This is a genomic window from Arthrobacter sp. 135MFCol5.1, from assembly GCF_000374865.1.
Lineage (GTDB): Bacteria > Actinomycetota > Actinomycetes > Actinomycetales > Micrococcaceae > Arthrobacter.
Map to the genome: position 1 here is coordinate 1 of NZ_KB895459.1, position 115,343 is coordinate 115,343.

A 115,343-nucleotide genomic window follows, 5' to 3' on the forward strand; every position below is an offset into this window, starting at 1 on the left:
GCCGCCTACGAAGCCCACATCACCAAGTCCGACAACACCCATGCCACCGTCAAGCTCGACACCAACTTCACCATCACCGCCACCGAAACCGGCGGCCCGGAAGGCCACTAATCCCGCCCCAAGCTCCCGGGGATTCCACACTCCCGGGAGCAAACCACTCTCCAATTCAGGGAAAGACGCAGCCGGCCAGCTTCAAATGCCTTCCTGTCCCAGGTTCTGAATGCAGACGACCCCGCGCTGAGGTCAATAACAACCGTTTCTGACTGCGCGTCGGCAAGACTCCAAAAAATCCCGAAATGCGCTCCTATCGTTGGTCAAAACTGATTGCCGAAAAGAAAATCGGTCAATTGGGCGATGGAAGGGTTTTTGACGTGTCCAGGAACATAGTTGGCTACGCGAGGGTAAGTACCCGTGGTCAATCGCTCAATTCGCAGGTGGACGCGTTGGTGGCGGCGGGAGCAGTCCGTGTCTTTCAGGAGTACGCGTCCGGTGCTACCCAGGCAAGGGCCTGGTGGAAGGACTGCTTGGATTATCTGCAGCCGGGAAACGTTCTGTTGGTCGCGGACCTGACCAGGCTTGGCCGTAGCACCTCCGACCTTGCGGACATCGTCACAGTGCTGGGTCAGCGGGGGATAGGCTTCCGTTCCCTGGCTGAACCCTGGCTGGATACGACTAGCGCCCACGGCAAGCTCATCTTCGACATGTTTGCCTCCCTAGCGGAATACGAACGGTCACGGCTGTCGGAAAGGACGAAGGCTGGGCTTGCCGCAGCTAAAGCGCGAGGCCGGCTCGGCGGCCGTCCGCGGTCGATGACGCCAGGGAAACTGGAAACGGCCCGGCAGCTGCGCAAGGAAGGAAAGACTCTGAAGGAAACGGCAGAGCGGCTCAGTGTCAGCGTTTCATCACTGACTCGGACTCTTAGCAGGAACGACGTCCCAGAGGTCGTATCCGAAGCCGCCTGACGCGCACGTGCTTTTGGGACAGCTTATGGGCCGCCAAAGTTACGCAGCCGGCAATGGCTACCAGGAACCGGATGGACGGGAGAGCGTCCCAGGAAGGCATCCCACTTCTAAGGAAGTGGGACGGGAATGAAGCTTATAGGGCACCTTCACCGGGCAGTTTTGCGGGCCGGTCATACGTACTCCGATGTGCCCAGTGACGGCGCCTCTTGGAATGCCCTGTTGGTGCAGCGGTGATCGACCGGCTTACGCGCGGGTTGAGGGAACGAACCAGTGGGTATAACCGATAGGATCCGAGCATGGGAAAGGGAGGTGCAACGTGAAGCCGCGTCGTTTCGCCGTATCTCCCGATGTTCTTATTTGGGCTCGGCAGTCGGCGCGCTTGTCGAGCGCTGAGGCTGCCCGACGCATTGGGGTCCAAGAGGACCGCATTGGGCAATGGGAATTAGGGCAGGTTGAACCCACTATCAACCAGCTTCGGCATGCCGCTGAGGCCTATAACCGCCCGCTAGCTGCCCTGTTTCTTCCTGCTCCGCTTCAGGAGGAGGCTGTTTTCGATTTGCCTGACTTTCGCAGGCCGGAAACAGAGGGGGAAGAATCAGCTCCGCTCAGGAGAGCAATTCTCCGTGCGAAGGGCCAACAGGAGGCTCTTCAAGACATCCAGGACGAGCTTGGGGATGTAGCGCTTCCACCACTCCGCACTATCGATATAGCCCGCTTGGAGGCTGAAGACGCAGGCCAACAGTTGCGTGATGAACTTGGCTTCATCGATTTCTCGCAACGCCTTTGGTCTCAACCCGAGGAACTACTCCGTGAGCTTGTACGTCGGGTCGAAGATCGTGGATACCTCGTCATCCAAGTCCAACGCGTTTCGGTTAGCGAAATGCGGGGTTTCTCGATAGCTGCGGAACTAGCGCCGTTGATCGCTATAAACGGCGCGGATTGGCCGCGGGGCAAGGTGTTTACGCTTTTGCACGAGCTCGCTCACCTAGGCCTGAGGCATAGCGGGCTATGCGATCTTAGCCGTCAGTCGTCGGTTGCTGAGGAGAGGTTCTGCGACCAAGTCGCCGCGGCCGCCCTAATGCCCAGGAGGTCATTTCGTTCTGTAGCGGAAAGGCTAACAATCGATCCAACCTCCTACAACGATCTTCGAGTTCTGTCAGATAGATTCGGTGCGAGTGCCGAAGCAGGCCTTATCAGAATGATCCATCTCGGTCTGGCTACTTGGGATGATTATTCCTCGCTCCGCGGGGAATTCCGCTCGGCTTACGACCGGCACAAACAGGACGAGAAGGACGCCCGAGTGGGGCGGGATGCCCCAATCTACTACCAGCTCAAGGTTCGTGACCTCGGTCGCCCATTCATTGCATCCATGATTCGTGCGCACAACGAAGGCGCATTGAGTTCAAGGGACACTGCCCGCCTGCTTGACGTCTCGTACGACAAAATTCCAAAGCTCATCGAACGAGTCGCTTCAGCGGAGGTTCTCGCGTGACCGCACCCACCTATTCACTCGACACCAGCGCGCTAATCGATGGTATCGAGCGCTTCTACCCTCGCCGGCATTTCCCGCAGTTGTGGGAGCGTATCGACGTCCTAATCGGGGAGGGCCGCCTGCACATCTCTGAGGAAGCGTGGGCAGAGGCAATCGCTGTGGACGCTCCGGTTCGTGAATGGTGTCAGGAAGAGGGCATGGGTCGCGATAAGAGCATGTATCAGACCACAGTGGCAGTTGCTGCTATCGCAGGGCAGATTGGCGCCGAGTTCCCTCAGTGGTCGACTCAGGGTGGTAAGAACGGCGCCGACCCATTCGTTATCGCAGTAGCGGAAGTGGAATCTGGGATGGTTATCTCGGGGGAAACCAACGGCGGTCCTGCGAAGCCGAAAATTCCGTACGTATGTGCCCAGCGCCAAATAGGCCATGGTAAATTGATCGACCTCATTCGAAACGAGGACTGGATCGTAGGGTGAGACCTCATACCATAGCTGACCTCTGGAGATCTCCAACGCTCAATCTAAGTCCATTGCCTTGGAGTCTTGATTCGGTGTTGTCTGCCGGTGTCCAACAAGGGATCCCTCACCGGGCCCCACGAGGTAAGTTCACATGAACCAGTTGAGTCAGGGGCGACAGCGCCAGCCGGGTAGATGGTTGAGGCTGCAGACTTAGGGAAAATGAGAAGATTCACCAATGAAGACTAACGATCCGGCCAGCGAACGCCCTGGCATTGTCTTCAGAAACTCGATCCTATACTTCGGTCCGCGTTTCTGGTGGGGTGGTGGTCTGGCTGGACTGGTAGTAGTCGCAACTGTGTTAGCGGCGGGAAGTCTTGGCAATGGGCTCCTGCTGGGAGCTGCGGCCGTGGCTGGTGCGCTCATCGGCACTCTCTTCTCTCCGTCGTCGAAGCCCATAGATCACTCTCGGACGGCCAGCGATTCCATAGTGATTTTGCTCGACCTGAGGGCAGACCTCGAAAGAGCACGAGATTCTATTACTGCTGCGTCGACGGAGACGAGTAAGGGTTTGCAGGCGATCCACCTGCTCTCTGCTCAGGAGACGCTGAGGAACCAAGACGAACGGCTCGCAAGGTCCGTGGAGAACTGGAACATCGTTACCCCAGACATAGCCGACCGTGTAATCGATTCCCGCAAGAGCGGCAAACGACGACTGGAACAACTTGTGCAGGAAGGAAACTGGGATGGATAGCCAAGAGGCCGAGAAGATCACCGGAAAGGTCGCTGAGATCGTCAGCGACAGAGAACTAATACTTAATCGCGGTTCCGATCACGGCGTTGAAAAGGGCATGTATTTCAATGTGCTTGACACGACCACAGACAGTATCAAGGATCCTGAGACTGGCGAGGTCCTAGGAGGCTTCAAACGGATTAAGATCTCGGTTGTCGCGGTTGAGGTGGCAGAGAGAATCACCTTAGCTCAGACCTTCAGAAGCAAAACCGTCAACCTCGGTGGAAGTGGTTCAGGATTTTCGGCATTAACGAACATGCTCGCCGAGCCCCGCTACGTAGAACGAGTTGAGACGCTGAAGCTTGACCCCTCAGCGGCAAAACCTCTTGGTGCATCTGAAAGCGTCGTCAGTATAGGTGACCCTTTCGAGCAAGGCGTTGCCAGCGACGGTGATGCTGCCCGTGCGGTTACGCTGTGGAAATAGTTTGCTCATCGTCTTCAGCTTTCCCATGGCTGGGGTTGCCGGTCCGGCACATCAGGTTAGAAGACCCAGCCTGACGAAGAACGCCGTTGCTCTGTCGAGGTCGGCAACGGTACCAGTTCTCGTTGGCGACGCCCGCGTACGGGGGTGGCGGCGGAAGCCGCCCGTCTCGAATGGCTTAGCGGTACTCAGCCTAACCGCATGGTTTGTACGAAAAGGCACCCTGAAGATGGGAGCTGAGCAGTGAGCGTAGACAATGCAACCGAAGGTGAGTTGTACCCGCTGCTGCCGGATGTCCAGGACAGGCTGACCGACCTGGCGGCAGATGATCGGCTGGCACCGGAGCGTGACGCGGAGCAGACCTATGGACCTGCGCGGCGGCCGGTGAATGAAGCGGTGGAACACCTAGACGCCGCGCGTCAGATCCTCGCTGCGCTGGAGACCAGAGACCACGAACTAAAAAGCTTTCCCTAACTCATGGGCGTATGGGCTCATGGAATCCTGCGTTATGGAGATCGTTGCTTACGGATCCCAGTTTCCAAGGAGCATAGGTGAGTAGTTTTTTGGAAATTGTTTTAAGAAACGCACTACATGGGTGTTACCCTGAGGATGTCCTAAGGGGGTTATGGTGGAGTCCACCGAAGCCCCGTTAAGAAGGAACGCCCCCGGTTGCAGCCGGGGACGTCCTAGGGGATTGGCCTTTAGAGAGTCCAATCGTCAAGCATCTGAGCCAGTTTTGTGATTGCCGCGATCAGTCGTACACAGCCCTGAACAAGCTGTACGGTGGTCGCGGTTTTCTTTTCCCAGTCAGACTGCCCGAGATTTTTCTTCCGTTTAGTAACCAATGCTTTCCCCTTCCTCCCGGCACCGTCACCGTCTGAGCCACGCGGCGAAAGTGCAGCCCTGGAAGTAGGGTTGAAACAAGCATAACGAGCATGCTGACATATCCCCGCATTCCACAAATGCCTAGCCTGTGGACAAGTTGTGAAACATTGTTCGTGAAACCAAAAAAGCCCCGGCAATTAGCCCATGGCTTTTTCGTCTAATGCTTGGCTGCGGAGACTATCCAGCCTGCTGCTCGGCCAGAGCTTTCGCCGCCATTGCCTTGGCCTCCGCTATCGGGATGGTGCCGTCGCGCTGGGCGTAGTACTCCATCACTCGGACTGTGAGGGAATCCAGAGTGTCATCGGACATGACCGGAATCTTGAATTTGACTGTGACCTGCTCCTGTTTCGGTCGAGCCGGCTTGGCAATCATCCGCCGTTGCACTTCGGCCAAGGCCTCCGTGTGCCGGCGCTCCTGCCGCCGTGCGCGTTCGGTCTTGGCAGCGGCGATCCTTCGGCCTTTCCGGATCTTGAAGAAGATCCACAGACCGACCAGGAGCAGTACTACAACCAGGATGGCGATAGCTACGGGATTGCCCTCCCATAGACCACCGATGAATCCAGCGATCAGGAAAAACAGAAGCACAGGCTTGATGAGCTCTTGCTTCTGCCTGGTCGTTAGGAGTGCCATGGTTAGAGGCTACATTCTCCACCATTGGGGCCAGGAGTCCCCTCACCGAACGTCGCCACCAAGGCTTTTCCTGTTTAGCGGCTTATAAGGCGGCGAAGTGGTAACAATCCGATCCTCAGGGAGCGTCCACAGTAGCGATGTTCCGGTTCTAAGGAAGTGGGACACCCCCCGCCCGGCCCATAGTACGGACCAGGCCGGTGTACCAGATCTGGGAGATGGGGGACCTCCCACAAAACAGTGCCCCGATCTTCGATCGTGCAACGAAGAGCGGGGCACGCCGTAAATACCCTTTGCTGGATGCCTCTTCAGCGATGCTCTTCATCGCCTTCGGCCTCGTCCTCTCTTAGCGATTCCGAACCGTCGCGGGGCTCGGTCCTCCACGCAATGTGCATCACAATGATTGGTGCAAGAGCAGAACCAAAGCCCAAGAGCGCCGCGTTTGCTCCGCCTAGTACGTACCCCACCAGCGCACCCAGACAAGGCGCAACGAGAGCGACTGCCCATATCTATTTAGCCCGTCGTCTCACAGTTGATTCCGACCTTTCTCAGCTGAACAGGCCTGGAAGACCTTTAAGAAAACCACCAATTCCGCCGGTGACCGATCCAAATCCCAAACCATTGAACATTGCGTCCTGAATTGCCTCACTGGATTGACCTTGCACCGCGGCGGCTGTGCCCGATCCTATGGCTCCGGCTAGACCACCCGCGACTATGCCAGCTCCCACGGCGCACGCGAACCCTGCCGTTACTCCACAGAGGCTAATGACTCCAACCACGCCCACGACGGTCGACAGCACAACGCCTAGCAATGCACCTGGTGACGGCGTCAAAAGGAGACCCGACGGATCCACTCCGTTTACGGGGTTGCCTCCTGCGTACGCGTAGCGGTTTTGTTCTTGTCCTGAGGGGTCTGGCTGGGTGAAGCGGCCGCGGGAGCTGGAGGCGGGGGCCGAGGTGCTGGCCCCCGCCTCCAAGCTGGCTGAGCCGGTTCGGGATTGGACTGGTTTGCTGTAGTGGCGGGGAGCCGGGTGCAGTCCAGCAGGGGGCTTAGGCCGCGGCCGATCCTGTATCCGTGATGGTGGCCAGCAGCCATTGGTCCGACAGCGGGTCACGGCGCAGCTCGAAGGTTCGCAGCGCCGAGGTCGATGTAAGGCGAACCTGAACCCGCCAGTGTTCGATGTCGACGACGTTCCCGACACCCGCGGGAACGCTTCGGCGGGTCTCCCACCATGAGTCCCTGGTGAACCAGTGGACAGGCTCTTCGGTTACGGCCCAGATCCGTCCGTCGTACCGGACGGCCAGGGGAGTGCCGGCCTTGGTGAAGCGGACGTCCACCGGGGCGTTGAGGGTAGGAGCTTCTGGGGTGATGGTCATGAGCTTGTTGTCTTCCTGGATGGTGCAAAGGGCTGGTCAGGCGGCTTTGACGAGGGGCAGCTCGCCCCAGTGGGTGGTGTATCTGGGGGAGAGCATGTCCCGTTTCATGGTCCAGTCCGGGCCGCCCCGGATCCCGCCGTGGCCCAGGCCGATGGACCCGCGTCCGTAGCGGCGGGTGACGTCCTCCAGCAGGGTCCCGATGTGCCGTTCCTCGTGGGGGTTTTCGAACAGGGACAGGGGTGCCTGGTTGCCGCTGGGGCGCAGGTCAGTGACCATGATCCCCGCCCTGGCGTACCGGACGCCCTCGACAATCCTGGGCAGGAGGGCGTGACCGGCTTTGGTCAGGATCACCGGATCAGCCGTGGGCATAGGCAACGGCACACACACCGACGGGTACGAGGTGTCTTTGGGGTTAAAGTGCGAGGTGCCGGCGAACGCCGTCAGGACCTTCGCCTGCAGCCCGTGCTTGGCCAGCCGCGCCGAGGCCTGCTGCCCGTACACACTCATGACCTGCCGGATCCCCGCCGCGGTGGTGATGGGCTTGGCGAACGACCGGGAAAAGATCAGCTGGTCCCGCCCAATCCGTTCCTCCTCCATGGGGATGCAGGGCGTACCCTGCAGCTCTAGGACGGTACGCATCACCACGACATTGAACTTGTCACGGATGGCCACCGGATCGGCCCGAACCAGATCAGCGATCGTAAAGATGCCCATCCCGTTCAACCGTCTCGTCAGCCTGCCGGCGATGCCCCACACCTCCTCAACGGACAGCCGGCCCAACAACGCCTCCCGCTCCGCTGCCGGGACGGAATCCCAATGACACACCCCGGCAAAGCCCTTGTTGTTCTTCGCCCACTTGTTGGCCAGCTTCGCCAGCGTCTTCGTGGGCGCGATCCCCACGCAGACTGGAACGCCGACGTTCCGCCGGACGGCCGCTTTCATCGACGTGCCCAACGAAGCCAGCTCGGAAGGTGTCCCTTTGACGCCGAGGAAGGCTTCGTCGATGCTGTAGACCTCCAGCCAGGCCGAGTACCGGCCCAGCAACTCCATCACCCGGGCACTGATGTCCCCGTACAGCTCGTAGTTGCTGGACAGCGCGACCAGGCCCCATTCCTTCGCCCGCGGAGCGAGCTTGAACCAAGGCTCACCCATCGCGATCCCCAGGGCCTTGGCCTCCGGCGAACGGGTGACAGCGCAACCGTCGTTGTTGGACAGCACGATCACCGGCTTCCCCTCCAGGGAGGGGTCGAACGCCCGCTCCGCGGAGGCATAGAAACAATTCACGTCCACGTGAGCGATCTGCGGCATGTGCCGCATCAGTGCAGGCTTAGACATGATGCAAACACCGGACCGCCGTACCCCAGATGCTTAAATCGGAAAGGGCCGGAACCGCGATGTCCGGGTAGGCCGGGTTCTCCGCCTGGAGGATCACCCCTGTCGGGGTGATCCGCAGCCGCTTGATCGTCAGCTCCCCGTCCAGGACCGCGACGACCACGGAACCGTCGTGCGGCTCCAACGCCCGGTCGACGATCAGCTCGTCCCCGTCGCTGATCCCGGCGCCTTCCATCGACTCCCCTGACACCCGCACCACGTAGGTGCCGGTGACGTCCTTGATCAGATGGGCGTTCAAATCGATGCGGCCGTCAAAGTAGTCCTGCGCCGGCGACGGAAACCCCGCCGCGACGGGCATCGGAGAGACCAGCACCGACAACAACGAAACGCCCGCATCTATCACACGGGGACCGACAATGACGCCCACAACACACCTGATTCGAATATTTGTTCGATTGAATCTCAATGCTACCCCTCGCCTACGACAGGGCAACTAAATGCGCTGACCTGCTGCAGCGGGGGAGCGGCCGCTGCCCACAGCCGGGGACAATTCCAGCAGGGTTATCCACCGCTACGACTACCGACGGGAGCTTCCCCGTGGCTCCCAAAAAGCCAGCCGTGGATAACCCGACTTGCCCCCAACCATGGACAGGACCAGGGGAATGTCAGCTGGCCGCCATATCGGGAGGCAAACACCTGGTTTCCGCTGCGCTTCAACCAGTTGGTGGGCGTCCGCTTCGCGGCCGGCTGTTGGGTTCAGGGCGTGCCGTCGCAGAGCTGCGAATTCCGGCCCCTCTAGCCCCTCCTTCGTCGGGGCCTGCGGCACGGAAATTCTTCTCCGGCGCTCCTTCGTCGCTGATTTCCTCCGAAGATTTTCCGTGCCTTGCCCTACGGGTAGACGGGCCTGCACGGGCACAGCTCCGCAAGCTTCGCCAGCAGCCAAAAACAACGGGGGAAGAGGGGAGCTGGCCGGTCACCATTGATCGCCCCACCCACCCAACTTCTCGGCAAGAAGGACAAAAACATGAACGCAGTAACCAAGAAGACGGTGATCTTGAAGGACACCGGGGAAACCGTCGATGGGGTGCCCGTCCTTGGCGATTACCACCTGAACGGCGGCTACGAGTGGATGGAACTCATCGAAGAACACGGCTGGGCCGTGCTCTCCAACTGGGGCCACGAGGGCTGGGACCTGGGCCAGTGGCCATACGTCATGGTCGCTGCCACGCGGACCGCTGACACCATCGGGAACCTGTTCGGCGTCGCCACCTACTGCGAGGGTGACGTAACGTGCACCTTCTACCGGACCAAGGCCCGGCAGTGGGACGCGATCAGCGAGCACGCCTTCACCTACTGGAAGAACGGGCAGGCACACGGACCGGACGACCTGCCCGAAGCCGCCGCGGAACTGCCCAGCCGGTACCGGATGCCCTACGCCGTCCACGCCGCCTAACCAGCACCCACCGCTGTACTGCCCGGCCCAAGCCGGGCAGTACAGCCCCCCAAACTTTTCCAAAGGAGCATGACCATGAGCACCACCTGCACCGCATTGATCGTCCCGGCCCGCCTGTCCCAGCCCGTCCGAACCGAAACTATTGACGCTTCCCTGCCCACCCTGCAGGCCCTGGTTGAAGGGAACATCGAAGCCATTACCCGCGGCGAATGGCACGCCTACCTCAACGAGGAAGGGAAGATCATCAACCTGCCCGCGAACATCCGCGCCGGACACCTCTTCCGCGAAACCGGCCTCTACATCGCCGATATCTTCTGCGGAGACGTGGTCTTCCTGGGCCAAAGCGCGCACGGCGAAGAGGCCGACGTCCCCGACTACCTCATCGGGCTAGCCGAGGAACTCTTCGACGCCCGTCTCTCCGCCTAGACCGCAACCATGGTGGCCGGGAACCGCTCAGTTCCCGGCCACCAGCCCGTTCTGGCGAAAGGTCGGGCGGGCCGCCGCACGGTGCAGCTGCCGCCGTGGTCACCGGCGGCGGCCCGCCAATCCGAAAGCCTAGCGCTCATCACTTTGCCGCCCCGGACCCGCCCCGCCTCCTGGCCGGCCCCGGAAAGAGTCCAACAGACTGCTGGACAAAGAGGGTGCTCGCAGGGCTCGCACCGATTCGGTCGTCCGCTTCGCGGCCGGCTGTTGGGTCCAGGGCGTGCCGTCGCAGAGCTCCGGACCCCCTGAACCTGGTCTGTCTACGACGTTTTTTGCTGCTGTCCTACGGATCGTACGTGCCCGCTCCACCCCGTCTAGCCCCTCCTTCGTCGGGGCCTGCAGGCCAGGAATTTCCTTGCGGCGCTCGTGCCTCGCTTATTTCCTCCAGGAATTTCCCGCCCTTTGCCCTGGCGGGTAGACGGGCCTGCACGGGCACAGCTCCGCAAGCTTCGCCAGCAGCCAAAAAACAACGGGGGGAGAGGGGAAGCTGGCCGGCGGTCACCATTGGTCGCCCCACCCACCCAACTTCTCGGCAAGAAGGAGCAACACCATGAACGACTTCATCAAATTCACCGGCCCGGCCGACGTCCTGGCCTTCATCCCGCACACGCTCGGCTTCGCCCCGCAGGAATCCTTCGTCGCGATCACCATGCAGGGAAACAAGATCGGCGCCACGCTTCGCGTCGACGCCCCGTTCGGGCTGGAACCGGCGAACTTCGCCCAAACCACCGTCAGCTACCTGACCGCCGACGAAGCGGCCACCGGCAGCCTGCTGGTCATCTACACCGACGAGAACACCGCCGGAAAACCGCAACCCTACTCGGACCACGTCGAAGCGCTGCGCAGCGAGCTGGAAACCGCGGGGATGCCCCTGCAGGACGCATGGCTGGTGACCTCCGAACTCTGGCGAAACTACCACTGCACGGACACCAGCTGCTGCCCGGACCAGACGCTGGATGCCATCACCACCAGCAACGGCAACGCCGCCCTGATCTACCGGGGGAGCGCCGTCAACGGATTCACCGCACCGGCACCCTTCGCCGGGGATGAAACCGCCCGCGACGCCATTGCCGCGCACAAGCCTGACGGGTGGCCTGAAGACCTCGAAGCCAGCCGCGCGGCGTGGGCCAAAGTGCTCGATGATCCCAAGAGCTTGACCACCCAGACCGCGCACCAGCTGGCAGGAGCGTTCCAGCACCCCACCATCCGGGACTACATGATGGGTGACATCATCACCCACGCCCCCGATCAGTTCACCTCAGTCATGCTGGGCGTCTTCCTCACCCGCCCGGACTGGGCCCGGGTAGACACCGCCCAGGAAGTCGCCTTCGAGCTGATGAAGGCAACGCCCGAAGGGCAACGGGCCCCCATGCTGAGCCTGATCGGGTGGCTGGAATGGCTGAAAGGAAAGTCCAGCTTCGCCGCCCGGTACTTCAAGCTCGCGCTGGAAGACGTCGCCGACTACCGGCTGGCCGAACTGCTGGCCGAACTGGTCAACCGCGGCCTGCTGGCAGACTGCACACGAGACCCGAAAAAGGCCTATAACCGCCAGCTGAACCGCTAACGGACAGGCCGGGCCCCACCCAAAGGGTCCGGCCTTTCCCGTCGGACTTCCCCAGGTGCGCGGCGGCCTCCCCCGCTAGCGCTCCGCCGGCCGCGATGACGCTGCCGCGGGCGCAGCCACTTCCAGCCAACCCGCAGAAACTGCCACTACTGTGAAAGGACGAAATCAGCCCTCCAGCAGGCAAGGAAACCCGTGGCCGACGAGATCCGCATGACCGAGGACGACACCGTCGCCCCCGACGCCAGCCCGATCGAAGACTTCCTGGAGCTGCGGCTGCTCACCGCCGGCCCACCGACCGGCCCCGTAGACTTTCCCCAGGAAGACCACCGGCTCGATGAGCCGTAACCACTGCAGCGCTGACGCTGCACCATAGATTTCCTTTTGCCGAGGAAAACCATGAAGGGCCGGCACATCAATGTGCCGGCCCTTCATCATGTCCGCGGCGTTTCAGCCACAGCCGCCATAAGACCACAGCGGCGAGGGCGTTGAGGAAGGCGACAAAGAGATCGCCGGCAGCAGGCCGGCCGACGACAAGATCCACACCCACCAGCACCACCGACCCGACGGCAGCAACGGTGAACACCACAACCAGGACCCGGCGGGACCGTCGTGACTTCCATACGTCGGCGCGCCGGGCCTCGTTGCGGTGGCCAAGGCGTGGAGCTGGGTCGCTCATGCCCCCACCCCATTCAGGGGACATGTGCATGCTCGCAGGGCTCGCACTGGTTTTCGCTGCGCTTCAACCAGTTGGTGGGCGTCCGCTTCGCGGCCGGCTGTTGGGTTCAGGGCGTGCCGTCGCAGAGCTCCGGACCCCCTGAACCTGGTGTGTCTACGACGTTTTTTGGCTGCTGTCCTTCGGATTGTACGTGCCCGCTCCGGCCCCTCTAGCCCCTCCTTCGTCGGGGCCTGCGGCCCGGAAATTCTTCTCCGGCGCTCCTTCGTCGCTGATCTCCTCCGAAGATTTTCCGTCCCCTTGCCCTGCGGGTAGACGGGCCTGCACGGGCACAGCTCCGCAAGCTTCGCCAGCAGCCAAAAAACAACGGGGGAGAGGGGAGCTGGCCGGTCACCATTGATCGCCCCACCCACCCAACTTCTCGGCAAGAAGGACTAAAACATGAACGCAACACCCACGCTTGAAATGCTCGACCCGGCAACCCTGACCGTGGACATCAACGTCCGCAAGGACGCCGCCCTCACGGCTGACTTCGTCGCCAGCATCAAGGAACACGGCGTGATGGAACCGGTGATCGCCCACCGCAAGGACGACGACACCGTCCACGTCCTGATGGGCCAGCGCCGCACCCGGGCCGCCGTCGAAGCCGAACGGACCCTCATCCCGGTCCTGATCATCGACTCACCCGAGGAAGCCGAACGCATAGTCACGCAGGTCGTGGAGAACATCCAGCGCGCCGAACTGACCGAAGCCGACGAAGCTGACGCCTACCACCAGCTGTCCCTGATCGGCGTCCCGGCGGCCGCGATCGCCAAGAAGACCGGCAGGACCAAGGACAAGGTCGAAAACGCGCTCAAAGCCAAGGCCTCCACCACCGGCGCCAAGGCCCTCGAGAGCGGCTACACCCTCGACATGGCCTTGGTGATGACCGAGTTCGAAGGGGACCAGGACGCCATCGAGGAACTCGAATCCGTGATCCGGGACGAACCGCAGTACTTCGACCACATCGCCCAGAAGCTCCGCGACGACCGAGAATCCAAGGCCCAGCTCTCGGCCCTGATCGAAGAACTCATCGCCCAGGGCAAAGCCATCGTCGAAGACGCCGGGCACTACGCCGACGAGGAGAACCTGTACGTCTCAGCGGCCAAACGCCCGGACGGGGAACCGGCCACCGACGAGGACGCCAACGCCTACATCATCAGCACCAACTACCGGGGCGAGCATTCTGCCCAGCCTGTCATCAGCGACTGGAAGGAATTGGGCTTCAGCCCCAAGTACGAGCGCTACAACGGCGGGACGCAGGCCCAGAAGGGTCCGATGACCGATGAGCAGAAGGCCGAGCGGAAAACCCTGATCGCCAACAACAAGGCCATGGAATCAGCGACCAAGGTCCGCCGCGAGTTCGTCAAGGCCCTGCTGGCCAGGAAGCAGGCACCCAAGGGCTGGCAGTACTTCACCGTCCACGCCATCACCCACCACTCCGAAACCGCCAGCGGATACGACGGAAAGGTCGCTGCCGAAATGGTCGGGGCCAAGGTCGAAGAAACCAACCGCTGGGGCTGGAACCCGCTGCGGGACCACGTCGCCAAAACCGAGGCGCGGCCCGAGTTCTCCCTGATCGCGCTGGTGTGCGCAGGGTATGAGAAGACCATCGCCAAAGACTCGTGGCGGTCCCCGAGCCAGACACACCGGGACTACCTGAACCAGCTGGTCACATGGGGATACACCCCCAGCGAAGTGGAAAGCATCATCATCGACGGGCAGAAACCAGCCGAGGACGACGCGGCCGCATAAATACCCTTGCCGGGCGGAAGCCCCGCCCGGCAAGGACCCCAGCGGCCACTCACCCCGTCAGGGCCAGGAACCTTCCAGAAGTCGGGCGGTCCGCCGCCCAGGGTGAACCACAGCAGCCAATCACCAGCGGCGGACCGCCGATCAACGCACCCATTCCCCACACCACCACGGTGCCGCGCGCCCAGGAACAACGACGCCCACCTGGACCGCTGCGGGCACCACCCACAACATTCGGCTAGGCTGAATCCGTAGATTTCCTTTGCCGAGGAGAACGCAGAAGGGCCGGCTCTTTGAGCCGGCCCATCTTTGTGTCTCCAGGCCACCGCGGGCCATTGACGGGTAGCAATCAGCCCGGGACATTCCGGGGATCGTTGCCGTAGCTGTTCTTCTCAGCGATCTGGCCGTCCTGGTTCTTGATGACGTGCTCGACCTTGTTCGCTTTCGCGGCGTCGCGGCCGGCGGCCACTGCCTCTTCCTTGGTGCCATAGCCGGCACCGAACGCGCGGTCAGTGCCTTCGCGCTTGTTTTTCCACTGGCCGTCTTCGTAGTACGTCTCGATATCACCCTGAGCCATTACACACTCCCTCTGCCGTTTGGTTCCAAGACACCTGCTGCGCAAGCGCGGATAGCGAAAACCCCGCAGGACGTTCGTCGTGCGGGGCCTTCCTGGCAACCACTCCGCCTGATGGGGGACAGGCGGAGAAGCTGACACCAAACTAATAGAAAGCATGCTTAGTTTTCAAGCGGGGGAGGTTTTGGACGGCCGCCCCGTCGGGGCCGGCCCTGCCGCCAGCCCGGCAACTCGGCGTCCAGCCTTGCCTGCCTCGCCGGGGCCAGTGTGCCGTGGCGGTAGGTGATTCTTTGGCCGTGGATCCACACTCCAAGTACACGCTCCTGCTCGGTGCCGGCATTCTTATGCAGCGGCCAGTCCTTGCCCTCGGCCCTGTAAGCGATGAGTTCCACCAGGCGCTGATTCCACAGCGCTTCGCGTCTTTCTTTCTGCCGGCGCGGTGCGTCCCAGCCCGGGATTTCCCCGAGCCGGGCTTTGACAGTGGGGGAGAGGGTGCCGTTGTCGGCGTCCTGGCGCCTGCGCCCAAGCCAGGTGCTCAGGGCGCGCTCCCGCGCGGACTTCGCCCGCGGACTGGGCAGCCGGCCTTCGGCCCGATACAGGGCAATAATGTCCTCGAGGTTTTGCAGGCTCCGGCTGTCCATCTTCGCCGGCGGGCGCGGCACCGCACGTCGATGCTCGGCCCGGAGGGACGGTTCTTCCCGGGCAGCGATCTGCAGGTGATACCGGACCGTGGACTCCGCGGCCGCCGACAACGAAGCGATCCTGGAAGCAGGCAGGCCTGCCCGGTACATCTGCACCCACTCCGCATCCGGTGCAGAACGCCGTGTCCCGCCCATACGTCACCCCCGATTCCTCTGCCCGGACCTCCGGCCCTCACACACACCTCACCGTAGGCTAACCACATCCGGGCGGGCACCCGGCCCGACCGGATACCTTCCCCATGGTCCACCACCGACGCCTCCGGGTGAACCGAAACACCGGGGCAGACATTCCTGCAGCCGGGACGACACCTATTCACATCGCCCATTACCCAAGGACCCGTACGTCACCACAGCCGGCACGAACCTCTCACGGCGCATGGGGGCTGCCGCCGTGGGAGCCTGCGGGGATCACCACAGTCGCCAGCGGCAGGACTTGCCATCCGTAACGGAAATCCGTGGCGGGGGGAATTGCACATTTGTGCGTAAAAGTATTCCCCAAAAATCCTAAGAATAAGCGGTAAAAGCTCTATTCATTCAGTTGAATGATTGCTAAAATTGAGGGTAGCAACTCAGCCAGACGAACGAAACTCATTTGATACGAAACCAGGTGCTGAAAATGACTGCTTCACTCACCGCTTACACGGTCTACATCAAGCCGAACTGCCCGAACTGCGAGAAGACGAAGGACTACTTCGATTCCAAGGGGATCACCTACACGGCCGTGGACATCACCGAAGTCCCGGAGGCGCTGGAGTACATCACCGCCGAACTTGGCTACTCCCAGGCGCCCGTGGTCGTGAACAACGCCGATGACCAGGACCACTGGTCGGGCCTGCGCCGCGACAAGCTCGTCCAGGCGGCCATGAGCCACAAGGCGGCGTGAGGGCCATGGAGAGCATGCGCCCGGTCGTCGGGTACAACCTCCACCCGCGGATCCCGTTGGAGGTGGACCTGTTCCGGCAGGTCAACCCCAGCGGCAGGATTAACCCCGACGTTGTGGACCCGTACCTTGTGGAACCCGCGATGGTGGAACCTCTCAATGAGGACCTGTACGAGGGCTACGCCATCCAGGGCAACGCGGGGCATGACGGGTACCTTAACGCGATCAAACGCGCCCCGCTCGGGGAGGGCGGGCTCTGGGACGAACACACCGCGAACCAGTACCAACCCAACGACCTCACCCACGACGAGCCGAGCGGGACTGAACCTGCGAACGAACCAACAACAGGCACCGAGAACATCACCAGCACGCGAGGAAAAGGAACCATCATGGCCGGCGAAACCACCATTACTGTCGTTGGAAACCTGACATCAGATCCAGAGCTGAGATTCACTCCGAGTGGATCTGCAGTCGCGAACTTCACCATCGCATCCACGCCCAGGACCTTCGATCGTCAGTCCAATGAGTGGAAGGACGGGGAGACGCTTTTCCTCCGGGCCAGTGTGTGGCGGGAAGCTGCTGAGAACGTGGCGGAGTCCCTGACCAAGGGCATGCGCGTCATCGTCACGGGCCGGCTGAAGTCGCGTTCCTACGAAACCAAGGAAGGCGAGAAGCGCACCGTCATAGAGCTCGAGGTAGACGAGGTCGGCCCCTCACTCCGCTACGCCAACGCCAAGGTCAACCGAACCCAGCGCGGCACCCAAAGCGGCCAGGGGAACGGCTTCCAGGGCAGCACCGATGCCCAGCCGCAGACCGGGCCGCAGGATGATCCCTGGGCCGTGCCGGCTACCAGCAACACAGCTGGGGGATGGGGGAACGGACCCGACTCTGAACCCCCCTTCTAAAACAGCCCAAGCGTCGGGGGCAGCCGATACGCTGACCCCGACGCAAGACTGTCCGAATCCCGGTCAAAGAACACCAGGGACGCGTGGCCTGAAGCCGCACTTCCCGCAAGAAGCTAGGAGCCCTCCATGAGTGATGAAACGCCTGCCGTTGTCCAGGAAGCCGATGCCATCTATGACGCGGTACGCGCGATCTGCCACATGAGCCAGACTCATCCGGCGCCCACGGTGTACAAGGTGCTGGGAAATCTGAAGGGAGCCACGGGGAACATGTTGGCCCAGGCCCTTCAACAACTCGCGGCAGGCCTCGAGAGGTCAGTTACCGAGTACAACGTCTATGAGGATGACGGTCGGGATCCGGCTCAGTCTGCCGCCGTGGCCGCTGAGCATATGCGTGCTGCGGCTGGCTTGGCTGCACAGCTCGGGGAACATTTGGCGGAGGCGCAGAACGCCATCGCGGGGCAGGGATACAAGACGGAGGGGGACTCATGATCAGCAACCTGGGGATTTGTCAGAGTGCACTGCCCGTCTGAAAGCAGAGGCTCTTGATGGCGAAACCAAAGAAGGTTCCGGCGTTCACCCCGTACTACACCGAGGAGCAGGCCGGGCAGGTCCGGGCAGCGTTCAAGGCAGCCGGCCTGCAGGAGGGCGACGCCAGCGTCTCGGACCTCATCGTCCGGGCGACGATGCGTGAGGTGAAGCGTCTGCAGCGCAAGTACAACGGCGGCAAGCCGTGGCCTCCGGTGCCGGCCGGCGAGCTGCGGCGAGGGCAGCGGACGATGGATGAAATGCAGCACCGAAACGAGGAAGCGTAGACGATGGGTCAGTGGACTGAAGAAGTGAACAAGATCGGCGTCCGGACGTCCCTGCCGTTCCCGAAGATGCTCACAATGGACGACGTCCAGGAGATCCTGAACCTCGGAAAACCGATGGTCTACGCGCTCGTGCGAAGTGGAGAATTGAAGGCAGCGAAATTCGGGCCGCGCGGCATTTGGCGCGTCCGGGAAGATGACCTGGCCGCATACATTGATGCCGCCTACAAGAAGACAGCGGAACAGATTGCCTCGGGCCAGCTCCCCGACGGCGACGCCCAGGCGGACGAGTAACCAGCGGGCGGTTGAGGCAGGAAGGGCGGCACCCTGGCGGGTGCCGCCCTTCCTCAGTTCCCGAGTCAGAAACAGTTCTTGTGAAGCCTATTGCTGCCGCTGGTGCCATTGCTTGGATCACGCGGGCCTACGGAAGCTGGTGGTGATTCGCGCCGCCCTGCAGCTTGTGGTTGTCACCGCCCTGTACCGGCCCGGGAAGCCCCCCTGTGCCTTAGAAGCCAGCCCTCGGGGATGGTTCCGTATGCACAGCAGCGCCCCGCTGTGCAGCCCTGTGTTGTCCCTGCTGAAAGAAACCCAACCGTCCCCTTCGGGTGCGACGGCCGCGCCGGTGTTGAACCATGGGGAACGTATCCGTTGGTGAGCTGGCACTTTCCAGACTGTGCACATTCGCCGGTCCCGGTGGTGAGATCCCGCCTGCAGTGACCTGGCGTCTGTGTGCAGCCGGTCAGGTGGGTCCCCTCGTGCACCTGGGTGCGGGAAAAGCCGGAAGGGTTTTAGCTTTTGTCGTGCGCGAGAGGCTAGTTGGCCTGTGAGCCGTTTGAGTCGGACGTGATCGGGTTTTCAGATGGCTTGGCCTGGGCTTTGCGTCGGCGCCCGGCGGCAGCCGGTTCGAGGCCGAGTTTCTTCAGTTCGTCCGGGCTCCAGCCGTCGCGGGTTGCCTTGACGTAGGCGCGCTTGTCGTCGCGTTCTGCGGCGGCGAGCTGCTCTTTCAGGTCGGTGACGCGCTGGCGTGCGTGGACGAGTTGCTCGACGGATTTAATGCGGGAGTTGAGGAGTTCACGTGCCTGGTTTTTCGTGGCTTCGATGTTCAGTGCGGCCATGGTCTTTCTTGGTCTCTTTCGTGTGGTGGTCAGCGGTCGAGGGCGGGGCCGGCGGCGACGCCGGCAGCAGTCTTTGAGGGTAATGCCGCCACGGCATGGGCGGCGGTCGTGAGTGCTTCTGTGGCGTGGCGTGGGAAGGAGAGCTGAGCGGTTTTCACCGCTTGCTGGTATTGGGGTGCGAGTGGTTCGGGCCTGCCTGCCCGGTCGTATTCGGCGAGAACTTCCGGGACGGAGGTGCGCTGGTAGGCGCGCAGCAGGTCTTCCGCGGAGGGGATCTCCTGGGCGATGAGGTGGGTGATGTCGTCGACGTGGGGCTGCAGTGCCGGTGGGAGAACGTCGTGGACTGATTCGAGGACCGCCGGGAGAATGGCTTCTTGGACGGGCGTCAGCGCCCTGGGCTCGATGTGGCGCAGATAGGTCTCAGGTTCCGGCGCGTACTCCTTGAAGAGGGGCCCGGGCAGTTGGGTTTCGGGACGCTCGGCAAGGGGAGTTGGCAGGATAACCCACGCTGTTAGGCGTTCGGCCCCGGGCCAGATGTGCGCACGTGATCCGGTGGCGTCCTCGAGGTGCACGTTAGCGACCGTGTCGATGCAGCTCTGGATTGTCACGGGCGGGGCGCCGGCCCCTTCGTCGCCGCTCTCATGATGTCTTCCGATCAATAGCTGGTCGGATGCTGCATTGACGAGATGCTTGCGTGGGGCCGGCGGATCGACCTGTAGGTCGATCGTGATTTTCCCGCCCAAGATGGCCGCGTTTTCGGGTTCGTAGGTCAGGCTGCCTGATCGCAATCGGTCGGTGGACGTTTCGTTTGGAAGCATTGTCTCCCCCTGAGAAAGCGTGTCGTGCTGTATCTCCCACCCTAGGCCGACGGCCGCATCCATTACCGCCAAACACGCCGCTGACCGTCTAACTTTCTGAGGCGGAGCAAGCTATACATTTACACGGGTGTAAATGGGCGTGTCCTGCACCGCGCGTGTGGCTTGGTTTGGCACACTGGCTTGTGGGTCCCCGGGTGTCGGGGTCGCTGCGCTGGGCTTTTGGGGATTGGGGGAGTGGGTGTCTGAGGAGGATGTGCCGCGTTCCCCGTTGTCTCGTCGGCGGCGCGCGAATTCCCCGGCGGGGACGAAGAAGCGCCGCGATGTGTGGGTGACGGCGGAGGAGGAAGCGGCCCTGGTTGCCCGGGCGGCGCGGGAGAAGGTCACGGTCCCGAACCTGCTGCTCACTGCTGCTCTGTCGGAGGGGTCGGAGACGCCGACGCAGCGGAAAGCTGCGATGGCGGAGCTGATGGCGATCCATACGCTGCTGGCGCGGGTGTCGAACAACGTGAACCAGATCGCCCGCCACGCGAACGCCGGGAACGAATTCCCCCGGGATGCGTCGGCGGCGCTGGCATATGTGCGCGAGGTGGCGATGCGGATTGACCGGGCGATCGAGGGGTTGATGTAGGGATGATTCCGAACATCACCCGCGGGTCCAGGATGGCCGGGCTGATCCTGTATCTGGCGTCGACGGATGCGGATAAGACGAAGAACGCGCACACCGACCCGCACCTGGTCGCCGGGGACGCGGCGATCATGGCCTGGTACGACGACGGCGTCCTGGATGCCGACGATGCTGTCGCGATCGCCAAGCACCTTGACCAGCCGCGTAAGGCGTTCGGCGTCGAGGTGCTGCAAAAGGATTTCCGCTGGGACCCGGTGACGAAGGAACGGGTGCCGAACGGGCACAAGCACGCGGACGTGTGGCACTGCTCGTTGAGCCTCCGGGCCGAAGAAGGCGCCCTGACGGAACAGCAGTGGGGTGACATCGCCAACGACTTCGTGGACGCGATGGGCTTCACCGAAGCCAGCGGCAAAGCACAGTGCCGCTGGGTCGCGATCAACCACGGAACGAGTGAGAACGGGAACCACCACATCCACATCGCCGTGTCCCTGGTCCGGGAAGACGGCACCAAGGCCTCCACCCACGGTGACTACAAACGCGCACAGCAGACCTGCCGGGAACTGGAAACCAAGTATGGGCTTGAAGAGCTTTCCAGTGTGCACGCCACGCGTGGTTATGACCGGGCTGAGAAGGCCACCGCGGCACGCGATGACCGGGAAATGCACCGCGCCTCCCTGGCCAGGAAGGTGCGTGCCAGTGCCACGGCGTCGGGCACTGAAGCGGAGTTCATCCGCCGCGCCAGAGACACCGGCTTGCTGGTGCGTCCCCGGTATGCGAAGAACACCACCGACGTCATCATCGGCTACTCCGTAGCCGAGCGCCCGAAGCCGGGGGAGCGGCCGATCTGGTTCGGCGGCGGCACCCTCGCCACCGACCTTCGCCTCGGCCAGTTACGGCAGGAATGGGCAGACACCCCGCAGGCCTCGATCGAGGCGGCGGCCGAGTGGAATGCCGCTGCCCGGAACAAACGCAAAGCCAACCCCCGCGGCCCGGAGAAGGCGACACCGGATGCGCAGCTCTGGGTTGACTACACCCGGAACGCCACCGCCCTGGCGGACGAGCTTCGCAAGATCCCGCGGGATGATCACGCCACGTGGGCGAAGGCGGCCCGCGATGTTTCCGGCGCGTTCGCGGCATGGTCGTACCGGCTGGAACCGACCCCCGGGCCACTGGCCGCCACCGCCGCGGAGCTGTCCCGAACGGCCCAGCTTCGCGCCCCACGGCAGCACGGCAAGCCTGTTGCGCTGCCGTCCATTGCGGGGACGGCGATATTGTTCATGGCTGCGTCGAGTAAGAACAAGACAGCGGCGCAGACGGCCCTCATGGTGCAGCTGATCAATACCGCTTTTGCGGTGTATGAGATGCACGCCCAATCCGGCCGGGCCCGGGAAGCCCAGCGCATCCGAGCCGTGGTGGAAAACCAGCTGGCCCCGTTCACCGCAACGATGCCCAAGGCGGTTGCCGTGGGAGCTGAACGGCAGTCGGCAGCGTCGGCTGCGGTGCCGACGAGGGCAGTTGATATTGCACGTCGCGGCATGGCCCCGATCCGCTCGGGGTCTGTGGTTCCCACGACACCTACACCGGCGACACCAGCTAAGACCTCTCAACCGAACCGGGGCACCGGTTCGGGACTCGACCGATAAGAATCACACCACTAGTGCAAGGGGAACACCATGAGTGAATCAGATGGCATCGACGACGTTCTCGACAACGGAATGCGGCATTCCCTGATGGTCGCCTCACGCATTGCCGAGACGCTGGCACGGCGCCGGCAGGAAGCCCAGCGACAGCAGGAACACCTCGACTCCCAGGCAGCGCACGAAGCCCAAGCGCGCCTTACGGCTGAACGGAGTACAGCCCGCGCCGTCCTCGCACCAGTACAGAAGGATGAGTGGTGGGACAAGGCGCAGCCGGCCGACATCGCCACGGCACACGCCATCGCCGAAGGCTGGAAAGACCACGACCCCGCCGCCCTGGAAGCAGCAACGAAAATCCGTGAAGAAGTTTTCACCAGGTACGGCATCTACACCTATGACGTCGGCGCGGACACCGCCTACCTTGAATCAGGAATCGCAACCATCGCGACGGAAAACGCACGGCGCGACGAGCTGGCACGCGGTCAGGAAGAAGCACGGAAAGCCGCCGCCGAACACGAGAAAGCAATGCAGCTGATCGCGGCTGCGCAGGCAGAAGAACGACGGGCCCAGGCTGAGAAGCTGGCACCTGAAATGGAGCGTCACCAGGTACCCGTGGAGTACCTGGCAAACCCGGAGCTGGCACAGGCCCTGCAGCGGGCCCACAATGCGAAAACCCCCGCCGCTATGGAAGCAGCCGACGCTGATATCCAGGAACGCATGTTCCTTATCGGCAAGGACGGGATCAACGGTCCCGACATTGATCAGCTGCGCCAAGAGACCGCCGCGAACGTCAACGGCGTGCAGGACGACCACTTCAAGGACCCCGCGTTGGTGCAAGCTGCCAAGGAGATGCACGAAGCCAGGCTTCTGGGAGAGGGCGGATTCAAAGGCACCCAATTCATATCGCTTGAACAACGCTACGAACGCGCCGAAAAGGAACTTTTCGCCCGCTTGGAGGGCCTTGGCCGCGACATCGAGAACCGCGTCATAGGCAACGACGACAGCCGGCTCAAAGACCAAGGGCTGAAAGCAGAAACCGCGTCGGCCGAAGGCTACGGCTCAGCCGAACACCACGGAAGATTTGCCGAGTCCCTGGAAAACACTGGGGCCAGCGAAACCCAGATCCGCGGCCGCCTGGCCGCGGCCCGCAGTGAAGGCACGCACCCCAGCTCAGCGGTCACCCCGGGCAAGGGGGCCGCCAAAGCTAGAAAGTCCCGCCCAGGTGCCACAGTGGGGGCAGAACGGAGCAAGAACGGATTGAGTCGATAGCAAAGGAAAGAGGAGCAGGGACACTCCGGACCATCTAACGCTTCTTGATTAGGCGGCACGACAGCGGCCGCATGGTGTGAGGCCTGCCCTGGCACCACCAAGCCGGCGTTCGTTCTGCAGCGCTGCTTAGCCCCGCTTCTGATGGAAGGGATCTTATGGCGCGAAAGTCTGGCGAGACTGATGCTTCGCAGGGCGCCACCACGGGAGAGATGTAATAGCTGAGTCTCTGGCGTTGCTGGCCAAGCTGGACAACACGCCCCTGACCCAGATGACCCCACTGTTCTACCAACACGGGTTTGAAGAGTTACGGATGATCACGGCAGACCTGCTCCGGATCCTGGGGCATGACCCCGATTCGTAAAAGAGCCCGGTCTGGCCGACCCAACCGAAATAGTCCAAAGCACTTTGGACTATTTCAGCCCGGCGGGGCCACGGCATTGCATGACGAATTTATTGTGCAGCAGTTGTCCAGTAATTGGCCCCTGCACTGAGACCATGCCGATACTGGACCGACTGCGGTCAACCAGAGAAACTGCCCTCAGTCATCGCCGTAGCAGCCGCCATGACCTCTTTGGCCCGCATGTCCTTGATGGCCTCGATAGGAGACGCCTCATCCAGCCAGGGATTGGCGCCGACAAACCACAGCCTTGCCACATCTTCGCCTTCTGCGCTTGAAACGGAGGTCCAGGCACGGTGGGCGAGCTGCAGGCGCGCCAGCGCCTTCGCCCTTGGCTCCGGGCCATCGGTCCGGGCCCAGCGATAGCTGATCTTCGGGTCCTTGCTGCCAGCCAACGACGCGACCAGCGTCGCCCCAAGCGTGCTGTTGAGCTGCCGGACGATCTCGCGAATGCCCAGCCGCGCTGTTCCGCTGTGGGTGGCGCCAAGGTCAATTGAGGCAGTCATCGGCTCCCTTTCCTGCGCGATGAAACCACCGCGCTAAATTACTCAAAATCTACCAGAAAGCCACTTACTCACAGCGCTATCAACGACCTCAACATATAGCTCGTGGCAGACTCCCCGCGGCCCGAAGCGCGGGAGCGCACCGGGGCGCAGCCGTCACCAAGGGCCGGGGGCCGGATGCGGGCGGATGTAAGTCAATTGTCCAAAGTGCTTTGGACAATTGACTTCTCCTTGTGGCCCTACGGCTCCTGTCTGGCGCAGCGACTAAGGTGGGTGCGTGCCAGAGATCGAACCTGAACTGCCCAGCGGCTATGCCGGTATGCTCGTCTCCCTCAAGGAGTTGGTCACTTCGGCGCAGATGCGCGCACAAGAGGCGGCGAGCAACGCCATGGTCGAAATGTACTGGGAGATTGGCTCCACGATCCTGCAGCGCCAGGCAGCCCAGCCTTGGGGGACCAAGATTCTGCAGCGACTTGCAGCCGACCTGAAATCCGCATTTCCCCACATGCGCGGGTTCTCCCGCTCAAACCTGTTTTACATGAGGGCATTCGCAGCTGTCTGGGATTTGTCGGATCCATCCGTCAGGAACCATGTGAAAGGTCTGCCATGGGGTCATATCATCGAGCTGCTAAAGCTAAAGGATCCAGCGATCCGCGACTGGTACGCAGAACGGGCGGTCGAGCACAAGTGGCGGCTCGAAGTCCTCGAACACCAAATCACCACCGGCCTGCATCGCAGGGTAGGAGCTGCTCCGAACAATCTCGAAGAGCGCCTGTCCGAGGATGGGGCTGCGCTTGCCCGGAGCATGGCCAAGGATCCTCTGGTCTTCGACTTCCTCGGCCTGACCAAGGAAGTCGAAGAACTGGCCATGGAAGAAGCCATGACTCAACGGATGTCCCAGACACTGGCCGAGTTCGGCCGAGGGTTCGCATTCTATGGCCGCCAATATCACCTCGATGTCCAGGGCGAGGATTTCTACATCGACCTTCTCCTGGTGCACGTCCCAACCAACAGGTTCGTGGTTGTGGAGCTAAAGTCCGGAAAGTTCAGACCGGAGCATCTCGGCCAACTGAATTTCTATGTCGCGGCGGTCAATGATTTGGTGAGATTCCCCGGGATGGCACCTAGCGTGGGAATTCTCGTTTGCGGATCCAAACACGAGCCGACAGTGAGATACGCACTGAACGGCTCGTCCCAGCCCGTTGCCGTCAGCTCGTACACCTATGACTCCCTTCCGCCGGAGGAACGAGCCGCGCTGCCATCGCCGGAAGCGATCACCGCAGCGCTCGAACAAGGAACAGTGGGCGATTCGGACAGCATATAGTCGTGCGGATGGCTGACAGGTGTCCAAGGCCCTGCCGCGGGCAGCCATGTCAGCTGCCCAAGACGTCCAGCTGAAGTCTTAGACCCTCTCCCGAACGTGTGCTGAAATGCTGATTCGGACCCAAATCTGACAGGTGTAAGGGGACCAACTGACGTCAGGTTGGGGTGTACTTTACGTCATCAACGTCTCAAAGCCCGAGCAGGATTCGGGTCCATAGGCTTGCAACAAGCCTGTCTTGATGCTCTATGCCGATACGAGGGGGAATGGCAGATCGGACGTCACCCAGTCAACGGTCCCGTTTTGGGCTCGCGGCCCGATGGAGCGTAAGGGCACCAGGATCTCATCTTGTTCCGGCATCGGCTGCGGCAGGCAGGAGCAGCTGAGCCATGTCGTCGCACTCCGCGTCCGTTAAAGGCTTGGGATGCGTTTGCGTCCACATAACGGCGCCAAAGAAAGCGATCTGGGCTATGAGGTCACGCTGCTCCGGTTCGATCTCGGCCCGCTCGACTGCGCGACCGAGCACGGCGTGGAAGGGGACGAGGGCTCTGTGCAGCGCCGCGGACATCAAAGCCTGCAGCTCGGCGGACGTGGACCTTGCCGCCTCCGTGAAGGCCTGACCCTCGGGCAACTCTGCATTGTCGCGCACAGTTCGTAACAGCACGGACAAATCATGACAGCTCGAGCCGGTGTCAGGAACAACGTCATAGCGGGCCAGGAGTGGCTCCAGGACGGCAGCCAGCAAGGCCGCCCGCGTCGGCCAACGCCGGTATACCGTCGTGCGGTTTACGCCTGCAGCCTTGGCTACGGCCTCAATCGTGAGGCCGGCATAACCTGCCCGTGACAGTTCCGCGGTGGTGGCACTTAGAACGGCATCAACTACCTGCGAACTGCGCGCGCCCTGCTGGACTCCCCGTGTTCTGCGCATTGAATCGGCCATGGAACAGCATTCTATTGACCTTGAGAAAAGGCAACAGTATGTTGCCTTTAGGCAATGGAGCCCCGTCGTCCGGGAGCCCGGCGCCCTCCATAACCAACGAGGAGCATGATGAGCACACATAACGTTGATTTCGCCGAGACGATGGGCTTCGACCGGCTGCCGACGCACATTGTCGAAAAGCGGGTAACCGACCTGATGGACCTCAAAGGAAAAAAGGCAGTAGTCACCGGAGCAGGGGGAGGCGGTCTGGGCCAGGCCATCGCCAACCGGCTTGCCGGCCTGGGGGCCGACGTCGCTGTCATTGATTTGAATAAGGACGGCGCCGTCGCCAACGCGGAGACCATCGAACGCCGATGGGGCACGCGAGCCATCCCGTTCCAGGCAGACCTGTCCGATTGGGATCAGGTGCATTCTGTGGTCTCGGAAAGCACGCAGGCTCTCGGGGGCCTGGACATCATGATCAATAACCCCGTTCAGGTGGTCTCCGACAGGTTCGAAAACCACACCAAGGCGGACATCGACTACACCGTCCACGGGAGCCTGACGATGCTGATTTACGGCGCACATGCCGCGGTCGAGCACTTCCTGCCCCAGGGCCACGGCCGCATCATTAACATCGCATCTGTTGGTGGACGGATACAGCACCGCGGACTTACCGTCTACAACGCGGCAAAGTCGGGTGTTATTGGCTTCACCCGCAATCTTGCCCATGAGTTCGCCTCACGGGGGATCAATGTCCTGGGGGTAGCTCCCGGGCTCATGATCAACCCCCTCCTGAGGGACATCCTGGCCAATGCCTCCGACGAGCAGGCTCTGGCCGCGAAAGGTTCGATGCTGGAAGCGGTTGACCGCTATATCCAGCTCGGTCGGGTATCCATCCCGGAAGAGGTTGCGAATATGGTCGCCTACCTCAGCACGGAGGCCGCTGACTATATGTGCGGCCAGACGATCGACGTTGCGGGCGGGCAGTGGATGGGGTGAGGCCCCTAGGCCCACTCTATATGGGGGTGTGAGGTCGGCAGGAGGTCACCATCCTCCTGCTGACTTCACGGTTTAGGGAGCATGGCAGCCTTCGATACTGGGACGCCCGCCCACCCCTCGATGCACAGCAGGACAGGCGCCCGCTTCCTCTAGAAAGCACAACTCAATTCCCGGAACCTTCTCAACGATGCGCCTGTACTGAGCACCGTCCTGCATGAGCCACAGGATCTTTCCGTCGGCAGTTATCGCCTCAACCTGCCCGCGGTCAACCTGCACACCGTTTCGATATATTGCGACATGCCGACCTGCGGCCGCCGTCCAATCGTCGACTGCGGACGGCACCTTCCGATCAGAAAAGCCTGCGGCGTGAATGCTCATGTGAAGGCCTTCAAGAAACCGGGGAGTAGGTGGCAGGAGAGCGCGGCGGGTGGAGCATGCGTGCCCTGAGCTGCACGTTTCAACACAGGGCCGATAGCACCGGGGCGAGGCTAACGTCTTCGTGCCTGCGAGGGCCGCCTTCCGGGGCTGCCCGAAGGCGCAAGTCCTGTTCCAGCACGATCCCGCGCTGGACGTCACTGGAGAATTGGACGGTGAACGTCCTGTGGTCGTGGCGGGTCACCAGGATCCCGTCCCGGGCGTTCGAGTTTTGCCTAGACATGAGTTCGGCGACGGCGGAGTCCAACGCCTCCTCCAGCTGCCTGCGGCTGTCTATGGTCAGCCGCAGGCGGCCAATTCCATTGCTAGGTACTTCCATGTCAACTTTTCCTTTAGCGGTTGGGCAAATGCAGGGGCACCGCGTTGATAGCAGGACGGCCACGGCGTCCTTGCGTGGGAACGTGTTATTCCAAGGGCAGGGAGCTCGGGGCTATGGGCTTCAGAGTGTGGCGGCTTTCCGGCTTGGGCCAGCGGGGCGGAGGCCACGTTTGGGCATTGGCCGTGCCTCAATAATTGGTCTCACATTTCGAGATCTTGCGGGCTGGTAAGGCCTTAGGGACTCAGGTAGAGTCTGTGAGACCTCTCTTTTCGGGATTTTTTCCCGGCGTGGTAAAAAAGATATGCGGGGTTACCCGTGAGGTCAAGTCACTGCTCCAGGCCGGCCCTTCGCGAGCAGAAGTGGACTAAGGCGAGTGCGGTCGGATGCGAAAAGGAGTGGCTATGACAAGCGTGGAGAGCGTGAAGCCACGCCGTGGTCGGCCGCGGAGGGTTGATCGCGAACGAATCATCGAGGCCGCCAAGGTACTTGACCCAGCAACTTTGACAATGCAGGCCCTCGCTGAGGAGATTGGCGTGGACCGGAAGACTCTGCATTACCACGTTGACAACCGCGACTCGCTGCTGCGGATGGTTGCTGCCGATGCATTCCGTGAGGCAGTTGCGGCCCACGATTTCACTCCCGAGAAGGACTGGAGGAAGGCCATACGCGCATTTGCCCATATCACCAGGGATGCCGTCATGGCTGCCGGTGCATGGGCAAGTTATGTCGGCTACGAAACCGAGGCCGATCTTGAGGCTATCCGACCGGCCGAGGCGGCTGCGGAGGCGCTCGTTGCCGCGGGTCTGGCTGAAGCTGAAGCCGGACGGGTGATAGCGATGCTGGCGGGCCTTGCCTTCACGTCCGCCACGGACCGCTCCATTCCAAAAACCGCTGGCCGGCACCCTCAGGAACCCGTCCTTGAACACTTGCTTGAGAAGGCCCCGCAAGAGGAGTTCACACTTCTCCGCAAGCTGGTTGGAGGCCGGTCAACGGAACTGGGCACCGAAGAGCAGTTTGCTTTCAATCTCGACATTGTGTCTCTTGGCGTGGAGCGCTTGCTCGAACGGCCGTGAGGCGGGGCTTCGTCACGATTTGCACCATGAGGGTCAATGGCGCACCAATTAGGCGCCTCCCTCGGGTGACAGGCCGGGAGGGACTGCCACAGTCGCATGCCGGTTGACTGCTGGTTCCACGCGTGACTTTTGTCGACCTCCGCCTTCTCCTGACTGCGCCTGCACGGCGGGGTTCTTCAAGGGAAAGTCTGTTTGCTGCCCACGTTCCCTCCGGTCACCCCATCGTGTATCACTGGACATGTCGGCCCTTGCGCTGACCCGCGCACTGCTTCTGCTGCCCGGCCTGACCGCCAGGACAAGCTCCCGCCATGCGATGCCGCACGCTGACTTTGGCGTGCGACTTGACTCACACTGCTGGGCCATCTAGGGTTTTTCCCACCCCGGGAAAAAACGGGCGCCGCGGTGGGAACACCAGCGGCTTGCTTCAACGGTGAAGGACAACCGTGGCGAGGACAGCCTGCAGACCCACGGGTCTGCACCGCAGACCAGCTTTGTTCCGGCGTCGTCAGGCACACCAGTAAAGCGTTGAGGGACTGACCCCCCTCTTGCCACGCCCGCGGTGTCGCGGGCTGGCGGAATAGGAGACCCAGTGAAAAACCAAGTACTGTCAACCCCTGATGTGGCGGTTCCCGTCGCAGACCAGGTCGAAGACCTCATCTCGCGCATGACCCTGGAGCAGAAGGTCGCCCAGCTCCAGTGCACCATCCCCATCACAGGCCACCTCGACGCAGGTCTGGCTAAGTTCCCCCACGGTCTGGGCGCTTCGGGAAGCATCAGCACCGGGGTATCCATCGAGGCCGACGCCGACCACTACGACCAGGTCCAGGACGCCGTGGTGGCCAAAACCGACCTGTCAGTGCCGCCGTTGCTCCATGGCGAGGCTGTCTCAGGCTGGACGGGACTTGGAGGGACAGTATTTCCCTCGGCGATCGGGCTGGGGGCCACGTGGCAACCGGACACGGTCGAAGGCATGACCGACATCGTCCGTGAGCAGATGCTCTCCGTTGGGGTTCGCCAGGCGCTGTCCCCCATCATGGACGTCGCCCGGGATCCCCGCTGGGGCCGGGTGGGCGAGACCTACGGCGAGGACCCCACGTTGTGCGCTGCCATGAGCGTTGCCTTCGTGAAGGGCCTGCAGGGGCAGAACCTTGCCGACGGCGTGGCCGCCACCGGAAAGCACTTTCTCGGCTTCGGCCTCGGGGAGGGCGGTCTGAACATGACATCCAACCCGATTTCTCCGCGCGAGCTCCGCGAGGTCTACGCCAAGCCGTTTCAGGCTGCCATTACCGAGGCCAACCTCGCTGGCATTATGAATTCCTACGGCACCATCGATGGCGAACTCATCATTGCCTCAAAGCACATCCTCGATGATCTGCTGCGCGAAGAAATGGGCTTCGAAGGCCTGGTCGTTTCCGACTACATGTCCATTAACCTCGCCGTCGACCTGAACGTCGGAGCAGACCCCACCGACGGTGGCATTAAGGCACTCAAAGCCGGGCTCGATGTTGAATTGCCCACGCCCTACGGCTTCACTGACGGCTTGGTCGAGGCAGTCAGGCGCGGCGAGCTCGAAGAGCGTTTCATCGACCGCGCGGTACGCCGCATGCTGACCCTTAAAGCTAACCTCGGCCTCCTTGAAGACAACGCAGCACGCAAAGAAATGATCGCAGCCGCCTACGAGCCGGAATCCACCAAGGCGCACAGCCTGAAGGCGGCGCGCGAATCGATCGTTCTGCTGAAAAATGAAGGGCTTCTTCCGCTGAACAAGGCTACGAAGAAGATCGCCGTTATCGGCCCTCACGCCAACTCTTTGCGCCTGTTCTTCGGCTGCTACACCTACCCGGCTTCAATCGATCTGGCAATGAGCGGGACCATGTCGGAAATGGCGGGAATGCTCGACCTTCCTGAATTGACTGCCTCATATGAACAGCCCCCGCTGGCGCCGCTCTTTGAGGGCAGCGACGTCCGCTCGGAGCCCGCAGCGGTGGAGCACGCGCTTCAAGGTGCGCTGGGGCACAAAACACCAACTATTGTCGCTTCTATCCAGGACAAGTGCCCCGAAGCCGAAGTGGTGTACGAAAAGGGCTGCGACATTGCCGGCACCAACCGCACGGGTTTCGATGCTGCTGTTGCCGCCGCCAAGGACGCGGACGTTGTCATTCTGACCCTCGGCGGTAAGTACGGCTGGGGCAGTTCCTGCACCTCCGGTGAAGGGATCGACACCGCCAACGTCGGCCTTCCCGGGATCCAGGAAGAACTTGCCCAGCGCATCTTCGAGACCGGCACCCCCGCTGTCATGGTGCACATGGACGCCAAACCTCTCTCCAGCGTCTACGTCGCCGAACACTTCCCGGCCATCATCGAAAACTGGTTCCCGGGTGAAACCGGAGGCCAGGCACTGGCTGACGTACTTTTCGGCGACTACAACCCTGCGGGACGTCTGCCGATGACGGCGGTCCGGGACGCCGGCCAGATCCCCCTTTACGCAGCCCACCGCCGCAGCAACAGCTTCAGCAGCGCCGGGACCATGATCATGAACCGGTACGTGGACGGTTCCAAGGTCCCCCTGTTCCACTTCGGGGAGGGAAAGAGCTACACCACCTTTGAGTACTCCAACCTCAACCTGACCCCGACGGTTACAGCCGACGGCGCGGTGCAGCTGTCCTGCGATATCACCAACACCGGGCAGCAGGACGGCGAAGAGGTCGTCCAGGTTTACGTCCGTGACGACCTCGCCAGCATGGTCCGCCCAGTTCAGGAACTGGCAGGCTTCAACCGGGTGTTCGTCAAAGCCGGGGAAACAAAAACCGTTCACTTTACGATGCGGGCCGACCAGTTCGCCTTCCTTGACGTCGACATGCGCTGGGTGGTCGAAGCCGGCCAGATGACCGTCAACGTCGGGGCTTCCTCAGCTGATATCCGCTTGACGGGGTCGTTCGACATCGAGAACTCCGCCGTCATTGATGGGAAAACCCGCGGCTTCTACGCCACAACCAGCATCTCCTAACACCACACTCTGCGGGGCACACGGGCATGACACCCGCGTGCTCCGCACCCGTCCGCGCGCCACCACAGGACCGGGGGCAGACAAGAAAACCCAAGGACTAGATATGCCAACAACAGCAACCCAAACGGAAGCATTCAATGAGGCCGTCGCACGCATCCGCAACGGCGGCCACCTGTCGGAAGAGGTTGACCAGCTTCTGGGACAACTGACGCAGGACGAGAAACTATGGCTCCTCGACGGCGACGCCGAGTTCTGGTCCGGCCTGGCCGAGATGAGCACAGGCTATAACCGCAAACCCATTGTCATGGGCGAAATCGCCCGGCTCGGAATCCCCGGACTGCGGTTCAGCGATGGCCCCCGCGGCGTCGTGATGGGCGAATCCACCGCCTTTCCCGTTTCCATGGCCCGCGGAGCGACCTGGGACCCGGAGCTGGAAGAGGAAATCGGAACCGCCATCGGCCGGGAAATGCGCGCACAGGGCGCCAACTTCTTCGGCGGGGTTTGCATCAACCTTCCCCGCCACCCGGCCTGGGGCCGGGCCCAGGAAACCTATGGTGAAGACCCCTATCTGCTGGGTGAATTCGGCGCCGCCCTCGTCCGCGGTATCCACCCGAACGCGATGGCCATCGCCAAACATTACGCCCTGAACTCGATGGAGAACGCGCGCTTCAAGGTTGACGTTCAGGCCGATGACGCCGCACTGCACGAGGTCTTCCTTCCGCACTTCCGCCGGGTCGTCGAAGAAGGCGTCGACGGCATTATGACCTCCTACAACTCCGTGAACGGCGAATGGGCCGGCCAAAACGAAACCCTCATGGAAGACATCCTCCGGCGCCAGTGGGGATTCGAAGGCGTGACCCTGTCCGACTTCGTCTTCGGGCTCCGCGACGCGGCACTGTCGCTGCAGGCCGGCCTGGACGTCGAGGCGCCCATGCGTCAACAACGAGCCCACTGGCTGCCCGCAGACCTGGAATCCGGCCGCGTCACCTGGGACCACGTGGACCGGGCAGTGCGACGCATCCTCCGTACCCAGCTCGCCCATTACGCGGCCAGGAACACCGAGGAACCTGGCCTCGACGTCATCCTCAGCAAGGAACACCGCGCCCTGGCCCGAAAAGTCGCCGCCACATCGATGGTGCTACTAAAGAACGAGCCCGTCGACGGAACACCCCTGCTGCCCCTGAAGGCAGACGAGATTGCGTCCGTGGCCCTGATCGGGCGGCTCACCAACCTGCCCAACACCGGGGACCAAGGATCCTCAAACGTCCGCTCGCCCGAGGTTGTGACTGCCCTGGACGGCATCAGAACTGCGCTCCCGGCAGCCAGCATCCTATCCGTTCTGGACGATGATGCCGACGCAGCCGCAGCAGCTGCAGCCCAAGCTGATATCGCCGTCGTTGTCGTCGGCTACACGGCGCAGGACGAAGGCGAGTTCATCGGTTCGGAAGGCATGTCTGACCCCGCCATCCTCGCCGTGTTCCCCCCCCTGCCCGAGGGTGTAGATCCGTCAGACCTGTCAGGAGCAGCCGGGGCCATGGGCACCGCCGAGGGCGGCGACCGCGCAAGCCTTCGGCTTCGCCCCATCGACGAGGCCATCATCAAGGCGACGGCACAGGCTAATCCGCGCACCATCGTCGTAGTCGTCACTGCCGGCGCTGTCATCACCGAGGACTGGCGCTCACAGGTACCCACCCTGCTGATCGGCTGGTACAGCGGCGTTGAGGGAGGACACGCCCTGGCCGACGTACTGACCGGCACAGTGGATGCCAGCGGCCGGCTGCCTTACTCGATCCCCACCACAGAGGAACACCTGCCGTACTTCGACCGTGATGCCAGCAGCATCACGTATGACCGCTGGTTCGGTCAGCGGCTGCTGGACCGCGACGGGCACCCCGCCGCTTTCCCCCTCGGCTACGGACTCTCCTACACAAGCTTCGAGACCACAGAACTGTCCGTGACTGGCGTATCCGGGGAGTCTTTGGCAGCCTCCGTCCGCGTTACCAACACCGGCAACCGCGACGGCCGTCATGTCGTCCAGCTCTACGCCACGACCAAGGCGGAAGATTTCCCCACAAGGGTTCTGATCGGTTTCACGCCGGTCCACCTGGAACCAGGCCAAACCGCCACCGTCACGCTGGAAGGTTCCCTGCGCCCCCTGCAGCGCTGGGCAGACGGGGACTTCTCCTGGGCCGACGCCGAAGCGACCCTGGAAGCCGGCGCCTTCTCCGGCGACCCGAACGCCGCGACTGCTGCACTTCACCTGCCCTGACCAACCCGTCAACGACCGACGGAACAACGACACGCAAGGAAAACAACGATGCAGAAAACATCCTTTAATCACGGCTGGGGTGTCCGCCGCCAAACCAGCCCTTTCCTCGAGATCATGGGCCAGGCACAGGCGCCGGTGCCAGTCACGCTGCCCCACGACTGGCTCATCTCCCAGCCCCGCTCCGCCGACAACCAGCCGGGGGGCCTCACCGGATACTACGGCGAAGACGTCATCGAATACGTCAAGACCTTCCACGCGCCGGAGGGCTACCGGGAAGGGCGGGTCGAGATCCAGTTCGACGGCGTCTACCGTGGGGCGATGATTTTCGTCAACGACGCCTTCGTCGGCCAGCGTCCGTACGGATACATCCCCTTCTCGGTCCGGATCGACCCCTACCTGCACGACGGCGACAACGAAATCCGGGTGGAGTGCCGCAACCACTTCGACGCCCGCTGGTACTCCGGCCTGGGAATTTACCGGGACACTCACCTGCTCGTCGGCCCGCCCCTGCACGTGGCACGGAACGGCGTCAAAATCCGCACCATCAGCGCCGACGCAGAAACAGCGGTCGTCGGGGTCATCACCGAGCTCCAAAACGACTCCAAAGAACTGCACACCGTCAAGGTCGTCACCGAACTCGTGGACAAGACCGGCACGGTCGTCGCGGCCGAATCGGCTTCCCTTGCGGTACGCCCGCTGGAGTCCGCGCGGCTGCGCCAGCAGTTCACCGTAGATGCCCCACAGCGCTGGAGCGTCGACTCCCCGTCGCTGTACACCTGCCGGACCCGTTTGGAACCCAGCAACAGCGCTGGCGAAACCGTTGAAACCAGCTTCGGTATCAGAACGCTGGAGTGGGACGTGCGGCACGGCATGCGAATCAACGGTGAAACAGTGAAATTGCGCGGCGGCTGCATCCACCACGACAATGGCTTGATTGGCGCTGCCACCATCGCCCGCGCGGAAGAACGCCGCGTTGAACTCCTCAAAGAGGCGGGCTACAACGCCATCCGCTCCGCCCACAACCCCATCAGCGCTGCAATGCTCGATGCCTGCGACAGGCTTGGCATGCTGGTCCTCGACGAGTTCACCGACGGCTGGACCTCCTCCGGACTCGGTTTCGGCTACGGCGTAGACATGAATGAATGGTGGCGCCGCGACCTCACAGAAATGCTGGAGCGGGACTACAACCACCCAAGCGTCATCATGTATTCCATCGGCAACGAGGTCTCCGATACCGGCAACACCTGGGGCGCCATCCACGGTCGGGACATGGTCGACTTCATCAAGACCCTCGATGACACCCGCCCCGTCACCAACGCCATCAACCCCATGATGACCGTCCTCCACGACCTCAAAGCCCAGGTTGGCCAGCAGGCCGACGATGCCGGCGGAGTCAACTCCTTCATGCGCGACTTCGGAGAACTGACAAAAGACCTGGTCGCATCCGACCTCGCTACAGAGCGGCTTGAAGAAGCGATGTCCCAGGTGGACATCCCCGGCTACAACTACGCCTACGGCAGGTACGAGCTGGACATGAAACAGCACCCTCAGCGGCTGCTGGTCGGCACGGAAGGCCTGCCCAACAAACTCGATGAAGTATGGGACTACGTCAAACGCCACCCGCAGGTCATCGGAGAGTTCAGCTGGACAGCCTGGGAATACATCGGCGAAGCCGGCCTTGGGGCGGACAAGCCCGCCGAAGAAGCTTTCTTCGGGAACTACCCCTGGCGTCTGTCCATGACCGCCGACCACGGCGTCACCGGCCAGCGCCGTACGCTCTCCTACTGGCGTGAAGTGGTCTGGGGGTTGCGGACCACCCCGTTCATCGCAGTCCACCGCCCCGACATCACCGACAAGGAAAGCCTCAAAGCCTCCCTTTACACCTGGAGTGACAGCGTCAGCAGCTGGACCTGGGGAGGCTATGAAGGCACCCCGATGACTGTCGAGGTGTACTCCGACGCCGAGGAAATCGAACTGCTCCTCAACGGTCAGACCATTGGCCGCGCCCCGGCCGGGGAGACAAACCGGTTCATGGCAGTTTTCGAGGTGGACTATCAGCCCGGTGAGCTCGTCGCTGTCGCCTACCGCAACGGTCAGGAGACAGCCCGCGAAGTTCTGCGGTCCGCTGCGGCCACTACCGGGCTGACAGCAACCCCGGACCGGACCGAAATCCGCGCCGACGACAACGACCTCGCTTTCGTGACCATCAGTATTGCCGACAATGCCGGCATCATTGATGTTCTGAACAATACGGCAGTGACAGTGATAGTCAGCGGCAACGGCGTCCTCCAGGGTCTTGGCAGTGCCGATCCAAAATCAGAAGACGACTACGCGTCATCGGTCTGCACAACCTTCCTCGGTCAGGCGCTTGCCGTTATCCGCCCGACCGGTCCCGGAGAGATCAAGGTCAGCATCGAGTCTGAAAAATTCGCGACGGTGGAAACAGTCATCAAGGCCATCTAAGCTGCAGCGGGCGGCGTTGCCTGGGCCAAGGAAACAGGACCAGGCAGCGCCGCTAGCGTTGACGCACGGGAAGATCCGGGACCTTATGCCCTGGACTCCGCCACCCACCTGCCAGGACCAGGGGTTCTGACCCAAAGCCTCAACATAAGGGCCTGGGATCCGGTACAGCCGGATCCCAGGCCCCTTGCACAATCAATATCTTCCTATTGGCTGCAGGGTTCTCCTCAGGCGCCGGCGGCTACAAGCTGGTCGTGCGTTTGGGGGTGGTGGCTCAAAAGCCCGCCATCGACAGAAATGATCTGGCCGGTGATGTAGGCAGCGGCGGGGGATGCAAGGAATGTGACAACCTCCGCCAAGTGCCCCGGCGTGCCCAGATATGGGGTCGGGGTATGCCGGCCCAGGATCTCGAGTGCATCGTCGGCAATTCCACCCTGGGCTGAAGCGCTCAGCGTAAAGCACGAGCACACGGCATTCCATCGGATTCCCTGCCGTACTGACTTGCAGTGTAGACGGTGAGTGCATTGATCGCCGCCTTGCAGGCACCGTAGGCAAGGGCATAGCCCCGGACATTGATATCGAATATTGCATCCCATAAGTCGATCTCCAGATCGACGCTGTGTCTCCGCCAGGACGGCGGCGGAATTGTCGTGCAGGATATCGACGGTACCGTAGGCAGAAACCGCGCGCTCAAACAAAGCCTTAGTAGTGTCCGGATCACTAAGGTCCAGAGGCTGTGCGACGGCTCCGACTCCTGTGGAACAGATTTCTTGTGCCAACGCCTGCGCAGCATCTTCTTCGAGGACCGCGACAACCACCTTTGCCCCCCTCCCCGCCATCATGCGCGCGGTGGCTCCGCCAATGCCTACCCCAAGCTGCCGCAACGTCGCACCCGTAACGACGGCGACTTTGCAACAAGGTTCAAACCGGTGGTGGCTGCGGTATCCATCCAAAGCTCCATGTGGAGTGGTTGTGGACGCGGCCGACCCTTTCTGCGGGCCCGCCACCGCCCGTTCGAGCCGCCGTTGTCAGCCGATCAGTGCCTTGACCCGGTCAGCGACCATGTCAATGGTCCTGGTTGGAGAAAGACGTCCGAGGCGGTCAACGCCGCGCGCGTCGGCACCTATGAGGACACGGAACGATTCGGACGCCACCGCGTCGACGATCTGCCGTCCAGCATCCTGGGGTGACGTAGTTTTCGGTGGTTTCCCATTCGGTAGCGTCAGTTTTGAGGTGTCGAGGGTGACTCCTGAGTTTCCCAGAATGTCCGTTCCGACACCGCCGGGAAAGACGACGGTGACGTTGATGTTGGTATCTCGCAGTTCCGCGTAGAGCGTCTCGGTGAACAACTTCACGGCAGCCTTACTTGCCCCATAGGCGCCTTGGCCCGGGGAGGGAACGAGTCCTCCCATGCTGGAGACGTCGACAAGACTCGCGGTCGGACGTTCGAGCAACGCGGGAAGGAACGCCTTGACCATGTACACGGTGCCCCAGAAGTTGACGGACATGACCCGTTCAATCTCCTCGATCGAGAGTTCCAGGAGGGGAACAAACCGGTGGATGATCCCGGCGACGTTGATCAGGCCATCTATCTGGTTGTGCTCCTTGAGAATGTGTTCCGGGAGTGTCTGCACGGCTGCTCGGTCCGTGATGTTCAGGGTGTGCAGCGACAGTGCGCCGACGGGTGCGCCGGCACGCGAGGCAGTTTCCGTCAAAGCGGACTGATTGAGATCCACAGCCGCGACGCGCGCTCCCCGCCGCAGCAGCTCGAGAACGACTTCGCGCCCGATGCCGTTGCCGCCACCGGTAACCGCGAAAACCTTGTTCTTTAGTTCCATTGATCAAATCCCCTTTGAAGATTCCCGGGCATGTCTCTTCGACCGGGTGGTCGCTCCTGAGTCGCGTAGCGCCCGGTTTCGAGAACGCTGCCAGGACGATTGTGCTGAGCCGTCCGCAGCCGGGCCGCTGCCGGTTTGGCTGGGAGTTGCTGAGATTGCGCCTACCTTTTTTGAAGCAGTGGGTGCAGCGCCAGGAAGGAACGCGGATATTTCCCGGGCTGGGGAAAATTTAGCCGCGCTGACCGCGCAAGTCAACCCCCGACGCAGTGAGCCGACGGTGGGCCGCGGAGCCCTCGTCACCCGCCGGGGCTGCGGGGCATTGACGAAATCGGGGAGGCGGGTCTACTATTTTTCCCGCATGGGAAAAACTTGCCGGCGATTCCGAGAATGTAATTACCAACTGGGCGTGAGGATCTCAGAGCGACTGGGATGCGCCTGGAGCCAATGCGCCCTTTGATGGGTCCGCCTCCGTGACCGGGACCGGTGTGGGGAACTGGTTCCCCAGGCGGCGCGACATAGCCGCCGGGGTCGGTCGGACCCTCTGCGGGTGAACCTCCATCAACGAAGGTCACTCATGTAGGGGCACACGACCGAGGCCAACCCGTGTCGCGGATTGTCCAGCATTACTGAAGCGCTAACACCTGCCTCTACTCAAACCCCCAAAGGAGCGGACATGACGACAGAGTCGCGGAATGCACCGCAGGACCCGATCCGCGTCGGTGTGCTGGGAGCGGCCACCATCGTGAAGGAGGCACTCCTCCGCCCAAGTTCACGGGTCGACGGGATCCAGGTAACTGCCATAGCGGCGCGGGTCCCGGAACGGGCGGCCCGTTACGCGGCCAAACATGAAATTGCCAGGGTGCATTCGTCATATGCGCATCTGTTGGATGATCCCGACATCGATGCCGTATATATCCCTCTTCCCTCTGCTCTGCACGCTCAATGGATCGTAGAAGCCCTAAATGCGGGAAAACATGTGCTCTGCGAGAAGCCGTTTACAAGCAACGCAACGGCTGCGGAGGAAGTGGCATCAGTTGCTGCCACGTCTTCCTTCGTCCTGATGGAGGCTTACCACTCGCACTACCACCCGCTGCGGAAAAGACTGCACGAGATTCTTGAATCAGGCGAGTTGGGGGAAATTTGGGGTGCAAATGCCTACGCCTGTGCCCCCATTCCGCCTGGGAGGGACATACGGTGGAACTTCGCTCTAGGCGGTGGCGGTCTGCTCGACCTCGGCTACTACCCGTTGAGGCTTCTTCGCGACTTGTTCGGCGAGACCGGCGAGGTACAGGCCACTGCAAGGACGCGGGGAGCCATCGACGCCCGGCTGGAAGCGCAGCTGACCCATGTCGGGGGAGTCACGTCAACGTTGATGTCCTCGCTCTGGTCCAAGACCCTGCTGGCCTCGCGACTCGAAGTTCAAGGCTCCAAGGGCCGTATGCGTGTCGGCACCCCCACCCACCCGCAATTGGGCGGAAAAATCCGTATAGAAGGTATTTCCGGCTCGCGTACGGAACGTCCGGACCGGCGTTCCACATACGACTACCAGTTGGAAGCGTTTAGAGATGCAATACGGGGCGGGGCGGTCCAGACAGGCGCCCGCGAAGCTGTTGCCCAGCTGCGGGCAATCGACGCCCTTTACGAGGCAGCAGGACTTCCAGTAAGACCGTCCAGCCCTGTCAGAGCACTCAAGTAGCCCCCATGGCTGCCCGAAGCACCCTTAGCCCACAGCAGGAGGCCACCGTGGACACGCCAGCTGATCGCGCAAAGCCTTACGGCAAGGGACAGTTTGCAGGCAAGACCATCATCGTCACTGGCGCTGCAGCGGGGACCGGTCAGGCAACGGCACTGCATATAGCCAGCCAGGGGGGACGCGTCATAGCCGTGGATATCAACGAGGAACGTCTCGACTACCTGGTGGCACAGAATCCCGGCCTGGACCTGGTGCCTGTCCCGGGCGATGTTGCCAGCACTGAAACCGTCACTGCGGCCGTTGCTAGTGCCGGGCAGGTGGACGGGCTGGCGAACATCGCCGGTGCTGTCGATAACTTCGCCCCCATTCACGCCATCGACGATGAGCTGTGGGAACGCGTCTTCCATGTGAACGTCACAGCTCCGATGCATCTCACCCGTGCAGTTCTGCCAATGATGCTCGCTCGTGGCCGGGGGTCCGTCGTAAACCTCGCTTCCGAGGCAGGATCGATCGAATCCGCGGCGGGGGCTGCCTACACCGCCTCGAAATACGCTGTGCTCGGGTTGACTAAGAACTCGGCCTTGGCTTTTGGCGCCCGGGGCTTGCGCTTCAACGCAGTAGTGCCCAGCCCTTCCCTTCCAGGGGATTCAAAGTGGCGGTCACCTGGCCTTCTGGAAGGACTTGGCGCATCAAGGACGGCGACTCCGTCCCTGGCTCCAACCGCTGTGCAGGTTGCCGAGTGCATCAGCTTCCTGCTCAGCGACGAAAGCTGTGAGGTGAATGGAGCCCTCGTCCACATCGATGGCGCCTGGAGAACGATTTAAAGGAGGCGCTGGTGCGCGGAAACCACCGGCCCCGGACGGGGTAGGCCCGGGGCCGCTGGAACGCCTGGTCGGCACCTAAACGTGGCGTACCGCGCAGCCGGGGGCTGAGGAGCACTACTCGCTCAGTCATAGGGCAAAAATACTGCAGCTGAGCCGATGTTCCTCCCCAGCCAAGAGGCGGATGAGGTCCTTTCCGCTGTTGAAGGCATCCGGGGGGCAGCTCATTGGTTCCACAGCGAGACCCAACCTGGTGGGCAGGGGTGGCGTGCGGTCGGCCGTGTGCAATTGAAGCCAAGGGCAGTTGCGGTCCCAGGACATTCCTACCCCAACACCGGTAGGGTCCCAGAGCGTCAGCCCGGCTCGGCCGGAATCGTCGAAGGCAAGTCCTGTAAACGCGTGGTCCATGGCCGTCGAACCGATGGGCCGGGGATCCCTATAATCAAAGGCATGGCCGTGCACGTCGCGCTCCCCGGTCGGAAGTAACCGGTCTGCGCTAACGGCGAGGAACCGCTCGGCACCGAACTGAAGGATCCACTGGTCCAAGGGAGACGGGCCGGCCACCAGGTATGGGTGGGGACATGCGCCGTAGGGAGCTGTCGATGTACCCGTGTTCCTGGCGGCCAGGGTGATGCTCAGGCCCTCCGGTGTCAGCCGGTACTCGGCAGTCAACTGCAGGCTGAACGGATATCCCATAGAGGCTGAGACAGTCGTCTCGAGTATCACCGTCGTGTCCTCGTGGAGCACCAGTTCCCACGCCTTGTCGAACACCAGGCCATGCAGTGCGTTGCCGCGGGCCTGCTCGTTGCGCGGCAGCTCCAGGGCGCTGCACTCGAAGGTGTAGCGCCCGTCCGCGATGCGGTTTGGCCAGGGCGCTGCGATGATGCCCCTGTAGTCCGGAGTGGGATGTCCCGTGCGGGACGGAAGGACCAAATCCCTTTCACCGAACTGCAAGTTCAGCAGGGTAGCTCCTGTTGCACTGACGGTGGCAGTGTAGCTGCCGGACCTGATCGCGTACTCGCTCACCGGTGCGTCCAACGCATCCATCAGGCGTAAAGGCCTGCATAGCTGCGGTACCTGGAGAGCACCTGCGCAGTGTCTGCCGCCGCGGGACGTTCCACGGCGTTCAGTGGCCAGTCAGGAAAGCTCCCCGTCAGGGCGGCGGCTGCCTGGCGGGCGGCCCCGTCCGCGACGTATTCGCCGGGTTGGGGGACGGTGATGTCGATGCCCAGGAGTTGAACTGCCACGTCCTGAACAGCCGGTGACTGGGCGCCACCGCCTACGAGGATAATTCTTCGAGCCTTGACGCCCTGGGCCTGCAGGGCGGCCAATCCGTCCGCCAGTGAGCACACGACTCCTTCGACGGCGGCACGGGCCAGGTTCTCGGGGGTGTAATTGGCTCGGGTGATGCCATGCAAGGCGCCTGTTGCGTCCGGCAGGTTTGGGGTGCGTTCGCCGTCGAAGTAGGGGACTAGGGTCAAACCGCCTGAACCGGAGGCCGCAGAGAGCGCCAGGGTATTAAATTCCTGCAGGGTGACCCCCAAAAGCGCCGCAGTGGCGTCGAAAACCCGGGTGGCATTCAAAGTGCATACGAGGGGGAGGTAATGGCCGGTTGCGTCGGCAAATCCGGCCACCAGGCCGGAGGGGTCGGCGGATGGTGCTTCAGAGACCGCGAAGACCGTGCCGGAGGTCCCCAGTGACATGACGACGTCCCCCAGCCGGGCGCCGGCTCCCATGGCGGCGGCGGCGTTGTCTCCAGCTCCTGCAGCCAAGAGGACCCCGTCCGGGGTCTTTCCCGCCGCTTCAAGGGGACCAAGGACTTTCGGCAAGACGGGCAGGTGGCCGACCGAACCCGAGATGACTGCAGGAAGATACTGACCGGCAGCAGTCGAATAGTAGCCGGTGCCTGACGCGTCGGAACGGTCTGTCACGAGGGCCTGAAGACCTTCGGCACCGGAACCCGGACCGTAACCAGCCAGCCTCCACGTCAGCCAGTCGTGCGGCAAACACACAGCGGCAACTTTCGCAGCATTCTCCGGCTCGTTCTGGGTCAGCCAGTGCAGTTTGGTGAGTGTGAGGGATGCGACGGGGACCGTCCCGGTGGCACCGGCCCAGTATCCCGCTCCGGCAATCGGGTCACCTCCACCGGCGGCCTTAATCAGTTCCGATGCGGTCCCAGCGCTGCGGGTGTCATTCCACAGCAGCGCGGGCCGGACCACGGCACCGTCGGCGTCGAGGCAGACCATGCCGTGCTGTTGCCCGGCGACGGAGACAGCGGCGACGTCGTCGAGGCCGCCCGCCTGCGCGATGGCCTCCTGGAGGGCAGTCCACCAGTGGTCCGGGTGGACTTCGGTGCCTTCGGGGTGGGTGGCGCGGCCCTGGCGGACGAGTTCTCCGGTGTCCGCATCGCGGATGATTACTTTGCAGGACTGGGTGGAGCTGTCAACTCCGGCTACGAGCGGCATGGCTGTTCTTTTCTTTGTGCAGGAATGGAAACGCTGCGGGGCCTGGATCATCTCCAAGGCCCCGCAGCGGGTACTAAGTGGCTAGTGGGCGCCCAGGAGGTGCTCGATGGCCAACTGGTTGAGCCGGACGAACGCGAAGGAACGCTCGGCGGCCTTGTCGGCGTCGAAGTCCTCAAACGCTGCGGCGTCTGCGAGCAGGTCCGCGGTGCTTTCACCGGCGGCGAGGGTGGACTCGCCGAGTTCGAAGACACCGGAGGTCTTGAGTGCTTCCTGGACTTCGGGGTCTGCGCGGAAGGCCAGTGCGCGTTCCTTGAGGAGCAGGTACATCGCCATGTTGGCCTTGGCGGATTCCCAGACACCGTCGTAGCCGTCGGTGCGGGAGGGCTTGTAGTCGAAGTGGCGCGGGCCGTCGTACTTCGGGCCACCGCCCGGGAAGCCGTTTTCGAGCAGGTCCACAGTGAAGAAGGCGCTGGTCAGATCGCCATGGCCGAAGACCAGGTCCTGGTCGTACTTGATGCCGCGCTGGCCGTTGAGGTCGATGTGGAAGAGCTTGCCCGCCCAGAGGGCCTGGGCGATGCCGTGGGTGAAGTTCAGTCCTGCCATCTGCTCGTGCCCGGTTTCCGGGTTCAGGCCCACGATGTCGCCGTGCTCGAGCTGGGCGATGAAGGCCAGGCCATGGCCCACGGTGGGCAGGAAGATGTCGCCGCGGGGCTCGTTCGGCTTGGGCTCGAGGGCAATGCGCAGGTTGTAGCCCTTGTCCTTGATGTAGCCCGCCGCTGTGTCCACGCCTTCCTTCATCCGGTCCAGGGCAGCGGCGAGGTCCTTCGACCCGTCGTACTCGCTGCCTTCCCGGCCGCCCCACATGACGAACGTTTCGGCGCCAAGCTCGGCGGCAAGGTCGATGTTCCGCAGGACCTTGGACAGGGCAAAGCGGCGGACCGAGCGGTCATTGGACGTGAAGCCGCCGTCCTTGAAAACGGGGTGGCTGAACAGGTTGGTGGTGACCATCGGAACCTTCAGCCCGGTTTCTGCCAGTGCCGCACGGAAGTTCTTCAGGATCAGCTCCCGCTCCGAGGCGGACGCGTCGAACGGGACCAGATCGTTGTCGTGGAAAGTGATGCCGTACGCGCCCAGTTCGCTGAGCCGGTGCACGGCTTCGACCGGGTCAAGGGCCTTGCGGGTGGCCACACCGAACGGGTCGGCGCCGGTCCAGCCGACCGTCCGCAAGCCAAAGGTGAACTTGTCGGCGGGAGCGGGGGAGAGAGTCATGATGCGTCCTTGCAGTAAAGGGGCTGCTGCGGCAGCCAAATAGTTTATGCTCTGAACTATAAGGATGACCCCGGGGCGGGTCAACATCAGTCCGGGCAAAGGCCCCGTGACGTGAAGGAGTAGATGTGGTGATGACGGCCACCCCTCCCTACATCCAAGGTGTCCCCGGGGCTGGACATATGGAGGCTGTACGGAGGGGGAACTTGGCGCTGGTGCTGGGCAGAATCGCTGAAACCTCACCTGCCGGTCGTCGCAGCCGGGCTCAGATTTCCGCACTGACCGGGCTGACAAAGGCGTCGGTATCAAGCCTTGTGCTCGAGCTCATCTCGAGCGGCCTGGTCACCGAGGTGGGGCTGAATCAACAGTCGAGGGGCCGGCCGGGAGTGGAGCTGGAGTTGAACCCCAACAAAGCGGTCCTCGGCGCGGAAATCAACGTCGACTACCTTGCCGTTGGTGTGGTCAGTCTAGCCGGGACCCTGCTCATGCACGAGGTTCGGGAGCGCGACAACCGCCCCCATGGGGTGGAACGAGTAATGGCCGCCCTGAGTCAGCAGTGTGCTGTGACAGCCGTGGCGGCGGAGAAGGAGGGCATCGATGTTCTTGGGGGTGGCCTTGCGGTGCCGGGACTGATCGATGCTGCCGGCCAAGTTGTGGTGAGCGCCCCTAACTTGGGCTGGAAAAATGCCAGGCCGGATCTACGCGTACTGCTTCCGGGCTCTCCGCTAGGTGTAGTCCTTTGCAACGAGGCCAACGCCGCAGCCTTGGCCGAAATGGACCATCAATCCGACACCGATTTCATGTTTGTTTCAGGTGAGGTGGGTGTCGGCGGCGGGCTCGTTGTCGGCCGTGAACTTTTCACTGGCGCTGATGGTCATGCGGGGGAGGTGGGCCACGTCGTGGTTGATCCTTACGGTTCGGACTGCTTGTGCGGTGGGAGGGGCTGCCTGGAAACGGTGGCCGGCCAGGACGCGATCGCCGACGCCGCCGGGCTCGCAGGACATCCAGCCCGAAGCAGCCGCTCACTAACGTTGTCCGTGCTGCTGGGGTTGTTGAAGGAAGGCGACGCACGGGCCCTGTCGGCGGTTGAGCGCGCAGGTTTCTGTCTTGGCTTGGCCCTGGCGTCCTCGGCGCGGATCGTACCTTTTACGTCGGTGGTCCTTGGCGGGCACCTTGCCGTTCTTGATCCGTGGCTGAGAATTTCGCTTATGGATAGCCTCCAGAGGTATTCCGCGGGAAGATTCCCTTCCGGAAACGTGCTGGTATCGGCTTTGGGGAGTACAGGGGCTTTGTTGGGTGCGGCGGGCCTCGCGCTTAGGTGGGTGCTGGAGGCACCGCATACACTGCGGCGGTGATCCCCAGGCCTCCTTTCGTGTAAATGATCAAGACGGTGACGCCTGATTTTCGTGGCGCCACCGTCTTTGGAGTGATTCGGTCAGGAGCTGGCGCCGGGGTGCGTCAGCTGTTCCACCAGGGCTTTCGCTACTGCTGCATGGCCGGCTTCGTTCGGGTGCATCATGACAAAACCGCGGGAAAAGTCATACCCAGTGACCCACGGATCAGCTGAGCAGGCATCGTGGCCCTGGCTGTCCTTGGACGCGGTGACGAGTTCGGCTCCCGTTTGCTGGGCGGCGTGCTTGGTGGCAAGGCTCATCCCGCGGGCAACGTCAAGAAGAAACTTCTGACGCTGCTGCGGGATGGGAACCGCTGCACAGGGCTTGCCGTTGTCCGGGAGGACTGACAGGTAATCAACCAGGACCACCCGCGCGTGTGGAGCCTTCTCCTGGACAGCGTTCACGGTCGCTGCTAAGGCATCCTGGATGCCGGCGAGGCGGGCCTGCACGACCGAGTCCGGCACGGGAGTGCACAACCCGTACAGCTTTAGCTGGTTGCTGATCACGCTCAGCGGGTTTGCCGCAAGGTCTCCTCGACAGGCTTCGGCCATGAGGTTGCCGACATAGTTGACGTCATTGCCGCCAATGGTGATGGTTACCAGATCCGTGTCCGCGGTGACGGCGTTGATCTGCAGCTCGCCGGTCTGGCTGGAGCCATCCCAGCTCCAGATCTGCTGGGGCGTCGTCGCGATGTTGGGGATCGAGGCGCCGCCGCATGTCGCGTTCGTCAGGTTCAAATGAAGCTGACTGGCGACAAGGTATGGATAGGCAATGGTGGTCCGCCCGCATCGGCCGCCGGAGTCCGCTGGATCCGCGGGTCCGAGACCACCTCCGGCGGCGTAGGAGCTGCCAAGGGCAACGTAGTGGGCACCAGGCCCGGGTGCAGGAAGAGGCGCTGCGCTGGCGGGCAGAGCTGTGCAAAAGGCTGTAAGGGCGGTGACGGCGCAAGCTGCCGCCACCTTGCGGACAGCACCGAGGCATGCGGGCATAGATCAATCTCCTTGGGGGTTTTGCCGGGCTCCAGTCGCTACTTCGCGATCCGGATTATTCCCGGGTGGGGAAAATTTAGCTCTCGCTTGCGGCTTCGTCAAGAGCCGGTCGCTCCGGTGGCCCTGGGAGTCGAACCCAACGGCCGCTGGCGCGGGCAGAACTTCGTTTGAGGAAGCATTTGAACATTTATTGGTCGGGCTATTGCCATTTTTCCCGGTGCGGGAATATTGTTTTGCGAATGCTTCCGCGGGTGGATGCCTGCGGCGATCAACGAAGGAGTTGTACATGGGATCTGTTGATGCAGCCCAGGGAGCGGCCGGTGCTCCGCCGGTGGAGCCCCGGCCGGCGAAGGATGATTTGTCCCCCGTCTATGAACCGAAAACGCGGCCCTACCGCCGCTATGTCAGCACGTACGCGCTGGCAAGTGTGGCCTTTTCCCTGCTGTGGGGTGCGGTGCTCACGGTCCTGCTCCCGCTGCAGGTTCAAAACCTGGAGTTCGCCCGGATCTTCGGGCCCGACAGTGGTGTTGACCTGACCGCACTGAATAATTTGAGCGGCCAGGTTGCTTCCGGCGCCGTGACGCCGTCTGCAGAGCAGCAGCAGCAGCTCGATCTTTTGGCGCAGTTCAACTCTTCACGAGCTGCCGGCCTGTCGTTGGTGACGTCGGTAGGCGTGGTCGTGGGCATGGTCTTGTCCCCGATCATCGGGACGCTTTCAGATCTAACCCGGACAAAGTGGGGCCGGCGCGCCCCTTATATCGCTGCCGGCGCTGTCGTAGGAGCAGCCGGCATCACGCTGATGCCGCTGGCGCCGAACCTGTTTTTCCTGGTTCTTGCCTGGTCTGTCATCCAGGTCGCCGGAAATGCCCAGGGCCCCCTCGTGGCCACGGTAGCGGACCGGGTGCCCAAAGAGCGCCTGGGGTCGGTATCGGCGGTCACCGGTGTGGTGGTGTACTTCGCGGCCATCCTCGGCGCAGTGGTGGCCGGAGCGCTTTTTGCTGCCATCGGCCTTGCCAGCTACTACCCGTTCGCCGTGACGCTTCTGCTCCTCACCGTACCGTTGCTTTTCCTTGCCCGGGACCGGTCATCCAAGCACCTGCCCCATGGAAAAATCCGGATTGGCACCATCTTTGCTTCGTTTATCGTCGCCCTGCGCGACCGGGACTACCGGTGGGCCTGGATCTCGAAGGTCTTGCTCTGGACCGGGTTCGGCATCGGCACCACCTACAGCATCTACATGCTCCAGAGCTACATCACCCCGGCACTCAGCGCGGCAGAAGCAGCCCAGATGAGCCCCCTCCTGCAGGTCGTCGCACTACCTGCCACAATGCTCGGAATGGCCGTCTCGGGAAAGCTTTCCGACAAACTGCACCGTCGGAAGCCTTTCGTGATCGCAGCTGCCGTCATCATCGCACTGGGCTTCATCGTTCCCTGGGTTTGGCCTTCTCTTCCTGCCATGTTCATCCAGGCAGCCATGGGCGGACTCGGCCTTGGCGTGTTCCTCGTCGTTGACCAGGCCCTGTTCATCGACCTGCTCCCCGACCCCGAAGCAGCAGGCCGCGATCTCGGAATGTCCTCAGTCGGACAAAACCTCGGCAACGCCATCGCCCCCGTCACCGCCGGCACCGCAGTCGCCCTCGTCGGCGGCTCCTACGGCATCGTCTGGCCAATCGCCTTCATCATCGTCATCATCTCAGGCCTCCTGGTCCTGCCAATCCGCCGCGCCCGCTAAACACCACCCACCGCTCCGGCCGTCACCCCCAACCCTGACGGCCGGAGCACAAGCACTTTTGCCCAATTACGTGTCCGCTACGTACGCCTCCCACCCGTAGAACGCCCACCCGGCTCTCCTTCCGACGGAGGCATGTCATCTCCCATCATCACCAGAAAGACCAGCATCATGCCGACCAGCCAGACCGATAGCTTCCACAAAAAAACCAATAGCTTCTACGAAGCGGTCAACATCATTCGGCAAGGAGCTGACCTGGACGCGGCCACAGAGCAGCTTCTCGGCCAGCTCACACAGGATGAAAAGCTGTGGCTGCTCGATGGTGACTCGGATTTTTGGGTCGGGATCGCAGAGATGAGCGCCGGCTACAACCTGAAACCCATCGTGATGGGCGAGATCAAGCGACTTGGGATTCCCGGCCTCCGTTTCAGTGATGGTCCCCGTGGAGTAGTGATGGGCGCGTCCACGGCGTTTCCAGTGTCCATGGCGCGTGGCGCGACGTGGGATGTTGAGATGGAAGAGCGCATCGGCGTCGCCATTGGCCGTGAACTGAGAGCGCAGGGAGGGAACTTTTTCGGTGGCGTATGCATCAATCTTCCAAGGCACCCCGCATGGGGCCGGGCACAGGAAACCTACGGCGAAGACCCCATTCTCCTGGGCGAGTTCGGCGCAGCGCTCGTCCGTGGCGTCCAACGCAACGCCATGGCTGTCGCAAAGCACTACGCCCTTAACTCCATGGAAAATGCACGCTTCAAAGTCGACGTGCTGGCCGACGAACAGACGCTCCACGAGGCCTTCCTCCCGCACTTCCGCCGGGTCGTCGAGGAAGGTGTGGACGGCATCATGACGTCCTATAACTCCGTCAATGGCGAATGGGCCGGCCAGAATGAAACTCTCCTGGAAGGCACCCTCCGCAGTGAATGGGGTTTCGAGGGCGTTACCATCACAGATTTCGTGTCCGGCTTCCGGGACGCAAGCCTGTCACTCCGCGCAGGTCTCGACGTTGAAGCGCCCATGCGTCAGCAGCGCGCGCAGCATCTCCCGGCAGACCTTGAATCCGGCCGGGTCACTTGGGAGCATGTCGACCGGGCAGCAAAGCGGGTCCTGCGCACCCAGCTTCGACACTATGCCTCCGCACGTGAGGAAGAGCCCGCAAAGGAAGTCATTTTCTGCAGCGGGCACCGGGATCTGGCGCGGGAAGCAGCGGCCACGTCCATGGTCCTGCTGAAAAACGATGCAGTTGACGGCACACCGGTACTGCCACTCGGTCCGGAGAAGACGAATTCGGTCGCGCTGATCGGCAGGCTGGCCAATCTACCCAATACGGGCGACCACGGATCATCATCAGTCCGCTCCCCGGAGGTGGTCACGGCGCTGGAAGGCTTCAGGAACAACCTTCCAGAAGCACAGCTCTTCACCTCGTTCGAAGACGACCCCGAAGCAGCCGCCGCCACAGCGAAAAAGGCGGACGTAGCCATCGTCGTCGTTGGCTACACCGCAGAAGATGAAGGCGAATACATCGGCGGGGACAGCATGCTGGACCCGGACATTCTTGCCCTGTTCCCTCCCTTCCCCGAAGGCATGGACCCGAGCAACCTCATGGGAGCCGCAGGCGCCATGGGCAGCACCGTCGGCGGTGACCGGGCCAGCCTGCGGCTACGGCCTGTCGACGAGGAAATCATCCGGGCAACCGCGGCTGCCAACCCCAAAACCGTGGTCGTTGTGGTCACCGCAGGAGCCGTCATCACAGAATCCTGGCGTGACACAGTCCCGGCGATGCTCGTGGGATGGTACTCAGGATCCGAGGGGGGAAATGCCCTCACAGACGTCCTTTACGGGAAAGCCGATGCCAGCGGGCGCCTTCCCTACTCCATCCCAACAACAGAGGAACACCTACCCTACTTCGACCGGGATGCCAACAGCATCACGTACGACCGCTGGTTCGGGCAGCGCCTCTTGGACCGCGACGGCCACAGCCCTGCCTTCCCACTCGGATACGGCCTCTCCTACACCACCTTCGACATCAGCGACCTGACCATCACGCAGATCGCCGCAGATAGCGTGAAGGCGACAACACAAGTCACCAACACAGGAGAACGGGCAGGCCGTCACGTCGTACAGCTTTACGGCTCGATCGAGGTAGACGACTTCCCCCGACGGGTTTTGTTGGGTTTCAAGCCCGTGAACCTGGCGCCAGGGGAGACAAAGACGATGGAGGTGGCCGGTTCTCTTCGCCCACTGCAGCGCCGCACCAACGGGCGGTTCGAGTGGGCTGCGGCGGAAGTGGTCTTGGAAGCGGGCGCCTACTCCGGTGATCCAGAAGCGTCAGAAACAAGCCTTCGCTTGCTTTAGAACCGGAACGGACCACCGCATGCACTCGTGATTCTCGAATGACAAGCATGTGCGAAGCTCCTCTCGCTCCGCTCGAACTCGTAGACGCCGAGAACCAATAGAAGCACAGAGCCGGAACAACGACGTGCTCGCCCAAATAAAAGCCAGCCTTGCCTTTTTCCCCAGACGGGAATAATCTTTGGCGAACGCTTCAGTTCAAGGGCCCAGGTCATTGGGCCCTGGATTAAGTAAGCGGCAAGGTGAGGAACAGTGACCGCCCTTGAGACTGCGCGCCTCAATATTGTTAGCGCTAACCAAGATCTGAAGCCTAGGGCATCCTTTGGTTGTCCCCTCACATGTCGAAAAATTATCTGGCCTGAGCCAGCAAGAGAAGGATTATTGTGAATTTTTCCGGCACGTCATCTGCAGCCGATGCCATACGTTCCGGACGCGCTCGTCTGGGGATTGAACTGGGCTCAACCCGCATCAAGGCGTGCCTTATCGGGGATGATCCCCGGCACGTGCTCGCATTGGGGAGCTTTAGCTGGGAAAGCAGCTTTCAAAACGCGGTGTGGACCTACTCGATGACAGATGTCTGGACCGGTATTCAGGCAGCCTATGCAGATCTCGTTGCGAACTGCGAAGAGCGCTACGGGGTGCAACCACGCATTCTTCAAGCGATTGGTGTTTCCGCCATGATGCACGGCTACCTGGTCTTCGATTGCGATGACCAACAACTCGTGCCATTCAGGACCTGGCGGAACACCACTACGGGCGCGGCGTCTGCCGAGCTTACAAAGGCATTCGACCTCAACATCCCCCTCCGCTGGTCGATTGCCCACCTACACCAGGCGGTGAGCGACGGCGAAGAGCACGTTCCACGCATTAATTTCATGACCACTCTTGCCGGTTATGTTCATTGGCGTCTCACTGGAAGGAAAGTAATTGGAATCGGTGATGCTTCCGGCATGTTCCCGATCGATTCGGCGAGCCACACCTACGACTCGGACCTTTTGGCACGTTACAAAGCACTTGTTGCTCATGCCGCTCCCGCGCTCGACCTCAGTCAGGTGCTCCCCGAAGTGCTGGTGGCGGGTGAGTACGCCGGCACACTCACGGATGCCGGCGCAGCGTTGCTTGACCCGTCAGGTGCCCTGCAGCCCGGGGCAGTTTTCTGCCCGCCAGAAGGTGACGCCGGTACTGGAATGGTCGCCACATGCTCCATAGCCCCCCGGACGGGCAACGTCAGTGTCGGCACGAGCATCTTCGCCATGGTCGTCCTTGAAAGGCCGCTGGCTCAGGTCCGCCACGAGCTCGATCTCGTAACGACTCCGGCGGGCGCTCCGGTAGCAATGGTCCACTGCAATAACGGCGCAAGTGAACTTGCAGCCTGGGTACAGCTCTTCACCCAATTCGCGCGTAAAGCAGACTGCCCTATCGACCAGGACACCGTATTCACCGCCCTCCTTCAGGAAGCGCTCGAAGGCGACCCAGATGCCGGCGGATTAATCGCGTACAACTACGTCGCCGGTGAACCTCTTGCTGGCGTCCGCGATGGCCGGCCACTCCTTGTACGAGCACCCGACAGCACGTTCACCCTCGCAAACTTCGTGCGCTCCCAGGTGTACGGCGTGTTCGCAACGCTGATACTTGGCATGCGCGTCCTTGCCGACGAAGGGGTTGCGGTCGACCGGATGTTCGCGCACGGCGGCATGTTTCGAACCGCAGGAATCGCTCAACGCTTTCTTGCCGGCGCCCTAAACGCGCCCGTTTCCGTCGCAGAATCCGCTTCCGAAGGCGGGGCTTGGGGTATCGCCGTGCTTGCGGCATTCGCCACCCACCCCACAGGAGACCTCAATGAATTTCTCCGCAACAGCGTCTTTGGTGGCGCGGCCTTTGAAACGACTAATCCTGACCCTGCCGACGTAACGGGGTTCTCGACGTACTTGGACCGATATGCCGTTGGGCTTGCGGTCCAGCGCGCAGCCGTTGACTCAATCTCTCCGAAAGGAAGCCAGCCATGAGATCTAGCACGACCAGCCAGACATCAAGCCAAGTGCCAACCGAGATAGCCGAGGCTATTAGAACAGTCCGAAGCAACGTCGCCAAGCTGCATGCGGAACTTGTGCGCTACAACCTTGTTGTATGGACCGGCGGCAATGTCTCCGGGCGCGTTCCAGGGACTGATTACTTCGTGATCAAACCCAGCGGCGTCCTGTACGACGAACTGACCGCCGACAACATGATTCTCTGCACTCTCGATGGCCGGGTCGTCCCTGACGTGCCCGGTTCAGAAAGGACACCTTCAAGCGACACGGCTGCACACGCGTACGTTTACCGCCATATGCCCGAGGTCGGGGGAGTGGTTCACACCCATTCTCCGTATGCCGTAGCCTGGGCCGCGCACGGCGAACCCATACCCTGCGTAACAACAGCGATGGCAGACGAATTCGGCGGCGAGATCCCTATCGGCCCCTTCGCAATCATCGGCGATGATTCCATTGGGCGTGGAATCGTCGATACCCTCAGTGGCCACCGCTCCCGTGCCGTACTGATGAAGAACCACGGCCCGTTCACCATCGGCAAAGATGCCCGCGACGCTGTCAAGGCAGCCGTCATGGTTGAAGATGTAGCCAGATCAGTGCTGTTCTCGCGACAATTAGGAGAACCGCACCCAATTGCACCCGCAGCGGTTGATGCCCTGTTCAACCGCTATCAAAACGTTTACGGGCAAGAACCCACAGGGGCCATAAATTGAGGGAGCCCGTCCGCCACCGGCGTGACGGCGCGTCAAACATGCGGCCGGTATCCATACACGACGCAGTGGCTCGGTGAACCATGGGCAGGACCACTGATGGCAGGTCACCAAGGCTGAAGGACGTCGCTGCCGTCGCCGGTGTTTCACATCAGACGGTGTCAAGGGTCGTCAACGGTCACCCGAACGTCCGCACCGGGACAAGAGAAAAGGTCAAGGCCGCGATCGCCGAGCTCGGGTACCGGCCCAACACTGCAGCCAGGAGCTTGGTCACCCGCCGTTCGCGGAGGATCGGGGTACTGGCGAGCGAGTTGTCCCACTACGGTCCAGCCAACACGCTGATGGGGATAGAACAGGCAGCCAGGGATGCTGGCTATTCCGTCAGCATCGCTGCGCTGCGTGAAGTGAACAGGGCGAGCATTTGCGAGGCCATCAACCATTTTATGGACCAGCCAGTTGACGGCATCGCCGTGGTAGTACCCCACGAGGAAGCTCTTGCAGCTTTGGATGACATGACGCTGTCCGTTCCTGTTGTAACTGTCGGATCGCCAACCAACAGGAATGTCAGCGGGACGGTAGTGGACCAGGGGCAGGGCGCACGTGCCGCAGTGCAACATCTTCTCCAGCAGGGCCACCGCGCGATAGCTCACCTTTCGGGTCCGCCGGGGTGGCCTGACAGCTCCGAACGTAAAGCGGGCTGGCGGGAAGCTCTGCGCGGAGCCGGCCTCCCCGATGAACACCTGTTCATAGGTGACTGGGGCGCCGGAAGCGGATACACCATCGGCAGGAAAATTGCCCAGGACCCTCGGATAACAGCTGTGTTTGCCGCCAACGACCAAATGGCTCTGGGAGTCCTGAGAGCCTTTGCTGAAGCAGAGGTGCGGGTGCCGGAAGACGTCAGCGTTGTCGGTTTCGACGATCAGCCGGAGAGCGCCTACTTCACCCCGCCACTGACAACAGTCCGACAGGACTTCGAAGAACTGGGCCGCAAATCCGTCAACTTGATGCTGCGGGAACTCGACCTCGGAATGCCCGCACCCACCGCGGTAGTTACCCCAGCACTTCAAATTCGTGCAAGCACGGCGCCCCACCAGCCGGTGTCAACCTTATCGAGGCTGCACTCCCCGAACCCGGGACCGCGGCGGTCCGGGTGATCCCCTAAAAACATGTAGCGCAACGATCATCCGTTAGTAGCTCCTTCGCGGCCACCGCTTGGCCAATATCCACAATCGAATCTCAATTGGAGAACCCATGAGTACCGCAGTAAACACCTCCCTCGACGGCTACGAGGTCTGGTTCCTTACCGGCAGCCAGCACCTTTATGGTGAGGAGGTCCTGAAGCAGGTGGCCGCGCAGTCCCAGGAGATCGCGAACCAGCTGAACGCCTCCTCCGCCGTGCCGGTGCGGATTGTGTGGAAGCCGGTCCTGACCGACTCGGACGCCATCCGCCGCACCGCGCTGGAGGCGAACTCGGATGACTCGGTCATCGGCGTGACCGCCTGGATGCACACCTTCAGCCCGGCCAAGATGTGGATCTCCGGCCTGGACCTGCTGCGCAAGCCGCTGCTGCACCTGCACACCCAGGCCAACCGCGACCTGCCGTGGGCGGACATCGACTTCGACTTCATGAACCTGAACCAGGCCGCCCACGGTGATCGCGAGTTCGGGTACATCCAGTCCCGGCTCGGCATCGCCCGGAAGACCGTCGTCGGGCACGTCTCCAACCCCGAGGTCGCACGGCAGGTCGGGTCCTGGCAGCGCGCCGCCGCCGGGTGGGCCGCCATCCGCACCCTGAAGCTGACCCGCTTCGGGGACAACATGCGCAACGTCGCCGTCACCGAGGGCGACAAGACCGAGGCCGAGCTGCGGTTCGGCGTCGCGGTGAACACCTGGTCCGTCAACGAGCTCGCCGACGCCGTGCACGGCGCCGCGGAGTCCGACGTCGACACCCTGGTGGCCGAATATGAGGACCTGTACGACGTGGTGCCGGAGCTCCGCGCAGGCGCGGCCCGGCACGACTCCCTGCGGTATGGTGCCCGGATTGAACTGGGCCTGCGGTCCTTCCTTGAAGGGAACGGCTCCGCCGCGTTCACCACGTCCTTCGAGGACCTCGGCGCGCTCCGGCAGCTTCCGGGCCTGGCTGTCCAGCGGCTCATGGCCGCCGGGTACGGCTTCGGCGCCGAAGGCGACTGGAAGACCGCCATCCTGGTCCGCGCCGCGAAGGTGATGGGTGCCGGCCTGCCGGGCGGCGCGTCCCTGATGGAGGACTACACCTACCACCTGGAACCCGGCGCGGAGAAGATCCTCGGCGCGCACATGCTCGAAGTCTGCCCGTCCCTCACGGCAGCGAAGCCGCGGCTGGAAATCCATCCGCTGGGCATCGGCGGCAAGGAAGATCCGGTCCGGCTGGTGTTCGACGCCGATGCCTCCCCGGGCGTCGTCGTCGCCCTGTCCGACATGCGCGACCGTTTCCGCCTGGTGGCCAACGCCGTCGACGTCGTCCCCCTGGACCAGCCGCTGCCCAACCTCCCCGTGGCCCGCGCCCTCTGGGAGCCAAAGCCGGACTTCGCCACCTCCGCCGCCGCCTGGCTCACCGCCGGAGCCGCGCACCACACCGTGCTCTCCACCCAGGTGGGCATGGACGTCTTCGAGGACTTCGCCGAGATCGCCAAAACCGAACTGCTCACCATCGACGAGGGAACCACCATCCGCCAGTTCAAGAAAGACCTGAACTGGAACGCCGCCTACTACAAACTCGCCGGCGGCATCTGACCCATGCCATCGCTGAGGACGGGACGCCCGCGGCTGCCAACGGCAAGAACCCTGTGAACCGCGGCAGGCGCAGGGCTGCGCCATGGGCCCGGCTGGCACCCGCCTACCTTTACCCAGCACTTAGATCACATGCACAAGAACGGAAAATTCAATGTCCACGGACACGCAACTCTGCCCTCGGGTCCATATAGCCACTGACCACGCCGGGCTTGACCTTAGCGCTGATCTCGTAAAGCATCTGGCAGCGAAAGGGTATGAAGTTGTTGACCACGGTCCAGAGACGTACGACCCGCAGGACGACTACCCCGCTTTTTGCATTCGTGCAGCCCAAGCTGTTATCACCGACCAACAGTCTGGGCGACATGCTTTGGGCATTGTTCTTGGCGGTTCTGGCAACGGGGAACAAATTGCGGCAAACAAAGTGAAGGGCATCCGGGCGGCACTGGTGTGGAACCACTCAACGGCCGTTCTCGCCAGGGAACATAACGACGCCAACGTTGTTGCCTTGGGAGCAAGGCAACACTCAGCTCAGGAAACGTTCGACCTCGTGGAAGCCTTTCTTCAGACTCCTTTCAGCAATGACGAAAGGCACGCCCGACGTATCGCCACAATTGCCCACTTCGAGAACGCGGGCAGCGCTATGGAGTAGCTGCCATGGCGCGCAACACCTGGTGGAGCATGTATCGATCGACCACTGCTACCACCTCCAACCGGAGTACAGGGCGCAGGAGCTTTGCGAGTCCCAGCGCTCACGCTGCTTCGGATGCTTCATCAATTCACCCACCCATAACGAGGGATTATGAAACGCACATCGTTCAATACTGACTGGCTGGTCTCCGGCATTGCTGGCTCGACGGAGTCCACGGCAGTAACACTCCCGCACGATGCAATGCTCTACGAAAAACGCGATCCGGCGACCGCGAACGGCTACCACACAGGCTTTTATCCGGGGGGCGTTTACAGGTACAGCAAGACCTTTACCGCTCCTCAGGCGTGGCGGAGGCAACACGTTGTCATTGAGTTTGAAGGTGTCTACATGCGCTCGGAGGTTTACCTCAACGGCGTACTCATCGGAGGTCGACCATCGGGCTACGCGGAGTTTCAGGTAATACTTGATGACCAACTGAAGTATGGCGAAGAGAACCTCCTCGAGGTAGTCGCCAACAACCCCTCCGGTCCCAACTCGCGGTGGTACTCAGGAAGTGGAATCTATCGCCCGGTAAACCTTCTTGTTGGTCCCCGGTTGCACATCGATTCGAGCGGGGTACAGCTGAGGACAGTTGGCCTCGAGGGCACAAAAGCCACCATCCATGCGCGTGCGACTATCACCAACGAGGACATCAAGGCGCAAAGGTCCAAGTTGACGCTCACGCTCAGGGGGCCTGACCGCGACGAGTTTTCTGCAACATCCCAAGAGGTCGTGACCCAACCAGGAACAAGCGCCGTCCATGATCTCGAATTTGTTCTCGACGGCGCACACCTTTGGTCGCCGGAGCATCCTCACCTGTACAAGGTCCTCGCAGAGCTCGCCAGTAACAGCGGCCTCGACACAGCTGAGGATACATTTGGGATCCGGCTTATCACGGTCGACGCCCACCAAGGCCTGCAGATCAATGGCGCCACAATCAAACTGCGTGGGGGCTGCATCCACCACGACAACGGAATCATTGGCGCACACACATTGGAGGCTGCCGAAGAACGTCGGATCCGCATCCTCCGCGATGCAGGCTACAACGCGATTCGAAGCGCCCACAACGCCGTCTCACGGGCGACGCTTCGAGCATGCGACAAACTCGGGATGCTCGTTATGGATGAACTCGGCGATGAATGGTGGAGGCCGAAGTCACGCGATGGCTTCTCGCGGCATTTCCTCGAGTGGTGGCAGCGTGACCTCGACGCGCTGATCGCCAAGGATTACAACCATCCCTCAGTAATCATGTACTCGATCGGCAACGAAATTGGAGAGATTTCCACTGACCAAGGCAAGGCGCTCGGCTACGACATGGCCGCTCACGCCCGCGCAACGGACCCCGGCCGCTTGACCACCAATGGAGTGAATGTCTTCCTGAGCTTCATTGCCCCCAAGGAAGACACCAAAGTGGAGTCTCAAACGGTCGAGACTAAAGAGAAGGCAGACGATCCCGAAAAGACGATTGCGACGCTCAACTTCCTGATGGGCGCCTTCGAGAAACTCACCCCCCTTCTGCTCAGGCTCCCACAAGCCGAGAGCAGGACGCGGGACGCGCAATTCGCCCTCGATGTCGCGGGTTACAACTACGGTCATGACCGATGGGTCAGGGACACCAAGCGATATCCGAACCGCGTCATCGTCGGCACGGAAACGACCCCCAGCACAACCGCCACCCTATGGAGTCTGATCAACGCTATGCCCAACGTCATCGGCGAATTCGTGTGGACTGCTTGGGACTACGTAGGGGAAGCGGGCATCGCCACTCAGCAGTACGACAGTCCCCGCAAACTGTTCCAGCCCTACCCCGCACTCCTGGCAGGGGCACCAATCATCGATATCACCGGTTATCGGCAACCATGGTCGTACTACAACGAGATCGTGTGGGGCCTAAGTAAGGGCCCGTCGCTGGCCGTGCACCCCCTAAACCATGCCGGCCAGAAACGCACCAAGAACAACTGGCGGCCGACCGACGCTGTACGCAGCTGGAGCTGGAGCGGATACGAAGGAGTCAAAGCCGAAGTGGACGTATATGCTGACGCGCACCGGGTCGACCTGCACCTGAACGATAAGCTCATCGCCACCCGAAAAATCAAAGCCAAAGACCAATTTCGCTGCACATTCTCAATGCCGTATACGCCGGGTAAACTCACTGCAACCGCATACGACAAGTCCGGCAACATTGTCGGCTCGGACACCCTAGCTTCCGCCGGCCCCGAAACACTCCTGCGAGCTACCGCTGAAACTGACGAGGCGAAAGCAGACGGCGCGGACCTGGTCTATGTCAACGTCGAGCTCACAGACAACAATGGCGTGCTCAAACCCCTCGCTGACAGGCCAGTGACAGTCAGCGTAGAAGGCGAAGGAACGCTACTGGGCTTCGGGAGCGCCAACCCTGCGACCCCGGAAGAGCTTAGCTCTCCGATACACAGCACCTACCAGGGACGAGCCCAAGCGGTTATCCGTACCACAACACGTCCCGGAGGGATCACTCTCACGGTTAACGCCGAAGGCATGGCACAAACAACCATCAAGATCACGACCACCCCTACTCCCCGCAAACCCGCACCGAGGCTCGGTCGCATGCTGCAAGCGCGATACTTGCCTTGAGGAGAGACATTGAACAGTCCCACAGAGGCTTCCGACGTCATGAAATCCGGAATCACGCACCTGACTTCTTTGGGAAGTTCCTTTGCCGCTGGTCCTGGCATTCTGCCTATAGAGGACCGGTTGGCTCGGCGGTCAACTCTTAATTACCCGCACCTTCTCGCTGAGAAGCTAGGTTGCCGGCTGACAGACCTATCTGTATCGGGAGCAACCACGGACACAATTCTTACCCGTTCGCAGCGGGTCGGCCTCGCGAAACTCCAACCCCAGATCAGGGGCCTACCTCACGACAGCGACCTTGTCACGGTAACAGCAGGCGGTAACGATGTCGGATACATCGGTTCAATGTACGCAGCCACCCTGACGGGCTGGCTGTCGAAGCAGCCCGTCATTTCCCGGTTATGGTCCCCGCAGACAAGCCCGAAGCCGGAGATGCTGATTGACCGTGCTACGGCGGGACTTGTGAGAGTTGCGGAGGAAATTCATCGCCGGGCCCCCATGGCCCGCGTCGTCTTCGTGGACTACTTCACGATAATCGGTCATGAAACAACACCCGGCCCCTCAACACCCTTTGATAGTGAAGCCATCTCCATGCTGGGCAGAATTGGCGAGCAGGTTGCACAAATGTTCCAAAACGCTGCAGATCGCTCCGGATCCGAGCTAGTGAAACTCTCACAGTTCAGTGAGGACCATGCTCTTGGATCTTCGGAACCCTGGGTCAACGGCTTCCGCCCCAAACCCGGAAACGGGATTTCCTTCCACCCCAACCGAGAAGGAATGCAGGCCGCGGCAAGGCTAATCGAGGATCATCTAGGACTTCTCTAAGCCGGATCAGCTGGCTTCACCGACTCGAGCTGCCCTTTGAGCACGAGCAGTTATCGTCGCGGTACCGCCCTCAGCTTCGCATCAAATCCAACTCGGTCCATTGACCTCCATGCTGGGCTATCTGGAAATGCTGCAGGATGATCCCGGCATCGGCGCTGTCCCCGGCCTGGCCGACGGACCTGATGACGCGGTAACGGCCGGCGGCAAGGATGTGGGATACTCCGCGTTAATGTACAAAGCCGCCTTTATGGCTGGTTGCCGAGGCAGCCGTTGCTGTCCCGGATGAAAATAGCTCCGTTAGCCCAAAACCAGACACGCTCATCCACCGAGCCACAGCTGGACTTGTAGGGTTCTCAGCCGAGATTCAAAGGCGCGCCCCACGAGCGCATTGTTTTCGTCGACTACTTCACGATCACTGGTCGTCAAACAAGATCGGGACACTCTACGCCATTCGACGATGAAACCATCTTTGCACTTCGGATGGCCGGTGAAACAGTAACCTAAATGTTCAAAAAGCCGCCGATCGCGCGGGAGTCGGATTAGTACAGCTATCAAGATTAAGCGAGGATTATGCCCTTGGGCCGGAACCCGTCGGTCGACGGGTTCCGGCCCAAATTGGGAGATGGAGTCTCCTTCCACCCAAACCGAGAAGGTATGCGGGCGGCGACCGAACTAATGATGCGTCATTTGGGTTACTAGTCTTCGCTAATATGCCCAATCGTCGGAAACGCGCGGATGATTCATATCAATGTTCTCGAAATCGGCGAGCAAAGACTTTATGAATGGACGGACTGATAACGAAAAACCACCTGAACACCTAGCCGGCTCGCCGCACCTCACTAAACAGGAGAACGCAGGCTTCGTTGATCTATGGCCGGCACTTGCAAATGACAACCTTGAACTGCGCGACGAATATACGGAAGACGCACTGCACCTCAACGGTGCCGGGTTTGCCGTGTGGGTCATAGGGTAGAGGAAAGAGCCTGCCGCCCTCAACCTGGCAGGCTTGGAGGAACCTGCAAGGCGATTAGTACCAGCACTAAGAGGCGCACCTCCACTGATAGTCCAAAACCACCGGCCTCCTCCGAGTAAACGAGTACCCCCAGGCGGTTGTGGCGCAGGGTGAAATATGCACTAGTCTGCAACCACTCGACCACGGCCTTGCCACAGAACTACCGTCCATGCGCGACATCAGACACATGTGGCGCTGCCATGCGTTGCCAGAGGACCAATCAAACAATCGAAGGACGAAGGTCGGCCACAACCTGGACGGGAGTTCGTCCTCGAATTTGAGCTTCCCACACGGCGCCGCTACTAAGCCTGGCGTGTTGGCGAGACAACCACCTGCCGCAGATTTATGTGTCGCGGTCGACTGGTGACATAGCCAATCAAATCAGCTATCTCCGCTGGCGCCAGTGAACCTAGCGTTGCTAGCATGCCATCAACCTGTCCCCGCATTTCCTCGCTGCTGATATGTGTAGGCAGCTCCGTGTCTGTCGCCCCGGGCTCAATGTTGGTTACCCGAACGTCCCAAGGACCGAGTTCCGTCCGCAGAGAGTGGGAAAGGGCAGTAACAGCAGCTTTCGTGGCTCCGTAAACGGCGTAGTTCGGGAACGGCGTGTGCGCCGCCAGCGACGATATGTTTACCAGATCAGCAACCTTGCCGGCAGAAGCCCCTGTCAGCAGATCTTCCGTAAAAGCTTGGGTAACATTGAGGACGCCCACAAAATTCGTGTCGATCATCCGCTGCCATTCATCCGAGCGGCCACGGTCAAAGGGGTTGACCAGCATCACGCCGGCGTTGTTCACGACGAGGTCAACTACGCCGTAGGTGTTATGAATTTGTTCGGCGGCTGCTGCTATCTCAGCGGGCTGCGTCACATCTGTAGGAATTGCGATAGCCGTTCCACCTTCCGCCACTATCTTGCGCATGATGGTTTCCACATGGTCCTTCCTCCGCGCAAGGAGAGCCACGCGCGCTCCGTTGGCAGCCAAAAGTCTTGCGGTCGCAGCGCCAATTCCGCTCGCAGCGCCGGTGACCACCGCGGTGCGTCCCTTAAGGTCCTGGTAAAACATAGGCTACTTACTCCGAATTCGTTGTGTTGAGTGCTCGTCGAAACAACACCAGCCTCGCTGGCCTCCGGAGGTCTAACCAGTAAGCAGTGATCCTAGGTCTGGCAGGTCCACCCTTCGTCGCACCCAGGGCAGTAGCATCGACTCTGTGAGCAGTGAACTAGGTCTATTTTTGCGTGGCCGTAGGGCGGCTCTCCGGCCCGAGCAAATGAATATTCCGGCCTACTGGCGATCACGTCGCGTAGCGGGATTACGCCGGGAGGAAGTGGCCCAGCTGGTTGGGGTAAGCGTGGATTACTATGCGCGTCTGGAGCAAGGGCGCGCCTCAAGCGTCTCGGACACGGTTCTCAATTCCCTCTCTCAGGTGTTTGGGCTTGATGAGAATGAGCATGCTTACCTACTAGCAGTGGCCCGCCCGAACGATGTGACCACTTCCCGGATGCCCGAGACGATTCGGCCTGAGCTGCAGCTTTTGCTGGATTCTTTGATGCAGACGCCTGCAGCAATCACCGGTCCCCACATGGAGGTTCTGGCGTGGAACCGTTTGTACAGGGCCGTTTTTGGGTTAGATGGCCGGGATCTGAATGGCTGGAGTGTCCCGAAATTCATTTTTCTGGATGAGACATCCAGAACTTTCTTTCCTGACTGGAGTGCCGTTGCATTACAGTGCGTTGCTCACCTACGAAGCCTGAAGGGTCGTCGACCGAGGGACGAGAAACTTGCCAACCTTGTACGATTTCTCATTGAGGAGAGTCGCGATTTTTCTCGAATGTGGGGACAATACCGTGTGTCGGCCTGCACGCATGGCTCCAAGATGATCCGCCATGAACTCGTGGGGCTACTTGAACTTGCATACGAAAGTTTTCCGCTGCCCGACGCGCCGGATGCGTCATTGCTCGTGTACACAGCAAGCAAAAGTTCCAAGGCTGTCGACAACATGTCTACGCTCGACAGTTTGTTGCATCCAGACGACGCGGATGGTGTGGTCCCTGGGTTGGAAACAAGAGTGCACCAAGGTTCATGGAGCAAAGGTACCGGTTAACCGTGGTCATTTCCCCCAAATTTTGTGGTAATGCCGCTAGGACCTCGAAGCCATACTCGCCAGCACTCAGCTGATCAATAACCTACCGCTCCGGGCCTGGCGCATGGCGCGCTGCATGTGTGGAGGCACGGACAGCGCCGAAAACTATTGACATCGACTGAGACATAAGTAACACTTGCTGCCAGAGTGAACGTACGCTCGTTTCCTAAGCCGCTGGAGAAGCAATGAAGACGAAAGTGCCGGGCCCCGCCAAGGCCAGCGTCATTCCAGTGCTGCCGTGGAAGTCAACGTGCCGCTCAGCTACAGCTGCCGGTTCAATTTGTCTGATTTTCTGCCGCACCAGGAACTAAGCGTTCCTCGTGATCCAGGTGTGTAGTGCTGGAGCACGAAACGACAGGATCTGGCAGCGGACCCAGCCTGACTATCCCAAGGTGTTCAGGCTTACTTAACTAGGCGAAACCTTCCAGCGCGGCATTTGCCAACGCATACGCGCCCCCAGGCTAGCCCCTGGCGACATCTTCGGACACATCCGGGCCGCCTTCTTTTCTCAACAACCACGAAGCACCCTACAGGGCGTGGTTCCTGCACGCCCATTTCAATCCGCGGGCAGGGAGAGAGCGCCGGCACCATCAACGGCCGGTCACCCAACCCAATCCCCTTTCAGGAGTACTGATGTCAATAATCACTGCGAAAAAAAATCCGGCGCCCTTGCGAATGCGCCTTGCAACCCTGGCCACGATCGTACTGCTCCCCATGCTGGGTGCATGTGGAGCCAACCCGGCTGATGCGGGGAAAGTGTCCACGGGGACCACTGCCCAGCCCAGTGCGGTGCTTCGCATTGGAATCGATCCGTCATTTGCCCCCTATGAGTTCGAGGACAACGGCAGCTACAGCGGCAGTGAGATAGATATAGCCCGAGCACTTGGAGAACAGCTGAACATGCGTGTCGAATTCAGCAAGATTGGATTCAATTCCCTCATTCCCGCGCTATCGGCAAGTCGCGTCGACGTAACTATGGTTGGTGGCTGGGCGGATAGCCCTGAGCGACGCTCGGCGATGAACCTGGTTGACTATTTCCAGGCACATACTGCCCTGCTTGTAAAAGCCAACGATGGCTCTTCAAGACTGAAGGATCTTTGCGGCAAGTCCGTTGCCGTTCTGCAGGCGTCTGTTTACGTCTCCACGCTGGAAAAGCAGAAGGCTGCGTGCGCAGCGGACGGCCAACCCCCCCTTGACATCCTCCAGCTCTCCCAAGACAGCGCAGTGTTGGCCGTCAAGAGTGGCCAAGCACAGGCCCGTATCGACGAAGGCGGCCTCGTCGGCTTTATCACAAAGCAAAATCCTGATCTCAAGATGAATACGCTAACGGATGATCCACCATTCACGGCAGCTATTGGCGTAGGAAAAAACAACGATGAATTGGCTAAGAAAGTGTCGCGGGCGCTGGAGGAGCTCCGGAATTCAGGCAAGCTTGCGGAGATATTTGCAAAGTGGGGCATACCCGCAGACTGGCTACTTCCGAAAATAACGCTTAACGGCGAATAGTTCAAGGAGGACATTCATGAGCTGCGATAGATCGGTCGGCAATGACAAGTAATTCCAAAAATATTCCGCTGGACGAAGCCGCGTTCAAAGCCACTAATTCTGAAATAATGCCATTTCTTGGTAATCCATCGGAACTTGAGGTGGTCAAACGCTTAAAATTGGGGAGATGGGTTGTAGCTTTTGCACTGCTTTGGCTCAGTTTCCTGTTAGTGCAGGCCCTAATTGGAAACCCAAACATTGACTACGGGATTATTGGACAGTATGTGTTCGACCGTCGAATAATCCTTGGGTTGGGCAATACATTGATGCTAACGGTGCTCCTTATGGCACTTGCCATCATGTTGGGGATTATCTTAGCGGTCATGCGGTTGAGCAAGAATCCGGTGAGTAAGGTGATGGCGTCAATTTACGTTTGGATAATGAGAAGCGTTCCAGTGCTGGTGCAAATGATCATATGGTTCAACTTGGCGCTTGTCTTCGATCGTATCAGTATCGGCATCCCCGGCACTGAGCCGGCGTTATTCTCCTGGGACACCAATGAGGTAATGACTCCCTTTGTGGCAGCCGTACTCGGACTCGGACTTGCCGAGGCCGCGTACGTTGCTGAGATAGTCCGCGGTGGTTTGATGGGTGTTGACAGGGGACAGACAGAGGCTGCCCATGCCATAGGGATGTCAGCTTGGCAGACTTTCAGGCGGGTGGTGATGCCCCAAGCGTGGAGGCTCATTGTCCCTCCCGTGGGAAACGAGTTCATCTCGATGTTCAAAACGACATCACTCGCTTCGGTTGTAGGAATGACCGAACTGTTGGGCGCCTCCCAAACTATATCCGCTTCCAACTACCGAATTTTGGAACTCCTAGTAGTTGCGAGTCTCTGGTACATCATTTGCACAACCATATTTAGCTTGCTGCAGTTCCTGCTGGAACGTCGGCTGGGAAAGGGTTATAACCAACATTCTTCAGGATGGCTTGGGCAGGCTCTCACCTTTTTGAAGCACCGCGCTTCCATCCGCTTTCAGGAGAAGGCCCTATGAATTCTGATGCACTGGTAACAATCGCAGGGTTGCGCAAATCCTATGGGCCGCTGCAAGTACTTAACGATATCAGCTTGGAGGTACGGCGCGGGGAGGTTGTGTGCATTCTTGGACCTTCCGGTTCTGGCAAAAGCACGCTGCTTCGCTGCATCAATCATCTTGAGACGTTCGACTCCGGCCTCCTTGAAGTTGATGGGCAGTTTGTTGGATATCGACGCGAAGGGATGAGACTGCATGAACGTTCGCGAAAAGATGTTGCACGGCAACGATCGAGGGTCGGAATGGTTTTTCAACGCTTTAACCTTTTTCCGCATCTGACCGTTCTTGAAAATGTTTGTCTGGGACCGCTCATTGTGCGGAAAGTGAAACAGAAAGCTGCAGAAGATCGGGCACGCGAACTTCTGGATCGGGTTGGTCTGGCAGGAAGAGTGGATTTCTATCCGGCCCAACTCTCCGGCGGACAACAGCAGAGGGTTGCAATTGCAAGGGCCCTTGCACTTGATCCAATGCTGATGCTTTTCGACGAACCGACATCCGCTCTGGATACAGAACTCGTAGCGGAGGTCCTTTCGGTCATGCGTGAATTGGCAGATTCGGGAATGACAATGATTGTTGTAACGCATGAAATAAAATTTGCCCGGGATGTGGCGGATCGAATTGTATTTATGGATGAAGGGAAGGTTATCGAGCAGGGGCCACCGGCAGAGATTCTTTCCGCGCCAAAGGAAGAGCGGACTAGATCCTTCCTGGCGCACATTGGCTGACATTTTCTATGTTAGCCAGGATGAAATTTTTTCGAAATCTTCAAGACTAATCCGAAAGGAACCAAATGACTAGTGTTCTAATTCTTGGCGGTGGGGGCTACCAAGGGAGCAGCGCGGCTCGGATTCTTGCCGGCTGCCCGGAGGTGTCACATCTCATTCTTGTTGATCGCAACGTTGAAGCAATTGAGCAGACTGCATCGTGTTTGGGAGACAACGTTCAGACCGACACGACGGACATCCGTGACCGTGCAGGAGTGCTGGAGTTGATCAAGCGGCACGATCCAACGGTTGTCCTTAACTGTGCGGGCCCGTTCCGGAGCTTTGGGGTCAGCTCGGCTGCCGCAGCGATTGAAGCGGGTGTGAACTATGTGGACATTCTGGATGACGGTGAGGTCGTCCCTGACTACCTCGCCCTTGACGAGGCGGCCCGCGCGGCTGGCGTTACCGCTATTTTCGGCGCGGGATTTACACCTGGCCTTACAAACATCATCGGCCGGATCCTGGCCGATGATCTTGACGAGGTTGAGGAGATGCACTGGAGCTATTTGGTCAACCCCACGCTTTCGGTGGCACCGCACCTGATGACCCACCGGGTACAGATGTTTGGCCCTGAAGTGTCGGTTATCGAAGATGGCAAAGCCGCACTGGTGCCCGGCGGAAGCCAACTCGTTGAAATCGACTGGCCCGGATTTCCACGGCTCAAGGCCGGTGTCTGCTCGCATCCGGAACCTCTCACAGCCAAGAGGTATTTCCCGGATATCCAGCGGGCTGCAATTCGTGCTTGCTACACCGCTCCGTCGTTTTTGGATTTGCTGGTATCCCTTGGCAACGCAAACTTGGGAAGTTCATCTGAGTTCGAGTCCGATGGGCGCATCCTAAGGGCGGACAGGGTGATCGGTGATTTCCTGGGTTCTGAGGTGTTCAAAGCCAGCCCCGCGTGGGCCAAGGTGGTTGAAGCCGAGGACCGATACGGACCCGTCGACGGCGTTCGCGTAGCAGTCGCGGGCCGATCCGGTGGCGACCGAGTACAGCGTGTTCTGCAGTATGTGACGAAGGAACGCTGGCTGACCACCCACGGGGTTGCCGCGGCTGTAGCGCTACTCCTTGCCACGGGCGCCGTACAAAAGCCTGGAATGCACTCGGCCGAAGTTCTTGATCCCGAGGTTATGATTCCAGCACTCAAGGACGCTGGCATTGAATTGGGGACATACTCCACGTCCGATGCTCCTGAATTTTATGCAGAGCCCGTTTCACTGGAGCACGGCCGCGCTTAGAGGTGCCACGAATTATTAGTCGAAGGAAATAGAACCTCTGGTGACCGCGTCCGCTCAGTCGCTGCGCCGGCGCGGTCACCAGGGCTATCGGGCCGAACTCAGCAGCTAGACCTGCTACTCCATATGCCTTCTGCCGTTATGCGTCCAGATAGCGCGCAGGGGACCCTAGGGAAGGGTGTATGCACCGCCCGAGTCCCGCCACTGCCTGTCAGGGGCGGAGGTCGTCCCAGCCCTGTAGATTCTGCATATGCTGCGCGCCTCGACGAAACTCGTAGACAATCTGAGTGTCGGCGTAGGCCACGTCGGGATCAAGATTGAATTGATTGGTCACCAGGTCGCGAAGTTGGTTCGTTGACACGCAGTACATGTGCACTAAGCAATCGGTTTGACCCCCAAGGGCATAAACGGAAACCGTATTGGCGAACGCCGCGGTGCGCTCCATGTATTCGTGGAGGCGAGCTCTCGACGAGGGCTTAAGCCGAACCGAAACCAGCGCCTGCACGTGAAATCCCAGCTTGGACGGATCAATTTCTGCATGATTGGACTGCCACACACCAAGGTCCCGAAGTCGGCGCAGCCGATTGTGAACAGTTGCCTGTGACACGCCTACACGATCTGCCAGTGCTGAGTTGGATATACGAGCATCCCTGGACAGCTCCCACAGCATCTTCTCGTCGACTTCGTCGAACTGAGCATCATTCACAATGGGGTCCTCTTTCCACTCTTGCTATGAAGATATTACACCTTCCTAGCAAAAATATAAAGAATCTTCAGTCGAAATGATACTGAAACAAAAATTCTTCAATATGGAGCTTAGTGGTTCACGTCACACAGAAAGGATTTACCGTGTCTCCTCACAAATCGCCTGCCACGACCGACACGCACACAACAGCGGCGGCCCTCCTGGGCAGGAGTCTAGGCGTTCCCTCTATCGTGTTTATGGTGTTGGCAGCCGCCGCCCCCCTTGCAGTTGTCGGCGGCCTCGTTCCCATCGTTCTGGCGACTAGCGGAACGACGTCTGCACCAGTCTTTTATCTCCTGTCTGCCGCAGTCCTGCTTGTCTTCTCGGTCGGATTCACCGCAATGAGTCGATATGTACCGAACGCCGGCGCCTTCTACACGTATATTCAGACCGGCCTCGGCCGGACCGTAGGGTCCGGTGCTGCCATACTTTCCCTCGTTACGTATGCCCTCCTACTCGTTAGCGGATTTTTCTATGTGGGTGGGCTCGTAGCTGACACGCTCACCAGATACTTGGGTTTCTCGCCCATGCCGTGGTGGGCCTGGGCTTTGATTATCGTTGCCTTGGTAGGAATCTTGGGATACCGCGACATTGACCTCAGCGCCAAGGTCCTCACTGCTCTCCTCGGAGCAGAGGTAGCCGCGGTTGTGATTTTCGATATGGGAATCCTGCTTCAGGGCGGCAGCGCCGGCCTGAGCCTCTCTCCGCTGAACGTCGCTGACATCGGTGGTGGATCGGTCGGTCTCGGGCTGATGTTCGCGTTTCTCGGGTTCATAGGGTTTGAAGCGACGGCGGTATTCCGCAACGAAGCACGCGATCCGGACCGGACAATTCCGCGCGCAACGTATATTGCCGTCCTTGGCATCGGGTTCTTTTACGCATTCTCTGCGTGGATGGTGGTTGTTGGTCAAGGCGCGAACACCGCGGTTTCCGCAGCCGTCGACGATCCAACTGGAATGGTACCGAATCTTGCCTCTCGCTTTGTGGCGCCGATTCTCAGTGACGTCATTTCGGTGCTAATGGTCACCAGCTTTATCGCTGCAGTCTTGGCCTTCCATAACATCGTGAACCGGTACGCCCTCACCTTGGGCCAGGCTGGACTTTTACCACGACGGTTAGCAGCCGTGCACCCACGCCACAGGGCACCGTCTTACTCCTCACTGATCTTCTCAGTGGCCTCTGCCGTGTTCGTAATCGTAGGTCTGCTGACTGGGCTCGATCCAATTCTGCAGATCTACACGTGGCTATCCGGAGCGGCAACCCTCGGAATTGTAGCGCTCATGACGTTGACCTCTGTTGCAGTTCTCGTATTTTTCCGTCGGTTCCCGCAGCCGTTGAGTGCATGGCGCACTCTTGTTGCTCCGGCTGGAGCCGTCCTTGGCTTGGGCGCCATGCTTGTGATCATCGTCTCTAACTATGAGCAGTTGGTCGTCTCGACCCTTGCGGCCACCATCCTCGAGCTCATTATGCTGGCAACCTTCGTTGCCGGAGTCGTTATTGCGGTTGTTTATCGTGTGCGACGGCCAAGCGCTTATGCAGCCCTTCTTATGACCCCCCTCAGTTCTCAGGAGCAAAAGTGAATTTGCAGTACGACGTCGTTGTCATCGGCGCTGGAATCTCAGGGATGACGACAGCCCGATCGCTTGAAGCGGAAGGTAAAACCGTTTGTGTCGTTGAGGCCGCCGACAGAGTAGGAGGCCGTACATGGACTAAACGTGATGCTCCTGGCGGACCGATCGACTTTGGGGGCATGTATATCGGCGATACTCATACCCATTCCCGTACCCTCGGCCTAGAGCTCGGCCTGCAGACAACCCCATCCGAGCCTCACGGCGACGACCTCTTTATCGCCGGTGGTTGCACGTACATCGCCCCGGCAGGCGAAATTCAGCACCTTCCATTTGCCAAGGCTTACCAAGTGGCTACCGATGCCATTGACGAATTGAGTAAAGCTGTCGGATTCGTTGCCCCATGGGAATCGCCATTGGCTGCCGAACTCGATCGCATTACTGCGATGCAGTGGTTTCAGAACAACATCGCAGATCCAACGGCGCGCTCGTTGCACGCGCAACACGTTCGTGCTGTCCTGGGGGCCGAACCAACCGAAGTTTCGATGCTGTACTGGGCCTATTACGTTGTGGAGTGCGAGGGTATGAAGCCTCTCCTGGCCAACCGGGGCGGGGCGCAAAGTGATTGGTGGATCGGTGGTGCCGGCCAACTGACCGAGCGTATGGCTTACGACCTCAAGGGCGACGTTCTCCTTGAGTGGGCAGCGGCGCGGGTCGAAAATCATCCCGAGCATGTCGTAATTTCAGCGGCAGATGGTCGAGCCCTCCGAGCACGAGCAGTTGTAGTCGCGGTGCCGCCCTCAGCCTCGCATCGAATCCAATTCGAGCCCCCTCTATCTCGGGAGCGCCGCCAACTTGCCATGCGGACAGCAATGGGGCGGTATTCGAAAATTATCGTTAGGTACGACAGCCCATTCTGGGAGCGTTCAGGTCTTTCTGGTTGTATAACGGATGCCGATACGCTGGGAGCGGCAGTCTTTCCCGGGACCCGGCGCGGAGAAGCGGAAGGCAGTCTTATCTTGTTCGTAGGGGCCGGGGACCAGGACCGTCTAGCCGCCTTCGAGCCTCCGGAGAGCAAGAAAGTTGTCCTAGACTTTCTGGCCGGCGCCCTCGGGAACCAGGCACTAACACCGATCTACTACCATGACACCGTGTGGACCGACGACGCATGGGCACAAGGCGGGCCCGTCAGTTACATGCCCCCAGGTGTACTTAGCACCTCTGGGTCTGCCTTGAGGGAGCGTTCTGGGCGGATCATATTTGCAGGTACTGAAGCGTCCCTGCAGTGGTCGGGGTACATGGAAGGTGCTGTGCGGGCTGGCCAGCAAGCCGCAAAAGACGTTGGCGTGTTGTTTGCCAGTTAGCTTGTGAAGCTCTGCCGGGATTGTCTAAGAAGCCGTACTAGAGGCAAGCAAGTCATCCGGACCACGAAGCCTCCTGTCGATGGCGACTAACTGGATCACGAGGCGGAGCGGGTCACTGAGCATCGAGCGGACCTGAGGCGTTCAAAGGATTATAGCCTCAGGTCCGCTCGATGCTCTCCGGCCGCAGGTGGCAGCTGGCGGTTTCTCGGACGCCCTCTCGGGCGGCTCAGCTATGTGGACTCGTTGCATTTTTCCCGCCGTGGGAATAATGTTTTGGAATGCTAATAGACCGACAGAACCAACCGCTGAACCCGATCACGCGGTTCTTTCTCCGATTTGTCAATCGACTGATTGCTATGCGCCGTTCACAGTTTGAGGTGCTGCCCGTCCCTCCTCGACGTCTTGTTTTTCTGGGCGACAGCATTACTGAGGGTGGCCAATGGGACGAATGGTTTCCCGAACTGCCAACCCTCAACCGAGGTATCAACGGGGATAATGTACAGGGAGTGGCAACAAGGCTTGACACTGCGATCAACGATCCCCTGGCGATATCGCTGCTGATAGGGACCAATGACCTTGGCGGCGGGAAACGGAAACCTGAGCACATCGCGGCGTCGATTCAAGCACTTGCACGGGACATTCGCAAACGGGCCCCTGAGGCTATCTTTCTGATCAACAGCGTCATGCCACGAAGCCGCAAGTACAGCAGGGACGTTCGCGCGTTGAACGTTCGCCTCCGGGAAATCGCGGACATGGAAGGTGCGGTATTCGTGGATCTCTGGCCAGCGCTGGCGGACGCCGATGGAGCACTCCGTAAGGAATTCACCGCCGACGCCCTCCATCTCAACGGTGCGGGATACGCAGCGTGGGTGGAAGTCCTCCGCAAGGAACTCTCCGTACTCTCATTATCAAATGCTCCGGGCCCGCAAGAGTAATGCTAGAACTAGTGGGAAAGGCAGCGGTTGCGCTGTGCACCTGCCCCTTTTTGCCGAACGCGCGGGGCCGCAACTGAGTAGTGCTTGCCTTAAAAGCCGTTATAGCATCGTATCGCGTGCTCTGCTCAACAGCTCGTCAAATTTGCATCACTCCCGGGCCAGTCCTGGCTGAGTTGACAAACCAGGCCCACGGGCCGTGGTGGAAGTTCAGGCGACAAGCTTTGTCACTCCAATCGCAAAATGGGGGATTCGGCTTCTGCCGGCAGCCCAATCCTAGTGGGGTACCGGAATGGCTACCGTAGTCGCTACGAGTTGCCACCGCCTACTTTGGCGAGTCTCGCTCCGCTATGAAATCGCCGGATCACAGGCCTAAGCACCTAGCTGTGCTGCCCAGGTGGGGGTGGTTTAGCCCAACGTAGCGCCAATCCGCCGCCATCGGGGACATTTCCCAGCTTCTTCACGTCGAAGTGGAGCAGGGCTCAGGGCTTGTCGTGCTCGTGCCGTCGAATAGCCTCCCCGGGCGCTTGTCCACGTGGGGCAGGCGGTTCAACCGGCACCGAACCAGGGCCGCGTGCACGATCGAGGCCGGAATGGACAGTTTCGCCCCGATTGCCACCGGCCCCAGTCGTTGCTTCCAGCGCAAGTACACAACCCGGCGCATCAGCTCCCGCGGGGTGCGGTTCACCACCGGGTGCGGCCGCGAGGACCTGTCGGCCATGCCGGCCTCCCCATGCGGCCAAGCGGGCTACGCACCGTTTGGCCGTCGGCCAGGAGCAATCGAACTGGTCAGGAGCCCGAGAGATTGGCCCACATTGTCTATGACCGGGCGACGCGCAAAGGTCGGCGTGGAGTCACAACGGCATTGTCCTAGGACACGAGGACCTCCTGTTCGCTGCAGCGTTTGTCTAAGCAACTCCACCGTGCAAGAAACTGGGTCTGCAACGGTTGGAGCTTGTCCCTAAGGCTGCGCGCCGATTACGGGACGAAATCCCCTCGGAAAGTCCCAATCCCGTTCGCGCACAGCAAGGGAATATCGAGTTCGTCTGGCTGAGTGTGCAGGCATGAGGTAAGCGCTGCGAAAACAACAAACTCCCCCCGGACATCCCCACGTTTGCCAGGAGGGGTGAGGAAGAATTTTCCTTGTCTACAGTGCCCGTGGGTTCCCTGGCCTCGCTCGCTCCGTGCATGACGACCTTGACCAGCCATGCTGTCGGCATGTTTACGCTTCGCGAAAACCGGTTCCTATGACCCTTACGCCCCACCCATCAATGCGGTGGAACATGCGTCGGTGCAGGTCATAGCTGTGACGTGCCCCGTGGCTCCCTGTCCCGCCAAATGAGGGTAAGAGCCATAGGACTTCCTTGGTATCTGTCAGGGCGTCAACGATACCGCGGGCGATGACGGCGCGGCCGTCGAGTATCTCGACTTCGTCGCCAACGTTTATCGCACTCCAATCCAGCATGTCCAATGCCATGTCGGTGCCTCTTTCTGCTGCCTGTTCAATTCCGCTGGTTGGTCATGGTGGCTGTGCTGTTATCTGCCATCGGTTCCCAAATCGTGAGGTGGCGTCCTGGCGGATCCTATTCCGCCAGAACGGGATGCCTCGTTCCCGTCAGATCGGGCATGCCCCCAGCAGCCTTGCCGAGGATAGGCTGCTGTATTCAATAAGGAATGGGGCATGCCCAAGCCAAGTGATGACCGCTTTGCCTTGCGGTCGCCACAGCGGCCAGAGTTTGGACGCTGGCACTTGGGGCGGCCGTGGCGGCCGAAACGCTGACGACGGCGTTATGGTCATTGAGGTTTAGGAGGGCGGGCGCAAAAGTTCGGGCCTCTCCAGAAGCCATCTCGGCGAAGGTGACCAGGTCCACCGTATCTCCCACCCTAATGAGATGGGCTGCGGCCCCGTTTATGCCTAGAACACCGGAGCCTCGTTCACCGGCGATAACGTAGGTTTCGAGCCTGGCTCCGTTGGTGCGGTCAAGGATTGACACAAGCTCGCCCGGCAGAATGTTCGCGGCTTCCAGGAGATTCAAGTCCACTGTTACTGATCCAACGTAGTGTAAGTCTGCTTGGGTCACGATGGCGTCATGGATTACAGCCGACAACATCTTTCGATTCATCCGTTAAGCACCTTCGACTGAGAAGTTTGTCCATTTCACAGTATACGAACAAACGCTTGTATTGACCTCTGTGTTACGGCGCAGGATACTTGGATGTAGGACGCACCGCCTCCGTGAGTAGTCCAAGCAGTGCCACTGATGCCACCTCTGAAAGGACAAGCGATGACTGACGTCGCCTTTGATATCAACAAGAACACTGACATTTTCCGAGTACACCGCGCGGCTGATCTGCAAGCCGCTCCCGGTCAGACGCAGAACGCACGCCGTATTTCTGGCGTCAGCAGGGAAAATAGTGCGGTGGACAAGCTTTGGTTTGGAAAGGTCTACACCGGTCCTGGAGAAATTTCTGATCCGCATCACCACGGTGAAGCTCAGACGGGCGGGTATGTCTTCAAGGGCCGCGGGTTTATCCGTTTCGGTGAAGGCTACGGGGAGATCGTTTACTTGGAAGAAGGCGACTTTGTCTTCGTACCTCCCTTCATGCCGCACATCGAAGGAAATGCAAGCAAGACTGAAGAGCTGATCTGGATGACGACCCGCACACCGGACAATATCGTGGTAAACCTTCACGATCAGGGCATTGTTGATCTGGAGATCGACTACAAATCCTGACAGACCTCGAAGGCGGGTGCCTTCCCTGGGATCAGGGAAGGCACCCGCCTTCGCGTGGGCAGCACTCGGACTTGCCCTAGTAGGAACGGGGGAGACCCAGCAACTTTTCCCCTAGATAGTTCTTGGTCATTTCATCAGTGATGGGTGCAAAGGTATAAAGCCGTGCATCCCGGAAGAATCGTTGCATGGGTAGGGCGCGGGCCATGCCCCAGCCGGCCATCACTCTCATGCCCGTATCGGTGGCCCCCGTTGCTGCTGAGGAGGCAGCGAGCTTGGCCATCGCAGAAAGAGTTTGATCTGCCGAGCCCGCTGTATCAGAGGACTCGGCCGCCCGCTGCAGAAGCAGGCGGGCAGCCTCGATTTGGACAGCCGCGTCGACCAAGTCGTGCTGAAGCGCCTGGAATGCGCCTACGGGGCGACCGAAGGCACGCCGGTCGCCGGCCCAGGCCACAGCAGTGTCCAAAGCCCCACGAGCAATTCCTAAGGCTACAGCGGCTCCGTTTAGCCTTTCCCCGTTGAGCGTATCCAGCACCTGCCGGAAACCACGGCCCTCCTCGCCCAGCACACAGTCACCGGCGACGCGGACGTTATCGAGTGCGACGTCGCATTGGGCCAACCCCCGTATACCCATGGTTGCGATCTCCTCGGTGCGGATTCCTGGACTCGATCGGGGCACAAGAAACGTCGTGATCCCGTCGACGGCAGGATGGGCCAGCTGAGATGTGCGCGCCAGGAGGATGAAGAAGTCGCAATCCATCGCCCCGCCAATCCATTTTTTGGCCCCGTTGATAGTGTAGGAGCCGTCAGCGTTCTTGGTGGCTGTTGTTGACATGGCCCGAGCGATATCAGTACCCCCCTCTGCCTCGCTCAAGCCAAACGAGACCCGAGCCTCACCGGTCCGCAAAGGCGCAAGAAAGCGCTCCCGCTGCTCACCGGATCCGTGCGCGTGCAACAGCTGGAGCCCCATGAACTGGACGACGAGGCTGACTCCGACGGAGGTGGGACCCGCCCCCAGTTCCTCCAGGACCACCGCCTGTGCCGCATGGGAGGGGGCGGCACCGTGCAGCTCACTGCCCAAAGCGAGTAGTCCGGCGCTGCCCAGGAGGCGGAAAAGCTCAAGGTCGTATTCTTCAGCTTCATCGAAGAGCCGCAATCGTTCCGCGCTTACGTGTTCGGCAAGCAGGGCACGGACCCTGCGCCTGAGCACGGCATTATTCGGCGCCTCGGTTACTTCTCGTGGTTCGATCATCGAGCGGCGGAGCGCTTCAACCATGCCTGCTTGCATCAGGACCGCCGTTTGATCATGAAACTGCTGGTGAACGTCATCACCACGCTGCCGTCCTGCTTCATGACGGCGTAGTCCAAGGTCCAGATGCCGGCGTCGGGCCTTTTAGTTCGACGAGCCGTGCTGACCGTTGCCTCGACGTGGATGGTATCGCCAATGAACACCGGCTGTACCGCACGGACAGCGTCAAGGCCGAGCCATGCTGTGACATTAGTGAAATATCCCGTCTGGGTGAGCAGACCCAGCCCAACAGAAAGGGTCAGCGGTCCATGGCCAATGCGCTGGCCAAACTGGGTCTTAGCTGCGTACTCGGCATCAAGATGCAGCGAGACCCAGTCGCCCGTCAGGCCGGCCCACTGAACCAGATGCGCTTCACTCACGGTAATGCCCGGGCTGTGGATCCGATCCCCCTCGACCAGGGCATCCCAATAGTGGTCAGGGCGCCCCTTGGGGGCCTGGGTGGCAACCTTCGTGAGATCGTTGTCGAAATCCTGCATCTCGCTCCTCAGCCATGGGCATCATTGCCCGTCTTGCTTCTTATGCCTCAAGACTAGACTAACGAGCGACCGTTCGTATACTGGAAGGGCGTAAGTATTCAATTTGTTGTTTCAACTGGAGGCCTTAATGAGCACCACTACGATCACGGAAGCCGCGCCCGCCACCGCAGCCGAGCAGGCGCCTACCGTGCATGAACTTCTCCAGGAGAAGCTCGCCCAAGCAAAGCTCGGCGGTTCAGAGAAGAATCGTAAAAAGATAGTCGATTCCGGCAAGCTGCTGGTCCGCGACCGACTCGCCCTACTGTTTGACGACAACGAATATATAGAGGACGGCCTACTGGCCCGCTTCGAAGACGGCCTGCCTGGTGACGCTGTAGTCATTGCTTTTGGCCGAGTCGATGGCCGCCAGGTCTGCGTTATCGCCAACGACTTCAGCGTCAAGGCAGGCACCTGGGGAAACCGGACCTTCGAAAAGATCACGGCCGCCCAAGAAAAATCCAACGCGGCAGGAATCCCCCTCGTTTACCTTTTCGATTCCGCCGGGGCCCGCATTGATGAGCAGTTCGAGAGCTTCGCGGGCCGCCACGCCTGGGGCAACATCTTCTACAACCAGGTCCAGATCTCGGGTCGCGTTCCGCAGATATGTGCGCTTTTCGGACCGTCCCCTGCCGGGTCTGCCTACGTTCCTGCACTTTGCGACATGACCATCATGGTCCGCGGTCACGCCACGGCCTATCTGGGATCTCCGCGTTTGGCAGAGATGGTGACCGGCGAAAAGGTCACGCTTGAGGAAATGGGGGGCGCGGAGATGCACTGCACCGTCTCTGGCCTCGGTGATGTTCTTGTCGAAGACGATGCCGAAGCCATTGCCGCCATTAGGGTGTGGCTTAGCTTCCTGCCCGCCAACTGGGAGCAGCCCGCTCCGGTGGCCCCGGCCTTGGAGCCGCGGCCCGGCCGAACGTTGGAAGAGATCGTTCCCCTCCGGGAAGCCGAAGTGTTCGACATGGAAGAGTTCGTCGAATCCTTGGTCGATGAGGGCAGCTGGTTCCCCTATAAGGAGCTGTTCGCTCCGGAAATGCTGACGGGCTTTGCCAGGATCGGTGGCCGTCCGGTGGGGTTGGTCGGCAATCAGCCAAAACACATGGGAGGTTCGATCTTTCCCGACTCGTCGGATAAGGCAGCACGCTTTATTTGGATCTGCAACGCGTACAACATTCCGATCCTCTTCCTGGTCGATATTGCCGGCTACATGATCGGTTCGGCTGTTGAGCGACAGGGGATCATCAGGCATGGCGCGAAGATGATTTTCGCAGTGTCGGAATGCAGGGTCCCTCGTATTACTGTGCTGGTTCGAAAGGCATACGGCGGCGGATACCTGGCCATGTCCGGTGCACCGATGAATCCTGACGCCGTGATCGCGCTTCCCACGGCGCGGCCGGCTCTGATGGGTCCGGATGCAGCAGTCAACGGCATTTACTACAACCAGATCCACGAGATCGAGGATCCGGAAGAGCGCCAGAAGTTCATCATGGAAAAGCACAACGAGTATGCCGAAGGTATTGACGTCTTCAAGATCGCCAATGCCAATGCAGTCGAGGCTGTCGTTCCAGCAAATGATCTGCGCGCTGACCTGATGGTGCGCCTGGATCTGTACGGCCGGCGGAAGACTGTTCCCGTGGAACGGCGCCAGGCCGTCACCCCTGCCTAGGAAGTGCCATGATCAAAGTCGTAGCCGTGCTCACAGCCAAGGCAGGTCTAAGCCGGGAGGAATTCCTCCACAAGTGGAACGTCGAGCACCCGGTCCTGGTCCGCAAGCTCCCTGGGTTGAGGCGATACCGCCAGAATCCTGCGATTGAACACGCCAAGCAATGGCCATTCAACGGCATGGCCGAGCTATGGTTCGACAGCGTCGCAGACGTGAAAGAAGCCTATGCAGGTGAGGAAGCGAGGGTGCTCTTCGAACACGAGCATGAGTTCCTCGATGACATGCGTTGGTTTTTGGCCGAAGAGAGAGAAATCGACCTCGACGCATAAACCAGGGAAGGGCCGAGTCGAGCAACCGATTCGGCCCTTCCCTGTCCGGGCAGGACACGTCGTGGCGCCTGTGTCCCGTTCGTCGCCAACGCTTTACCCCTAGGTGAAGCACGAACGATCAAAGAGGATCAGGCGGCCCGCCACCCGATAAGGGCGGGCACCCCCATGCCTGTTCCGTCAGTGAAATGAGGAAGGGCTATGTCAGGTTTGGAAGCAAGGACTGCCGTAACCGGTGTGCACGGCGCGCCGGCCGTCCACGGCGGTCCGGTAGTGGATCTGCCCACCCGGTTTGGAGTATTTCGGGCTCAGGCCTGGACTGATGAAGTAACGGGCATCGAACACCTTGCCGTGAGCTCATCAGTCCCTTCTTCGGATGGAACAGCGCCGCTGGTTCGGCTTCACTCGGAATGCCTCACCGGTGATGTCTTTGGCTCATACCGGTGTGACTGCGGCGAGCAGCTCGACTACGCATTGGAGGTGATCAGCCGGTTCGGTGGCACGTTGATTTATCTTCGCGGGCAGGAGGGACGGGGCATTGGCTTGGCCAACAAAATCAAGGCCTACGCCCTTCAGGAAGCCGGCTTCGACACCGTGGAAGCCAACGAACAGCTGGGCCTGCCGATCGACGCCCGATGCTACAAGGCTGCTGCACAGATCCTGATGGAAATGGGCCTGCGCAAGGTGCGGCTCCTTAGCAATAACCCCGACAAACAGGACCGTCTCAGCCAGGCCGGGCTCTCGGTCGTCGGGATGGTGCCCACGGAGGTTCCTTCCCGGGACCAGAACATAGAGTACCTGAAGACAAAGCGGGACCGGATGGACCACAAGTTGAATCTGCGTGGCGACCACGTTTCGCTGCCTCTCCTCACCTCGTCGGCAGTGGCAAACGAATAGGGCGGCTACCCCTCAGTAGCAGGGAGCCGGCCTTGGGTATCCGGTATAGGGAGTCGTTGACCCTGGGGCATGGGAAGACGGGGATCTCGTGGGGCCTGATGGCACCTGCCTCAACGAGCAATGGATGAATAATGCCCGCCTCCGTTTCAGAGCGGGGCACCGATTACACAGCGTTCTGAAAGGCCTTCAACGTCATGTTCGAGACCTGAGGTACGCAGATACTGCAAGTGCGCCGCTGTTTCGCTAAGTGCGAGCCTCAGTTGGAGACCGCCCAGGGACTGGAAGCCCCTGGACCAGTGCAGGTGGGACGCGATGCTCCAGACAGTGGGGTATTGCTGCCCCTGAATAAGCGCGAGGACTTCGTCGGACCTCGCCAGCGCCAGGGACTTCAACTCACGTGCGCGGGCGGTGAGGCCGCGGAAGCGGTATTCATGAGCCGGCAGTACTTCTATGTCTTCGTCCTCTTGAATGCGGTCAAGAGATTCGAGGCAGCTGCGCAACGGGTCAGGATCGCCCCGCATCTCCAGCGAGACGTTGGGGGTTATCCGCGGAAGAACGTGGTCGCCACTCAGGAATACCTTGCGGCTTTCATCTCGCAGACAGATGTGACCCGGTGTGTGCCCGGGTGTTTCCACCACTACCAGAGTGCCTCCGGAGATAGGAATCGGTTCGCCGTCACTCACCCGCAAATCTGCGTCTGCTAGCTGCTTCAGATGCTTCAGCCCGTCGAGATCCAATGCTGCCTCGTTCACCCGGTCCTCGGGCACGCCCCAGGTTTGCATGCGTGACCGGTCGGCGGATATTTCTTCCCTTGCATCATTAAAGGCCGAGATATAGCGTTTCTCGGCGCGGCCCAGTGCAATCCAGGCGCCGGACCATCGCCGCAGCCATCGCGCCATCCCCAGATGGTCAGTGTGGAAGTGGGTGGCCAGTATGCCGGTGACGTCGTTGGCGGTGACCCCGGCGACCTGAAGGCCAGCCAGGAGGTCGATCCGTCCCTGAGGACTGTCGAAGCCAGGGTCCACGACGAGGCAGTCGTTGTCCTCCATCACAATGTAGGCGAGGGTATAGCGCATTGGATTCCCCGGAAACACCACAGGAACCGACCACATACCCTCGGCTACACGCTCCACGGGCGGCATTACTTTGTTCCGCCATGCCTCGTGCTGACGCACGCCGGTGATCTCCATATAGCTATACCGATGCGGCGTCGAACAAGCGGAAGATTTGGGTGGCACCGCCGTCTATCACAAGGTCTGCTCCGTTGATGCTCTGCGCATCGTCGGTCAGAAGGAAGGCGATGAGTGCACCTATTTCCTCAGGATCCACAATCCTCCCGGTGGGGACTTTGTTCGGGACTTGGTCCCGGACCTGCTGGATCACCATGGGAGTGTCGACAACACCCGGGCATATGGAGTTCACCGTAATGCCGGTGCCCCAGAAATCCATCAGCAAGGAGCGGGTGAGGTTCGACAGCCCTGCCTTTGAGGCTGCATAGCTGGGATACGGGTACCCAGTCGTCCCTGCAATGGAGGAGATGTTGATGATCCTGCCCCAATTGGCAGCGAGAAGATCCTCAGCAAAAGCCCTGATGAGGGCGAAGGGGCCCACAAGGTTGATATCGACGGCACGCCTGAAGCTCGCCACGTCGTGGTCCAGAAGCATCTTTCGGTCAAGGATTCCCGCCGCGTTGATAAGGACCTGGGCCGTACCAACGGTTTCCTCGATTTCCGCCCTGAGCTGTTCCACGTCGTCTTGCCGGGTAACGTCCGCGGCGAAGGCGTGTGCGTCAAATCCCATGCCGCGCAGCTCCTTCACCGCTTCCTGGCAGCGATCCAGGTCCAGGTCGACGCAGAGCAGCGTGTGGCCGGCCTCTCCAAGGCGTTTGTTGATTCCGCGGCACATTCCCCCCGCCGCTCCTGTTATCAGCACGTTGCGCCCGCGGTCGCGGTAGGGGGCATGTGGATCTGGAAACACGTCGTGGTTCATCTCTCGTTAGGTTCTCAGTTGGAGGACTGCAGTTCGGGGTAGTCGGTGTAGCCAATGGGGCCGCCGGCGTAAAGGCCTTCTTCCCGCAGCCCGCTGAGTTCTGCTTCATGCAGGACCCTTCGCGGCAGGTCAGGATTGGCGATAAAGAGGCGGCCAAAGCCCACGAGGTCAGCACTTCCGGATCCGACGGCTGCGGCGGCAGTCTCGGGAGTATGGCCACCGGTGACGATGACCGGGCCGTCAAAGAGTGCTCCCAATTCGGTGCTCTCGATGGCGGTGGGGTCCGTTTCCGCATCGACTGCTCCGGCGATTCCTGGTTCGACCAGGTGAAGGTAAGCCAAGCGCCGATCGCTGACACCGCGTACCAGGGCAGAGTAAAGGCTTCGCTTGTCAGGATCCGACACGTCCATCCAGTTGGACGAGGGCGAGATTCGAACGCCTATCCGGTTGACCGGCACAAACGCACTCACCGCTTCAATGACCTCATAGAGGAACCGGAGCCGGTTTTCGATCGATCCGCCGTACCGATCCGTGCGCTGGTTAGAGCTGGAGTTGAAGAACTGGTCAAACAGGTAGCCGTTGGCAGCGTGGAGCTCCACGCCGTCGAAACCGGCCGCGACCGCATTCCGTGCAGCAGTGACGAACTGAGCGATAATTCCGGCGATGTCAGCCTCACTAAGCGCCCGCGGAACTTCGAAGGGCACCGGTCCGTCCGGGGTGCGGTATTCCCAGCCGGCAATGGCTATCGGGGAGGGCCCCACGGGCGGCCGCCCGTCAGGCTGCACGGAGGAATGCGCCTGGCGCCCCACGTGCCACAACTGGGCGTAAACGGCGGCTCCTTTTGAGCGGGCGGCAGCAACGACCGGGCGCCAGGCCTCGACCTGCGCCTCCGTGTAGAGGCCCGGGACTTGCGGGTAGGCCGAACCCTGCGGGGATACAACAGTGCCCTCACTGATGACGAGGCCAGCGCCGGCCCGTTGCCGGTAATACTCGGCCATCAGGGGGGTCGGAACACCGTCCGCCTGGGCCCTGCTCCGGGTGAGGGGAGGAAGTACGAAGCGGTTGGGCAGAGTCTGGCCGCCAAGGACCATCGGTTCGAACAGTTGAGCGAGCAAGACACACCTCATCGTGTAGGAGTACGATCGTTCGTACGTCAATAACAGTGAACGAGTTCCTGACACGAAAGTCAACACCACTGCTGCCTCAATCGGAGTCGTCAGCCGGCAAGCGGCGCAGGAGGGTTGGGCAAAAGAAGGGTGGACCGCGATGACGGTATTGAGTGAGCGCAACAGTGCGGATGTGATCCGGTCGGAAGCTGCCCAACTGTTCTTTGATAGGGGCTATGACGCGACGAGTCTGCGCCAGATTGCCGCCGCTTCCGGCCTGAAGGTCGGCAGCCTCTATAACCACATTGACAGTAAGGAGCACCTGCTGCTGCAGATTATGGGCCGGATCATCGACGATCTGATGGACGTCACCAGCAAGGCGGCAATGGTCACCGGCGACGCCGTTGAGCGGCTCCAGGCGGCGTTGGCGGCCCACCTGACCTTCCATGCCGAACGAGCCCAGGAGGTATTCATCGGCAACGCTGAGCTTCGCTCCCTTTCCGAGGGTGCCCGCCAGGTTGTCATCGAAAAACGCCACGAGTACGAACTGTTCCTCCAACGACTGGTCGAGGACGCCGGGCGGGCAGGAATCGCCGACGTCATCGATGCCAAAATTCACGTCTACAGCTTCGTTGCCCAAGCCACACACATCGCCGGGTGGTTCAAGCCGGGAGGCCGGATGAACCTGGACGAGATCGTCGCCGTTTACACCAAACTGGTTCTGCGCGAACTAAACATCCCGGACGCGGACGCCAGAGTCATACAGAACGCGTAAGGCACCAGCACTCCCCGGCATTGCGAATACCGGTTATCGGACGTACGCTTGTTCGTATACGTGGGAGTTGCCGGCGTGGGTGACTTCAGAGAACTGATTCCGTTCCAGAGAGGCAACGATGCGAACTATTGGAGACTGGATTCGCCTCAACAGCAAACGCAACCCAGCCCGGGAAGCCTTTGTAGGTGTTGATGGCCGAGTCACTTTCGGCGAAGCTGCCGAGAGGGCCTGGCAACTTGCCAGGGGACTGCGCAAGTCAGGTCTCTCGACCGGTGATGGGGTCGGCGTGCTCGCTGGCAATTCTGTGTTTAACGCCGAGGCATTCCTGGGAGTTGCAGCGGCCGGGGGTGTCTACATCGCATATAACTGGCGCTGGGCCCCCGCGGAACTTGCTGCCGGCATTTTGGAAACCGAAGCCGGGGTCATCCTGGTCGAGGAGCCCTACACGGATCTCCTGGACCAAGCACTGGCCATTGTCGCTGAACAGTCCGACTACCTGCCAGTGGTAGTAAAACAAGGCGCAGAGATTAACGCGCTCCGGATTGGAAGTGGACAGTTCGAGGACGTTGCGGAGCCGGAGTCTCCGCTGTGCATCATTTACACCGGCGGCAGCACCGGTACGCCGAAGGGCGTCGTTTTGTCCCACCGGTCAGCCCTGGCTAATGCAATCAACGAGATGTACGACTGCGGCGTCGGTAGCCGGGAGAATGAACGCGGTCTTATCATTACGCCGCTGTTTCACTCGGCCGCACTGCTGTGCTGGCTGGTTCCGCATTTCGTCGCCGGCGCGACGAGCGTTATCGCCGAAAAGTTCACCGACGAGGCGGTGGTGGATCTCATCGGGCGTGAAGCAATTACGAACACCTTCCTGATTCCCAACATGATGCGCCGCCTCATGGACGGCGGGGTTCTCAGTGATCCAGCGATTCGAAAGAACCTGAAAAGCGTGCACACGGGGGCCGGTCTCCTGCGGATGCCGGACAAGGAACTCTTCCATCAAATGTTGCCTGGGGGAGAGTTATATTTCCGCTACGGTCTGACTGAAGCCGGTCCCATGGTGACACGGCTTAAGCCAGCGGACATGCTCGACCCGGCAGTGGACGGATCCATTGGTACGGAGTACCTGCTGGCCGAAGCCCAGCTCCAGGACCCGGACGGCGTCGAGGTCAAACCTGGTGAACTGGGGGAAATTTGCGTACGGGGTCCGGGCCTCATGACGGGGTATTTCGGCCGCCCCGAGGCTACCGCGGAAGCCATGAGGGGCGGGTGGCTGCACACGGGTGACCTGGCTGTCCGTGACGAGCGTGGCTACTTCTATTTCCGTGACCGGCTCAAGGAAATGATCAAAACCGGCGGTGAGAATGTGTACTCCGCTGAAATCGAGCAGGTTCTACACCTTCATCCCTCTGTGCTGGAAGCCGTGGTTCTGGGAGTTCCCGATCCTAAATGGGACGAGGAAGTCCGGGCCGTCGTCGTTCTGCGCAACGGGGCGCAAACGGACGCTGCGGAACTGTCGGGGTTCCTTCGCCAGCACCTCGCCGGCTACAAGATCCCCAAGAAAATGGTCTTCGTCCGGCCCGAGGAGCTGCCGAGGTCTGCTGCAGGGAAACTCGTCAAAAGCCAACTGAAGGTGAATCTGGGGTGGGGAGCATGAAGATAGCAACAATCCGGGGCAAGGACGGAACGCGGGCAGCTGTCCTCGACGATGACAAGCTGATGCCCTTGACATTCAGCGATGTCGGAGACTGGCTGCGGGCCGGGTCCCCGATCTGGACAGACCACGTCGCAGGGGCACCGTTGCAACCTGAGGACGCTGACTTCGCCCCGGTTGTTACGGCACCAGGCAAGATCATCTGTGTCGGGCTGAACTACCGCGACCATATTCTCGAGATGGGCCGCGAACTGCCCGAGTACCCCACCCTGTTCGCAAAGTTTTCCGACGCCCTCATCGGCGCACATGATGACATCGCGCTGCCGCCAGGTTCCCAGTCCGTTGACTGGGAAGGCGAACTGGCAGTCGTTGTCGGCTCCGTCGTCAGCCGCGGTGATGCTGCAACGGCCCGGGAGGCCATCGCGGGTTTCACCGTGGCCAATGATGTCTCAGCGCGTGACTTTCAACGACGCACACCGGAGTGGCTCCAAGGTAAAACGTTCGACCAAACGACTCCTCTTGGCCCCTTCCTGGTAACCGTCGATGAAACGGGCGCGGAGCCCGACCTGGAAATCAGCTGCAGCGTTGACGGCCAAATCAAGCAACAGTCGCGAACGTCAGAACTCGTTTTCGGACCCGTGGCTCTTGTTCAGTACATCTCTGCCATAACTACCCTGCGACCGGGCGACGTAATTCTCACCGGCACCCCCGGCGGGGTAGGAGATGGGCGCAGTCCAAAGGAATTCCTCACGCCAGGGTCCGTGCTGGAAACGAGCATCGACATTCTGGGCGCAACCGCCAACCGCTGCGTCCTTCAATAGCCGGACGCCACAGACACATACAAAGGAATGACCATGTTTTCCAAAATCCTCATCGCCAACCGCGGAGAAATTGCCGTCCGCGTCATCCGGAGCTGCCGAACCCTAGGGATCCAGTCCGTCGCCGTACATTCAGAAGCTGATTCCGCGTCACTGCACGTACGTGAAGCCGATGAAGCAGTGAACCTGGGTGCCGGACCGGCGAGCGAGAACTACCTCAGTATCGATCGGATTATCGCCGCTGCCCAGGAAACCGGTGCCGAGGCCATCCATCCGGGATATGGCTTCCTGTCCGAAAACGCCGGCTTCGCACAGGCAGTTGCGGACGCAGGCCTTGTCTTCATCGGCCCCAGCCCGGACGCCATCTCAACCATGGGCGAGAAGGTTGCCGCCCGGGCAGTAGCAATCGCCGCAGAAGTACCCCTCGCCCCGGGCTCCAAAGGGGCCATCAGGGGAGCGAATGACGTTATCGACTTCGGCGCTGAACACGGATACCCAATCCTCGTCAAGGCATCAGCTGGAGGCGGCGGCCGCGGCATGCGGCTTGTCGAATCCGAGGAACAAGCAGAAGATGCTGTCGCGGCAGCAGTCCGCGAGGCAACAGCGGCTTTCGGCAACGGCGAGGTATACCTCGAGCGCTACCTCACCAGCGCCCGGCACGTCGAAGTGCAGGTTTTCGCTGACAAACTGGGTACCACCGTCTACGTCGGTGACAGGGACTGCTCGGTCCAGCGCCGCCACCAGAAGCTGATCGAAGAATCCCCTGCCCCCGGCCTGTCATCCGAACTGCGAGCAGCCATGGGAGCCGCAGCTGTCCGCCTTGCCGAGCATGTGAGTTATGCCGGGGCTGGAACAGTGGAATTCCTGGTGGAAGGTGACAAGTTCTACTTCCTTGAAATGAACACCCGCATCCAGGTCGAGCACCCGGTTACCGAGTTGGTCCACGGTGTCGACCTGATCGCAGAGCAGATTCGTGTGGCGGCAGGTGAGAAGCTCGGACTTACTGACAATCTAACTCCCAACGGCGCGGCAATTGAGGCGCGAATCAACGCCGAAGACGTAGCTGGAGGAAAATTCCTTCCCGCTCCGGGGCTCATCGAGGAGCTCGTCGCGCCCGACGGCGAAGGGCTTCGCTTCGATGCCGGCTACCAGAGCGGAGACGAAGTACTTCCGTACTACGACAGCCTCATCGGGAAGCTCATCGCCTACGGACCAGACCGTGAAACGGCGCTTGCCCGGCTGGAAGACGGCCTGGAACGGCTGGTTATCAAGGGTGTTCCGACGACCGTTCCTGCCTCCCTGAAGGTCATACGCCACGAAGACTTCCAGGCGGCACGTTTCACCACCCGCTGGCTCGAAGAGACCGTCGATTTCTCCGAAGAGGAGGAGGAGGCGTTGGCGCGCAACGAAGTCGAAGTAGGCGGACGCTTTTACATCATTCCCCAGTTCTCGGACAGGCCCGGCGCCCGCAACGGCTCACACTGGACCCCGCCGGCGGAGGAAGCCGCCAGCAATGGAGGACAGCGCCCACGCACAGCCCGTGCGCGGGGCAAGGGCAAAGCTTCGGACGGTAGCGTCAAGGCGCCCATGCAGGGAACGATCATTAAGGTCAACGTCGAAGAGGGCCAGGACGTAGCAGCCGGGGACATCCTCTTCGTACTGGAAGCAATGAAAATGGAAAACCCGATTCAGGCGCCCGCTGCCGGAACCGTCGGAACAGTTCACGCCGCAGTTGGTGACTCGATGGCAGCCGGCACGCTGTTGACCCAGCTCCTCCTGGAAGAGGTCAACGGATGAAACCCTTCCGCTCACTCCTTTTCGTCCCCGGTCACAAACGAAGCTGGATCGACAAGGCCCTCGCCTCCGAGGCCGATGCCATCATCATCGACCTGGAAGATTCGGTCCCGGAACCGGACAAGGCCCTGGCCCGTGCGAACGCCAATGAAGCACTGGACGCCTACCCCGGTGATAAGGGAATCCTCATCCGTCCAAACGCCCTGGACACCGTCCACTTCGGAGCGGACGTCGCTGAGACATCGCACCCAAACCTGACCGGTTTCCTGCTGCCCAAGCTCTTCTCACGGGATGACGTGGTGCGCTTTGACGCACTGGTCACCGCCGCCGAACTCGCGCACCAGATTCCCCGCGGTTCCGTGGAACTGATTCCCTCACTGGAGACGGCAGCGTCCATCAGCAAAGTCGACGAGATTCTTGCCGGACCCAGGGTCGGCGGTGTCATGGCAGCAGCCGCAAAGGACGCCGATGTGTCCCGCGAAGTCGGCTTCAGCTGGACCCCGGAGGGAGCCGAAACCCTCTACCTGCGCAGCAAAGTCGTCCTCGCGGCCCGGGCCGCAGGTCTGCGCAGCATCGTCCTTGGGCTCTGGCAGGAGGTCTCGAACATCGACGGTCTCAAACGCTTCGCCACCGACAACCACGGCCTTGGCTACACGGGACAGGTGCTAATTCACCCCACCCACGCCCCGGTGGCAAACGAGTCCTATGGCCTCTCTGCCGCCATGCGTGACTACTACCAAGGGCTGGTCGAGGCCTTCGAAGACGGCCAACGCCAAGGGCACGGCGCCGTCTCCTACCGCGGCGACCACATTGACCTCGCCCATGCCAACCACGCCCGGCAGGCCCTAGCCTTCGCAGGCAACAACTAACGACGCCATCCCCAAGCCCCACCCACCACCAGGAGACACACCATGGCCGGAATGTATTACGAAGACTTCCAGGTAGGCGAAGTAATTCGCCATGAAGTCACACGCACCGTCACCGAGACGGACAATCTGCTGATCACCACCTTGACCATGAACGTCCAACCCCTGCACCTGGACGCAGAATTTGCATCCAAAAGCATGTACGGCAAGCAGATCGTCAACAGCATCTTCACACTGGGACTTGTGACGGGTATTCCCGTTCAGGAAACAACGCTCGGGACCACACTGGGAAATCTCGGATTCCGTGACATCGAGTTCCCCAAGCCGGTCTTCTTTGGCGATACCCTGCGCGTGGAAACGGAAGCGCTGGATAAGCGCGTCTCCAATTCCCGCCCGGAAACCGGCATCGTAGGCATCGAGCACCGCGGGTACAACCAGCACGGCGACCTTGTCTGTGTCGTCCGGCGGACCGCCCTGATGAAGCGTCGCGAGAACGCGCAGGCTGAGATTCCCTTGCACGCTTAGACCGGCGGGAAGAGACCAGCAAGCCCGTCTTCAGGACGTGAAGTAGGCCGGCCAGCATAATGCTGGCCGGCCTACTGGCTTCAAGGCCCGCCTGCACATTACGCCAGCCGAGGGCTCACTCGGCCAGAGGAATGCGGAAACCACCAGGACCAGACAGTGCCCTTCCTTGACAAAATTCAGATGTGGGCCGACCGCCGCCCCGATGACACGGCCGTGGTCGTTAACCGCGGCGGCTACACATGGGCGGAGCTTTGTGCAGCAGCGGAACAACTCCTGCCGTCCACCCCCCAGATCTCGATCCTTTGCGAACCTAACTCGCCCGAGTTTGTTGCACGGTTCTGTGCGGGTGTGGCCTCGGGACGACAAGCCGCTGTCCTTGATCCTGCATGGACGGAACAGTCACGTACTGCAGTCCTCCAAAAACTTCCACGGCCATCTCCGGCCGGCGGCACCGCCCTCGAAGATGGTGACCCCGACTGGCCTTTCCTGATTGGTTTCACCTCCGGCACGACTTCAACACCCAAAGCCTTTATCCGGTCGCGACGGTCATGGCAGACATCGTTCCAAGCCTCCATTGAGTTTTTCGGCCTCAGGCCCGACGATAAAACTCTTGCCCCGGGCCCTCTCGCAGCAACCCTGAATCTGTACGCGCTCTCCGAGTGCTTGTACTCAGGAACTGAATTCCACTCCTTGCACTCCTTTGACGTCGGAGACGCCCACTCGGCCATCACCCACGACGGCATAACCAGGTTGGTAGTGGTTCCCACCATGCTCCGGCTTCTCAGCGAACGGGGGCTCACCTCTGGCGTCGATGCCTCGGCAATAACCAGCATCGTCTGTGCAGGATCCAAGCTTGACGCCCGGACCTTGCGGGCAGCCAGGAGATGGGCACCCAATGCCACCATCTTCGAATACTACGGAGCTGCTGAGCTCAGTTTCGTTGCCGGACGCGAACTTGGCCCAAAGGACTTACTGGATACGGAGGGCACCGCCATCGGGAGGCCTTTCCCCGGTGTAGAGATCCAGATCACCGACGACGAAGGCAAGCCCGTTGTGGAGGGGACCCCGGGCAACATCAGCATCAGAAGCGCCATGGTGTGCCAGGGCTACCTCTGGGGCGATGACGGGACATCATTTCGCGTTGTCGACGGCCGCTACACAGTAGGGGACCAGGGGTACCTCAAGGGATCCGAACTCCACATACTCGGACGCAGCGCGGACATGGTTAATACGGCCGGCAGGAACGTCTATCCCCATGAAGTTGAAATCGCGCTGGCCGCAATCCCCGGGGTAGAAGCTGCTGTGGCCGCGGGTGTACCTGATGACCTGCGGGGCCAGCGCATGGTGGCCGCCATCCTGCCTTCATGCGGAAGCCTCACCGCTATTGCCTTGCGGGCCGGGCTGGAAGAAGCACTTAGCACTGACAAGATGCCAAGGGATTACTACCTGCTCGACGAACTGCCAGTAACCGACAGAGGGAAGATCAGCCGGGGCATGCTTCAGGAATGGATCAGTTCAATGGATCCCAGAGTGCGCCGCCTGCCCTGAACGATTTGCTACCCCGTTCACCGTCAGCTGCCTCATACAGGCCGACCTCAAAGGCCCGGGAACCGCCATACGGTTCCCGGGCCTTCTTGTTCCTCCAGGAAGGAGGTTCTGCTGAGTAGTTCAGCGAGACGATTAGCGCCGAGGCGGAAGCGGCTTCACGGGCAGGTCCGCGGTTCCCGGTTCGGCCGCAGTGACGCGCTTCCGCTTTGCGGGACTGGTCTCGGGAATGAAGAACAACGCGAGTGCTGTGATCGCGGCGCATCCGACCATGTAGAAAGCAGGCGACAAGGATGAACCGGTTGTTCGGACCAGCAACTCACAGAAAAAGGGTGCTGTGCCTCCCAGGGTCAGGTTGGTCAGATTGTTGCCCAAAGCGATGCCTGTGTACCGGTACTGCGGCTCAAGCAACTCGGCGTAAGTGGAGAAGGAACTTCCGGACACCGTGGCCACTGCCCCAACAAGGAGTACCTGCCCGCAGGTCGCCAGGAAGGGTGTTCCACTGGCCATCAGCATGAATGCCGGCACTCCACCGACAAGCCCTACGACAACCCCGATGGCCATCATTCGTTTGCGGCCGAAACGGTCCCCCAAATATCCGGACAGCATCAGCACGCCGACGCCGACAGTTAGGGCAACGCACGTGGACCAGAAAGCCTGCTGGGCGGTCAGATGCCCGCTGGTCTGCATGTAGGACGCCGCATAGATTGAGCAGACATAGTACCCGCCAACGATAAAGGCCCCCAGGCCGGTGATCTTGACGATAGTGCCGCGGGCATTGCTGACGAGAGCCTTGAACGGAACCTCCGCGATCTCATTCTTTGCCTGCATCTCGAGAAACGATTCCGTGTCGTGCAGCTGCGTCCGAAGCCACACGCCTACCAGCCCCAGTACCAGGCTGAGCAGGAAGGGGATACGCCAGGCAATCTCGAGAACCTGTTCCGGTGTGAAAACGGTGTTGAGCAGCAAGGCTACAAGGGAGGCCGAGAGCGAACCGAGGTAGGTTCCCGCGTTAACAACAGAGGTCTGGAACCCCCGGGCATGTGCCGGTGATTTTTCCGCGACAAACGCCATGGCGCCTCCGAGTTCACCGCCGGCTGCTATCCCTTGAATGCAGCGGCAGAGCACCAGGATCGCTGTGGCCCAAACACCGAGCGTGACGTAACCCGGCAGCATCCCAATGGCCGCAGTTGCACCCGCCATAAGGAGAATAGTCAGGGACAGAGCCCGCTTTCGCCCGTACTTGTCACCGATGTGGCCGAAGAGGATTCCTCCGGGGATTCGGACGATAAAGGCTACAGCGAAGGTCGCGAAGGTACCGAGAAGCCCGGCCGCCGGATCGTCCTTGACGAAGAACAACGCAGCCAACACCGTTGCCATGTAGCCGTAGATGCCAAAGTCGTAGTATTCCACGACCGTCCCAATCAGTGACGCGCGAACTGTCTTAACCGACGAGTCCTTCTTGTGCGTCTGCTTCTGAATTGTATTCAAGATGCCTCCTTGCATCGCGCGGCTGCTGCCGCCTGTGCCCACCTCAAAGGGGAATTTTCAAGATGACCTAACTCACACATCTTCTGACGAACAAGCGTACGTATGTCACGGCGAGGAGTCAATGCGTAGAAGATTGCGGGACGATCCAGTGCCGGGCTGGGCCCGGGGCCTGCTCTCGCGTGACGCACCAGAGGGGAACGGCGGGCCGGCGCGGGCAAATATGCCTGGCCCGCGGATTGCCCGATCGCATCAGGGACTGCACCCCAAGGTCTCCGATGCGCGCGCCGGAAGCTGGTGATTCCCAAGAAACCCAGCCTCATAGTGTTGCCAGCCACAAGAGTCGGATCTAAGATAAAACAAACGCTCGTTCGACGAGAGTTACATCTCGGTCAATAACGACTGGTCGGCCCAGCGTTTATGGCACGAAGACCTTAGGGTCACAATGGCATTTATCCAGCTCGACGTGGAGCGCGCCGGAGAGTTCGCTCCGAAAGAGAAAGCAACAGACATGGTTACGAACCGTACTGAGAACTACATCGACGGCGAATGGGTCCCGGCATCGGGGGCAGACGTCTCCAAGGTAGTTAACCCCGCCACCCTTGATGTCCTCGCTGAGATCCGGCTTTCATCCCTCGACGATGTCAACCGCGCAGTCGCAGCTGCCCGCAGAGCTTTTCCTTCGTTCAGTCGCACATCTTTGTCCGATCGATCCGCTCTTTTGAGCCGGATTCTGGAAATTTACAACCGTCGGCGGGGCGATTTTGCCGATGCCCTCACCGCCGAAATGGGTGCTCCGACCACATTGGCGCACGGCGCCCAGAGCTATCTCGGCGCCGCCCACCTGAGCGAAACCATTGAGGCGCTCGGACGGATGGAACTCGAAGAACAACGGGGAACCACGGCCATTGTCCGTGAGCCGGCAGGCGTCGCGGCGTTGATTACCCCATGGAACTGGCCAATCAACCAAATTTTCACGAAGCTCGCTTCCGCCCTCGCTGCGGGTTGCACTGTCGTGCTGAAGCCCAGCCAGATAACGCCGCTGGATGCTCTACTCACCGCCGAGATCCTTGAAGAAGCCGGAGTGCCAAAGGGTGTATTCAACCTGGTCCATGGCAAAGGCACCGAAATCGGCAGGGCTCTGGCATCCCACCCCGATGTCGACGTCGTTTCGTTCACCGGCTCGACCAGGGCAGGTCGGGACATCTCCAAGGCGGCGGCCGACACAATCAAAATCGTCCACCTCGAACTTGGTGGCAAGTCTGCGAACATTCTCCTTGACGACGCAGACTTCGAGGACGCAGTTAAGCGCGGGGTAGACGTTTGCTTTTCAAACGCCGGACAGTCCTGCAGCGTTGCTACCCGGATGCTCGTACCTCGGGAGCGACTGGAAGAAGCGGCGGAACTTGCAAAGAAGGTTGCCGAGAACTACGTGGTCGGTGATCCCACCTCCCCGGACACCACAATGGGCCCGATTTCCAATCCCTCACAGTGGGAAACCGTCCAGACGCTGATTAAAGCCGGAATCGACGAAGGCGCGACGCTGGTCACCGGTGGTCCCGGGAAGCCTGAAGGCCTGGACAAGGGCTACTTTGCGAAGCCCACCATTTTCTCCGACGTCGACAACAAGATGACCATTGCCCAAGAAGAAATTTTTGGTCCGGTGCTGAGCATCATCGGCTATGACACGGAGGAAGAAGCGATTGAGATCGCCAACGACTCCATTTACGGCCTGGCCGGCGCTGTGCAGTCACAGGATATCGAACGCGCCCGGCGAGTAGCGGCACGCATCCATGCAGGCCATGTCTACATCAACAACCAGACTGACTCCTATGCCGCCTCGCCGTTCGGTGGTTTCAAGCAGTCCGGAAACGGCTATGAGCACGGCGAATGGGGCATCCACGGCTTCCAGGTCATCAAGTCCATTCTGGGCGCCTACTAGGACCAGCGGTCAGTCTCCCCTTGGGCGAAAGTAAAGATTAGCCGAAACGCTCTAGAACCAAGAATGCCCTGGAGGTGCCAGCTATGGTGACTTCCGGGGCATTCTGCGTCTACTGTTCAAGCCATACTGGCGTAAGGGCGCCCGTCTTTGGCCCTAGTCTTTGAGGCGTCTGGTAAGCACTTCAAACTCCTCCACGGAACGGACGGTCATCCCCTGCTCCGCGCTGGTCTCGTCACGGATCCGCTCTGCCGCCTGATGGCTGCCCTTCAGTGCGCCATCGTCGGCCCACAGGGTTATTGATATTGACCTGTCATTCCCATATAGGTAGTAAATGCCCTGGCATCCAGGCATTTCCAGAACCTTCTGAACGGTTTGTTCAGAAGGTGCACCGGTGCTTTGAGGGCCGGGAGTATAAGTGCTGACTCTGGCGAACATCGTTTTCCTTTCAAGCGGCTTTGGAGACGGCCTGCCACAGAGCAAAAACCCCTTCCCGCCGTGACTTCGGACTCCTCCCTTAAGTAAGGAGCGTTCCACGGCCGTCCACAACCCCCCATGTTTCGGATCTCACCCATGCACTGAAACGATGCTAAAGGGGGGCCCGTGCGGCACAACGTCCCCCGCCTTGAACGCCTTGCCCGTCGCAAGTGCTTGCAACGCAAGGCTCAGCCGGACCAAGTCCCACCGCCTGCCGCCGACGGCGGCAAAAGAGCCACCTAATGTCCCGTGTTGCCCACTGGATGTAGGAAGCCAGCGGTATTGCGACACCGAGGTGAAGGCATCCCGCCACTTGATTGACATGCGGTGAGACGCAGGTAACATTACATATGAACGAGCGATTGTTCGCATCCGTTTTCGATCAATGAGGATCTGGCTCAGCGGCCACGATTGGAGAAACATGAAAGCGCTAGTACTCACAGGATTCGGCCAGGAGCTGGAGGTTCTTGACGTTGCCGAGCCGCAGCTGACGCCCAAGGGTGCCATCATTAGGGTCGAAGCGAACGGCATCTGCCGCAGCGACTGGCACCTCTGGATGGGGGACTGGGACTGGCTGGGACTCAAACTCGAGCTTCCCCACGTAATGGGACATGAATTCGCTGGCGTCATTGAAGAAGTCGGCTCCGAAGTATCCCGCTACAAAAAAGGTGACCGCGTTGTCGTTCCGCACGCTCACGGATGTGGACACTGTGAGTACTGCTTGGCCGGCCACAACAACATCTGCGAAAACGTATCCTTCGCCGGGACGAATTACTGGGGCGGCTACGGGCGGTTCGTCCAGGTTCCTGACGCCGACCGCAACCTCGTGAGCCTGCCCGATAACGTCGACTTCGACGCGGCAGCCGGTCTTGGCTGCCGGTTCATGACTGCGTTCCATGGCATTGTGGACCAGGTTAGCGTGAAGCCAGGGGAGTGGGTCTCGGTACACGGGTGCGGCGGGTTGGGCCTGTCAGCTATCCATATTGCTGCCGCTATGGGAGCCAACGTCATCGCTGTGGACATTAACGAAGATTCGCTTGCCTTGGCAAAGTCACTGGGCGCCGTAGCAACAGTCAACGGTCGGAACGAAGATCCGGTCGCGGCAATCCGTGACCTCACCAAGGGCGGGGCGCACGTAGCGGTAGATGCTCTTGGTATTTCAATCACTTGCCAGGCAGCAGTCAACAGCCTTCGGAAGCGCGGGCGCCTCCTGCAGGTGGGGCTGACATCCAAGGAAGAAAAAGGCATGATCGCCCTGCCCATCGACAGCATCGTCCTCCAGGAACTTTCAATCGTTGGTTCTGCAAATATGCCGGTTTCACGCTACCCGGACATGATGCGCATGGTGGAGCGCGGGGTACTGAACCCGGGCAGCATGATTACCAACCGGGTAGGACTTGAAAAAGCCGGAGAAATCATCGCATCCATGGGTGAATTCAAGGGGAGTGGCATTAGCGTCCTCAACCGCTGGTAGCAGGCGCGACGACGTTATGAATTTTTAAAAAACAAAGGGAAAAACGGCGTTGCGCCTAGGCCGGAAGAGCAGTGACAAGAGCCGCTTAGTACTACGACAAGCAGTCTCATCATGGTGGCGCTTCCCTGCACCCCCTTATGCGCAATTAACAGTTGGCGGGCCAGGACCCTTCCGTGCCGCGGTCGTGGGTATGGAGCGCTGCTTGCCTGGCGGCACGAGATCGCCGAAGCAGCTCAGTTGCGGGGAGTGGGTTCGCGTATCCGAGTGAAGTTCCCCGCGCTCTTGACGGCCGCGGTTTCAGCAGACGCCGCAGGACGACCATCATGGTCATCCTGCGGCGTCTTTCTTGTTTCCGCAAGCTTCAAACGCTGGATGCAGGTCGATTTCGGAACTTTCAAAAAGCGGTTGACACGTGTCTGAGATCACAGCAAACTAGTGTATGTTCGTATCAACGGCGGACTGCTGATTGTCTTCCCACAATTCGTATGCGGCGCGCAATGGAGCAGCCCCGAGATGGTTATTCGTCTCAAACAGAAGAGGCCCGAAAATGTCTACCGAAACCAATGAGGACCGTAGTACCAGCACCGAAATCCAGGATCTGAGCCGTAGGCTCACACGCCTCGAGGACGTGCAGGCTATCGAGAAGCTCAAGTACACGTACGCAGGCTACTGCGACGATTCCTACAACCCTGATGGCATCGCCCGCTTGTTCGTAGAAGACGGCCGGTGGATCGTCGACGGGGAAGGCGCCACTCTGGTCGGGCGTGAGGAAATCCGGAAACACTTCGAGGCCCTCTCCGAACGGATCTCCTGGGCACTGCACTTCGTGATGGCGCCCAACATTGAAATCTCTGCTGACGGAACCAGCGCAACCGGGACGTTTTATCTCCTGTGCCTGTGCACCATCGAGCAGACCGATAACCCAGAGCAGAAGGATGCAGTTGTCCTCACTGTGACTTACTCGGACAAGTTCATCAAGCGTGACGGAAACTGGCTCTTCCAGGAGCTGATCGGGCGCACCCACCAGGTCTCGAACTGGGACAAGGGCTGGGTCGAACAACAGTTCCGCGACTGATCTTCTCTCCAGCACTATTTGCGCTGGTTCGCCGACAGCAACGGCGTCGGCAATATTCGCTTCTCCCGCTAAGGAACCATCATGAAATGCTCACTGACCTCCCGGCAGACCCTCTCGGCTGCCGCCGCAGTACTGACCGCTCTGCTGTTCACGGGCTGCACCGCCGAGGGACCCAACGCAACCTCTGCCGCGGGCGGCGCATCCGGCTCTGCAGCGCAGGCCGGGGGAGCTCCGCTTCCCGTCGACAAGCTGTGCGGTGACAAGCCCATAAAGATCGCCCACGTTGCCGGATTCGGCGCCAACTCCTGGCGCAAAATCACTGAGGCAGAGCTCAAGGACGAGCTCTCTGCATGCAAGAACGTGACGGTTGACTACTCGCAGGCCGACGGCGATCTGCAAAAGTACATCACCGCCATTAACTCGTACAGCGCTCAAGGCTACGATGCGATTGTCACCTATGACGACTTCGGCAGCCAGGCACTGAGTGCCCTCTCAAATGCAAAAAAGGCAGGCGTTGTCGTGGTACCCTACATCGCGGACCCGGGTGGCAAAGTCGGCGTGGATTACGACGGCTACGTGGCCTACGACTTCAAAACTGAGGGCGACACTGCCGCAAAGTGGTTGGCGAAGCTTGTGCCATCCGGTGGCAACGTCATCTTCACAGGCGGTCTCCCCAGCGGCAGCCCCTCAACGGTCGAGCTCCTCAAGGGCATTCAAGCGACTAACGATCAATCAGGCGCTTTCAAGCTTGCTACCCCGGACCCCATCGCTTCGAGCTGGGATCCTGCGTACATGCAGCGCGCAATGTCCGGTGTACTCACCAAGTTCGACAAGATTGACGGATGGGCCTCAGATTACGGCGTAGCTGATTTGGGTGGGCTTCGAGCAATGCTCAACGCCAACCGGCCGATTCCGCCCCTGGCGACTTCTGCTACCGATAACGAGCTGGGCTGCTTCTGGCTGGAAAATAAGGACAAGAACCCGAAATTCCAGCTTCTGACCCAGGACGGCACGACAACCGTTGTTCGCATCGCCGGCCGCAAGGCCTTGGCCGCCGTGAACAAGCTCCCAGACAACGAGCCTGAACTCTTCAAGCTCAATACGTTCGTGGATACGGCGAACGGAAAGCTTCCGACCTGCAACAAGGACTTGCCGCCGGACGCTGATCTGTCCTCCGCCCTGTCACCGGAGAAGTTGAAGGCAGTCTTCCAGTGACTTCCTCTGTCCACAGAGCTGCACCCAAGGAGACCACTGTGATCCAACAGAACCCTCTGGGACTGGCGCAGGAAGGGCTGCGCACCACGACGGACGACGGCCAGACAGTTCTTCGGTTGCAGGGCGTCGACAAGCGCTACCCCGGCGTTCATGCGCTGAAGCACGTCTCCCTAGACGTCCGCCGGGGCGAGGTTCACGCCCTGGTCGGCGAAAACGGTGCCGGCAAGTCCACGTTGGTCGGGGTCGCGGCTGGAGCTGTTCTACCCGACTTGGGATCTGTCGAGATTGCAGGCGCGGTCACTGATTCGCCGACGCCCCGTTGGAGCCGGGAGCAAGGTCTGGCCATTGTCTACCAGGAGCCGGCGCTGCTGCCCCACCTGACAGTGGCAGAAAACATGCGACTCGGCATGCCGAAGGCGCTCCGGCCCACTGTGGCCGAGCAGGTGCGCTGGGCCGAAGGTATCCTTGAAGGCTGGAAGAACGTTGCTTCCATCGATCCTCGAACCCTGGTGGGAAGCCTCAAACCGGACGCCCGCTTCGTCGTCGAAATTGCCCGGGCGATGGCAGAGGACCCCAAGGTCATCGTGCTGGATGAACCCACGGAGCATCTGCTCCCTGCTGCAGTCGAGGAACTGTTCCATCTCATCGATGCAGTCGTCCGCCGCGGGGGCGCCGTGGTCTACATCTCCCACAAGATCAACGAAGTCAAGAAAATCGCAAACACGATCTCTGTTCTCCGCGACGGCGCCTTGGAGGGCACCTTCCCGGCGGCCGAGATGACCGAACAGGACATCGTCGATCTCGTCGTCGGGCACCAGAAGTCCCGGGAAGCTGCACGAACCACGACCCTTGACGCGGCGGCACCGGTACAGCTGAAAATCAACGAGCTAAGCGGGCACGGTTTTTCCAACGTCAGCCTGGAGGTCCGGGCCGGTGAAATCGTGGGTTTCGCCGGAATCGAAGGCCAAGGACAGCGTGACGCGCTGAGGGCCCTGGCAGGATTGTCACGAAGCAGCGGCACGGTGACCATCAACGGCAACGAGATCAAGCTGGGAAGCACAACCAACGCCATGCGCGATGGGATCGTATATCTGCCCCATGACCGGCACAACGAAGGCATTTTTTCCCGGCTGAGCCTCCGCGAAAACGCGTCAATCGGGTCGATCACAAAGTTGGCAAGGGCCGGGGTGGTGCGCTCCCGGCAGGAGCAGAAAACCGTCAATCAGCAGTTTTCGTCCCTGCGGGTCAAAGCACCTTCTGCGGAAGTCGACATCGACGCACTGTCAGGGGGCAACCAACAGAAGGTCGTGCTCAGCCGTGTCCTTCTGGGCGGCTCACCGGTTTTGTTGGCTGATGAGCCGACCCAGGGTGTCGACGTCGGGGCCCGTGGCGAAATCTACCAAATCCTTCGCGCGGCGGCAGCCCAGGGTGCCTCCATCATCGTCTTGTCCTCATCAGCGGCCGAGCTCGAAGAACTGTGCGACCGGGTGGTCGTCTTTTCACGGGGCCAGGCAGCGAAGGAACTGACAGGCGACGATGTTTCGGAACGCAGAATCACCGAAGCTGCCCTCACCGCCAGTCAGCACCGAAGCGTCTCAACAGACGTAAAGCGGCCGCAGAAGAGGTGGCGGCGACAGCTGGCGGAGAATGATTTGATGCCAGGCGGCGTGCTTCTTTTGGCCACCATTGTCCTCGGGATCGTAGCCTCCACGCAGAGCAGTTTCTACCTGACGCCCCGCAACTTTGGGCTGGTCCTGCCGCTGGTTGCTATCCTCGCGTTCTTTGCCATAGCACAACAGCTGGTCATGATGGTCGGGGCGATAGACCTCTCAGTCGGGCCCCTCGCCGGATTCCTTGTCGTCCTCGGCTCGTTCGTACTATCGGAGTTCCGCTCACCTGTCGGCATAGCAATCGGCATCCTGATAGTTACTCTCGCAGCTGTTGCGGTAGGGGTACTTAACTGGTTCCTTACTACCGTGGTGAAGATAACCCCGCTCATCGCGACCCTCGTCACCTTCACTGCACTTCAAGGCTTCGCCTATCTGCTGCGTCCTCTCCCGGGCGGCCGGATGGATCCAAACTTCACGAAGATGGTCACTACCCCTTGGGGTTTTGTTCCCTGGATGCTCGTTGGCGCGATCGTCATCGCGCTCGTACTCGAGGTAGTCCTGCACAAGTCCCTCTTCGGGGTCCGGCTCCGCGCAGTGGGTTCGAACCCTGTGACGGCAAAAAAGGTCGGTGTGAAGTCCAACCTGGTGGTACTCACCGCGTACGTTGGCTGCTCGGTCCTGGTCGTTCCCGCCTCACTGCTGCTCATGGCGCAGGCAGGAACCGGAAACGCAAGCATTGGCGACAGCTACACGCTCGCGAGCATCGGCGCTGTCGTCCTGGGCGGTGCCAGCATCTTCGGCGGCCGCGGTTCATTCATTGGCGCCATCATGGGAGCGGTCCTCGTGATCCAGGCCAATACCGTGGTGCAGTTCCTGGGGCTGCAGATGTACTGGCAACAGTGGTTCATCGGCGGCCTCACCCTTGCCGCGGCAGCCTTCTACTCAAAGACACGCTCCCTGTCGGAACGGATGTAGCACCATGACCATCACCAAAGACTCCGGCACACCTCGCCGTACCGCCGGGGAAGCAGCCCGTTCAGTGGCCGGGGCGATGACCCGCTCGCCTATTCTCATCGCTACCGTGGGGCTATTCTTCCTAAGCTGGGTCATTGCGCCGGGAAGCGTCTCTCGAAGCTCGATCGACTCCTTGCTCCCTTTCGCTGCCATTCTTGCCATCACAGCCATCGGACAGACACTCGTAGTAATGCTGAAAGGCATCGACCTCTCCGTCCCGGGCATGATGACCATGGGCGCACTCGTCAGTACCCAATTCGCGGCGAAGAACTCCGACAACGTCCCTCTCGCGCTGGCCGTCGTCGCCCTCATCGCCGTAGCCGTCGGCCTGGTCAATGGTCTGGTCATCGCTGTTTTCTCCGTGACGCCGCTCGTGGCCACGCTGGCGATGAATGCCCTGCTGTTGGGGGCAGCCCTTGCATACTCCGGAGGGACCCCAACCCGTGCTCCCCAGGCCGTCTCGGACTTTGCCCTGGACAAAACTGTTGGGGTGTCCAACACGGTCTGGCTCTCGATCCTTCTCGTGGTCATTGTGGCACTTGCCACCAAACACACAGTCTGGGGTCGGCGACTGGTTGCGGTCGGGGCCAATGAATCCGCTGCGAGAATCACAGGCATCCGGGTGGTCAGCCTCAAGGTCAGCGGCTACGTTGCCGCTGCGCTCTGCTACAGCGGCGCTGGTGTCCTGCTCGCCGGCTACATCAGTACGCCGAATACCAATGTCGGCAACCAGTATCTGCTACCGGCAATCGCCGCCGTGGTCGTGGGAGGGACGGCGCTCAACGGTGGGCGGGGCAAAATTCTGGGCACCGCGATCGGTGCGCTCTTCCTCAGCCAGCTGACCCAGCTGGTTCTGTCGCTTGGTGCCCCCTCGTCGACCCAACTCCTGATTCAGGCAGCCGTCATCGCAGTGGCCGTCGGGTCGCAATCGGTCCATGGAAAATCCCTCCTGAAGCGGCTCACCCCGCGACGGCCACTAAAAGAACAACCTGCCTAGGAAGCCCGTCCCCAGGCCCGCGATATCCCGTCGGCAGCTGGCTGCCACGCCCTCAACCCATTCTCGCCAATGAAAGGAAAGCCCGTGCCCGACAACAACGTCCGCCCGGTGAAGACCATCGCCCTTCTGGGCCGCAAACCCGGAATGTCCTTCGAACAGTTCAGCACCTACTGGCGTGACACGCACGCCCCTCTTGCGTCCAAAGTCCCCGGCGTAACCAGATACGTCCAGCGCCACATCGTCCCGGAGGCCGGGAACGGCGAACCGGATAACGACTTCGGCATTGATGGCATCGCCATTCTCGAATACGAAAGTCAGGAAGCTATGGAGCAGGGGTGGGCCACAGAAGCCGGACAGGCGGCCCTGGCAGATGTTCCCAATTTCCTGGGCAAGCACTCCGTTATCGTCCTCGAGGACTACGTCGTCGTCGACAACAACTGAATTCCATCCGCTTTTCAACAGAAAGACCTGAGATCAATGGATATTGGTGGAGTCTATTTCTTCACAGATGAAGGCCCGGATCCGGTGAAGTTCGCACAGGAGATGGAAGCCTACGGCTTCGAATCCCTGTATGTGCCTGAACACACACACTTTCCCACGTCGAGGAAGACCCCCTACCCTGCCGCGTACGGGGGAGGGGAGCTTCCCAACTTCTATCTGCGCACCTACGACCAGGTGGTGACGCTTTCATACATCGCAGCGACCACAAAGCTGAACATCGGCACCGGCGCCTGCCTGATCGCCCAGCATGACCCAATTTCGAAAGCCAAGCAGCTGGCGACTCTCGACTACCTGTCCGGCGGCCGCTTGACCGTCGCTGTTGGTCTCGGCTGGAACGCGGACGAGGCCGAAGCCCACGGCGTTATCTGGAAGCAGCGCTTCAGCATCGTCAAAGAAAAAGTTGCTGCAATGCGTGCCCTCTGGACTGAGGACGTTGCGAGCTACGAGGGCAAACACGTCCATCTCGCCCCGAGTTGGTCATGGCCCAAGCCGCAGCAGGCGGGCGGTCCGGCCGTGTTCATCGGCGGTGCCGGTCCTACCACCTTCAAACATGCGGCTGAATGGGCCGATGGCCTCTACATCGTCCCGCCGCCTGATGACCCGACCCTGGAAAAGACGCTTCCCAAATTCTGGGAAATCGTGGAGGAAGCTGGACGCGACCCGAAGACTATGCGCGTAGCTGTGGCCTCGGCGCCCCCGGACGCAAAGGTGCTGGAAAAGTACGCCGAGCAGGGAATCGAAAGGGCAGTCCTCTGGATTGACCCGTCCGATCCCAACCAGGCCTTCCAGAATTTGGAAGCCGCGGCAAAGGCCATGCAGGAATTCCAGCAGTAGGCCCCCGGCTTCACCGCATAAAACGAAGCACTGATCCCGTCATTGGGCCAAAGGAGGAGTCCTCTCCCGCCTGCACCCAATGACGGGATCACCCTCTATCGTCTGAACAAGCCCCAAGGATCAACATGCAACTCGACAACGCCTCGCTGCCTTCCATTGGCATTCTCGGTGGAACAGGCGCCCTCGGCGGTGGCCTGGCCTACAGATGGGCCGCAGCTGGCCTCCCGGTAGTCATTGGTTCCCGCAACGAAGAACGTGCTGCAGAAGCTGCAGCACGAATCAGCAACGGTATGCCAACGCACCGTTCCATCACCGGCGCGGGTCTGACTGCCTGCGCGGCAAACGCAGATATTGTCGTAGTCGCCGTGCCCTGGGATGCCCACAGGGAAACGCTCGAACAAATACGTGACGCCGCCCGCGGGAAGATCGTGATCGACGTGGTCAATCCGTTGGCCTTTGACAAGGGCGGTGCTTACGCCCCTCCTGTGCAGGAAGGTAGCGCTGCACAGCAGGCACAGGCACTACTGCCGGAGTCCAATGTCGTGGCCGCCTTCCACCACGTCTCGTCCGTACTGCTTTCCGATCAAACAGCAGAAACTGTAGAGACGGACGTCATGGTGTTGGGGGACGACGCCGATAGCACCAAAAAGGTGCAGGAACTTGTCGGACTGATTCCCGGGATGCGCGGCATCTATGCCGGAAAGCTGCGTACTGCCGCCGCCGTGGAAGGTCTCACGGCCAACCTTATCGCCGTCAACCGCAGGTACAAGACGCACGCTGGAATCGGCCTCACCAACGTCCAGGAGGTGGCACATGCCAAGGCTTGAGGGCAAAGTGGCGCTCATCAGCGGCGCCGCCCAGGGCATGGGCGCAAGTCATGCCAAGGCCATCGTCGAACACGGCGGCAACGTCGTGATCGGCGATGTTGATGACGAACGTGGCAAGATGTTCGCTGATTCCCTCGGATCGCGCGCCAGGTTCGTCCACCTCGATGTCCGCAACAGTGCCGACTGGGATGAGGCCGTTGCGCTGGCCGTGCGGGAATTCGGCGCGTTGAACGTCCTGGTCAACAACGCCGGTGTGCTGAGGCACAGTGGCATCGAGCAGTGCTCGGATGAGGAGTGGGAACTCGTCCTAGGGATCAATCTGGCAGGAGCCTTTAAGGGGATCCGAGCAGCCGCTCCCGAACTCAAGCGGTCGTCGCCGTCGACGATCATCAACATCTCATCCACCGCAGGACTCAAGGGCTTCGCAGGATTCACAGCATATGGATCGTCGAAGTGGGGTCTTCGCGGGCTGACAAAAAATGCCGCAATTGAACTGGCACCCTACGGGGTGAGGGTGAACTCCATACACCCAGGAAACATCAGGACCCAGATGATCGACGGGCTATACATGGACTTCAGCCATGTGCCCCAGGGCCGGGCAGGTGAACCCGAGGAGATCAGCAACCTCGTCGTGTTCCTCGCCAGTGACGAAAGCTCATTCTCAACCGGAAGCGAATTCATTGCAGACGGGGGCGAAACCACGGGGCTGCCCGCTATCGCCACCGCGGAATGATCTTCCGATAACGTCTTCCTATCACGCTACGCGGCCGGGTGCACGACATGGGTAGCCCGGCCGCTGGCCGGGGAAAAACCCGGACAGGAAGCAGGCAAACTGGGCCTTTCCCATTTGTCTTCAACATCTCCTGCGCGAAAAAGCGCGCTCGAACGTCCTCCCAGCAGACGTCGCCAGCCCGCGCAGGAGTCCGTCATCGGGACAGTATGGAATCGACTCTCCGAGGACCCCACGACGCGAAAATCGCCAACACTAAGCAAACGAATGTCCGTGCGTTAAGCTTGGGGGCATCGACAAAACGATAGGTGATGCACATGGTTACAACGGCAGAACGCGGCACTGCTCAGGCCATCCGCGAGGAAGCGGCCAAGCTGTTTTTCGAACGCGGCTACGATGCGACGAGCCTGCGGCAGGTTGCATCAGCGGTGGGGCTCATGGTGGGAAGCCTCTATAACCATATCGACAGCAAGGAACACCTTCTGCTGCAAATCATGGGCGGCATTATTGACGACCTGCTGGACAGCGCCCGCGAGGCTGTGAAGGTAGACGGAGACGCAGTCGACAAACTCCAAGCCGCGCTGGCTGCTCACCTGACTTTTCATGCTGAACGGGCACAGGAAGTTTTTATCGGCAATGCCGAACTGCGTTCATTGTCCACAGCCGCGCGGGAGGTCGTTATCGAAAAGCGGCATGAATATGAACTCTTCCTGCAAAACCTCATCGAAGATGCCGGGAAAGCTGGTCTCGCTGACGTCATAGACGCCAAGATTCACGTCTACAGTTTCGTCGCCCAGGCCACACACATTGCCAGCTGGTTCAAGCCAGGTGGACGCATGAAGCTCGATGAAATCGTCGCCATCTACACGAAGCTGGCCCTCCGCGAACTGAACGTTCCGGACGCTGACGCAAGAGTAGACCAGGCGCGCTAGCAGAATTTCAGCTCACCCAAATACAGGAAGCACCTGCATCAGTCCTGACATGGTGTGGCCTTCCCCAGCTGCCGGCTGATTGTCGCCGGCAAGGATGCACCCACGACGGGGAACCCGAAGCTCCGGGCACCCGGAAGCGGCCGTCTCCGACCGAATATGGCTCCAGCTGCACGCCAGTTACCGGCATGAGGATGCCGCGCGCTGGCCGTCCTTGTATCCGTTGGAATAGGCCTCATCGCTTCCAAGCCTGAACATGTCCTTATCGGCCGGTCGTACCAGGCTGCGCGCCGTGCCGGCAGCCGTGTCGAGATCATCGATGACAAGATGGGACAGGCCGCGCACCAATGCAACCGGGCACCCTTTCGACTTCCCTTTGACCAAATCAGCAGCGCCTGCGATCTCATCGGCGACGGCTGCAGCCGAAGCCAAAAGCAGGTTTCCGTACGGGTCATGAGTGCCGCGGTAATCTTCAAGCACCCGCACGCCGGCCGCCCCAATTGCCGCGTCTGTTTGCCCTTCACGCCACGGCCTACCAAGGGTATCGCTGAGGATGATTGCGATCCTGACGCCAAAGCGCAGTCGCAAGTCTGAGCACAACTGTCGGGCCGACGCGTCCGGATCCAGCGGAAGAAGCAGAACGGTGCCTTCAGGAGTGTTGCTGTTGTCAACACCTGCCGCGGCGAGAACCAGCCCCTGCCGATTCTCGACAATGCGAGTCAGCCCGCCAGGATAAGGCCTGCTTGCCACAAGCCGGACAGTCTCGGCGGTAATAGCTGCTTCCCGGTCGACGGCTGCCACGTGGCGGCCTTCAGCTTTGGAGACGATTTTGCTTGTGACCACAAGTATGTCCCCGTCTTGGATTCCTTCAGGCGATCTCGTAAGGGCGCTGCCGATAAGGTCGGCTAGGTCATCGCCGGATGTGACCTCGGGAATTCCTTCAAGGGCGGTGATTAAGATACCGGACATGGTTTCCTTTGCAAGGTGAGGTTCATTGTCGGGTGCGATGGGACAGAGTTGTTTCCAGATACGCCCCCCGATGGGACGAGTCCGGAAGAGAGCAGCACGCCACGCGTGTAGGCGCCCACTCCCCGCCTTATGGCGATGGCGAGGTCTTCGATGGTGTCCACGTCGAAGCGCAGGGTGGAACCGCCTGGGCTTGCCAGCGGCCTATGGCCTGCCTGCAGATGCGCCTCGTACGAACGGTGGCCGAAGCGGGGATGGACTTCCACGCCTGGCCGGGCCGAGATCAGGGTACTGCCGGTACCCTGCCGATCGGAGACCACGGCCAACGGATGCCGCCTCGCGACTACAAGTGTGTCTTCCAGATCCCCGACGGTGAGGCACGGCAAGTCAGCTGCTATCGCTGCAACAGGGACCTGGCAAAGTGACCGGGAGAGGGCGAAACCCGCTGCTACGGCGCCGTTTAGGCCCTGCCCGGGATCTGGAAGCACCTCGACCTTTGGATCGTTGAGTACGTCGACGGCGGGATCCGAGGAAACGATGACGATATGGGCGACGTTCGCAGCTGCAGCGGCCGCTGCGACAGTGTCCTGCAGAAAGCCGAGCGCGAGGTCCCGCCGGAGGGCAGGACCGAGTCGTTCCGATCCAAAATGACCCTGGAGACGGCTCTTTCCGTGGGGGCCCCCTTTGTAGGGAACGACTACCCACCATCCGGCATCCACGCTGGAAGGGGTTGAGTGGCAGCATCCAGTGGAAGGCGCCCTCGAGCCGTTGCTGACCATGGGTCGTTTCCTTTCTGCAGACCTACTTCACGGCGAGGGGGAGCAGGCGGAGGTTCTTGCCGGTAGCGGCGAACCCTGTGTCGGCGTTTTGTCGGGCGACTTTGAGCCGCTCCTCCGTAGGCGTTCCATAGGTCGTGGTGCGCTGCACAGGGACTCGGCCGATGGCCCGGATCATGTCCTCCAGCTGGGATACCGTCTTTTCAGAACCGTTGTCGGCGCCAGCCATGCGGCTGATCGTTTCTTCCATCAAGGTTCCACCGAGGTCGTTGGCGCCGCCTTGGAGCATGAGCTGGGTGCCCTCCGTCCCAAGCTTTACCCACGAGGTCTGAATGTGGTCGATTCTCCCGTGCAGCATGAGGCGGGCCACGGCATGGACTGCTCGATTTTCCTGCATGGTAGGTCCTGGGCGCGCAATTCCGGCCAAATACACCGGCGCGTTTGTGTGGATGAATGGCAGCAAAACAAATTCCGTGAATCCGCCCGTCTCGTCCTGGATTCTGGACAGCGTTCGAAGATGTCCTACCCAGTGCGCAGGGTTGTCGACGTGTCCATACATCATGGTCGAGCTGCTGGGAATGCCGAGCTGATGAGCGGTTTTGACGATGTCGATCCAGGTTGCTGCGGGGAGTTTGCCTTTGGTCAGCATCCATCGGACGTCATCATCGAGTATCTCCGCGGCAGTACCGGGAATTGAATCAAGTCCTGCACTGCGCGCCTCTGTCAGGAACTCCTTGAAGGACATCCCCAGGCGCGTGGCCCCGTTGACGATTTCCATGGGGCTGAAGGCGTGCAGGTGGATTCCGGGCTGGCGTTTCTTTACTTCCCGGGCAAGATCGAAATAGGCGGTACCGGGTAGATCAGGATGGATTCCGCCTTGCATGCAGATTTCGGTTGCGCCGACTGCCCACGCTTCATCAACCCGGTCCCCGACCTGCTTCATGGACAGAGTGTAGGCATCTGCGTCCGTACGCCGCTGGGCAAAGGCGCAAAACCTGCATCCGGTGTAGCAGACATTGGTGAAATTGATGTTCCGGTTTACGACGAAACGCACTTCATCACCGACCGTCTCTTTCCGGACCATGTCAGCCAAGGCGGCCAGAGCCTCAAGTTCGGGCCCCTCGGACGAGAGCAAACGGAGGTAATCGCTGTCTGAGAGACCCGCCGGATCGTTCTCCGCGCGCCTGAGGACTTGCCGGATTTCGCCGGCCGCGGTGCTCCCCGGGGAGAAGATGGGGGAGCGGTTCCGGTCCGCGTCCTCCCGCAGCGCCGCCCAATCGCCGTAGACACCGTCGAAATCGCTTCGGCGGTCACTTGTCCGGCCAATCGTGTCAATTTCTGTATGTAGGTTGACCCTGCCCTTCCCGTCGCTTGCCCACGCAACGTCGGGGTCCTGCCAAGGAAATCCGGTTGGGATCATTCCCTCGACCGCCAGGCCGTCAGTGTCCGCCAGGGCGCGAACGTGCGGGAGGACGCGGGGGTCGACCCAAGGTTCTTCTTCCTTGACGTAGCGGGGGTGGATGGTCAGGCGTTCGCGCAACGTAAAGCCGTTGGCGGCCGTGAGGCGGGCCAGATCGTCCAGGTGTGGCCACGGCCGTTCAGGATTGACATGATCCGGAGTCAGCGGACTGACTCCGCCCCAGTCATCGATGCCGGCGCTGATCAGGAGAGCCAATTCGTGCGTGTCGGTAAGGTTTGGTGGTGCTTGGAGGCGGACCTTTGGGCCCAAAACCAGGCGGGTAACGGCGATTGCGGCCGCGTACTCCTCCGTTTCAAGGTCTGGCGCGGCCATCATTGCAGTTGCATCTTTTGCCCGGAAGTTCTGGACTATGACTTCCTGCATGTTCCCGTACCGGCGGTGGAGGGCGCGCAAAGCGAAGATGGCATCGATGCGCTCAGCATAGTTTTCACCGATACCAAGCAGAACACCTGTGGTGAAGGGGACGCTGGAGCGACCCGCGTCTTCCAGGACCCTCAGCCTGAGGGCGGGGTCTTTGTCAGGGGATCCATAATGCGGTCCTCCCTTTTCGGCCCAGAGCCTGGTAGCCGTTGTCTCCAGCATCATTCCCATGGAAGGTGCCACGGGTTTCAGTCTCTGGATCTCTTCCCACGTCATGACCCCAGGGTTTAGGTGGGGAAGCAACCCCGTTTCTTCCAGGACCCTGATGGCCATCGCACGGACGTAGTCGAGCGTGGAGTCATAACCGTGGGAGTCAAGCCATTTCCGGGCGGCGGGCCAACGGTCCTCGGGCCGGTCACCCAAGGTGAATAACGCTTCTTTGCAGCCGAGTTCGGCGCCTTTGCGTGCGAGGGCTACGATCTCATCCGGGGACATGAAAATGCCTTTGCCGGCTTTCTGCAGTTTGCCAGGGGTGCTGACGAAGGTGCAGTAATGGCATCGGTCGCGGCACAAGTGGGTGACCGGGACGAATACCTTGCGGGAGTAGGTGATGATACCGCTCTGACCCGCCTGCTCGAGCCCGGCATCGCGCACGCGGGATGCCGCAGACATCAGGCGCTGCAGGTTGTCTCCTCGGGCATGAAGGAGCGTCTGTGCCTCCTCCGGGTTCAGCGTGACCCCGTCGTTTGCGCGCCGCAGTGCCCTTCGAAGTGCACTCTCAGCAGGGATAAAGGTCTCAGTCGCGGTCATGATAAAGACTCCAAAGGTAGGAATTAGGAGATGTCTCGACCCCGCCGCCGGGGTCAATTGCAGATGTTAGGAGCGGGAGGTCGGTGGGGCCATGGCCAATGCGGCAGCAGCCATGGCGGCAGTAGTTGGGGTGTCGGTCATCCACAATGGGGCTGTGGCCCCTTGGAGGCCGGCCTCCTCGAGCAAGGGAAGGTATCCCTCATCCGTCACATCCATCAGCCATCCGTCGAGAACACCGCCGCGGCTGCGGGCACCATAAGACTCCGCCACTCCAAGAGCAGTTGCCTCCACCCCGACCGTCTCAAGGCACTGCTCCGCCATGCCGCGAACTGCCGAGCCGCCGATAATCGGAGAGAGGCCAATAACCGGTGCAGCGGTGCTTCGGACCGCGTCGCGAACTCCTGGAACGGCCATGATGGTCCCAACTGAAACAACCGGGTTTGAAGGAGGCAGGAGGATTACGTCCGCGGACCTAATAGCTTCAAGGACTTCAGGTGTCGCGGAAGCCTTCTCCAGGCCGATTTGGACGAACTCGCTCACAGGAACGAGAGCGCGGTATCTCACCCACCACTCCTCGAAATGGATAAGATCGCCAGCCGAGTGTTCCGGAGTTCCCTGAGAAAGACGGACATGCGTCTCCACCGACTGGTCACTCATGGGTAGGAGACGTACCCCGGGTCGCCAGCGGCGGCACAACGCTTCGGTTGCCTGCGTCAAACTCAGGCCCTCGCGCAACATGTCCGTACGGACTATATGCGTTCCGAGATCGAGGTCACCCAAGGTGAACCAGTCCCAGCCCCGGCCGTAAGCGCTGATTTCGGCAGACGTCCGCTGACTTTCACCGCTGCGCCCCCATCCTTGATGCTCGTCCACAGCACCACCCAGCGTGTACATGATGGTGTCCAGGTCCGGACACACCCTCAGCCCATTCAGCCACATGTCGTCCCCAGTATTGGCAACAACCGTAACGGCAGCGTTGTTGGAAACGCCGTCCGTAGAGGCTGCATTGAGATGAGCAAGCAAGCCGCGAACAAATCGGGCGCCACCTACACCCCCTGCCAAAACAGTGATTCTCTTCTTCATTGAAGGTCCGTCCTCCCGCTGTGGATCCACGACGAAGGCAACGCGGGACAAGTCTCCGAACAATCGCTCGTTAGTCCCAAAATTATGTCGCCCTACCTTCACTGTGTCAACGGTCACGGGCTGAAGCGCACGTCGGGGCGACTCGGGCGCCACTAGAGCCGGCATTAGGTGGCGGTGGAAACCCCGTTATGGACAATTACGAAAAGATTAGGGTTCTTTCGACATCTTGTTCCGCTCCACGAGGTCGGCAGCCCAAGGCCGAACACCATGGCGGAAGGCCATCCCCTCTGGAAGCCCCCGGACTGTGGCTGTCGAGCCTAAGATATCGATAGTTATCCGGCCCGAGGCCATAGGAGCATTCGCAATATGAAGGGCTCCGTATGATTCCGGAAGGGCGGGATCAAGCCACACGCCGCCGCGCCCAACATCGGCGTAGTAGCCCATCAGCCCCTTGATGAGTTGGATCGGCGTGGTCGCGGCCCAGGCTTGGGGTGAACATGCCGTGGGGTAGGGGACCGGCTGGTCGAACTGGTTTCTACTGAAGCCACAGAACAGTTCGGGCAACCTGCCTCCTGAATACTCCGCCGCCTCAAACAGGGCAGTAGAGATTCGTTGCGCCTGCTCAACGAAGCCATAGCGGAGTAGCCCCGCCGCGATGATCGCGTTGTCGTGGGGCCAAACGGACCCGTTGTGGTAGCTGGCGGGGTTATACGCGCCCATGTTGCTAGCCAGCGTCCTCACGCCCCACCCGCTGAACATTTCAGGAGACATGAGCTGCTCAGTGACGAGCGCAGCCTTGTCTTGATCCGCGATGCCAAACAACAGACACTGACCCATGTTGGAAGCGCAGGCATCGACGGGCTTCTTGTCGCGATCCAGCGCGATGGCATAGTAGCCGCGATCAGGGAGCCAAAACTGTTCGTTGAAGCGCTTCTTCAACTCAGCTCCCAGATCCCGATAGTGAGCGGCAAGCGCCAGATCCCCCGCATCGTGTGCTATCCAGGAGCGCGCAAGATAAGCGCTGTACACGTACCCTTGCACCTCGCACAGGGCGATCGGCGGCTCTGCCAGTGTCCCGTCCGCAAAGTTTATGCCGTCCCAGGAGTCCTTCCATCCCTGGTTTAGCAGGCCCCGTTCATTAAGTCGTGCATACTCGACAAATCCATCCCCGTCCTTATCGCCATAATCCCGGATCCACTCCAGAGCGCGATCGACATGGGGCAACAGGTCCGCGATCGTCTCTTTGGCGAAGCCCCAACGGCAAATTTCGCCGAACAGAGCGACAAAAAGGGGAGTGGCATCAACACTGCCGTAGTACGCTGACTTGCCACCGAGCGCCAAGCTGCTCGAGACGTCAAGCCTCACCTCGTGAAGGATTTTTCCCGGCTCCTCTTCGCTCAACGCATCCACCACGTTGCCCTGACGGTCCGCGAGGGTTTGAAGGGTGCCGAAAGCCAGGGATGGGTCGACGGGCAGTGCCATTAGCGATGCCCAAAGCGCGTCGCGGCCAAACAGTGCCATGAACCAAGGTGCGCCGGCAGCAACCACAATCCGGCTGGGATGCTCAGGATCCTCGATTCTGAGCGCACCGAGGTCATCGTAACTTCGTCGAAGTGTGCGTTCAATCGAAGGGTTTCCGACGTTGATCACCGGGATCTTCGTCACCCACTCCTGCCGTCGGAGATCCTGGGGCGACAGTTCGCCAAGACGTGGAGCAGTGAACGCCGATATCGGGCCGCGGCTACCAGGGGTGGGGAACACCCTCATAGTGGTGCGCCAGTGCCCCTGCGGAGGGATCGAGGCGCGGTACGTCAGCCCTTCTCGGACAACACCGGCCGCCTCGGCTGACACCACCACACCTTTGTGGATATCCCTCCAAGCAGACAGGATAACTAATCTGTCATTGAGTATTTCACGTGATTCTGCCCACTGCCTCCGAACTCGTGCTTCTTTCACCTCAAAGAGATCAGCGAAGTCAGCGTCGATTTGTATGGAAATCACACACTCAGTAGGAGACATCGAGAAGTTCCGAACGGTGATCTGCTCTAGAATCCCCGACCCGACCTCGCGAAGCCGCTCGACAATGAGGGGGCTGTCAGCACGGCCATCGGGGCCGGAAACGCGTCCGGCGAAAAGGGCCCGGTAGGGCTCCTTGATATTGGCCGCCAGCGGCTCCAACGATTCTCCGTTTACGATCAAACTTAGACGGGACAGGATGCGCGTGTCCTCCACAAAAAGGCCTTGAGGGCTGTCCGGGGAGATATCGCCATTAGCGGCGGAGATGCAAAACGAGGACCCCTCCACCAGAGTGACCGAGCCTGAACCAAGGGGTCCAGCAGCAGTGTCAGCATTCCATCCAGCCATTCCAGCTCCTTCAAGCGACTGAT

102 protein-coding genes and 1 pseudogene are annotated in these 115,343 nt (G+C 60.7%); 69 read left to right on the top strand and 34 right to left on the bottom strand.

What is annotated here, in order from left to right; genetic code table 11:
- Positions 1-371: 371 nt before the first annotated feature.
- The 7 genes and pseudogenes from C563_RS0112790 to C563_RS0112825 all read left to right on the top strand — a co-directional run bounded on the left by C563_RS0112790 (position 372) and on the right by C563_RS0112825 (position 4,597).
- Positions 372-962 carry a recombinase family protein gene (locus tag C563_RS0112790; RefSeq protein ID WP_018762456.1) on the top strand — a complete coding sequence of 197 codons (591 nt, stop codon included), beginning with the start codon at positions 372-374 and terminating at the stop codon, positions 960-962.
- Positions 963-1,278: 316 nt separating this feature from the next.
- Positions 1,279-1,461: pseudogene (locus C563_RS23020) on the top strand (helix-turn-helix domain-containing protein); the annotation flags it as partial.
- 57 nt (positions 1,462-1,518) lie between these two features.
- Positions 1,519-2,454, top strand: a complete 936-nt coding sequence (locus C563_RS22190) for an ImmA/IrrE family metallo-endopeptidase (RefSeq protein WP_155845168.1) — start codon at positions 1,519-1,521, stop codon at positions 2,452-2,454.
- Complete coding sequence (locus tag C563_RS0112805) at positions 2,451-2,930, top strand: DUF4411 family protein (protein WP_018762459.1); 480 nt, start codon at positions 2,451-2,453, stop codon at positions 2,928-2,930. The genes C563_RS22190 and C563_RS0112805 overlap by 4 nt, the downstream gene beginning before the upstream one ends.
- A gap of 217 nt (positions 2,931-3,147) precedes the next feature.
- Positions 3,148-3,663: a hypothetical protein gene (locus tag C563_RS0112810; protein WP_018762460.1), complete on the top strand. Its 516-nt coding sequence runs from the start codon at positions 3,148-3,150 to the stop codon at positions 3,661-3,663.
- Positions 3,656-4,126 carry a hypothetical protein gene (locus C563_RS21910; protein ID WP_018762461.1) on the top strand — a complete coding sequence of 157 codons (471 nt, stop codon included), beginning with the start codon at positions 3,656-3,658 and terminating at the stop codon, positions 4,124-4,126. The genes C563_RS0112810 and C563_RS21910 overlap by 8 nt, the downstream gene beginning before the upstream one ends.
- Positions 4,127-4,366: 240 nt before the next feature.
- Positions 4,367-4,597, top strand: coding sequence for a hypothetical protein (locus tag C563_RS0112825; protein ID WP_018762462.1), 231 nt, complete (start codon positions 4,367-4,369; stop codon positions 4,595-4,597).
- Between the two features lie 588 nt (positions 4,598-5,185).
- Here C563_RS0112825 and C563_RS0112830 read toward each other — a convergent pair.
- The 5 genes from C563_RS0112830 to C563_RS0112850 form a co-directional block, all read right to left on the bottom strand.
- Entirely contained in the window at positions 5,186-5,638 is a 453-nt protein-coding gene (locus C563_RS0112830) for a hypothetical protein (RefSeq protein ID WP_018762463.1), read from the bottom strand.
- A 545-nt stretch (positions 5,639-6,183) separates the two neighbouring features.
- The gene (locus C563_RS22195) at positions 6,184-6,750 is read right to left on the bottom strand and encodes an RHS repeat-associated core domain-containing protein (RefSeq protein WP_081624162.1); all 567 of its coding nucleotides are present in this window, start codon (positions 6,748-6,750) and stop codon (positions 6,184-6,186) included.
- The gene (locus C563_RS0112840) at positions 6,686-7,012 is read right to left on the bottom strand and encodes a hypothetical protein (protein ID WP_018762465.1); all 327 of its coding nucleotides are present in this window, start codon (positions 7,010-7,012) and stop codon (positions 6,686-6,688) included. The genes C563_RS22195 and C563_RS0112840 overlap by 65 nt, the downstream gene beginning before the upstream one ends.
- 36 nt (positions 7,013-7,048) lie before the next feature.
- Positions 7,049-8,347: a Y-family DNA polymerase gene (locus C563_RS0112845; RefSeq protein WP_442852941.1), complete on the bottom strand. Its 1,299-nt coding sequence runs from the start codon at positions 8,345-8,347 to the stop codon at positions 7,049-7,051.
- Positions 8,340-8,771, bottom strand: a complete 432-nt coding sequence (locus C563_RS0112850) for a LexA family protein (protein ID WP_018762467.1) — start codon at positions 8,769-8,771, stop codon at positions 8,340-8,342. Before C563_RS0112850 ends, C563_RS0112845 begins: the two co-directional genes overlap by 8 nt.
- A 597-nt stretch (positions 8,772-9,368) precedes the next feature.
- Between C563_RS0112850 and C563_RS0112855 the strand changes: the two genes are divergently transcribed.
- The 4 genes from C563_RS0112855 (at position 9,369) to C563_RS22590 (ending at position 12,189) form a co-directional block, all read left to right on the top strand.
- The gene (locus C563_RS0112855) at positions 9,369-9,797 is read left to right on the top strand and encodes a hypothetical protein (protein WP_018762468.1); all 429 of its coding nucleotides are present in this window, start codon (positions 9,369-9,371) and stop codon (positions 9,795-9,797) included.
- 75 nt (positions 9,798-9,872) lie between these two features.
- Complete coding sequence (locus C563_RS0112860; RefSeq protein WP_018762469.1) at positions 9,873-10,223, top strand: DUF3846 domain-containing protein; 351 nt, start codon at positions 9,873-9,875, stop codon at positions 10,221-10,223.
- Positions 10,224-10,830: 607 nt separating this feature from the next.
- The gene (locus tag C563_RS0112865; protein ID WP_018762470.1) at positions 10,831-11,844 is read left to right on the top strand and encodes a DUF4192 domain-containing protein; all 1,014 of its coding nucleotides are present in this window, start codon (positions 10,831-10,833) and stop codon (positions 11,842-11,844) included.
- A 192-nt stretch (positions 11,845-12,036) separates the two neighbouring features.
- Positions 12,037-12,189, top strand: a complete 153-nt coding sequence (locus tag C563_RS22590; RefSeq protein ID WP_018762471.1) for a hypothetical protein — start codon at positions 12,037-12,039, stop codon at positions 12,187-12,189.
- 67 nt (positions 12,190-12,256) lie between these two features.
- Here C563_RS22590 and C563_RS21230 read toward each other — a convergent pair whose 3' ends face one another.
- Complete coding sequence (locus C563_RS21230) at positions 12,257-12,520, bottom strand: hypothetical protein (protein ID WP_051083506.1); 264 nt, start codon at positions 12,518-12,520, stop codon at positions 12,257-12,259.
- 438 nt (positions 12,521-12,958) lie between these two features.
- Here C563_RS21230 and C563_RS0112880 point away from each other — a divergent pair, with 438 nt between their 5' ends.
- A complete protein-coding gene (locus C563_RS0112880) occupies positions 12,959-14,311 on the top strand; it encodes a ParB/RepB/Spo0J family partition protein (RefSeq protein ID WP_018762473.1) in 1,353 nt (450 codons plus the stop codon).
- Between the two features lie 346 nt (positions 14,312-14,657).
- On the opposite strand, the gene C563_RS0112885 is transcribed toward C563_RS0112880, so the two are convergent.
- Both C563_RS0112885 and C563_RS0112890 read right to left on the bottom strand, forming a co-directional pair.
- Entirely contained in the window at positions 14,658-14,885 is a 228-nt protein-coding gene (locus tag C563_RS0112885) for a DUF2188 domain-containing protein (RefSeq protein WP_018762474.1), read from the bottom strand.
- Between the two features lie 158 nt (positions 14,886-15,043).
- Positions 15,044-15,718 (bottom strand): helicase associated domain-containing protein, encoded by a 675-nt coding sequence (locus tag C563_RS0112890; RefSeq protein ID WP_018762475.1) that lies wholly within the window; start codon positions 15,716-15,718, stop codon positions 15,044-15,046.
- A gap of 481 nt (positions 15,719-16,199) precedes the next feature.
- On the opposite strand from C563_RS0112890, the gene C563_RS0112895 reads away from it, so the two are divergent.
- The 5 genes from C563_RS0112895 (at position 16,200) to C563_RS0112915 (ending at position 18,471) form a co-directional block, all read left to right on the top strand.
- Entirely contained in the window at positions 16,200-16,466 is a 267-nt protein-coding gene (locus C563_RS0112895) for a glutaredoxin family protein (protein ID WP_026264774.1), read from the top strand.
- A gap of 5 nt (positions 16,467-16,471) precedes the next feature.
- On the top strand, positions 16,472-17,368 hold the full coding sequence (locus C563_RS22785) for a single-stranded DNA-binding protein (RefSeq protein ID WP_026264775.1): 897 nt from the start codon (positions 16,472-16,474) through the stop codon (positions 17,366-17,368).
- A gap of 126 nt (positions 17,369-17,494) precedes the next feature.
- On the top strand, positions 17,495-17,857 hold the full coding sequence (locus C563_RS0112905) for a hypothetical protein (RefSeq protein WP_018762478.1): 363 nt from the start codon (positions 17,495-17,497) through the stop codon (positions 17,855-17,857).
- A gap of 56 nt (positions 17,858-17,913) precedes the next feature.
- Positions 17,914-18,180, top strand: a complete 267-nt coding sequence (locus C563_RS0112910; RefSeq protein WP_018762479.1) for a ParB family protein — start codon at positions 17,914-17,916, stop codon at positions 18,178-18,180.
- 3 nt (positions 18,181-18,183) lie between these two features.
- Positions 18,184-18,471: a helix-turn-helix domain-containing protein gene (locus tag C563_RS0112915; RefSeq protein WP_018762480.1), complete on the top strand. Its 288-nt coding sequence runs from the start codon at positions 18,184-18,186 to the stop codon at positions 18,469-18,471.
- 518 nt (positions 18,472-18,989) lie between these two features.
- On the opposite strand, the gene C563_RS0112920 is transcribed toward C563_RS0112915, so the two are convergent.
- Together C563_RS0112920 and C563_RS0112925 are read right to left on the bottom strand one after the other, a co-directional pair.
- Positions 18,990-19,292 carry a hypothetical protein gene (locus C563_RS0112920; RefSeq protein WP_018762481.1) on the bottom strand — a complete coding sequence of 101 codons (303 nt, stop codon included), beginning with the start codon at positions 19,290-19,292 and terminating at the stop codon, positions 18,990-18,992.
- A gap of 29 nt (positions 19,293-19,321) precedes the next feature.
- Positions 19,322-19,900, bottom strand: coding sequence for a hypothetical protein (locus C563_RS0112925; RefSeq protein WP_155845169.1), 579 nt, complete (start codon positions 19,898-19,900; stop codon positions 19,322-19,324).
- Between the two features lie 448 nt (positions 19,901-20,348).
- Between C563_RS0112925 and C563_RS0112930 the strand changes: the two genes are divergently transcribed.
- The 3 genes from C563_RS0112930 to C563_RS0112940 are packed head-to-tail and all read left to right on the top strand — an operon-like array spanning position 20,349 to position 23,641.
- On the top strand, positions 20,349-20,738 hold the full coding sequence (locus tag C563_RS0112930; RefSeq protein WP_231369888.1) for a MobC family plasmid mobilization relaxosome protein: 390 nt from the start codon (positions 20,349-20,351) through the stop codon (positions 20,736-20,738).
- 2 nt (positions 20,739-20,740) lie between these two features.
- Positions 20,741-22,378 carry a relaxase/mobilization nuclease domain-containing protein gene (locus tag C563_RS0112935; protein ID WP_018762484.1) on the top strand — a complete coding sequence of 546 codons (1,638 nt, stop codon included), beginning with the start codon at positions 20,741-20,743 and terminating at the stop codon, positions 22,376-22,378.
- Positions 22,379-22,408: 30 nt separating this feature from the next.
- Positions 22,409-23,641, top strand: a complete 1,233-nt coding sequence (locus C563_RS0112940; protein ID WP_018762485.1) for a hypothetical protein — start codon at positions 22,409-22,411, stop codon at positions 23,639-23,641.
- A gap of 519 nt (positions 23,642-24,160) precedes the next feature.
- Here C563_RS0112940 and C563_RS0112950 read toward each other — a convergent pair.
- Complete coding sequence (locus C563_RS0112950; RefSeq protein WP_018762487.1) at positions 24,161-24,544, bottom strand: hypothetical protein; 384 nt, start codon at positions 24,542-24,544, stop codon at positions 24,161-24,163.
- Between the two features lie 274 nt (positions 24,545-24,818).
- On the opposite strand from C563_RS0112950, the gene C563_RS0112955 reads away from it, so the two are divergent.
- Complete coding sequence (locus C563_RS0112955; RefSeq protein WP_026264777.1) at positions 24,819-25,865, top strand: PDDEXK nuclease domain-containing protein; 1,047 nt, start codon at positions 24,819-24,821, stop codon at positions 25,863-25,865.
- A gap of 340 nt (positions 25,866-26,205) precedes the next feature.
- Here the strand turns inward: C563_RS0112955 and C563_RS0112960 are convergent, their stop codons facing one another.
- Positions 26,206-26,802 (bottom strand): TetR/AcrR family transcriptional regulator, encoded by a 597-nt coding sequence (locus C563_RS0112960; protein WP_018762489.1) that lies wholly within the window; start codon positions 26,800-26,802, stop codon positions 26,206-26,208.
- Positions 26,803-26,910: 108 nt separating this feature from the next.
- Between C563_RS0112960 and C563_RS0112965 the strand changes: the two genes are divergently transcribed.
- Positions 26,911-27,783: an SDR family NAD(P)-dependent oxidoreductase gene (locus C563_RS0112965; RefSeq protein ID WP_018762490.1), complete on the top strand. Its 873-nt coding sequence runs from the start codon at positions 26,911-26,913 to the stop codon at positions 27,781-27,783.
- A gap of 457 nt (positions 27,784-28,240) precedes the next feature.
- Here C563_RS0112965 and C563_RS21240 read toward each other — a convergent pair whose 3' ends face one another.
- Positions 28,241-28,537: a hypothetical protein gene (locus C563_RS21240; RefSeq protein WP_018762492.1), complete on the bottom strand. Its 297-nt coding sequence runs from the start codon at positions 28,535-28,537 to the stop codon at positions 28,241-28,243.
- A 401-nt stretch (positions 28,538-28,938) separates the two neighbouring features.
- Between C563_RS21240 and C563_RS0112980 the strand changes: the two genes are divergently transcribed.
- The 4 genes from C563_RS0112980 to C563_RS0112995 all read left to right on the top strand — a co-directional run bounded on the left by C563_RS0112980 (position 28,939) and on the right by C563_RS0112995 (position 37,349).
- Complete coding sequence (locus tag C563_RS0112980) at positions 28,939-29,610, top strand: TetR/AcrR family transcriptional regulator (protein WP_043424144.1); 672 nt, start codon at positions 28,939-28,941, stop codon at positions 29,608-29,610.
- A gap of 589 nt (positions 29,611-30,199) precedes the next feature.
- Positions 30,200-32,617 carry a glycoside hydrolase family 3 N-terminal domain-containing protein gene (locus C563_RS0112985; RefSeq protein WP_018762494.1) on the top strand — a complete coding sequence of 806 codons (2,418 nt, stop codon included), beginning with the start codon at positions 30,200-30,202 and terminating at the stop codon, positions 32,615-32,617.
- A gap of 103 nt (positions 32,618-32,720) precedes the next feature.
- Complete coding sequence (locus C563_RS0112990; RefSeq protein WP_018762495.1) at positions 32,721-34,886, top strand: beta-glucosidase family protein; 2,166 nt, start codon at positions 32,721-32,723, stop codon at positions 34,884-34,886.
- A 48-nt stretch (positions 34,887-34,934) separates the two neighbouring features.
- A complete protein-coding gene (locus C563_RS0112995; protein WP_018762496.1) occupies positions 34,935-37,349 on the top strand; it encodes a glycoside hydrolase family 2 TIM barrel-domain containing protein in 2,415 nt (804 codons plus the stop codon).
- A gap of 224 nt (positions 37,350-37,573) precedes the next feature.
- On the opposite strand, the gene C563_RS22960 is transcribed toward C563_RS0112995, so the two are convergent.
- Positions 37,574-38,353, bottom strand: coding sequence for an SDR family oxidoreductase (locus C563_RS22960; protein WP_081624163.1), 780 nt, complete (start codon positions 38,351-38,353; stop codon positions 37,574-37,576).
- Positions 38,354-38,374: 21 nt separating this feature from the next.
- Entirely contained in the window at positions 38,375-39,184 is an 810-nt protein-coding gene (locus C563_RS0113005; protein WP_018762498.1) for an SDR family NAD(P)-dependent oxidoreductase, read from the bottom strand.
- A gap of 673 nt (positions 39,185-39,857) precedes the next feature.
- Between C563_RS0113005 and C563_RS0113010 the strand changes: the two genes are divergently transcribed.
- Together C563_RS0113010 and C563_RS21245 are read left to right on the top strand one after the other, a co-directional pair.
- On the top strand, positions 39,858-40,880 hold the full coding sequence (locus C563_RS0113010; protein WP_018762499.1) for a Gfo/Idh/MocA family protein: 1,023 nt from the start codon (positions 39,858-39,860) through the stop codon (positions 40,878-40,880).
- Positions 40,881-40,927: 47 nt separating this feature from the next.
- Positions 40,928-41,701 (top strand): SDR family NAD(P)-dependent oxidoreductase, encoded by a 774-nt coding sequence (locus C563_RS21245; protein ID WP_018762500.1) that lies wholly within the window; start codon positions 40,928-40,930, stop codon positions 41,699-41,701.
- A 126-nt stretch (positions 41,702-41,827) separates the two neighbouring features.
- On the opposite strand, the gene C563_RS0113020 is transcribed toward C563_RS21245, so the two are convergent.
- The 3 genes from C563_RS0113020 to xylA all read right to left on the bottom strand — a co-directional run bounded on the left by C563_RS0113020 (position 41,828) and on the right by xylA (position 45,432).
- Positions 41,828-42,745: an aldose 1-epimerase family protein gene (locus tag C563_RS0113020; protein WP_018762501.1), complete on the bottom strand. Its 918-nt coding sequence runs from the start codon at positions 42,743-42,745 to the stop codon at positions 41,828-41,830.
- Complete coding sequence (gene xylB, locus C563_RS0113025) at positions 42,745-44,163, bottom strand: xylulokinase (protein WP_018762502.1); 1,419 nt, start codon at positions 44,161-44,163, stop codon at positions 42,745-42,747. Before xylB ends, C563_RS0113020 begins: the two co-directional genes overlap by 1 nt.
- Before the next feature lie 81 nt (positions 44,164-44,244).
- Positions 44,245-45,432, bottom strand: a complete 1,188-nt coding sequence (gene xylA / locus C563_RS0113030; protein ID WP_018762503.1) for a xylose isomerase — start codon at positions 45,430-45,432, stop codon at positions 44,245-44,247.
- Between the two features lie 131 nt (positions 45,433-45,563).
- Between xylA and C563_RS0113035 the strand changes: the two genes are divergently transcribed.
- Positions 45,564-46,784 (top strand): ROK family protein, encoded by a 1,221-nt coding sequence (locus C563_RS0113035; protein ID WP_043424159.1) that lies wholly within the window; start codon positions 45,564-45,566, stop codon positions 46,782-46,784.
- A gap of 80 nt (positions 46,785-46,864) precedes the next feature.
- Here the strand turns inward: C563_RS0113035 and C563_RS21250 are convergent, their stop codons facing one another.
- Entirely contained in the window at positions 46,865-47,812 is a 948-nt protein-coding gene (locus C563_RS21250; protein ID WP_081624164.1) for an SGNH/GDSL hydrolase family protein, read from the bottom strand.
- Positions 47,813-48,098: 286 nt separating this feature from the next.
- Between C563_RS21250 and C563_RS0113045 the strand changes: the two genes are divergently transcribed.
- The 10 genes from C563_RS0113045 (at position 48,099) to C563_RS22440 (ending at position 62,492) form a co-directional block, all read left to right on the top strand.
- Positions 48,099-49,544, top strand: a complete 1,446-nt coding sequence (locus C563_RS0113045; protein ID WP_018762506.1) for an MFS transporter — start codon at positions 48,099-48,101, stop codon at positions 49,542-49,544.
- 132 nt (positions 49,545-49,676) lie between these two features.
- Positions 49,677-51,893 carry a beta-glucosidase family protein gene (locus C563_RS0113050; protein WP_018762507.1) on the top strand — a complete coding sequence of 739 codons (2,217 nt, stop codon included), beginning with the start codon at positions 49,677-49,679 and terminating at the stop codon, positions 51,891-51,893.
- Positions 51,894-52,273: 380 nt separating this feature from the next.
- Positions 52,274-53,896, top strand: a complete 1,623-nt coding sequence (locus C563_RS0113055; RefSeq protein ID WP_026264781.1) for a xylulokinase — start codon at positions 52,274-52,276, stop codon at positions 53,894-53,896.
- Complete coding sequence (locus tag C563_RS0113060) at positions 53,893-54,630, top strand: L-ribulose-5-phosphate 4-epimerase (RefSeq protein WP_051083511.1); 738 nt, start codon at positions 53,893-53,895, stop codon at positions 54,628-54,630. The genes C563_RS0113055 and C563_RS0113060 overlap by 4 nt, the downstream gene beginning before the upstream one ends.
- An 80-nt stretch (positions 54,631-54,710) precedes the next feature.
- Positions 54,711-55,781, top strand: a complete 1,071-nt coding sequence (locus tag C563_RS21255) for a LacI family DNA-binding transcriptional regulator (protein WP_051083513.1) — start codon at positions 54,711-54,713, stop codon at positions 55,779-55,781.
- A 97-nt stretch (positions 55,782-55,878) separates the two neighbouring features.
- Positions 55,879-57,399: an L-arabinose isomerase gene (gene araA / locus C563_RS0113070; protein WP_018762511.1), complete on the top strand. Its 1,521-nt coding sequence runs from the start codon at positions 55,879-55,881 to the stop codon at positions 57,397-57,399.
- A gap of 151 nt (positions 57,400-57,550) precedes the next feature.
- Positions 57,551-58,048 carry a ribose-5-phosphate isomerase gene (locus C563_RS0113075; RefSeq protein WP_018762512.1) on the top strand — a complete coding sequence of 166 codons (498 nt, stop codon included), beginning with the start codon at positions 57,551-57,553 and terminating at the stop codon, positions 58,046-58,048.
- A gap of 150 nt (positions 58,049-58,198) precedes the next feature.
- Entirely contained in the window at positions 58,199-60,697 is a 2,499-nt protein-coding gene (locus C563_RS21260; RefSeq protein WP_081624165.1) for a glycoside hydrolase family 2 TIM barrel-domain containing protein, read from the top strand.
- Positions 60,698-60,736: 39 nt separating this feature from the next.
- Positions 60,737-61,519 carry an SGNH/GDSL hydrolase family protein gene (locus C563_RS21265; RefSeq protein ID WP_051083515.1) on the top strand — a complete coding sequence of 261 codons (783 nt, stop codon included), beginning with the start codon at positions 60,737-60,739 and terminating at the stop codon, positions 61,517-61,519.
- Positions 61,520-62,267: 748 nt separating this feature from the next.
- Complete coding sequence (locus tag C563_RS22440) at positions 62,268-62,492, top strand: hypothetical protein (RefSeq protein WP_155845171.1); 225 nt, start codon at positions 62,268-62,270, stop codon at positions 62,490-62,492.
- Positions 62,493-62,833: 341 nt separating this feature from the next.
- Here the strand turns inward: C563_RS22440 and C563_RS0113090 are convergent, their stop codons facing one another.
- On the bottom strand, positions 62,834-63,595 hold the full coding sequence (locus C563_RS0113090; RefSeq protein WP_018762515.1) for an SDR family oxidoreductase: 762 nt from the start codon (positions 63,593-63,595) through the stop codon (positions 62,834-62,836).
- 145 nt (positions 63,596-63,740) lie between these two features.
- Between C563_RS0113090 and C563_RS21270 the strand changes: the two genes are divergently transcribed.
- The 5 genes from C563_RS21270 (at position 63,741) to C563_RS0113120 (ending at position 69,251) form a co-directional block, all read left to right on the top strand.
- A complete protein-coding gene (locus tag C563_RS21270) occupies positions 63,741-64,634 on the top strand; it encodes a helix-turn-helix transcriptional regulator (RefSeq protein ID WP_196803347.1) in 894 nt (297 codons plus the stop codon).
- A 672-nt stretch (positions 64,635-65,306) separates the two neighbouring features.
- A complete protein-coding gene (locus C563_RS0113100; RefSeq protein ID WP_018762517.1) occupies positions 65,307-66,179 on the top strand; it encodes an ABC transporter substrate-binding protein in 873 nt (290 codons plus the stop codon).
- Positions 66,180-66,220: 41 nt separating this feature from the next.
- A complete protein-coding gene (locus C563_RS21275; RefSeq protein WP_155845172.1) occupies positions 66,221-67,213 on the top strand; it encodes an amino acid ABC transporter permease in 993 nt (330 codons plus the stop codon).
- Positions 67,210-67,977, top strand: coding sequence for an amino acid ABC transporter ATP-binding protein (locus C563_RS21280; protein WP_043424146.1), 768 nt, complete (start codon positions 67,210-67,212; stop codon positions 67,975-67,977). Before C563_RS21275 ends, C563_RS21280 begins: the two co-directional genes overlap by 4 nt.
- A 65-nt stretch (positions 67,978-68,042) precedes the next feature.
- Positions 68,043-69,251: a saccharopine dehydrogenase family protein gene (locus C563_RS0113120; protein ID WP_018762521.1), complete on the top strand. Its 1,209-nt coding sequence runs from the start codon at positions 68,043-68,045 to the stop codon at positions 69,249-69,251.
- A gap of 208 nt (positions 69,252-69,459) precedes the next feature.
- On the opposite strand, the gene C563_RS21285 is transcribed toward C563_RS0113120, so the two are convergent.
- Positions 69,460-69,954 carry an Lrp/AsnC family transcriptional regulator gene (locus C563_RS21285; RefSeq protein ID WP_018762522.1) on the bottom strand — a complete coding sequence of 165 codons (495 nt, stop codon included), beginning with the start codon at positions 69,952-69,954 and terminating at the stop codon, positions 69,460-69,462.
- 143 nt (positions 69,955-70,097) lie between these two features.
- Between C563_RS21285 and C563_RS0113130 the strand changes: the two genes are divergently transcribed.
- From C563_RS0113130 to C563_RS21290, 3 genes are all read left to right on the top strand, one after another.
- Positions 70,098-71,573: an APC family permease gene (locus C563_RS0113130; RefSeq protein WP_026264784.1), complete on the top strand. Its 1,476-nt coding sequence runs from the start codon at positions 70,098-70,100 to the stop codon at positions 71,571-71,573.
- Positions 71,570-72,925, top strand: a complete 1,356-nt coding sequence (locus C563_RS0113135) for a flavin monoamine oxidase family protein (protein ID WP_018762524.1) — start codon at positions 71,570-71,572, stop codon at positions 72,923-72,925. Before C563_RS0113130 ends, C563_RS0113135 begins: the two co-directional genes overlap by 4 nt.
- A 278-nt stretch (positions 72,926-73,203) precedes the next feature.
- On the top strand, positions 73,204-73,860 hold the full coding sequence (locus C563_RS21290; protein ID WP_081624167.1) for a GDSL-type esterase/lipase family protein: 657 nt from the start codon (positions 73,204-73,206) through the stop codon (positions 73,858-73,860).
- A 1,661-nt stretch (positions 73,861-75,521) separates the two neighbouring features.
- Here the strand turns inward: C563_RS21290 and panD are convergent.
- On the bottom strand, positions 75,522-75,980 hold the full coding sequence (panD, locus tag C563_RS21305) for an aspartate 1-decarboxylase (protein WP_081624168.1): 459 nt from the start codon (positions 75,978-75,980) through the stop codon (positions 75,522-75,524).
- 162 nt (positions 75,981-76,142) lie between these two features.
- On the opposite strand from panD, the gene C563_RS0113160 reads away from it, so the two are divergent.
- A complete protein-coding gene (locus C563_RS0113160) occupies positions 76,143-76,592 on the top strand; it encodes a cupin domain-containing protein (RefSeq protein WP_018762528.1) in 450 nt (149 codons plus the stop codon).
- A gap of 76 nt (positions 76,593-76,668) precedes the next feature.
- Here C563_RS0113160 and C563_RS0113165 read toward each other — a convergent pair whose 3' ends face one another.
- Positions 76,669-77,865 carry an acyl-CoA dehydrogenase family protein gene (locus C563_RS0113165; protein WP_196803348.1) on the bottom strand — a complete coding sequence of 399 codons (1,197 nt, stop codon included), beginning with the start codon at positions 77,863-77,865 and terminating at the stop codon, positions 76,669-76,671.
- A gap of 11 nt (positions 77,866-77,876) precedes the next feature.
- A complete protein-coding gene (locus C563_RS0113170) occupies positions 77,877-78,374 on the bottom strand; it encodes a MaoC/PaaZ C-terminal domain-containing protein (protein ID WP_018762530.1) in 498 nt (165 codons plus the stop codon).
- A 127-nt stretch (positions 78,375-78,501) separates the two neighbouring features.
- Here C563_RS0113170 and C563_RS0113175 point away from each other — a divergent pair, with 127 nt between their 5' ends.
- The 3 genes from C563_RS0113175 to ribA all read left to right on the top strand — a co-directional run bounded on the left by C563_RS0113175 (position 78,502) and on the right by ribA (position 81,302).
- Complete coding sequence (locus C563_RS0113175) at positions 78,502-80,082, top strand: acyl-CoA carboxylase subunit beta (RefSeq protein ID WP_018762531.1); 1,581 nt, start codon at positions 78,502-78,504, stop codon at positions 80,080-80,082.
- A gap of 8 nt (positions 80,083-80,090) precedes the next feature.
- On the top strand, positions 80,091-80,408 hold the full coding sequence (locus C563_RS0113180; protein ID WP_018762532.1) for an EthD family reductase: 318 nt from the start codon (positions 80,091-80,093) through the stop codon (positions 80,406-80,408).
- 198 nt (positions 80,409-80,606) lie between these two features.
- Complete coding sequence (ribA, locus tag C563_RS0113185) at positions 80,607-81,302, top strand: GTP cyclohydrolase II (RefSeq protein ID WP_026264790.1); 696 nt, start codon at positions 80,607-80,609, stop codon at positions 81,300-81,302.
- Positions 81,303-81,448: 146 nt separating this feature from the next.
- Here ribA and C563_RS0113190 read toward each other — a convergent pair whose 3' ends face one another.
- The 3 genes from C563_RS0113190 to C563_RS0113200 are packed head-to-tail and all read right to left on the bottom strand — an operon-like array spanning position 81,449 to position 84,406.
- Positions 81,449-82,492, bottom strand: a complete 1,044-nt coding sequence (locus C563_RS0113190; RefSeq protein ID WP_155845173.1) for an MBL fold metallo-hydrolase — start codon at positions 82,490-82,492, stop codon at positions 81,449-81,451.
- 4 nt (positions 82,493-82,496) lie between these two features.
- Entirely contained in the window at positions 82,497-83,291 is a 795-nt protein-coding gene (locus C563_RS0113195) for an SDR family NAD(P)-dependent oxidoreductase (RefSeq protein WP_081624169.1), read from the bottom strand.
- 14 nt (positions 83,292-83,305) lie between these two features.
- Positions 83,306-84,406: an alkene reductase gene (locus C563_RS0113200; protein WP_155845174.1), complete on the bottom strand. Its 1,101-nt coding sequence runs from the start codon at positions 84,404-84,406 to the stop codon at positions 83,306-83,308.
- 151 nt (positions 84,407-84,557) lie between these two features.
- On the opposite strand from C563_RS0113200, the gene C563_RS0113205 reads away from it, so the two are divergent.
- The 7 genes from C563_RS0113205 to C563_RS0113235 all read left to right on the top strand — a co-directional run bounded on the left by C563_RS0113205 (position 84,558) and on the right by C563_RS0113235 (position 92,374).
- A complete protein-coding gene (locus tag C563_RS0113205) occupies positions 84,558-85,172 on the top strand; it encodes a TetR/AcrR family transcriptional regulator (RefSeq protein ID WP_018762538.1) in 615 nt (204 codons plus the stop codon).
- Between the two features lie 118 nt (positions 85,173-85,290).
- Positions 85,291-86,826 carry a class I adenylate-forming enzyme family protein gene (locus tag C563_RS0113210; RefSeq protein ID WP_026264794.1) on the top strand — a complete coding sequence of 512 codons (1,536 nt, stop codon included), beginning with the start codon at positions 85,291-85,293 and terminating at the stop codon, positions 86,824-86,826.
- Complete coding sequence (locus C563_RS0113215; RefSeq protein ID WP_018762540.1) at positions 86,823-87,644, top strand: fumarylacetoacetate hydrolase family protein; 822 nt, start codon at positions 86,823-86,825, stop codon at positions 87,642-87,644. The genes C563_RS0113210 and C563_RS0113215 overlap by 4 nt, the downstream gene beginning before the upstream one ends.
- Positions 87,645-87,677: 33 nt before the next feature.
- Positions 87,678-89,438, top strand: a complete 1,761-nt coding sequence (locus tag C563_RS0113220) for an acetyl/propionyl/methylcrotonyl-CoA carboxylase subunit alpha (RefSeq protein ID WP_018762541.1) — start codon at positions 87,678-87,680, stop codon at positions 89,436-89,438.
- The gene (locus C563_RS0113225) at positions 89,435-90,304 is read left to right on the top strand and encodes an HpcH/HpaI aldolase/citrate lyase family protein (protein ID WP_018762542.1); all 870 of its coding nucleotides are present in this window, start codon (positions 89,435-89,437) and stop codon (positions 90,302-90,304) included. Before C563_RS0113220 ends, C563_RS0113225 begins: the two co-directional genes overlap by 4 nt.
- Positions 90,305-90,346: 42 nt before the next feature.
- A complete protein-coding gene (locus C563_RS0113230; protein WP_018762543.1) occupies positions 90,347-90,826 on the top strand; it encodes a MaoC family dehydratase in 480 nt (159 codons plus the stop codon).
- A gap of 156 nt (positions 90,827-90,982) precedes the next feature.
- Positions 90,983-92,374 carry a class I adenylate-forming enzyme family protein gene (locus C563_RS0113235; protein ID WP_026264795.1) on the top strand — a complete coding sequence of 464 codons (1,392 nt, stop codon included), beginning with the start codon at positions 90,983-90,985 and terminating at the stop codon, positions 92,372-92,374.
- Between the two features lie 132 nt (positions 92,375-92,506).
- On the opposite strand, the gene C563_RS0113240 is transcribed toward C563_RS0113235, so the two are convergent.
- Positions 92,507-93,862 carry an MFS transporter gene (locus C563_RS0113240; protein ID WP_018762545.1) on the bottom strand — a complete coding sequence of 452 codons (1,356 nt, stop codon included), beginning with the start codon at positions 93,860-93,862 and terminating at the stop codon, positions 92,507-92,509.
- 442 nt (positions 93,863-94,304) lie between these two features.
- Between C563_RS0113240 and C563_RS0113245 the strand changes: the two genes are divergently transcribed.
- Complete coding sequence (locus C563_RS0113245; protein WP_018762546.1) at positions 94,305-95,801, top strand: aldehyde dehydrogenase family protein; 1,497 nt, start codon at positions 94,305-94,307, stop codon at positions 95,799-95,801.
- A 153-nt stretch (positions 95,802-95,954) separates the two neighbouring features.
- On the opposite strand, the gene C563_RS0113250 is transcribed toward C563_RS0113245, so the two are convergent.
- Positions 95,955-96,236 carry a hypothetical protein gene (locus C563_RS0113250; RefSeq protein WP_018762547.1) on the bottom strand — a complete coding sequence of 94 codons (282 nt, stop codon included), beginning with the start codon at positions 96,234-96,236 and terminating at the stop codon, positions 95,955-95,957.
- 460 nt (positions 96,237-96,696) lie between these two features.
- On the opposite strand from C563_RS0113250, the gene C563_RS0113255 reads away from it, so the two are divergent.
- The 10 genes from C563_RS0113255 to C563_RS0113300 all read left to right on the top strand — a co-directional run bounded on the left by C563_RS0113255 (position 96,697) and on the right by C563_RS0113300 (position 107,484).
- On the top strand, positions 96,697-97,749 hold the full coding sequence (locus tag C563_RS0113255) for a zinc-dependent alcohol dehydrogenase family protein (protein WP_018762548.1): 1,053 nt from the start codon (positions 96,697-96,699) through the stop codon (positions 97,747-97,749).
- A gap of 547 nt (positions 97,750-98,296) precedes the next feature.
- Positions 98,297-98,824, top strand: coding sequence for a nuclear transport factor 2 family protein (locus C563_RS0113260; RefSeq protein ID WP_051083517.1), 528 nt, complete (start codon positions 98,297-98,299; stop codon positions 98,822-98,824).
- Between the two features lie 81 nt (positions 98,825-98,905).
- Positions 98,906-100,039: a substrate-binding domain-containing protein gene (locus C563_RS0113265; protein ID WP_018762550.1), complete on the top strand. Its 1,134-nt coding sequence runs from the start codon at positions 98,906-98,908 to the stop codon at positions 100,037-100,039.
- 116 nt (positions 100,040-100,155) lie between these two features.
- Positions 100,156-102,624 (top strand): ATP-binding cassette domain-containing protein, encoded by a 2,469-nt coding sequence (locus tag C563_RS0113270; protein WP_196803350.1) that lies wholly within the window; start codon positions 100,156-100,158, stop codon positions 102,622-102,624.
- A 4-nt stretch (positions 102,625-102,628) separates the two neighbouring features.
- The gene (locus C563_RS0113275; RefSeq protein WP_026264800.1) at positions 102,629-103,660 is read left to right on the top strand and encodes an ABC transporter permease; all 1,032 of its coding nucleotides are present in this window, start codon (positions 102,629-102,631) and stop codon (positions 103,658-103,660) included.
- Between the two features lie 84 nt (positions 103,661-103,744).
- Complete coding sequence (locus C563_RS0113280; RefSeq protein ID WP_018762553.1) at positions 103,745-104,101, top strand: EthD family reductase; 357 nt, start codon at positions 103,745-103,747, stop codon at positions 104,099-104,101.
- A 36-nt stretch (positions 104,102-104,137) separates the two neighbouring features.
- Positions 104,138-104,995, top strand: coding sequence for an LLM class F420-dependent oxidoreductase (locus C563_RS0113285; RefSeq protein WP_018762554.1), 858 nt, complete (start codon positions 104,138-104,140; stop codon positions 104,993-104,995).
- Between the two features lie 125 nt (positions 104,996-105,120).
- Positions 105,121-105,822, top strand: a complete 702-nt coding sequence (npdG, locus tag C563_RS0113290) for an NADPH-dependent F420 reductase (RefSeq protein ID WP_018762555.1) — start codon at positions 105,121-105,123, stop codon at positions 105,820-105,822.
- Positions 105,809-106,555, top strand: coding sequence for an SDR family oxidoreductase (locus tag C563_RS0113295; protein ID WP_018762556.1), 747 nt, complete (start codon positions 105,809-105,811; stop codon positions 106,553-106,555). The genes npdG and C563_RS0113295 overlap by 14 nt, the downstream gene beginning before the upstream one ends.
- 314 nt (positions 106,556-106,869) lie before the next feature.
- Complete coding sequence (locus tag C563_RS0113300) at positions 106,870-107,484, top strand: TetR/AcrR family transcriptional regulator (RefSeq protein WP_018762557.1); 615 nt, start codon at positions 106,870-106,872, stop codon at positions 107,482-107,484.
- Between the two features lie 177 nt (positions 107,485-107,661).
- Here the strand turns inward: C563_RS0113300 and C563_RS0113305 are convergent, their stop codons facing one another.
- The 5 genes from C563_RS0113305 to C563_RS0113330 all read right to left on the bottom strand — a co-directional run bounded on the left by C563_RS0113305 (position 107,662) and on the right by C563_RS0113330 (position 115,320).
- The gene (locus C563_RS0113305) at positions 107,662-108,450 is read right to left on the bottom strand and encodes a coenzyme F420-0:L-glutamate ligase (RefSeq protein WP_018762558.1); all 789 of its coding nucleotides are present in this window, start codon (positions 108,448-108,450) and stop codon (positions 107,662-107,664) included.
- The gene (cofC, locus tag C563_RS23025) at positions 108,435-109,226 is read right to left on the bottom strand and encodes a 2-phospho-L-lactate guanylyltransferase (RefSeq protein ID WP_081624170.1); all 792 of its coding nucleotides are present in this window, start codon (positions 109,224-109,226) and stop codon (positions 108,435-108,437) included. Before cofC ends, C563_RS0113305 begins: the two co-directional genes overlap by 16 nt.
- 22 nt (positions 109,227-109,248) lie before the next feature.
- Entirely contained in the window at positions 109,249-111,873 is a 2,625-nt protein-coding gene (locus C563_RS0113320; protein WP_043424150.1) for a bifunctional FO biosynthesis protein CofGH, read from the bottom strand.
- Positions 111,874-111,939: 66 nt separating this feature from the next.
- Complete coding sequence (cofD, locus tag C563_RS0113325) at positions 111,940-112,956, bottom strand: 2-phospho-L-lactate transferase (RefSeq protein WP_018762562.1); 1,017 nt, start codon at positions 112,954-112,956, stop codon at positions 111,940-111,942.
- A gap of 207 nt (positions 112,957-113,163) precedes the next feature.
- Complete coding sequence (locus C563_RS0113330) at positions 113,164-115,320, bottom strand: amylo-alpha-1,6-glucosidase (protein ID WP_018762563.1); 2,157 nt, start codon at positions 115,318-115,320, stop codon at positions 113,164-113,166.
- Between the last annotated feature and the right edge of the window lie 23 nt (positions 115,321-115,343).

Excerpts from the sequence above, each read along its gene's own strand:
- C563_RS0112810 (WP_018762460.1), top strand. The coding sequence starts at position 3,148 with ATGAAGACTAACGATCCGGCCAGCGAACGCCCTGGCATTGTCTTCAGA.
- C563_RS21910 (WP_018762461.1), top strand. The coding sequence starts at position 3,656 with ATGGATAGCCAAGAGGCCGAGAAGATCACCGGAAAGGTCGCTGAGATC.
- C563_RS0112830 (WP_018762463.1), bottom strand. The coding sequence starts at position 5,638 with ATGGCACTCCTAACGACCAGGCAGAAGCAAGAGCTCATCAAGCCTGTG.
- C563_RS0112840 (WP_018762465.1), bottom strand. The coding sequence starts at position 7,012 with ATGACCATCACCCCAGAAGCTCCTACCCTCAACGCCCCGGTGGACGTC.
- C563_RS0112845 (WP_442852941.1), bottom strand. The coding sequence starts at position 8,347 with ATGTCTAAGCCTGCACTGATGCGGCACATGCCGCAGATCGCTCACGTG.
- C563_RS0112855 (WP_018762468.1), top strand. The coding sequence starts at position 9,369 with ATGAACGCAGTAACCAAGAAGACGGTGATCTTGAAGGACACCGGGGAA.
- C563_RS0112860 (WP_018762469.1), top strand. The coding sequence starts at position 9,873 with ATGAGCACCACCTGCACCGCATTGATCGTCCCGGCCCGCCTGTCCCAG.
- C563_RS0112865 (WP_018762470.1), top strand. The coding sequence starts at position 10,831 with ATGAACGACTTCATCAAATTCACCGGCCCGGCCGACGTCCTGGCCTTC.
- C563_RS21230 (WP_051083506.1), bottom strand. The coding sequence starts at position 12,520 with ATGAGCGACCCAGCTCCACGCCTTGGCCACCGCAACGAGGCCCGGCGC.
- C563_RS0112880 (WP_018762473.1), top strand. The coding sequence starts at position 12,959 with ATGAACGCAACACCCACGCTTGAAATGCTCGACCCGGCAACCCTGACC.
- C563_RS0112885 (WP_018762474.1), bottom strand. The coding sequence starts at position 14,885 with ATGGCTCAGGGTGATATCGAGACGTACTACGAAGACGGCCAGTGGAAA.
- C563_RS0112890 (WP_018762475.1), bottom strand. The coding sequence starts at position 15,718 with ATGGGCGGGACACGGCGTTCTGCACCGGATGCGGAGTGGGTGCAGATG.
- C563_RS0112895 (WP_026264774.1), top strand. The coding sequence starts at position 16,200 with ATGACTGCTTCACTCACCGCTTACACGGTCTACATCAAGCCGAACTGC.
- C563_RS22785 (WP_026264775.1), top strand. The coding sequence starts at position 16,472 with ATGGAGAGCATGCGCCCGGTCGTCGGGTACAACCTCCACCCGCGGATC.
- C563_RS0112905 (WP_018762478.1), top strand. The coding sequence starts at position 17,495 with ATGAGTGATGAAACGCCTGCCGTTGTCCAGGAAGCCGATGCCATCTAT.
- C563_RS0112910 (WP_018762479.1), top strand. The coding sequence starts at position 17,914 with ATGGCGAAACCAAAGAAGGTTCCGGCGTTCACCCCGTACTACACCGAG.
- C563_RS0112915 (WP_018762480.1), top strand. The coding sequence starts at position 18,184 with ATGGGTCAGTGGACTGAAGAAGTGAACAAGATCGGCGTCCGGACGTCC.
- C563_RS0112920 (WP_018762481.1), bottom strand. The coding sequence starts at position 19,292 with ATGGCCGCACTGAACATCGAAGCCACGAAAAACCAGGCACGTGAACTC.
- C563_RS0112935 (WP_018762484.1), top strand. The coding sequence starts at position 20,741 with ATGATTCCGAACATCACCCGCGGGTCCAGGATGGCCGGGCTGATCCTG.
- C563_RS0112940 (WP_018762485.1), top strand. The coding sequence starts at position 22,409 with ATGAGTGAATCAGATGGCATCGACGACGTTCTCGACAACGGAATGCGG.
- C563_RS0112950 (WP_018762487.1), bottom strand. The coding sequence starts at position 24,544 with ATGACTGCCTCAATTGACCTTGGCGCCACCCACAGCGGAACAGCGCGG.
- C563_RS0112960 (WP_018762489.1), bottom strand. The coding sequence starts at position 26,802 with ATGGCCGATTCAATGCGCAGAACACGGGGAGTCCAGCAGGGCGCGCGC.
- C563_RS0112965 (WP_018762490.1), top strand. The coding sequence starts at position 26,911 with ATGAGCACACATAACGTTGATTTCGCCGAGACGATGGGCTTCGACCGG.
- C563_RS21240 (WP_018762492.1), bottom strand. The coding sequence starts at position 28,537 with ATGGAAGTACCTAGCAATGGAATTGGCCGCCTGCGGCTGACCATAGAC.
- C563_RS0112980 (WP_043424144.1), top strand. The coding sequence starts at position 28,939 with ATGACAAGCGTGGAGAGCGTGAAGCCACGCCGTGGTCGGCCGCGGAGG.
- C563_RS0112990 (WP_018762495.1), top strand. The coding sequence starts at position 32,721 with ATGCCAACAACAGCAACCCAAACGGAAGCATTCAATGAGGCCGTCGCA.
- C563_RS0112995 (WP_018762496.1), top strand. The coding sequence starts at position 34,935 with ATGCAGAAAACATCCTTTAATCACGGCTGGGGTGTCCGCCGCCAAACC.
- C563_RS0113005 (WP_018762498.1), bottom strand. The coding sequence starts at position 39,184 with ATGGAACTAAAGAACAAGGTTTTCGCGGTTACCGGTGGCGGCAACGGC.
- C563_RS0113010 (WP_018762499.1), top strand. The coding sequence starts at position 39,858 with ATGACGACAGAGTCGCGGAATGCACCGCAGGACCCGATCCGCGTCGGT.
- C563_RS0113020 (WP_018762501.1), bottom strand. The coding sequence starts at position 42,745 with ATGGATGCGTTGGACGCACCGGTGAGCGAGTACGCGATCAGGTCCGGC.
- xylB (WP_018762502.1), bottom strand. The coding sequence starts at position 44,163 with ATGCCGCTCGTAGCCGGAGTTGACAGCTCCACCCAGTCCTGCAAAGTA.
- xylA (WP_018762503.1), bottom strand. The coding sequence starts at position 45,432 with ATGACTCTCTCCCCCGCTCCCGCCGACAAGTTCACCTTTGGCTTGCGG.
- C563_RS0113035 (WP_043424159.1), top strand. The coding sequence starts at position 45,564 with ATGACGGCCACCCCTCCCTACATCCAAGGTGTCCCCGGGGCTGGACAT.
- C563_RS21250 (WP_081624164.1), bottom strand. The coding sequence starts at position 47,812 with ATGCCCGCATGCCTCGGTGCTGTCCGCAAGGTGGCGGCAGCTTGCGCC.
- C563_RS0113045 (WP_018762506.1), top strand. The coding sequence starts at position 48,099 with ATGGGATCTGTTGATGCAGCCCAGGGAGCGGCCGGTGCTCCGCCGGTG.
- C563_RS0113050 (WP_018762507.1), top strand. The coding sequence starts at position 49,677 with ATGTCATCTCCCATCATCACCAGAAAGACCAGCATCATGCCGACCAGC.
- C563_RS0113060 (WP_051083511.1), top strand. The coding sequence starts at position 53,893 with ATGAGATCTAGCACGACCAGCCAGACATCAAGCCAAGTGCCAACCGAG.
- C563_RS21255 (WP_051083513.1), top strand. The coding sequence starts at position 54,711 with ATGGGCAGGACCACTGATGGCAGGTCACCAAGGCTGAAGGACGTCGCT.
- araA (WP_018762511.1), top strand. The coding sequence starts at position 55,879 with ATGAGTACCGCAGTAAACACCTCCCTCGACGGCTACGAGGTCTGGTTC.
- C563_RS0113075 (WP_018762512.1), top strand. The coding sequence starts at position 57,551 with ATGTCCACGGACACGCAACTCTGCCCTCGGGTCCATATAGCCACTGAC.
- C563_RS21260 (WP_081624165.1), top strand. The coding sequence starts at position 58,199 with ATGAAACGCACATCGTTCAATACTGACTGGCTGGTCTCCGGCATTGCT.
- C563_RS21265 (WP_051083515.1), top strand. The coding sequence starts at position 60,737 with ATGAAATCCGGAATCACGCACCTGACTTCTTTGGGAAGTTCCTTTGCC.
- C563_RS22440 (WP_155845171.1), top strand. The coding sequence starts at position 62,268 with ATGTTCTCGAAATCGGCGAGCAAAGACTTTATGAATGGACGGACTGAT.
- C563_RS0113090 (WP_018762515.1), bottom strand. The coding sequence starts at position 63,595 with ATGTTTTACCAGGACCTTAAGGGACGCACCGCGGTGGTCACCGGCGCT.
- C563_RS0113100 (WP_018762517.1), top strand. The coding sequence starts at position 65,307 with ATGTCAATAATCACTGCGAAAAAAAATCCGGCGCCCTTGCGAATGCGC.
- C563_RS21275 (WP_155845172.1), top strand. The coding sequence starts at position 66,221 with ATGACAAGTAATTCCAAAAATATTCCGCTGGACGAAGCCGCGTTCAAA.
- C563_RS21280 (WP_043424146.1), top strand. The coding sequence starts at position 67,210 with ATGAATTCTGATGCACTGGTAACAATCGCAGGGTTGCGCAAATCCTAT.
- C563_RS0113120 (WP_018762521.1), top strand. The coding sequence starts at position 68,043 with ATGACTAGTGTTCTAATTCTTGGCGGTGGGGGCTACCAAGGGAGCAGC.
- C563_RS21290 (WP_081624167.1), top strand. The coding sequence starts at position 73,204 with ATGCTAATAGACCGACAGAACCAACCGCTGAACCCGATCACGCGGTTC.
- panD (WP_081624168.1), bottom strand. The coding sequence starts at position 75,980 with ATGAATCGAAAGATGTTGTCGGCTGTAATCCATGACGCCATCGTGACC.
- C563_RS0113160 (WP_018762528.1), top strand. The coding sequence starts at position 76,143 with ATGACTGACGTCGCCTTTGATATCAACAAGAACACTGACATTTTCCGA.
- C563_RS0113165 (WP_196803348.1), bottom strand. The coding sequence starts at position 77,865 with ATGGTTGAAGCGCTCCGCCGCTCGATGATCGAACCACGAGAAGTAACC.
- C563_RS0113170 (WP_018762530.1), bottom strand. The coding sequence starts at position 78,374 with ATGCAGGATTTCGACAACGATCTCACGAAGGTTGCCACCCAGGCCCCC.
- C563_RS0113175 (WP_018762531.1), top strand. The coding sequence starts at position 78,502 with ATGAGCACCACTACGATCACGGAAGCCGCGCCCGCCACCGCAGCCGAG.
- C563_RS0113180 (WP_018762532.1), top strand. The coding sequence starts at position 80,091 with ATGATCAAAGTCGTAGCCGTGCTCACAGCCAAGGCAGGTCTAAGCCGG.
- ribA (WP_026264790.1), top strand. The coding sequence starts at position 80,607 with ATGTCAGGTTTGGAAGCAAGGACTGCCGTAACCGGTGTGCACGGCGCG.
- C563_RS0113190 (WP_155845173.1), bottom strand. The coding sequence starts at position 82,492 with ATGGAGATCACCGGCGTGCGTCAGCACGAGGCATGGCGGAACAAAGTA.
- C563_RS0113195 (WP_081624169.1), bottom strand. The coding sequence starts at position 83,291 with ATGAACCACGACGTGTTTCCAGATCCACATGCCCCCTACCGCGACCGC.
- C563_RS0113205 (WP_018762538.1), top strand. The coding sequence starts at position 84,558 with ATGACGGTATTGAGTGAGCGCAACAGTGCGGATGTGATCCGGTCGGAA.
- C563_RS0113210 (WP_026264794.1), top strand. The coding sequence starts at position 85,291 with ATGCGAACTATTGGAGACTGGATTCGCCTCAACAGCAAACGCAACCCA.
- C563_RS0113215 (WP_018762540.1), top strand. The coding sequence starts at position 86,823 with ATGAAGATAGCAACAATCCGGGGCAAGGACGGAACGCGGGCAGCTGTC.
- C563_RS0113220 (WP_018762541.1), top strand. The coding sequence starts at position 87,678 with ATGTTTTCCAAAATCCTCATCGCCAACCGCGGAGAAATTGCCGTCCGC.
- C563_RS0113225 (WP_018762542.1), top strand. The coding sequence starts at position 89,435 with ATGAAACCCTTCCGCTCACTCCTTTTCGTCCCCGGTCACAAACGAAGC.
- C563_RS0113230 (WP_018762543.1), top strand. The coding sequence starts at position 90,347 with ATGGCCGGAATGTATTACGAAGACTTCCAGGTAGGCGAAGTAATTCGC.
- C563_RS0113245 (WP_018762546.1), top strand. The coding sequence starts at position 94,305 with ATGGCATTTATCCAGCTCGACGTGGAGCGCGCCGGAGAGTTCGCTCCG.
- C563_RS0113250 (WP_018762547.1), bottom strand. The coding sequence starts at position 96,236 with ATGTTCGCCAGAGTCAGCACTTATACTCCCGGCCCTCAAAGCACCGGT.
- C563_RS0113255 (WP_018762548.1), top strand. The coding sequence starts at position 96,697 with ATGAAAGCGCTAGTACTCACAGGATTCGGCCAGGAGCTGGAGGTTCTT.
- C563_RS0113260 (WP_051083517.1), top strand. The coding sequence starts at position 98,297 with ATGTCTACCGAAACCAATGAGGACCGTAGTACCAGCACCGAAATCCAG.
- C563_RS0113265 (WP_018762550.1), top strand. The coding sequence starts at position 98,906 with ATGAAATGCTCACTGACCTCCCGGCAGACCCTCTCGGCTGCCGCCGCA.
- C563_RS0113275 (WP_026264800.1), top strand. The coding sequence starts at position 102,629 with ATGACCATCACCAAAGACTCCGGCACACCTCGCCGTACCGCCGGGGAA.
- C563_RS0113285 (WP_018762554.1), top strand. The coding sequence starts at position 104,138 with ATGGATATTGGTGGAGTCTATTTCTTCACAGATGAAGGCCCGGATCCG.
- npdG (WP_018762555.1), top strand. The coding sequence starts at position 105,121 with ATGCAACTCGACAACGCCTCGCTGCCTTCCATTGGCATTCTCGGTGGA.
- C563_RS0113295 (WP_018762556.1), top strand. The coding sequence starts at position 105,809 with ATGCCAAGGCTTGAGGGCAAAGTGGCGCTCATCAGCGGCGCCGCCCAG.
- C563_RS0113300 (WP_018762557.1), top strand. The coding sequence starts at position 106,870 with ATGGTTACAACGGCAGAACGCGGCACTGCTCAGGCCATCCGCGAGGAA.
- C563_RS0113305 (WP_018762558.1), bottom strand. The coding sequence starts at position 108,450 with ATGTCCGGTATCTTAATCACCGCCCTTGAAGGAATTCCCGAGGTCACA.
- cofC (WP_081624170.1), bottom strand. The coding sequence starts at position 109,226 with ATGGTCAGCAACGGCTCGAGGGCGCCTTCCACTGGATGCTGCCACTCA.
- C563_RS0113320 (WP_043424150.1), bottom strand. The coding sequence starts at position 111,873 with ATGACCGCGACTGAGACCTTTATCCCTGCTGAGAGTGCACTTCGAAGG.
- cofD (WP_018762562.1), bottom strand. The coding sequence starts at position 112,956 with ATGAAGAAGAGAATCACTGTTTTGGCAGGGGGTGTAGGTGGCGCCCGA.
- C563_RS0113330 (WP_018762563.1), bottom strand. The coding sequence starts at position 115,320 with ATGGCTGGATGGAATGCTGACACTGCTGCTGGACCCCTTGGTTCAGGC.